Consider the following 115,343-nt stretch of genomic DNA (forward strand, 5'->3'; position numbering starts at 1 on the left):
TTTTTATTACCACAAGTTATAAAAATTATTAAAACCAAGAACATTTCAGACATTAGCTTTTTAACAATGTTTATTTTAATGGTTGCCCAAGTTGTTTGAATTGCTTATGCAATTATGATTGGATCAACCCAACTTTGCGTAGCTAATGTAATCCAATGTTTTTTTACAACGATCATAGTAATTTTAAAAACATATAAATTTATAAAATAAAATATAAAGCACTTTTATTAAATTTTAATTAAAAACAATGTATTGATTATTTAATAAAAACAAAAAAATAGTTATTTTTAACTATTTTTTTGTTTTGTTGTCAATGACAGGAAAAAGCCCATGATAAAATTTAATTATAAAAATGCAAACATGTTATTTAAAAAAATAAAAGAAATTTATTAATTATATTAAAAGCTATCATTGAGTTTATAAAACTTATTAAAAAATAAATTTAATTAATACTTATAAGGAGTGTTTAAAATGTTTATTAAAAATAAAAAAAATATATTTAGTATTAATGAAAAATATTATTTATACAAGTATATTGAATCCTGAATAGATTTATGATTTCTTTTTTATGAAATAAAATTTTTTTCAATTAATAGTAATTACACAATTGATAAAATGTACATAATTCATTTTTTTTGAATTTTTTTTGTTTATTATATAAATAAAATTTTTGAGAAAAAAATAATTAAAAATAATAATGAATTTAATATATTTAATTTAATTGAAAAACTGCAGTTATTATTATTACTGTTATTTTTAATAAAAACCTTTATTTGTTTTAATTTAAAAACATTTTTAACACTAAATTCAAATTATTTAATGATTTCAATTACCGTTAAATCTTTTTTAACAGTTGTAACTTTTTTATGATTTCTCAACTCAAAAATAATTGAAAAAAATTCTAAAACTTTATGAATTATAATGTTTTTTTTACTTATTGGAATAATAATTTACTTTATTTTTTTCAATTTTTCTCTTAATGAAGCAATAAAAAAATGTAAACTTTGTTAATAATTTAAAAGTGTTAAAATAAAAATGTAATAAATAAAATAAAGTTATCCTGTTTAAATTTTTAACTTGAGTTATTTTTACTTGTTTGTAGTTTTGTTTGATTTTTTTCAATTGCTTTTTATGACAATTAATTTTCCAAAATCATTTTATAATTTAATATTTTTTAAAGTATTTTAAACTTTTTTAAAAATAACATATAATTAATTTAAGGGGGAAACAACATTGCTTAAAGAAGAAAGACATAAAATTATTCTAGAATTAGTAAATCAAAACAATTTTGTAAAAAATATTGATATTTTACATCATACAAATGCTACAATTCAAACAATTATTGCTGATATTAATTATTTACATTTAAAGAAAAAATTAATTAAAGTTTACGGAGGAGCTAAATCTTTAAAAACCGAATTTAAAAATTATGAAAGTTTTGATGAAGAAAAGAAATCCAAAAATATATTAAATAAAATTAAAATTGCCAAAGCTGCTGCTAATTTAATTGAAGACAATGATTTAATTTTTATTGATACTGGAACCACAACTGCCGAATTAATTCCATTTTTAAAAGATAAAAATGTCCAAGTAGTTACTAACGGTTATTCCAATGCTTTACTTTTGCTTGAACAAGGAATTGAAAATGTGTGTTTAATTGGTGGAACAATCATTCCAACAACACACGCCATAGCTGGTGAAGCAGCATTAAAATTTTTGAATAATTTTCACTTTGATAAAGCCTTTATTGGGATGAATAATTTAAACAATAATGAATTTTATACAACAAATTTACAAGAAGCTTTAATAAAAGAAAAAGTTATTTTAAATAGTGAAATTGCTTGTATTTTGATGGATGTTTCAAAATTTAATTCTAAAAATAAAATTATTGTTAATGTTGAAAAAAACATTGTTTTAATAAGTGATGTTAAACCCTCTGATTATAGTAAAAAATTTATTTTAGCAAAATAATTTAAGAAGGGAAAAGGAATACAAAACAATGAGCAAAGAATCTAAACAAGAATTAATTGTTCAAAATATTTTAGATAAAATTGGTGGTAAACAAAATGTAAAAGATGTTTATCATTGTGCTACAAGAATGCGTTTATCATTATTTAACGATGATCTAGCAAAAGTATCTGAAATCAAAACAATATCAAATATTCAGGGAGCACTTTGGTCTAATGGCGAATTACAAATCATCATTGGAGCTGAAGTTCCTAAGATTACTAATCTATTAAAACAAAAGTTAGGTTTAGAAACCCAAACTACTGCAATCAACGGTGATGGTAAGGGTGAGTTTATTTTAGAAAATAAACACGCAAAATCAAATGTTGCCACATATCGTAGATTTTTAAAATCAGTATCTGCCATATTTGGACCATTAATACCATTTTTAATTGGTGTTGGTCTAATAATGGCTTTACAACAATTGCTAAATCGTGCCGGAGTAGTTAAAATTCCAGATGGCAAAGGTGTTATTGGGGTTGATTACAATATGTTTGATTATGCATTAAACATCATTGCTTCAACAGGATTTAAAATGATGGGAGTTATTGCGATTTGATCAACTGTAAGATATTTAGGGGGTAATCCAGTAATTGCATTGGCATTAGGATTAATTATGGTATCTCCAAATATTGCAATGACCAATATTGATAATCAAGGTAACCCCACAGGATTTCACATTATGTCTTTAGGAAGTTGAGACATTAACTTTAAACCATTTTATTCAACTATCTTAGTATTTATTGTTATGGGAGTAATTGTGGCATATAGTCAAAGAGCGATGGAAAGATATTTTAATCCAGTTGCAAACTTTGTTTTAAATCCATTTATTATTTTATTAATCGGATCATTAATGGCATTTTTTATTATGGGTCCAATTATGGGAATATTAGAAAATGTTTTATTAAAAGTCTTTAATTGATTTATGACTTTACCAATTGGTATTGGAACATTAATTGTAGGATTAACTTGACAATTACTAGTTGTTATTGGGGTTCATAACATTTTATTCTTTGTAGCTGTCGCAGAAGTACAACAAGGTAATTCATCATTATTTCTAGCAGCGGCTTTTGCGGCTGCTTGAGCACAAATGGGGGCTGCTGTTGGAGTTGGTTTAAGAAGTAAAAAAGCTGTTGATAAATCAGCTGCATATGCCGCTGCATTACCAGGAATAATATCTGGTCCAACCGAATCATGTATTTATGGTGTTAATTTACCTAAAGGACTACCATTCTTTACTGGTGTACTAGCTGGTGGAATTGGTGGATGATTAATTGGTATCTTTGGAGTAAAACTAGATACACTAGCAGGACTAGGGGGAATCATTGGTTTCTTAGCATATACTAATAAATTATGACAAGCAATTGTAATTGATTTAGGATCATTTGGATTAGGAATTTTAATTACATGACTTTGTTATCGAGAAACAAAAACAGAAAAAGCACTTGCTGCAAAAACATTAAGATTATTTGTTAAATCATATAAAAATGATTTAAAAACAAATTTAGAACTTAAAGTTGCACATGAAGATTTAAAAAAAGAAATTGATTTATTAAAAGAACTAAATATTGAAAGTGCAAATTACCAAAAACTATTAATTAAAAAACTAAATTATGAATTTAAATTAAATAAAATAAAAGAAATCAATGAAGCAAAACTAGCTAAAATGTTTGATAAAGGTCAAGCATTAGTTAATAGCAAAAATGCTGAAAAAATTTCTAAAGGTAATGAATTAATTAAAAATTCTGAACAAGAATTAGTTTATAAAGCTGCAAAAATTAATTATTTAGAAACAAAAATTGCAGAAATTAATAATTTAATTTCATCAACGCATGAAGAATTAAATTCTAATATTCAAAAACACTATGAACAAATTGTTGCTAAAATTGCTAAAATTGAAGTAATTAAAAATAATAACTATTCAACAATTAAAGATCGTTATTTTAATGATTTATACAATGTTGATATTCAACAACAAATTATTAAACCAAGAATAATAGGAGAATAATAATGAACAACAAGATATTTATCATCTCATTAAACCCTGCAATTGATTATGTGTTGAATTTTGAAAATTTTATTAAAAATAAAACTAATAGACCATATAAAAAAGATATGTATCCAGCTGGAAAGGGGATTCATGTTTCCATGATTTTAAATAGTTTAAAGTATTTAAATAATGAATCAATTATTTTTATTGGTGGTGATTTTCAAAACTACTTTACTAATAAATTAAATGACCAAAATATTAAATATAAATTATTTCAAGCGAATGGTGATATTCGCATTAATTTAAAAATTATTGACAGTGAACAAACTGAAGCTAGTGCATCAGGTCCAGAAATTTCACAAACTGAAATTAATAAGATGTTTGATTATTTAAAAGAAAATGTCAAACCTGGTGATTATATTATTGCTAACGGAAGTTTACCTTTAAATATGAGTGAAGATATATATGCAAAGATTACTAGTTTAGCTAATGAATTACAAGCAAAATGTGTAATTGATGCATTTGGTTTATCGTTAACTCAAGCAATAAAACATAAACCATTTTTAATTAAACCAAATGTGGAAGAATTAGAAATGACATTAAAAACTAAATTAACTTCTAAAACAGATATTAAAAATGCTTGTTTAAAGTTAATCGCTTCAGGAGTAGAAAATATATTAGTTTCAATGGGAAGCGATGGTGCGATGTTTGTGAATAAAACACAAGCATTATATTGTCCGATTTATAATTGAAACAACAAACTAGTTAATGCAGCAGGGGCTGGTGATAGTATGCTTGGTGGTTTTATAGAAACTTATATTAATAGTAATAACTTTGAACAAGCCTTAAAATTTTCAATAATATGTGGAAGCGGAACTGCTTATTCACAAAGAATTGCTTCTTCAGAAATGATTCAAGAACTTGCTAAAAATATTAATGATTTAAAAGTTATTAAGATTTAAAGATTATTATAAAAAAAGAGCGTGTGCTCTTTTTTTGTTTTTACAATGACATTTCTAAAATCGATTTAATTATTAAATTAATGAAATAATAGATCTTTTTAAAATTATTTATTATCATCGAAAGCAAACAATAGATTTATTTTTATAGAAATTAGAAAATTCGTGTTTCATCTTTATTTCATAACGTCGATAAAAAAATAATCGAATTTTAAATTTTTTTATGATAATTCTATTATCATTTATTAAGTTGATAAAAAAATCACCCCATAACCTTTATCGACAATTCCTCTAAGAATTATTTTAGGTTCTTGCGGGTTTGCATATTTATAAAACTCAAATGCATTTTATCGAGATTTCTTCGCTCAATTATATTGTTAGCAACTAAAAATTTTTTTACAATTTCAACATTATTATTAAACTTTACATCAGATTTAAATACACCAGTTTTATTAATTAAAGTTTCTATAGGTAGGGGTGTTATATCTGTTATATCAAACATGTTTTTAAATCTTGAAAATATATAATTAATTTTTTCAATAGCTAAATCTAGGTAAATTTGAGAAGTATACTGAAAATTATTAAATGATGGAAACTGCATAAAAAAATTATTTCCAATAACATCTGTAATATTCATCGGTAATTTATTTTCAGCAACGTTATAGAAAACAGTAACTGTTCCATAAAAAACATAAAATAAATTATGAGCATCTTCAACGGTGCTTATTTTTGTTGAATTATTAGTTATATTAGTTATTTTAATAAACTTAAATTCTAATACGGGTTTAAACGGGGCTTGTATTGAAGAAATATTTTTATAATGTTCTAGCATGGGATAATATTTTTCATGATAATTAAACGGTTCTAAATTAATGTTTTTTGCATTATTTTTTACACACAATCGTTCTCAAATTTTACTAGATGAAGGATTTTGATGTGCTTTATCCAAACCTTTTGGATAAAGAAATGTTCCTAAATTTTGGTTTATAATTATTTTATTAATATTAATTATTTCGCTATTGCCAAAAATCAATGAAGGCATTAATAAAATTACTAAAGTCAATGAAGGTATTGAATAAACTGCTACAATCACAAAAACTAATTTAGTTATTCTGCGGATCATTTATTCAGGCACTCCATATCAAAAACCAGTTTTTCCAAATCCTCAAACATCATCTTTTTTAATAATTTTTTCACTTCAAACACTTGTTGTAGGCATAGAAAGAGTTCCTAACTAAAATTATTCCTAATCAACTCATTAATTGCTCCTTTATCTTTTTCTTTATTTCTAACAATAATATTTAAGCATGTTAAAAAACAAAGTAAATTAAATAAGGCAACACATTAATAATTAATATTTTTTTATGCTCAGTTTTATTCTTAAAATAGTTATAAAAAATATTTAATTTTGTATAGTAAAGTAACAAAATTATAGATTAAGTTAAATTTTTAGAAATTTAAAGTTTTTTAATTGTTTATTATTTATTTATAATTTTTTCTTTTAAATACAAAGAAAAAAAGAAAATAACTCTTTCTATATTTTTACAAATTTTCATCATAATTGTGACAATTACTTTGTTAATACATTATTAATTAAAAAGGGTTGCTTTTTTTTTTTTTTTTATAGAATAACTTTTAAAGGAGAAAAATATGAAAAAATTAATTGGGGTATTAGGAAGTTTTGGATTTGTTGCAACAAGTGTAGTTACGACTGTAGCATGTGGACATAAAAGTGAAAATAAAACACTAAAAACAGATGACATTAAAAATAATGCCGATGTTAAAAATATCATAGGTTTAGAAAACTTAGTTGCTGTTAACAACGCATTAGCTGATATTGCTAAAAAAATTGAAGGTGTGGATACATTAGTAGGAAAAGTTGATGAAAAACCAACTAATGTAAAAGTAACCATTACTTTAAAAGATGGATACAAACTTACAGGTGATAATTTTTTTGTAATTGAAGGTGCCATTAAAGCAAAAGATGTAGAAGTGAATATTGCTGATATTAAAAAAGAAGCAAATAAAATTCAAAAACAAAAAGATTTACCAACAGTTCAAGCAGAACTAAACAAAATCATTGCATCAGATGTCTTTAAAGACAAAATACAATCTTTAACAGGGGACGCCGTTAATGATCAACCAACTAATGTAACTGTCACAGTTGTTTTAAAAAAAGGCTTTAAACTTGATACTGATAATAATACTTTTGTAATTGAAGGTGCCATTAAAGCAAAAGATGTAAAAGTGGAAATTGCTGATATTAAAAAAGAAGCAAATAAAATTCAAAAACAAAAAGATTTACCAACAGTTCAAGCAGAACTAAACAAAATCGTTGCATCAGATGCTTTTAAAGACAAAATAAAATCTTTAACAGGGGACGCCGTTAATGATCAACCAACTAATGTAACTGTCACAGTTGTTTTAAAAGAAGGTTTTAAACTTGATACTGATAATAATACTTTTGTAATTGAAGGTGCCATTAAAGCAAAAGATGTAGAAGTGAATATTGCTGATATTAAAAAAGAAGCAAATAAAATTCAAAAACAAAAAGATTTACCAACAGTTCAAGCAGAACTAAACAAAATCATTGCATCAGATGTCTTTAAAGACAAAATACAATCTTTAACAGGGGACGCCGTTAATGATCAACCAACTAATGTAACTGTCACAGTTGTTTTAAAAAAAGGCTTTAAACTTGATAATGATAATAATACTTTTGTAATTGAAGGTGCTATTGAATCAAAGGTCATTAATATTGATGCTATTAAAACAAAAGTAAATACTGCTATAGCTGGTAAGGGATTGGCTAATTTAGAAGAAGTTCAAAAAAAATTAAAAGAACTTAATATTCCTAATGTGACATTTACGGTGACACTAAAAGATAAAAGTCCAAAAAATGTTGAAGTTACAGTTGTTCCAAATAAAGGATTTACTCTTAATTCAGATACTGATTCATTTGTTGTTGAAAATGCGATTAATTTAATAAATGATATTTCTATTATTGGCGGTAAGATGCTTTTTGTTTCTACATTTGATGGTCAAAAAAACCCATATACATTTGAAGATGCTCAAACCAAAGCAATTGAGTCTGTAATTAAATGTGCTAGAGATCCACATTACAAATATAAAGATCAATTTCAGGATTTACATGAAAATGACTTATGCGCAGAAAAAGACACTTATGTTCCTGATGGACCTAATATAAGAGGACAAATATGTGTAATAACAAAAGAGGGGTCTAAGTATAAAGGAAGACTATATCTTAATGTACAAGGATACACCCCCCCCAAACAATTAAATTAACAGAATAATTAAAAAACTAGACATCTGTCTAGTTTTTTAATTCTTCAATTGCCTTATTTAAATTACAATACTTTTAATTATAATAAACTTAATAAATAAATTTTTTAGAAGGGATTTAATATTGTATTATAAAAAATAAACAAGAAATATTAGTGGGGGATTTTTTCTTAGCAAAACATTTTGACAACTACGGGGAAGAACTACAACATCCATTTTCAGCCTTGAACTTTGATGATGAAAATGTCTATGCATTGCAATTTAGTTCTGTTAAGTATTTAGAAAATGGAAAAATGTATAGTCATCACATAAAACCAAAACCATTTTCTTTATGAGATTTTTTTAAAAAACTTTTTGGATTTTATATTGAACCAGAAGTTAAACAAAATATTATTTTTGCAGAACAAGGTGATGGATTAAAATATCGATCAACAACTGATGTTAATAAAATATTTATTTTGCCCCAAGAAGATATTATAAATTTCTTAAGTGAATGTTCATCTAAAAAATGATATGAAATTACTAATATTTTAAAACAAAGAAAATCCAAAAATAAATATATAAATGATTTTATTGATAAGTTATAAAGATAATAATAACTAAATACAACATAAACAAAAAATATTTAAAGCATCTTGTTTAGAGCGGTGCACTTGGTGGTTTTATAGAAACTTATATTAATATTTTAAGATCAATACAAAAAAGTGCTAAGACTATTTTTTTGTTTTTATAAAATATTGAATTAAGTAAAAAATAAAGATATTATTATAAAAATTAAAAATTTATTTAGGGTGATTATATGTTAATGTGTGGAATATGCGAAAAAGTATTATGTGATGATGATAGGGTTGTTTATACATGAATAAAAAAACATTATTATAGTGTTGTATATGCAAATTGCCACTTGGAATGTAAAAAAGAAAGAGATGCGTTAATTTCTAAAAGGAATTCGTACCTTATCCCAGCTTCTATTACACTTTTAATTTCACTTTTATTTGGTCTGGCATCATCAAATAATCATGCTTCAATGTTTTGATCAATTATTCCAGTAGCAGTTTTGTGAATTTCGCTTATAGTTATCATTTGAGTAAATGTTTATTATTCTAAAAAAATCAAACAATTAAAAAACTAGTCACGCGTCTAGTTTTTTAATTCTTCAATTGCTTTATTTAAATTATTATGATGTTTTTTTAAAATAATCATTGCTTCATCAAAAGATAAATCAAATAGGGAGTTTAAAATCATTGTTGCTCGATTAATTAATTTTTGATTTGTTAGTTGTAGATTAATCATATAGTTATCATAAACTTTACCAAGTTTAATCATCAATGTTGTAGAAATCATATTTAACACCATTTTAGTAGCTGTTCCTGACTTTAATCTAGTTGATCCCATAACAACTTCAGGTCCCACTAATATTGTAATGTTATTGCTGGTATATTTTTCAAACTCATTTTGTTGACTCATACATAAACTTGCACTATAAGCACCAATTTTATGAGCGTATTTTAAAGTTCCTAAACAACATGGAGTTCGACCACTTGCTCCAATTGCAATGACACAATCTTTTTCATTAAAATTATATTTTTGCAATTCTTTAATGAAAATATTTTCATCATCTTCAGCACCTTCAATTGGAAAACGAAGTGCATGATCACCACCTGCAATTAAACCAATAATTTGATCACTTACTCCAAATGTTGGTAAGATTTCGCTAGCATCTAAAACTCCTAAGCGGCCACTAGTTCCTGCCCCAACATAAAATAATCTTCCACCTTTTTCAAGTTTCAAAACAATTTCATCAATTATTGAAGTAATTTTAGGCAATTTTTCTTTAATTGCTTTAGTAATAATTTCATCTTCTTGATTAATTATATTTAAAATTTCTAATGTCGATTTTTCTTCTAAGTGACGACTATTTTTATTTTGTTGTTCAGTATCAATTTTTTTTAAATCAATTTTTTTCATTTTAATCCTTTATTTCTAAAAAGTTTATATATTTATAACTTGTGTTTGTTAATAAAAATTGAGCTTCTTTTAAATTACATATTAAGTTAGTTCAATTATTGTTTTGTAAATAGGGCTTCAATCAAATTTGAAGTTCATTTTTATATCTAGGATAATTTTTATTATCAATTGTTAAATCAAAATCTTGAATATCTTGTATTACATTATTTTCTTTAATTTCAAGGTTGTTAAAGTTTGTTCTAGATGTTTCACTTCTTATTAAAAATTCACTTTTATCTGGTCTAATTTTATGTCTAGCAAATAATATTTTTCTTTCTTCATCTGTTAATTTATGATCAATTTTAATTGGAATAAAAACATCTTCATTTATATTTTTTAATGATGAATTAATTAATTGCATTTCTTTAATTGATGCTTGGGTATCGCCAAAACAAACAATATCAGAATTTAGTTTTCATAATTCTTGAAATTGAATTAAAGAATTTTTATTTCGATGAGCTTCAATGGTAACTAGTCCTTGAAATAAGGGAAAACGCGGTTCAAATTTAGAACAAGCAAATGATAATATCTCAAGATTATGACTTTTAAAAAACTCATTCTTTTTTTTAAAATCATCATATGATAGTCCTGAATAGGGTTTTGGATAAAAGTTGTGAAAAACTCCCATTTCTAGTTTTGCTTTCAAAAGGCTTTGAATATCTTCAACATTAATAGTGCTTGCATTTAAATAAATTTTAAATTGATTATTTTTTGCAATTTTTTTAATGTCTGAAATTGTAAACCCATAATCTAATCTAATGCCATACAAATTCATTGTTTTAAAATTAAATTTTTCAAAATATTCTTTAGCAATATCAACAATTACTTTCATATTGTTGGTAAAACAAAATTGCAAAATCTTTTCAAAGTTTTCAAAATATTTTTGATTTGCTTCAGGAATATGTAATGACATAAATATATAGTCAAAATTATTTACTTTTGCATCTTTAATGTAATTAATATATTTATCAAGATTATCTTCAATTGGATAAATTGAAATGCCTTTTTTCATTATTTTAAATTAACTCCTTTTCATCCAAATAGATAAGTTATTACAAATCCTGCACCATATGTTAAGACTAAACCCATTAAATAAAACAAATATCCAGTTCATTGGGGAACAACTCCAGTTGCAGACATTAATGGAATTGCCATTAATCCACTAGGACCTAGAGCAGTACATCCCACATTAATATTCATTATTGCTAAGATCCCAAAGAATAAACCACCAACACAAGCACCTATACAAGATGTTATAAAAGGTTTTACTCTTGGCAAAGTCACCCCATAAATTATTGGTTCTCCAATTCCTAAGAATCCAGGAACAATTGTAGAAGCAATTTGTTTTCTTAAGTTACTTCCTTTTTGTGCTCTTACATATAATGCTAGTGCAGAACCAACCTGACTTGCGCCAGCCATTGCTAAGATAGGGAATAATACATTAATTCCTTGAGTCTGAATTAGCATTACATAAATAGGGGTTGCTCCTTGATGAATTCCAAATACAACGGCAATTAGTCAAATTCCTGCTAGTAATGTTCCACAAACTAATAACACTCAAGAATTCTTAGTAACATTTTCGAAAATTGCTTCTAAACCACTAAATAAATAACCAGATGTCGGAATTAATAATATTATTTGAATTGCTAACATTGATATCAATACCATTAACGGTACTAAAAATATTTTTAGTTGATTAGGAATAAATCTATTATATTGTTTTTCTAATTTAGCAGCAATAATTGCTCCAATTAAAGCTCCAAATAATGAACCATGTAAACCATTAGATACTCAAGTTTTCATATCAGATGATTTAGAAAAAATTCCTACTGTAAATCAATTACCACCAATGTTGTGAACATTTATTCCCAAGAATGTTCCGCCATTACCACCAATTGTTAAATCACCTTTATAAAGGTTACCCATTATATTACCAGCAAATGGACCATACATTGCTCCAATTAAAGCTCCCAATATTGGAGAACCTCCATAAATTTCTGCAGTTTTTCAACCAATAATAGTTGTTAATATTTGCAACGTAATTGCAAAAAATGAAGTTAATAATGTTATTCACTGTGAACCAGCTACAGAAGGGTTGTTGTTAAATGAAGTTAAGATAATTGTTCCCATTGCTTGCAATAGACCAGCTCCAATAAAAGCTGGTAAAACGGGAGAAAATATTTGGGAAATATTTCCTAAAAAATTCATAACTGAATTTTTTATTTTATTATTTTTACCTTTTTGACGATATCTTACTTTTGTATCAAATGCTATTTGATCTAAAGAAGCTTCATTGTTATTAAATGTTTTTTCAGTTTCCGCAACCTTTAGTTGGTTAATTTGTTTTACAAATTCATCATAAACCTCATTAACTTTACCAGGTCCTAAAATTATTTGATAACTATCTGAATTTTTTATTAATCCAAGAACGCCGTTAATGTTTCGAATATTTTCATCATTAATTGCATCAGAATTATTAACCTTTAATCTTAAACGCGTCATACAATGAGTTCAACTAACAATTGATTGATAATTGATCTCTTTCAAGATTGCTTCAGTTATTTCTACTTTATTATTTTTCAAAATCCTTTACCTCCAAGATTATGGTACAAGAGATTGAAAATTTAAAACGGTAATTAATGTTTAATGATATTTTTTTGCAAAAATTGAATTGTTTTTTCATTACTTAATAATCTTTGTAGTTTCTAATTTAGATTTAAAATAATTATTATCAATTTCCAGTAAATAATTATAAATAACATCACTTGCTAAAAAAATAGAAATTCGTGAAAAAATTGATGAGTTTCTAATTAAAGGATCTAAACTTTCTACTTTTAAATTGATGTCTGCTAAGTCTGTTAAAAGATTTGGTTTTTTATTTGTAATAGCAATTATTTTAGCTTGCTGACTATTTTTACATTCTTTTGCTGTTTTAATTACTTCAGCAGTTTTGCCTGAATAAGAAATTAAAAACAAAATGTCATTTTTTTCTAAATTCTTTAGATGATAATAAACGTTATTAAAGTCATTTAAAGCAATCGTATTAAACCCTAAACGGTTTAATTTGTTAGATAAATCTAAGCAAATTAAATAAGTCCCGCCAACAGCAAAAAAAACAATTTTTTTAGCATTTAAAATACTAAAACAAATATTTTCTACATCTTTAAATGAGCCATTTAAAATTTTTTCTGTCATTGCAATTGTTTCATAATATAAATTTGCAATTGTAGTAACGCTAGTGGGGTCATTTGTTAAGTTAATATCTAATTGCGAAGTTTTTTCATCTCAAATTTCTTCTACTAAAAGATGAATATTTTTATAACTATCTAACCCAATTTCTTTAGCAAATCGAGATAAAGTTGAAGGCGAAGTATTTAAATATTTTGCCATTGCTTCAATGTTATTAAATTCATTAACTTTTTTATCATTTAAAATTTTGTTAGCAATGTAATTGTGCTTATGGTTTTTATCAACACTAATTACATGAATTTTGTTTATTAAATCGTATTTCTTAATCATAAATTTTCCTAAAACTATTATACTTTTAATTATAATAAACTTAATATATAAATTTTTTAAACACGCATAAGAATTATTTATTAACTAATGTTATAAAACACTTTAATTAATTGTATATAAATGATTTTGTTTTACAAACCTGTTAAAATAATTAACATAGCTTAAAGTAATCTGTTAATATAATATTATTATTGATCTAGGAGTAATAATGAAACAATTTAATGTAATAGAGTTTTTTTCGGGAATTGGTGCTCAAAAAAAAGCATTAGAAATTTTAAAAGAAAATAAAATTTTAGATTACAAAATAGTGGGAACTAGTGATTGGGATGTTTGAGCAAACATTTCTTATAATTTAATTCATAATAAAAATGACAACAATGAAATAAGTGAAGAAGAAATTGATGATTTTCTTTCTAAATTTACGCATTCATTAGATTCTAAAAATCCTACAAATTTTTTAAAAATTAAACAATTAGATTTTAAAATAAAAAAATTATTATATGACGCATATAAGAATTCAAACAATATGGGTTCTATAATTAATATTGATGGAAAAAAATTACCCAAATGTGACATTTTAACTTACTCATTTCCATGCCAAGATTTATCTAACGCTGGTAAAAACTTGGGTATGTCTAAAGAATCAAACACGAGATCAGGATTACTATGAGAAGTAGAAAGAATTTTGGAAGAAGCTAATCAAGAAAATAATTTACCAAGATATTTGCTATTGGAGAATGTTAGAAATTTAGTTTCAAGTAGACATTCAAAAGAGTATATAGAGTGATTAGAAAAATTAAAATCATTAGGTTATTCAACCAAAACCTATTTATTAAATAGCTTTAATTATGGTTCTGTTCAAAAAAGAATTAGAGTTTTTGCATTAAGTATTTTAGACGGTGATAAAATTAATTTTGTAGATGACTATTTTAAAAATAAAAAATTAATTTCAGAAGAAAATCCTAAAGATATTTCATCAAATTTAAAATTAAAACAATCTTTAGAAAAAATAATAGATATTAGTTACACGAAATATTTGCACGAAGCTAAAGAAGCAATTCCCAATGATACGCCTTCGAGAAAAAAAATATATGATAAAAATCCTAAAATTTTTTCAAATAATAAAGAAGATATTATGGGTGAAAAGACAAAAACTAAAAACGGTTACTATTCTAGATGAGTGAGAACAATAACAACAAAGCAGGATAGACATCCTAATGCCGGGGTAATTAGTATTAAAAAATCTAAAATTGATGAAGGGAAAAATAGCTATCGTTTTCTTACGCCAAGAGAAACATTTAAAATTATGGGATTTTCGAATAACGATTTTGATAAAATTAAAGAAAAAGAAATTATAAGAAATGATGTTTTGTATAGACAAGCAGGAAATTCAATTGTTGTAAATGTTTTAGTTGCAATATTTAATGAAATATTAATTGCAGAAAAAAAATTTGGTGAATTAAATGAATAATTTAGATAATTTTGGAGAAAAAGTTTCAAAAATATGTTTTGAATTAAGTGGTATTAAAGGTATTGAAAAATATAATAATGAGTGATGAAAAATAAAAACATCTTTTTTTAGTATTGTTGAAAAAGCGTTTTATTTTAATTTTACAAAACAAAAATTTCTAAAAATTAAAATTAAAGAAAAAGATATTTATTTAGGAGAAAACAAAAATGGAATTAATGTGTCAACTTTTGGACAATATTTTAGAGTCTGACTAACCTTCGGTGTAATTGATTTTGATGAAGAATTTAATAATTATAATAAGTTTAGTTCCTTAATAAAAAATATAAAAACAATTAAGTTTTCTAATTATTTTTTAACATCTAATGACGCTACACAATATTTTTTAGAAATGAAGCCGATTGATATTATACAAAAAAACTTATTTTTATTAAAAGGGAAAAGCTTTTTGGCAGACACAATTATTAAAACAATTTTTACAATTTCAATTTATATTACAAAATTTTATTTTAATTATTTAGATGAGGTTATGTGTCAATATATTTCTGGTACAAAAAATTATAAAATTTCTACAAAAAATAGTATAATAGCGGAATATAAAGGACAAAGAAAAATAGTTAAATTAATAAAAATAGGGGAAAAATAATATGCATATGAATAAAAATTGAAAAGAAATAAATGAATTTTTAATGACAATAAATGGGAATGAGTATTTAGAAGAATTATTAAAAGAAAATAATCTAGACAAAACTAATCACATTTCTGTTGAAGCTAGAAGATTAATGGAATATTTGTTTAAGTATATATTAGACTCAAAGGGTTTTAGAATCGAAAAAAACGATCCAACTTTAATTAAATTAATTAATGATTTAAAACAATATTATTTTGATGAAAACAATGGAATTGCATGACCAAAAGATGTTGATTTTTCCATTCATCACATTAGGCTAGTTGGTAATTCATATTTGCATCCGGATGATTTCGGAGCACTCCGTATTAAAAAGAATGATTTTAATTCTAATTTGCAAATTTTAAAATACATTCATTTTTTAATTCAATTTTTAATTAAAAATTTTTTTAATTCAAATTTTCAAATAAAAGAATTTGATGACGAAATATATTACGAAAATTTTAATAAAACAAGACACATTTTTGATGTTAAAAAAAATGAAATTAAAATTGAAAATGATTCATTAAAGTTAAAAAAACTTACAATTTCAGAATTAATATTAAATGAAAATTTTTTATTTTTTATTCCATCTTACCAAAGAAAATATAAATGAAATGAAACAAATTGCGAAGAGCTAATTAAAAATATTATTGCAAAATATAAAACTGACGATAGACAAGAATATTTTGGACCCATGGCAATAACATTAGAAACCGATAATAGTGATAAGAAAAATGTAACTTTAAGAATGATAGATGGTCAACAAAGAATTACTACTTCAATAATTTTGTTTAAAGTTTTATATGAAATTATGCTTGAAAAAAAATGCAAAAACATACCTTTTGATTTGTCTAATATTTTTAAAAGTAAAGATTTATTGGAAATTAAATATAAAAATGCAACCGAAGATGAAATTGAAAGACAAGCTATTGAAATAATAATAAATAATAACTTGTCGTTTGGATACAAAAGTTATGATTTAATTCGTTATGCTAGTGAAAATTCAAATGCAGCAAAAAATTATTTATTTTTTTATAACTATTTAAATAAAAAAGATTTTAGCGAAGAAGATATTATAGAAATATATGAATATTTTGCAAATCAATATGTTGTTTCATGTATAGATTTTAAAAAAGAACCTAATGAAGAAATGGAAATATTTGAAAATTTAAATTCAAAAGGAACAGAATTAACTGCTTTTGATATGTTTAAAAACTTTTTATTTAATATTATTAATAAACAAGATTTTATTAAAAATGAAAATAAAATAGTTTCAAAATTTAAAGAATATTTATCATTTGAAAAAATGAGTCAATCAATAAATAGAAAACCGCAAATAAAAATAATAGATGATATGGAAGAAGAATTTTTGTTTTATTTTTGTTTGTATAAATCAAAAAATGGCGATTTAAAAAAAGATAAAAAGAGTATTCTAAGAGTTATTAAGAATGATATTTTTAATAAAAAAGAAAATATATCGTTTGAAGAATATAAAAACCTTATTGAAGAAATAGGGAAATATGCATATATTTATTTTTCTTTTAAAATTAAAGCTTATAAAAATGATAAAAATAATTTTTTATATCATTTTGCAAAAAATTTAAATAATCTAGAACATAAAGAAGTAACACAATTATTTTTATTTTTCTTAGTTGATGTATATGGAAAAAATAAATGATTTGCGTTAAAAAAACAATTTAGTTTTACAAAAACTGATTATTTTAAAAAATGTTTATTTCAATTAGAAAAATGATACGTTTCATTAATACAAGTTTATGGTACAGGTCAATCACTAACGAAACCGCTAATCAAATTAATTAATTTTTTAAGTTTTTACGATTTTCAAAATAGTTCTTATTTAGAAACATTACCAAAAATTATAGAAAGATGATTTAATTGTGAAGGAAAAGATTCAATAACAATTGTAGATGAAGCTCAAAATAACTATTTTCAAGATTCTTATTCTAATTTAAAAACACCTTCAGAAGAACAATTTGAAAATTCTATAAAGAATGGTGAAATTAAAGATCAAAACATTGCTTTAATATTATTAAGAAGAATAGAAGAAAAAGAATTAGAAGTAAATGAACAAATTTATAGAGAAAAAAATTCTTTAGAACATATAATGCCTCAAAAACTAAATCAAAAGTGATTAGAAGAATTAAGGGAATTTTATCCAAATAAAAATGACTCATGAATATTAGATAAACATAAAGAAATGAATAATTATTTAGGAAATTATGCTTTTTTAGATAAAAATGACAATTCAAAACTTAAAAATAGAGAATTTAGCTTTAAGTTAAAACAAATTTATAGTAAGTCTAAATGTCCATTATTTACAATGGATTTTGTAATTCCTCAAAATGACGAAATAAAAAATATTTTAAAATTAGAAAAATTTGATTTTGAAATTATTAAAGCTAGAAACTCTAAAATGGCTCGTATTGCTGCAAATATTTATTATGAATAAAATTTGATGTATAATAAAAATAGTCTAGCGCAATTAATAGCCTGTTAATGTTTACATAGCCCTATCATTTAGACATTATTTATTTTATTTGTAAATTTAAGCTAGACTATAAACCCAGTGCTCCGCCCGAGCACTTTTTTATTTGTCAAAATAAAAAATAGGGAAAAGAATAAAAAAATCATTTATTAAAATGATTTGTAATTATAATTATTACGTTTACATAAGATTTCAAAAACTTCCACTGAATAAAATAATTTTTTAATAATTTGATAAATCATTTTAGCATCTTCAAACCCATCATGATTTTTAAATTCTAAATTCAAGCCCTCTGCTAAACTTTTTAATCCCATTTTAAGTTTAATATCTTTTGGTAATAAAAGTTTAATTGTCTCTTGTGAACAAATATAATTAAATTTTACTCCATGAATATGAAATTTTCATATAGCGCGTTGCAAATATCTCATATCATGCCAAGCGCTATGAGCACAAATTAAATATGTTCCATTAAAAAATTTTGTTATTTGTTTTCAAAAATTTTTAAAAGTAGGGGAATTTGCAACTACGTCTGCTGTAATTTTATGAAGTTCACTTCTATGATCATCAAATTTAAACGGTCATGGTTTAATTTTTTGAGAAATCTTTATTTTTTTACCATTGTCATAAACATACATTCCAATTTGACAAATACTAGCAGGATTTTTATTTGCTACTTCAAAATCTAAAAACACTATTTTACTCATATTAATCCTTTAATAATTATTAATATAAATATTATTATAGAAAATAATAAAAAAATTTTAAAAAATTTATTTTTTTCTTTATAATAAATATTGGTTCTCATTAAAACAATGGGTTCGAAGCTGCTGACTTAGCTCAGTTGGTAGAGCAATTGACTAGTAATCAATAGGTCGAAGGTTCGAATCCTTTAGTCAGCACCACTTTTTAATGGAGGGGTAGCGAAGTGGCTAAACGCGGGTGGCTGTAAACCATCTCCTTACGGTTCGGGGGTTCGAATCCCTCTCCCTCCACCATTATTGGGCTATAGCCAAGCGGTAAGGCAAGGGACTTTGACTCCCTCATGCGTCGGTTCGAATCCTACTAGCCCAGCCATATATTTTTTTGTCTCGTTAGCTCAGCCGGTAGAGCAACTGGCTTTTAACCAGTGGGTCACAAGTTCGAATCTTGTACGAGACACCATTTTTATTATTAACCCCAGGTGGCGGAATTGGTAGACGCATTGGACTTAAAATCCAACGGTTTTAAACAACCGTGCCGGTTCAAGTCCGGCCCTGGGGACCATCTTAATGGACTTGAAAAAAAGAATGCTGAAAAGCATTCTTTTTGTTTGTTTAAATGAGAATAAAAAAAGATAGATTAATCTATCTTAATTAGTATTAGCTTTTTTAATTGCATCAATGATATTTGTATAAACCTTATCATCTTGGGCAAATTTATAATAAATACCTTCTTTATTTATTTTAGGATTATCAAATTTTTTGGTTCCATCATATCCAAATCAATTATCCATATTTTCTTGTGCTTGTGCTTGAGATGGGGTTGTTGCAATACTTAAGTCAAAGGCATTAGAAATTCAGACTAATTTACCATTTCTTATTAAAATAAACATTGGAGATTGTTCTAAACCTTCTAAATACTTTTTAACATAATCTTTGTTTTGTTGTTTGTTTTGATTTTTATAAGGGTTAGTTTGACCATTATCTCAATAATCAAACAAACGATCATTTAGTCATGAATCAATTTGTTTAGCAAATTTTTCTTGATGTAATGAAGCTTTTTCTTTTGATTTATATGTATAAAGATTTAGAGGGTTAGTTTTAACTTCTTCACCTCAACCGGTTAGATGTGATTTAGAATCACCATCACTTTTACCTTTATTGTTATTGTAATCTGTAACAGTTTCACCCATTAAATAATTAAAACGAGTTTTAAATAAATCATCTTTAATTACTTTTTCAAAGTTTTTAGTTTTGTCATCATCTTTAGCACCAAGCATGGCCACAAATGATTCATGATTATTAATGTGTGATAAAAAATCTTTATATTCTTTGGCTTGACAAGAAACAAGCAATAGGGGTAAATTAGCACTTACTAATAACAACCCTGACAGCGCTATAATTTTTTTCATTTTCAACAATACACCTACTTAAATTATTTAATATTAATATAACATAATTTAAACTATTTAAAAATATTGTTTATGAGACTATTGCATTTTAAATTTTGATTAAATTGTTCAAGAAACAAGTTTTATTATTAATTTTAAAAAAGAAGTTTATAATTATATTGTGGTTATCCACAAAAATTAAAAGAATTTATTAAAAATTAACAATAAAGAAAAGAAAAGGTAATTTATTAATAAATACTAAAAAGAAATATTTACTAAACAGAACATCATGTTCTGTTTTTTGTTTATCATAATATTATTATTTTTTTGTCTTTGAGTAAGAGTAAAATTATTTTATAAATAATTTTAATTAAATAAGGAAGTGATTAAATGAAGAAAAATTTAACTTCAAAAATTTTTGCTAATTTTTGATTGGATAATGCTTATAATTCATCGCATATTGAAGGAAATAAATTAACTGCAAATACAGTTGATTTATTGTTATTAGCAAGTGAAAACAACATTAATGATATTCAATTAAACATTGAACCAAATAGACAAGGGTTTGATAGAAGTGATAATGTTCAAAAAGAGTTATATAAAAATGAAATTATCGGTTTTAAAGAAGTTATACATTCATTTATTGATAATTTAAAATCTGATCAAACAGATTTGCAAAAACTTGCTAAAGATTTTCATTATTTTTTAATGGGTGCTGTTTTTCAAGATAACAATAAATCAAATTTAGCAGGAAATTTTAAAACATCTGATTCAATCATTATTTTAAAATCTGCCAATGAAAAAATTTTAACTTCTAATGCTAGTGATGTAGAAAATGATTTAGACTTTTTATTTACTAACTATAAAAATAAAATGGCAAAAGCAACTAACTTAAAACAAAAATTATTAGCTTTAGCTTATATGCATATTGGTTTTGAATCAATTCATCCGTTTATTGATGGAAATGGAAGAACAGGAAGATTATTGTTAGCATACGAAGCAATGAGAAATAACTTACCACCATTTCATATTTCTAATGAAGGAAAATACGAATATTTTTTAGCACTAGAAGAATGTACTGTTAATCCAAATACAACTAACTTTAATCAAAGAACAGATTTATCTGATGATAAATTAGAAAAAATGGTTTTTGTTTTCAGTAATAATTTACAAAATCAATTAGGAAGAATTGCTAATTGAGATGATTATAAAATGTTTCAACTAACTCCAGATAGGATTAAAAGAATTGATGAATTTATTGAAGAATTAAATAAAACTCTTGCATCTGATCATATAACTTTAGAATATTTATTAGAAGACTTTCAAATTAACAATTTTGAAATTTTAATAAAAGAAAATGGATTAATTAGAAATGGATATGATATAGACAAATTAGACAGTTTTGAAATGGAGATGTAAATCTCTATTTTTTTAACTCTATTTGGACTTAATTTATTGTGTTATAATTTTTTGTAATAAATTAAAAACATAACATTCTTAGAAAATAACAATATTAATATCATTTTAATAAAATTAAATCAGGCGGTAGACAATATGAATAAATCTTTAAATAATAATGAAAAAAAGGAAATCATTGCAAAAAGAAGAGACATTGATTCTAAAATAATTGAAAATCAATTTTTCGCTGAGAAAATTTTGTATGCAACAAAATTGTTTTTTGAATATGCAAAAACTAATTTAAATAAAACCCAAATTAGTGAAACAAGTTATTTCAATTTTCTTTCAATTTTGGAATTAGAATCCATTAAAGAAAAAGGTGCCTTTTTCGCTAATCAAAAAATAGTTAAAACAGAAAATGGACTTATTCCTTCTAAAATATTTGATTTTATAAAAGGTTTAGAAATTAATAATAATGGTAAAAGACTCCCTTTACATATTTCTCAAATTATTCGTGAAGATAATGTCAACAAAACATTTTTATCTTTTAATGATCAATTTGTAGTTTTTGATGACTTTCTTTCTAATTTTGATAAAGATTTAATAAATAAAGTTGCTAAAACAGTTTTACAAGATTCTAATAAATTCATCAAAAATTATTTGGCTTGAAAAAATGCCAAAATTAATCAACAAATTAATATTTTTGACGAATTAAATGATGAACAAAGAAAAATGGAAATGGAAATCATTTATAATTAGTTTAATAACAATAATTTATTAATTTTAAAATATCAATGTAATTTTTATAACCTAATAAATGTATAAACTAAATATTAAAAATAACAATGATTTTGGGGGAAGTATGAAAACTATTAATTGAAAAATTATTAAAAACTTTATTTTAGCAACTTATAAAAATGATGAACAGTTTATTAAAAACAATAGCGGGACAATAATTTTAGAAAAAGTGACATTTAATAAAAATTATGTTGCAATGAATAAGTATTTATATTTTGTGCAGTTGTCTTTATTTTTGATGTATGGACAAAATATTTTAGATGTAACATTTAAAGCAAATAAAAATGGATCAGTTGTAAATGATTTTTTCGAAGAAAGTGAAATGTTATATGATGGTTCAGTTTCATTTAACGACATTGATAATCATGTTAAAGAAATTATTATTAAAACAATTGATTGTTTAAAACAATATTCAGTTGAAGATTTGATTGAAATGAATCAATATGATGTGGCATGAATAAATGCTTTTAAAAATGATAATGATATTAAATTTGAAAATGTTCAAGAAAAATTTAAAAAATATGGAATGTATCAACAATATTTAAAAAATATTGGTTTACCAATAGAAGAAAGTATAATTTCTCAAGTTAACTAACAAATAAAAAAACTAGGCAACTGGTTTTTTATTTTTTATTAAGTTGATTTAGTTATTGAAATTGTAACTATAATCTTTTATATTATTATTAATTAGAAAAATAAAGGAAAATTGATATGGAAGTAATGGCTTCATTAATTGTAATATTTTGAATAATTGGATTTACGTATTTTGGTTGTAAAATGGCCAAAAATGGTAATGCCTGAGGTATTTTGCTTGCCTTTTTAGGACTTTCAATTATTGGACTAATTATTTCTATAATTGTATTTTTTCAATATAACAAAACAAATAATCCATTAACAATTATTGTAAATAATACTATTAATGATAAAAATCAAGAACAAGAATTTTATAATAAGATGCGTTTTAAAATTTTAGATCTTGCCATTGAAGAAGATTTTGAAAATGCTAAACGAAACATTCAAGTGCTAAAGAATTTATCTGAAACAAATTATTTAAAATTTGTTGAACAAGACATTCAAAAACTAATTTTAAAAACTACAGACACCAATTTATTAAATGAGTATTCTAGATTATTAACATTTTTAAAAAATTAATTTACCTTAAAATCAAATTAATAACAAAAATGTATTTTGTTAATCTTATCTATTAAAATAAGTTTTTTTTTGTTATTATTAAGTCAAGTTAATGGAGTAATCTAAGGAGGCTTTATGCGTGAAGGAGTTATTTTACGTTGTACAGAATGTAAAGAAGAAAATTACATTGCAAAAAACGATAAAAAGAAAGCAAAAATTGAAGTAAAAAAACATTGCTTTAAATGTAATGCACATACATCACATAAACAAAAAAAATAAGATAACTGTTGAACAAGTTATCTTATTTTAATGAAAGGTCAAAATGAAAAAACAATTACTTAATGATATTTTAAAAACAACAAAAGCAGACGGGATTTTAATTTATTCTCCCCAAAATCGTTTTTGATTTTCACGTTTTAATTCAAGTTATGGATTTATTTTATATACAGCAAACAAAACTACTTTAATTCTTGATGGAAGATATATTACAATGGCACGTGAATCAAAAATGTTACAAAACATTGATGATTTAGTGTTAATGAAAGATCCTTATCAACAACTAAATGAGCTAATTAAAGCACATAATATTAAAACTTTATTATTTGAATCTGATTGAATTAATTTTTCTTTATATGAAACATTTAAACAAAAATTAGCTGCTAGTTTACAAGCATATGACTTTGTAAAATTAAGAATGTGTAAAGATCAATGAGAAATTGACCAAATCAAAAAAGCATGTGATATTACTCATGAAGTACTTAAAGAAGTTTTAGATTTTATTAAAGTAGGAATGAGTGAAAAAGAAGTTGCTCGTTTTGTATCAGATACATTTTTAAAACATGGTGCTAGCAAATTAAGTTTTGACACTATTGTAGCTTCAGGACCATTAAATGGGTCAATGCCGCATGCAGTTCCAACTGATCGAATAATTGAAGCAAATGACTTTGTAACTTTAGATATGGGATGTTATTTCAATGGTTATTGTTCTGATCAAACAAGAACATTTGCAATGTCAAAAAATGTGGATAATAAATTAAAAGAAATTTATCAAGTTGTCTATGATGCACAACAAAAGGGAATTGATGCAATTAAACCAGGAGTTTCAACAGGAGAAATTCACAAAATTTGTTTTGATCATATAAATGAACAAGGTTATGGAGAATACTTTACTCATGGGACAGGTCATGGGTTAGGGATTGAAATTCATGAATGACCATATAATGCTAAAGGTCATAATGAACTTTTACAACCAGGAATGACAGTAACTATTGAACCAGGAATTTATATTCCGGGTGTTGGTGGAGTTAGAATTGAAGATGATATTTTAGTTACTAAAACAGGTCATGAATTTTTAACAACACCTTTTAGAGATTTACAAATAATTAGTAAATAAAGGATTGAATGTTAGAAGCAAAAGAAAATTTTTTTAAAAAACCAGAAAATCGTAAATCATTTTTTATAAGATTAATTTCTTCAGTTGTGATGGTTGGTTTATTGGTAATTTATATTGCCTTGGGAAGATATCATTCATATCATATGAATACTTCTTTAGGAGAAACTGCAGGTTATGTAAACCTTGTAATCACTTTAATATTATTTGTGATATGTGCTTATGAGATTACAAAAACTTTTAATGTTAAAGGTTATTTGCAGGTGATGTTAATTTTCTTTTTAACAGTGTTAGCATATTTTCCACTTAACTTTGATACATCATTAGATTATCCATTCTTTGAAAAAATGTCTTCTACTTGATTAGTGAAATGAGGGAATCACAATATTTCTTTATTTTATACACTAGTGTGAGTATTAATATTTTTAGTTAATTTATTTATTGGTTTTAAAGTGGTTAAACACTTCAATAAAGCCCAAGATGGTACAAGATATTTTGGATTGTATTTATTTTATGCGATGGTAATTGTGTTTGGGTTTAAAACTTTATTTTCATTATTATTATCATCAGCTAATGTTTATAATGGTACATTAACACTAGTATGAATTTGAATTATGATTATCTCAGCTGACACCTTTGCTTATCTAGGGGGAATCTTATTTGGTAAACATAAACTTACAAGTATTAGTCCTAAAAAAACTGTTGAAGGGGCAATTATTGGTTTTAGTTTCTCTTTTATAATTGGTGTAGCAATTGCAATATCTTTATTTTATGGAACAAGTGATTGACATATGTTTGGTGACATGTTAAAAAATGCCTCTAAAACTTCAATTTGTATTTTATTAGTATTATTTTGTTTAATTACACCAATTATTTCGATGTTTGGTGATATTGCCTTTTCATATGTAAAACGTGTTGTAGACATTAAAGATTTTTCTAATGTTATACCAGGGCATGGAGGAGCATTAGATCGCTTGGATTCTTTAATATTTACATTATTTATCTTTTATTGAATTATGTTATTTGGAAATCCAGGGATTTAAAATATGAAACAAGAAGTCAAATATTTTTTTGAAAAAATTAACTTAACGCTAAGTGATCAAGAAAAATCTTTGTTAGAAGATGCAGGTTTTTTTGCTACACCAGTTGCATCTAAAACAAACAAAAAAATTCGCATTTTTTTAGAAGTTAATAATTTCTTTCCATATGATGTGTTAGATGATTTTGAAACCAAACTTGCTAATGCTTTGCCCGATATTACAATTAAAGTGAATTTTAAAATTCGCAATTTTCAACTAGATAAAGAAAATTTATTTGGTTGTGTTGAATATATAATTGCCAAAAAATCACGAATAAAAAATGGTATTTTTACTTTAATTTCTCCCGATAGTATGGAGTTAATTGAAAATGATTTATATTTTTTGGCATTTAATGATATTCAATTTAAAGAATTTTCTAAAGAACGTCAATATCTTCAAGAACGCATTATTAAATATGGGTTTTCTGATATTGAGTTAAAAATTAAAATGCAAGAAAATGGTTCAACTGTTAAAGAACGTGTTGCTGAAAACAAAAAATTAGTGGAACAAAGAACTACTAGACCAAAAGTTGATAAATATCAAAAAGAAAACTTTAATTACAAACTTGGTAAACCAACTTATAATAATTTAGAAAAATTAGAAGAGGGTGCGCGAAACGTTGTTGTGCACGGACGATTATTTAAAAAAGAAATGAAAGTTTCTAAATCGGGACGCAACCTTTATTTATTTTCAATAAATGATGAAACATCAGCAATTAAATGTGTGCATTTTCCAAGAACAAATGCACCAACTGCATTTGATGAATCAGCTAATTTTGCCGAAGAAGATTGAATTAAAGTTGGTGATTGAATTGCTGTTAAGGGAGATTATAATTATTCAAAATATGATGAAGGTTATAATTTTATGATTAATGACTTTGAAAAAATTCCTTCTAAAGATATTTTTCGTACTGATGATGCAACTGAAAAACGTACTGAATTACATATTCATTCAAAAATGTCTATTATGGATGGGGTATCATCAATATCTGAATATATTAAAACTGCTAAAAAATGAAATTGAGATGCCATTGCATTAACAGATCACTTAAATGTTCAAGCATTTCCTGAAGCTTTCCATACTTTAAGAGCAGTTAATAAAGGTGCTGAAAAACCATTGAAATTAATTTATGGTGTTGAAGTTGGGGCAGTTAATGATGATTATTGATTTGTTAAAAATCCCAAAGGATTAAAAATCAAAGAACAAAAATTAGTTGTGCTAGATATTGAAACTACAGGGTTATCTCCGGAGTTTGACGAAATTATTGAGTTTGGGGCAAACATTTATGAACCAGGGCAACAAACTAAAAAAGTAGATATTTTAATTAAACCAAGAAAACCGATTTCAGCATTTACAACAGAATTAACTCATATTACAAATGATCAATTATCTGATAAAAACCCAATTGAAAAAGAAATTGCCCATATTTATGAAATTTTAAAAGATGGAATTTTAGTGGCTCACAACGCTAACTTTGACTTTAACTTTTTAAATGCATGAGTTACAAAACTAGGATTACCAAAATTAGAAAATACAGTTTTAGATACACTTACTATTGCCAGAGCACTAAAACCTGATTTAAAAAATCACCGTTTAGGAACAGTTTGTAAAGCATATGGAATTTTATATGATGACAAAATTGCCCATAGAGCCGATTATGATGCTGAAGTTTTAGCTAATTTATATGAACGAATTGTTAATTTTACAAAAAAAGATTTACAAATTATTTATGATAAAGACTGAAATAAATTATTCGAATTAGAAGGCACAAAACAAAATCTTGTTCGTCCACGACCAGAACATGTTCAAATTTTAGCAAAAAACCAAAAAGGGTTAAAACAACTATATAAAATTATTTCTTTTTCTCATGTTGATGATTTTATGGAGCAACCAAAAATTTTATATTCTCACTTATGAAATATGAAAACTAAAGATCTTTTAATTGGGGCTGGTTGTCAAAATTCACCAATATTTGAACAAATTAGAACAGGAACATTTGATAACTTAGAAGCAACAATTAAAAAATTTGATTATGTAGAAATTCATCCATTAAGCGTGTATAACAATTTGTTAGAAACAGGTGCTTTAAAATTAGATGAATTAAAAAAAATGATTAAAAAAATTATTGAATTATGTCTTAAAAATAATGTCTTATTAGTAGGAACTTCAGATGCACATTATGTAAATCCACAACAAAAAATTATTCGAGAAATTTATATTGAGACAAAAGGATTACAAGGGCGAGCTCATCCATTGTTTGATTATAAAGGGCGTATTAAAAATTACCCTGATCAACATTTAAGAAATACTGATGAAATGTTGAAAGAATTTGCATGATTAAAAGATGAACAATTGATTTATGATATTGTAATTAAAAACCCAAATTTAATTGCTGCAATGGTAGACGCAAGTGTTGAACCAGTTAAAATGGGAAGTTATCCACCATCAATTAATAATGTAGAAGACTTGTTAATTAATGAGTGTTATCGAAATGCAAAAGCAATGTATGGTGACAAATTACCAGAAATTGTTGAAGCTCGTTTAAAAAAAGAATTAGATTCAATTATTAAACATAAATTTTCAGTTATCTATTGAATTTCTCATTTACTTGTAAAACAAAGTTATGATGATTCATATCTAGTTGGATCACGTGGATCAGTTGGTTCATCATTTGTGGCAACTGCTGCAAAAATTACTGAAGTTAATCCATTAAAAGCACATTATCGTTGTGAAAAATGTAAATATTCTAACTTTGATACTAATCCTGAAATTAAATGTGGATTTGATTTACCTGATGAAAATTGTCCTAATTGTGGTGCATTATTAATTGGGGATGGACATGATATTCCATTTGAAACTTTCTTAGGATTTGACGGGGATAAAGTTCCTGATATTGATTTAAACTTTTCTGGTGATTATCAAGCCAAAGCCCATAACTTTACAAAAAAAATGTTTGGTGAACATAATGTTTTCCGTGCCGGAACAATTTCAACTGTTGCTGAAAAAACTGCCTTTGGATTTGTTAAAGGCTATTTTGAAAAACATCAATTACCAATGAATAAAGCAAAAATTGAATGATTAGCTTCAATGGCAATCGGGGTAAAAAGAACAACAGGACAACACCCTGGAGGAATTATTATTTTACCTAAATCTAATGAAATTGAAGATTTTACTCCAGTTAATTATCCAGCTGATGATTGTAAATCATCATGACTAACAACTCACTTTGATTTTCACGCCATTCATGACAACTTGTTAAAAATGGATATTCTAGGTCATGATGATCCTACAGTTTTAAAAATGTTATATGATTTAACAGGTGTTGATCCTCAATTTATACCAACCAATGATCCAAAAGTTTATCGTTTGTTTTCTAACATTGATGTTTTGGGAATTAAACCAGAAAGAGTTAATAATGAGACTACAGGGTCAATTGGTTTACCAGAATTTGGAACAACGTTTGTGCGAAAAATGTTATCTGATACTAAACCAAAATCATTTTCTGATTTAGTACAAATTTCAGGATTATCTCATGGAACTGATGTGTATGTTGGAAATGCAGAAACATTAATTAAAAACAAGATTGCAGATATTTCTTCAGTTATTGGTTGTCGTGATGACATAATGGTTTATTTATTGGATAAAGGATTAAATCCATCCTTAGCATTTAAAATTATGGAATCAGTGCGTAAGGGAAAAGGAATTAGTGATGCTGATATTGTGGAAATGAAACAGCATAACGTGCCCGAATGATATATTGAATCGTGTTTAAAAATCAAATATATGTTCCCGAAAGCTCATGCAACTGCTTATGTATTAATGGCATATAGAACTGCATGATATAAAATTTATTATCCTGAAGAATATTATGCGGCTTGATATTCAGCAAAAGCAAAATTCTTTGATATGGAAAATATGTTAAAAGGTGAAGAAAAAATTAGACAAGTATTAAATGATATTTTAGAGCGAAAAAAAACCTGAGATACTAGCACTAAAGAAGATTCATTAATTACCACATATGAAGTTATGTTAGAAATGTATGAACGTGGAATTGAAATTAAAAACATTGATTTTTCATTAAGTGATGAAAAAAACTATACAGTTCATGAAATAAATGGTAAAAAATATATAATTCCACCATTCATTGCTATTGATTCTTTAGGTGAAGCTGTGGCAAAATCAATAGTGGATGCTAGAAATCAACGATCAATTTCTTCAGTTGAAGATTTAAAACGACGCACTCAAGTGAACCAAACACATGTGGCGTTATTAATTAAATTAAAAGTTGTAGAGTCATTAAAAGATGATGAACAAATATCTTTTAATTTTTAAGGAGTAAATGAAATTACAAGATATATTACCAAAACTAAAAACTAACATTGAAAGTTTTTTTCAAGACAGTAAAACTAAAATTTATAAAATTAACATTTATGAAGAGTTTGAATCAACAATTTTACAAATACTTTTAGAAAACAAAGATAATTCATTAATATCATTTGATGATTTAGTAACTTATAATGAAAAAATTTCTGATTTATTAGATAGAGAATTTGCAGATATTGATGATGATTATATGTTAGAGGTTTCTTCAGCTGGAGCCGAACGTAAAGTTGACTCATTAGATACTTTAAAAAATTCTTTAGAACAATATTTCTTTGTACAAACTAAAGAATTAGAATTTAATGGCACACTAATTGATGTAAATAATAATGTTTTAACATTTAAATACTTTATTAAAGGTCAACCAAAAAAAGCGATTCTTGAATATGAGCAAATTGACTTTATTAGATTTGCAATAAAATTTTAAAAACAAAAAAACTGCTTGCTAGCAGTTTTTTATTTTCTGTTGTAAGATGTTTGTTTTTTAATAACAGACGAAAGCCACAATTATTAATATAATAAAAATTGTTCATGAAATTCCAAACAAAGTAGTTAAAAATGGTTTTTTTCATCTAAAGAAAGTTTTACGAGTTCTTTCAAAATAAATAATTATTGTTCAAATTATACAAGGAATTGCAAAGATGACTCCAGCAACTCATAAGATTATGTCCATTATTTATCTCCTATAAATATGTTAATATAAAATTAATTAATTGGAAATAGAATATGAAAGAAATAAAAAGTGTTTTAATAACAAATAAACAAGAAATTCAAGAACTAGAACAAGAATTTTTAAATCAAGAAGAAAAGATTAGCAAAAAAATTTATGTGTCAATGTCTGAAGAAAGGGCAAGAACAATTAAATTATTTATTAATGCAAAGATCAAGTTTGATTTAGAAAAAGTCAGAGAGACGTTTTTTAATTTAATTGTAAAAGATTTACATCCAAATTTACAAATGACTGAGATTCAAGAAAATGGATTTTATCGTGGAAGTGGCCGAATTAATAAAGTTGCATTTAAAATTACAAAATTTAATGAAGAAGAAATTACTGTTATGTGATACAACGCAGACCAAAAGTTTATTAAAAGAATTAAAATTAATCAAGCAATTTTTAATAAGAAGAAAACTAAAATTTCTTATACAGGGTTTGTAACGGGTATGAATTCCATTGAAACTTATTTTGAAAAACGTATTAAAACAGTCTATTTAAAACGAGAAAAAATCGCCTTTAAAATTAATATTTTACGTTTAAAACAACAACTTGGTTTAATTGAATCAAAAAAAGCGGAGAAAAAAATTCAACTAATGTTGAATTTTGCCAAAGAATTATTTTAAAAGATAGATTGCAGTTATTGCAATTAAACACAATGCACATATAATTGCCATGGCAATATAGATGTGCATTTTATATTTTACTTTGCGATAAAAAATTCGTTCAATAACTTCACAAATGATATAAATCAATAGGTAAACAAACAGGGGAACTAAACAATAAGCTAATGACATATTTTTCCTTATTTTTATATATATCTATTATATATACATTTTGTAAATAAAATATATAATAGTAAAAGGGAGAGAAATATGAGTAAAAAAATATTATTAGTTTGTTCAGCAGGTATGTCAACAAGCATGCTTGTAAAAAAAATGAACAATCATTGCATTCTAAACAACTTAGATTACAAAATTGAAGCAAAAGGAATAGCACAAGCCAAACCAGAATTACAAGATTGGGATGTAGTTTTAGTGGGTCCACAAGTTAGTTATGCCGTTAAAGAATTAAAAGGGCTTTCAACAACTCCAGTGGAATTAATTCCATCAAACATCTATGCTTTAGGTAAAGGTAAAGATGCTGTCGAATTAGCAGAAAGAGTTATTAGCGATGCCACAAAATAAATTAAATTTTGAAGAAATTTCTTTTAAAATTATTGCTTATTCTGGTGAAGCAAAATCTTTAGCACTTGAGGCAATTAATTATGCAAAAGAAAAAGATTTTGATACAGCAATGACTAAATTAGCAGAAGCTGATACACGCATTGCCGAAGCAGGAGAAGCACATATGGATGTTATTTCAGAAGAAGCAGATGGTGTGAAAATATGTGCTCCCGTTTTATTTATTCACGCTGAAGATCAACTTTTAAATACACAAACAATTATGATATTAGCTAAAGAGTTTATTGAAATGTACAAACTTTTTTTCACAAATAAAAAATAGCAAAAAAAATTAAATAAAAAATAGCAAAAAATTTAAATAAAAAAGGATATACAAAATGGAAAAAGAATTTCGTTCTAAAGAGAGGGGCTCATTTATTCAGAATAAGTTAGTTCCTTTCATGGGGAAATTAGGTCAACAAAGACATCTGGGTGCGATTAGAGATGCCTTTGCCACACTTATCCCATTAATAATCGCCGGTTCAATTGGAACATTAATAAATGCAATTGGATTTGGTGGTGCTGGATCAGGGTATGTTTCTATACTTGGGTTGATTTGTAAAATCGCTCATCCAGATTTAACAAATGCACAAATTTCTGAATTAATTAGTTCAGGAATCGTTAAGGTTGGGGATACCACAATCTTAAATGAGATTGCATGACACAAAGTATCAACAATATTTGGACTAGCCTTAGGGCACATATCAACTGCAACAATCGGAATGATTTCAATTTACTTTTCATTCTTATTTGGTTACTTTCTTTCACTAAGTAAAAATTTTGCAGAACCAATTATTGCTGGATTATTATCAACTGCAGCATTAGTATTATCTGCATTAGGTAGTGTATCATTTGTTCAAGGGGCACCTGGATTAATTACAGCAATATTAATTACAATTTTTACAACTGAAGTATTCGTTAAGTTAACTCAAGTAAAAGCATTGTTAATTAAACTTCCTGATGGTGTACCACCAGCAGTTGGAAAATCATTTTCTGTGTTTTTACCATCAGTATTAACATTGATGTGTGTTTCAGGATTAGTAATGTTGGTATTTGGACCAGCAATGATTTGACAAACATGACATGTACAAGCAGGGGAAAACTTTTCACAAAGTTTTGAAGACATGAAGGGTTTTCAAGATTGATTAGCAGGTTTACCTTCTTTACCAAAACCTGATGCTATGCCTTCATGATGAAATAATGAAATTTGAAATAATTTTTCACATCAAAGTAGTTTAGATGGTGTTAACGACTATATTAAATCATTAAGTAGTCATGATCAATCAATTCTTTCATCAATGATTAGTTTTGCTGCAGGTAAAACTAATAATTCTGGAAATGGAATGGGAGCAATCCTAAATCCTGGTAGTTCATCAATCATTAAAGCTGTACTAACTCATGGTCATTTGATTTTATCAATGAACTATCAAAAAATTACAACTGACTATACCGGATTTGGATTAGCACAAGCAATTTACCAATTCTTTACAACACCATTCTTAGGGTTTGCCACAGGTAATGGGTCAATTGGGATTGCGCTAGTTTATGTATTTTTCGTTTCAGTATTCTGATTATTTGGAATTCATGGAACTAATTTATTAATGGGAATCTTTACACCAATCTTTACAATGATTGTGTTAATGAACCAAGACTTAGTTAATGCAGCGGGATCATATGATGCCGCCAAAGCATCAGGACAAATGGGAATATTTGGTTCACCATTCTTTGATTCATTCGTATTCATTGGTGGGGCTGGATGTACACTAACATTATTAGTGGCAACATTCATTTTCTCAAAACGTCAAGACTTAAAAGAAATTGCTAAATATGCAACACCAGCAGGATGCTTCCAAATTAATGAACCAGTTATGTTTGGTTTCCCAATTGTGTTAAATCCAATTTATGCAATTCCATTTATCTTTACACAAGTTGCTAACTTGTTTGTTGCATGATTCTTTATTAAAGTTAACCTTGTAAAAATGCCAACAATCATGGCTGCACCATGAACAACACCATGATTTATTGGGGGAGTTATTTCTACAATCGATTATCGAGCATTAATTCCAGCATTTATTAACTTCGGAATTGACTTACTAATTTATATACCATTTGTCTTAGTTGATAATAAAGTTTATTTCTCAAAACTAAAAGAAACTAGTGTTGAAGCTTATGAACAAGAAATGAGATATTATGATGATCCAGAATTTAGATTCAATGTAATTACTGATAGAAAAATTGCTGGGTTAGAAGAAAAAGCAACAACTGTTATGAGCAATGCAATGTACAACAATGAATTCTTAGCAAAAAGATTCACTGATGCAGAAAAAATTGCTAAACTACAAGCAGAAAACAATGCTAAAGCTGAAGTTAAAAAAGAAGTAATATTAAAAGAATTAGAAAAATTAAAAGCTGATAGAGCTGCCAAAGCATTAAAATTAAAACCAAAATGAGATGCTTATATGCAAAAAAAAGCCACTAAAGCCGCACAAAAACATCAATTATAATTAACTTTTAAAAAGCACTTAGGTGCTTTTTTTGTTTTTCTTACGATGTTTAAAGTATGATAAATAATAAAGAATTTAAACATATTAAACAAGTTCGAACTAGTGATTGTGGTCACTCGGTTTTAACAATGCTCGTTAATAATTTATTAAATTTAAATTATGAGTTAAGTGAATTTAAATTAGAAAACCAATTACCTGCAACAGATTTAAATTTTAAAATTTTTGAAGAAGTTTTGTATAAATATGGCATTGAATTTGAAGCATATACTTCTTCGATGGAAGAACTTACAACAAGTAGTATAAAGTTTCCCATAATTTTATGAGTTAAAAATGCTGTTAATGATAATCATTTTGTAATAGCTCATATGATTAAAGATAACAAAATTTTAATTTCTGATCCTGCATATAAAAAAATTAAATGATTTAAACTAAGAGAAATTGAACAAAGATATAATGGGGTATTTGCCACAATTAAAATTATTAAAAAGTATTATCGTGAAGCACAAGATAATCTTAAGTGATTTACATTTTTTAAAGATATTTTTGTAGATACAATAATTCATTTAATTGCTGGAATGTTTCTATCATTTTTAATAATTTTATCTGGAAATTGTTTGCGAATTTATATGAACAATATTTATTTAATTAATACAAATGTTTATAAAACCATCTTTTTAATATATCTTTTAATTTTTTTAGCAATCTTTTTAATTAACTATTTACTTGATAAAAATGTTGTTGAAATTAAAAATCATTTAAAAGAAAAAATCTTTTTAAAATTTATTAATAAAATTCTTTTTAAAAATCCTGCCGAGTTTCAAGCAGTGGCTCCAGATGAATGATATAGAAAGTATAATCATATTTCCAATATCGCTGAATTTATTGTCAAAGTTACCGTAGAACTACCTTCAAAATTGATGGTTTATATATTTATATTGTTAGTCTTATACTTTTATTCACAATTTTTAGCAATCTTAATTATTTTAGAAAATTTAATTCATATTTTAATTACATATATTTTTCACCTCATAAATAAAAAAAGTTTATCTGATTTTGATAATAAAAATAATGATTTTTATTATTTTTTTAAAGAAGCCATTGAAGGACATGAAGATCTTAAAAATAAAAATTTAGAAATTACATACTTAAATAAAATTAGTAGTAATTATAAAACATTAAAAAAAACTTTAAATGAAATAGAAACTGGCAATATTTTACATAGTGGTTTTGTAAATTTCCTAGGAAAAATATTTTTAATAATTATGTTATATTTTGCAATAATTTTAATTCGCAAAGAAGAAATAAAAATTATGGATTTAATTTTGTTTGTATCATTATCGTCTTATTTAAATTATTTTTTAGATTTTGTAATAAATATTAGTTTCAATATGCCACACTTTAAAAAATGAAGTCATGAATTAAGTTTTATTTTTAAAATTACTAAAACGACTAAAATAAAACTTAATAATAAAATTACTTCTATCCAAGTTGTTAACTTTTCTAAAAGTAAATCTAATTCAAAATTTATTAATGTTGATATTAAAAATAATGTCTTCTTTGCTTTTAAAAATCAACAAGCAGTTGAACACTTATTTAAAACGATTGCTGGTATAAATAGTGGCTATAATGGAGTCCTACAAATAAATAATGTTGATATTAGCACTATAAAAAGCGAATCTATTAGAAATAATGTATTTTATCTTTCTGATAAAAGCAAATTATTTTTTGGCACTGTTTGAGAAAATCTCCAAAATTTTCAAAATAAAATTGATTTAAATATTTTAAAAAAGCATAAGTTGTTAGATGTTTTAGAAAATGGGGGAATTAAGTTAGATAAAATTATTTTCAATAACGGTGTAGAGTTAAATAATCAACAAAAGCAAATTATTAATTTCATTGCCTTATTTTCATGTAAAGAAAAAGTTATATTAATAAACAATGCACTCAGTGATTGTTCAATAAAACTTAAAGGGATGTTATTATCTTCACTGATTCAAGAATTTCCTAACAAACTAATTCTTGTAAGTGATTGTGATGAACGCTTAGCAAATTATTTTTATGAGGTTCATCATGAGTAAAAAATATTTATTTTTAATTATTTTAATTATATGTGGATTTTTAACAATTGGAACTTTTGTAAAAGTTCCAAAAACAATTAATTGTCAATTGCGTGAACACATGTATTATTCTGAAGAAGATAAAGAAATCAAGGAAGAAATTTATTTTTCAATTCAAGAAAATTTAGAAAAAGACAAATTTCAATATTTAGAATTAGAAGCTAATAAAACTATTTATCAAATTAAATGAGAGCAATTATTAAAAAAAGATAATAATTTTGTAATTGATAAGCCTGATTTAAAATATAGTTATTTAACAAAGTTAAATGCAATTATATTTTTAAATAACACTTCTATTATGTATTATTTAATTAGTAACATATTTAAGATAGGCTAAAACATGAATGAAATTAATTTTTTTGATAAATATAATAAAAATAATTTAATTGATAACTATAAAAATATATTTGAAGAATTATTATTTGCAGCAAAAAAAATTCTAGATATTAAAGAAAATTTAGAATTATCAGTTATTTTTATATCAGATGAAGAATCGCTTGAAATTGAAAAAGTATATCGTGGAGTTGAAAAAATCGGTGATGTGATTTCTTTTCCAGCTGAAGATAATTTAATTGAATCTAATGTAAAAGAGTTAGGTGACATTTTTATTGCTTTTGATGAAGCTAATCGCAAGGCAATAAAATTTAATCATGACATTAAAACTGAAATGGCATGATGCTTTGTTCATGGACTTTTACATATTATGGGTTATGATCATGAACTTGGTGAAAAAGAAGAAGATGAAATGTTTAAATTAACAGATGACATTTTACATGAATTAAATATAAAGTATAATATAGAAAAAGTGATTGGTGAATAAAATGGCTGACAACAAAAATAATCGAAAAAGAAGTGGTTTTGTTTTAAAAACAAAAAACAAATTTTCAAATGCTTTAAGAGGTGTAATTACTGCGTTTAGAGAAGAATCAACATTATTTGTCTATTTTGTTGTGACATTTTTAGCAATCGTGTTTGGTGTGTGATTGGATTTATCAACAGAAAAATGAGCACTTATTGTATTTATTATTGGAGTTGTTGTTGGGTTTGAATTTATCAATACAGCAATTGAAAACTTTGTTGACTTATTAAGTTTTGAATATAATCAAAGAGCAAAAAAGATTAAAGATATTTGTGCAGCTGCAAGTATTTTAAATGTCTTTACAGCTTCAATTGCTGGGTTTCTAATTTATATACCAGCATTTGTTACAAAATTACAAGGTATGTCTTAATATGGGTAAATGTGGTTTTATAAGCGTTATTGGAAGAACAAATGTGGGAAAATCATCATTTGTTAATAGTGTAATTGGTAAAAAAATTTCAATTGTAACAAACAAAGCTCAAACAACTAGAGACAAAATTTTGGGGATTTATAATGATCAAGATTCACAATTAATTTTTATTGATACTCCAGGTGTTCATTCACACAAAGAAAATAATGAATTATCAAAGTTTATGAATAAAACAGCACTTAACAGTGTGCGAGATGTAGAGTGTATTTTAATGTTGGCACCAGCTAATGAAACAATTGGCACTAATGATGAATTGATTTTAGAAAAAGTTAAAAATACCAAAGTGCCTTTAATTTTACTAATCACTAAAGCAGACTTGGTTGGTAAAAAAGAAATCGAGGAAAAAATAGCTGAATGAAAAACTAAATTTGATAAATTTAATAAAATTATTCCGATTTCAATTAAAAGTTTTGAAAGCATTAATTTTGTAATTGCTACAATTAAACAAATTTTGCCAAATCTTGATTATAACTTTTTTGATAAAGATGCATTTACTGATAAAGATGAATATTTTATGGCAAAAGAAATTATCAGAGAACAAATTTTATTAAGAACAGGTCAAGAAATTCCACATTCATCTGCAATTAGAATTGATTCATTTAAAGAAGAAAAAAATATTATTAGAATTGCCACAACTATTTTTTGCGAACGTGAAAGTCAAAAACCAATCATCATTGGTAAGGGTGGAGCGAAGTTAAAAGAAATTGCCACTCATTCACGTCAAGAATTAGAAGCGTTTTTTGGTAAAAAGATTTTTATTGAATTCTTCGTTAAAGTATCTCGTGATTGAAGAAAAATTAGAAATGAAGTCAAACTACTAGGATACATTGATAAGGATTAAAAAATGTCAACAAAAAAAATTAATGGGTTTGTTATTAGCAATAATGAAATTGAAGATAACAAAAATGTTGTTAAAGTTTTTTCTAAAGAAAAGGGAAAAACTATTTTTTATGCTTTGGGCGTTAATAAACCAGAATCTAAAAATAAGTTTTCTGTGCAATTATTTTCTTATTCTGAATTTGAGCTTTTTGAAAGTTTAAAAGCAGATGGGTTATCAAAATTAAAAACAGGGGTATTAAAAAAAGACTTTAATAAAATAACTCAAAGTTATGAATTATACTTATTTACAGCAACTTTTACTTCTTTACTTGATATTTTGTTTGATAATAATTTTCCCGATAATGAAACATTTAAATTATTATTATTTTATTTTTCAGAAATTGAAAGTGCTATTGATAAGGCATTTCAATTATTTGTTTTAGTTATTTTTAAATTATTAAAAAACACAGGAGCAGATTGAAATTTAGAAGAATGTTTAATCTGTAAGCGAAGAAATTCTAAATTTGTGAGATTTGATTTTGCAAAAAAACAATTTATTTGCATAAGATGTTTTGATAAAAAACAAAAACATCCTGATAGTTTTATCAAAATGTTGCTTGCATTTAAAGGTGAAAATTTATATAGTGCTTATTTTATGCCATGAAATATTGAAGATTTAGTAGTCTTAAATAGTACATTAATAAATTATTACAACAATGATTTAGGGATTAGCATTCCAGCATTTAAAGAAATTAAAACAAGCAAATATATAAAATTAAACAAAGAAGCTATGAAAAAGTATTTATAAACACTTATAATGTGTTGACATATAGTAATATTAATTTAACATATATTCAATTAGGAGAAAAACATGAGTAATAAAAACATTAAATTAGATATGGAAAAATTAATTGTTTTCTTAAAATCTAATGGTTTTATTTTTCAAGGTTCTGAAATTTATGGTGGTCTAGCAAATTCTTGAGACTATGGTCCACTTGGTTCTGAATTGAAAAAAAATATTAAAGACACATGATGAAATTATTTTGTAAGAAATAATGAATTAAATGTTGGTTTAGATTCTTCCATTTTATTAAATAATGGGGTGTGAAAAGCTTCAGGACATTTAAAAAATTTCAGTGATCCATTAATTGATTGCAAAGAATGCAAGACAAGAATGAGAGCAGATAAAATAATTGAAGAATTTACAAAAGAAATAATTACTGATCCTTCAGACGAAAATTTAGAAAGAATTATTAAAGAAAAAGCAATTCCTTGTCCAATTTGTAAAAAACAAAATTTTACAAGTATTAGAAAATTTATGTTAATGTATAAAACTAACCAAGGTGTAATTGAAAATGAAAATTCAATTGTTTATTTAAGACCTGAAACTGCTCAAGGAATTTTTATTAATTTTAAAAATATTCAAAGATCAACTAGAAAAAAATTACCGTTTGGAGTAGGACAAATCGGTAAAAGTTTCCGAAATGAAATTACCCCTGGTAACTTCATTTTTAGAACTAGAGAATTTGAACAAATGGAGTTAGAATTTTTCTTTTCAAAAGATGATAAACAAGATTGATTTGAATATTGACTACAAGAAGTAAATAATTTTTTGAAAAACAAAATGCTTTTTAAACAAGAAAATTATATTTTAAGAGAACACTCAAAAGATGAACTGGCACACTATGCAAAAAGAACAGTTGATATTGAATACAAATTTCCGTTCGGAGTTGGGGAATTATGGGGAATTGCGCACCGTGCTGATTTTGATTTAAAAAGTCACATGGCAGAAAGCAAACAAGATTTAAGCTATTTAAATCCCCAAACTAATCAAAAAGAAATTCCCTATGTAATTGAACCAAGTGTTGGGGTAGAAAGATTATTTTTGGCAACTATTTGTAATGCATATGATGAAGAAAAAGTTGGCGAAGATATGAGAACAATTCTTAAATTGCCATTTGCACTTGCATCATACAAAGTTGCTGTGTTGCCATTACAAAAACAACAAGCAGAACAAGCAAAACAAATTTTTGATGAAATTAAAGAAGAGTTAAATGCAACATTTGATTTAGCGGGTCAAATTGGTAAAAGATATCGTCGTCAAGATGCAATTGGGACACCATTTTGTATCACTGTTGACTTTGATAGTATAAACGATCAATGTGTCACAATCAGAGAGCGAGATACAATGAAACAAGAACGTGTTTTGATTTCAGAAATCATTAATTATATTATTAAAAACAAAAAATAAAAGGAGTTTCAATGGTTGAAGGAAGACTTGGCGAACAAGATATTAAAGACTTTTTGGATCAACTAGATATAGCTGATGTAATTGGTTCTTTTATTCAAATTGAAAAACATGGTCGTAACTTTCGAGCAGTTTGTCCATTTCATAATGATTCTGATCCTTCACTACAAATAACTCCAAGTAAAAAAATCTTTAAATGTTTTCCTTGTGGTGTCGGGGGGACAGCAATATCTTTTGTACAGAAATACAAAAATATTAACTTTTATGAAGCGGTTGATTTTCTTGCTACAAAATACAATATTAAAATTAAAAATTTTAAATTTGAAAAACGTGAAAAAAAATATAGTGATGCCGAAGAAAAATTGTTTGCTTTAAATGAAGAATTAAAAAAAATCTTTATGGCACAAAAAATTGTGCGAAATGCCAAAGAATATTTAGAATATTTAAAATCACGTAAATTTACTGATGCCGATATTAAAAAGTTTGAAATTGGAATTTTTAATATCCCGCCAGGTGAACTTTATAAAATTTTAATTAAAAAATCACATGATGAACAAACAATAATTGATTCAGGAATAATTTATAAAAAGGGAACAAGCTTTGATTCTAATTACTTTAATAGAATTGTTTTTCCAATTTTAAATGAAGATGGAAAAACTATTGGGTTTTCTGCGAGAACAATTATTAAAGATGAAAAACCAAAATATATTAACTCTCGAGAAAATCTTATCTTTAAAAAATCACATTTGTTATATAACTATTTTCATGCAAGTGAATTTATTCGTCAAAAAAATGAAGTTATTATTTTAGAAGGATTTATGGATGTTATTGCTTTAAATCGCATCGGAATTAAAAATGCTATTGCAATAATGGGGACTAATTTAAGTGATGAACAAATTAAAATTATTTCTCACTCAACTAAAAAATTTAAATTATTCTTAGATGGTGATGACCCAGGAATTAACGCCACTATAAAGGCGGCAAAAAAATTATTAGATTTCAACTATGATGTTGAAATTGTTAAAAATCCTACAGATAAAGATCCTGATGAATTAGTAATTGAAAATAAAACAAAAGAAATCAATGATATGATTGCTAATCCTAATCATGTTGTCGACTTCACAATTAATTATTACAAAGCTAAAACTGATTTTTCTGATATTAAAAGTGTAGATAAATTTATTAGTGAATGCTTAGATTTACTTAAAAGAATTGGTAATCCAATTGTTCAAAAAATGGGGATTCAAAAAATATCAGAATTATCTAAAGTTGATATTAATTCGCTTAGTGATCAATTAGCTAAATTAAGTGGTGTTAATATTAAACAAGATTTTTATCCCAACTTTATTCCTGAAGAAGAAGAATTTCAAGAACCATTCCCAGATGAATTGAGTGAAATTCCTAACATTCAAGAAGAAACTTTTAATTTTAAAGATATTAATCAATTTAAATATGAGTTAGTTCAAAAACGGCTTATTAATGATTTGATTAAAAATGATAAATTTTTAACTGAAATCGAAAGAATTCTTTATAAATTTAAAAACAAAATTTATTTAAAAATTGCTAAATTTATAATTAATGAATATAATCATAAAACATATAAAGGTAACAATTTTAATTATTTAATACAAAAATTTACCGATTATGATGAAACGTTATTGGATGAACTATATAGTATTTGAAATAATTGTTTTTCACAAACAATGAATAAAAAAGAGTTTAATGAAATTTTGCAAACGTTGGACGAATATGAAATAAATCAAGAACTAGAAGAAATAGCAATTAAAATTAAAAAGACAACAGATGAAAAAGAAAAACTTCAATTAACAAGAAAATTTGAAGTTTATATTAGAAAAAGATCTAATTTAAAAACAAACAAATAGGAGATACATGAATTTAAAAAACAAAAAATTTAAAGACTTTGAAGACTTTAAAAAAAATATATTAAAAATTGCAAAAAAAGAAGGTAATAAAATTGAACAAGATATGTTACAAGAATATATTGCCACAAAATATGCAGCAGCAACAGAAACAGAAATTGACAGTTTCTTTAATGATTTAACAAAAAGCGGCATTGAGTTTATTGATAACTTAGACGAAATCGATGTTGAAGTTGAATTAGATGAAGTTGAGAAAAAAGAAGTGCAAGAACTAACTTTATCACCAACTTCAACAAAATATCGTGTGGGATTAATCTCAAACGATACAAAAATTCAAGATGTAATTAAATCATATTTTAATCAAATTGGATCATCTAGAATTTTAACTAAAGATGAAGAAATTGAATATGCAAAAATGATTCAATCAGATGATCCTGATGAAGTTAAAGAAGGTCGTGAAAAATTAATTACTTCTAACTTGAAGTTAGTTATTTCTGTTGCTAGAAAACACTTAAATCGTGGTCTTGAATTTTCTGACTTAATTGAAGAGGGAAATGTTGGTTTAATTAAAGCTGTTGATAAATTTGATTATTCAAAAGGATTTAAATTCTCAACATATGCAACATGATGAATTAGACAAGCAATTACCAGAGCAATTGCTGATCAAGCAAGAACAATTAGAATTCCTGTTCACATGGTAGAAACAATTAATAAAATTACTCGTATTGAAAGACAATTAACTCAAGAATTAGGAAGAGAACCTTCAACTGAAGAAATTGCTGAAAAATATGGGAAAGATATTACACCTCAAAAAATTACTGAAATTAAAAAATTAGCAATTGAACCAGTAATTTTAGAAAAACCATTTGGTGATGAAGATGATACCCATTTTGGAGATTTTGTTGAAGATAAAGACATTGTTTCACCAGATGAATATACAGAAAAAGAAGCTTTAAGAGAAGTAATTGATGAAGCATTTGCTTCCATCTTATCACCACGTGAAGAAAAAGTTATTAGAATGCGTTTTGGAATTTTACCAACTAAGTTAAGAACTATTGTATATCTTGCAAAAGAGTGCGAAGATGAAACATATGATAGTTTAATTAAAGCGATTTCTGATCTTGATGTTCACATTGATACACCAGTGGAAAAATTGCAATTATATAAACATAAAATTATTCAACATCATTTATCAAAATATGATTATCCTAAAACATTAGAAGATGTAGGGAAAGAAATTAAAGTAACGCGTGAAAGAATTAGACAAATTGAAGCTAAAACTATTCGTAAATTTAAACCAAATGCAGCAAATGCAAAAACAAAAATTTTAAAAGATTTTTTTAAAGGATAATTATGGGAATTATTACTCCAAGATTATTAGCAATTGCAAATATGATTAAAGACGAAAAATGTGTTGCCGATATTGGGACAGATCATGGGTATATTCCAATTTATTTAGCTAAGAAACACACAGTTAAAAAAATTTATTGTACTGATGTCGCTGAAGAACCACTAAACAAAGCTAGAAATAATATTAATAGTTTTGGAGTTCAAAAAGATATTGAAATTGTCAAATCTGATGGTATTAGTTGAATTAAAGAATACCGCGTTAAAGTTGATACATGCATTATTGCAGGGATGGGTTCAAAAACTATTTTACAAATCTTAAAAGAAGATTGTGAGTTAATTGATTGTTATGTAATTTGTTGCAATACAAACAACACACCAATTCGTCAATGAGCAAAAGAACATAAATATTTTATTGAATCAGAAGTCATTGTTAAAGATAATGACATTATTTATGAAGTTATTAAAATTAACAAGCATGCTGGTAAAAAAATCAAAAATTTAAAAGATTTATATTTTGGACCAATATTAAGAAAAACAAAAAATAATAAAATTTATTTTGAAAAATGATTGTTAGAAGAACAACGTCAAAATAAATTACTTTCTAAAATTCCAGTCAAAACAAAAAAATATAAAGATACTTTAAAATACAATAAAAAAATAAAAAAAATGATAAATAAGGTGATAAAAGATGAGTTCAAAAGTTAAATCTGCAGAATTGTACAGATATATTAATGATTTATTTCCCCAAGCTTCAGCAGGAGAATGAGATAAAATTGGTTTTCAAATAGAGAGTGTCTATGATTTACCAAGTCAAAATGAAATAGCAGGTGTTGTTATTTGTTTAGATATTACAAATGAAGTAGTGGATTTTGCTATCAAAAAACACGCTAATTTAATAATTAGTCGTCATCCATTTATTTTTGATAATCTAGATGAAGAAATGATCAATCCTTCAAAGAAAAGAAATCTCGACTTATTAGTTAAAAATGAAATTCAAGTGTTTTCAATTCACTCTAACTATGATGCTTCTAAAAAGCGTGCTTTATTTGCCATGTTAGAAGAAGAATTTAATGTTAAAGATATTAAAAGAAAAGGTGAGTTAAAAGAAACTTTACGAGTTAATTTATATGATGACATCACTAAAAAAGAAATTCTTGATAAATTTAAAAAAGCATTTAAATGCAAAAAAGCACTAGTTTCAAAACACACCAATTTAGAAGATACTGCAAATTCATTCTTAATATGTACAGGTGCTGGTGGTGATTACATTGTTGCTAATGGAATTACTAAAAAACTATTTATTTCTGGTGAGTTAAAATGACATCAATGAGTTTATGCAAAAAATAATGACGTTGATGTATTTGCTGTTGGTCACTATATGGAAAATATGTTTATTTATGATATGGAAAATAAATTAAATAAAACATTTAAAGATTTAGCTGTTTATCCATTTGATATTGAAAATTTATTTGAAATTAAATAAAACAAAAAGCACCCTTAGGTGCTTTTGCAATAAAAAATAGATTTAACAACTAATCACAAACCTTGTTGTCAAATAAAGAAAAGAAAGGATTTGGAATACTTTAGTTTGTGATGTCAAACGACTTAAATATTATAGCATATATTTTTTTTGTGTGTAAAATATTTATATATTTTAAGGAGAAATATGAAAATAGCTTTATTAGGTGGAACATTTGATCCATTTCATGCTGATCACTTAAGTATAATTAAGCAGTGCAAAGAAGTTTTGAAATTTGATGAAGTTTGAGTAATTCCCACATTTCAAAATCCCTTTAAATTAGCTGTTAAATCAACTCCCGAAGATCGAATTAACATGATAAATTTAGGAATTAATAAATTAGATTATGTAAAAGTTGTTGATAAAGAAATCAAAAGTAAGGCACCAAGTTATACATTTGATACTGTTAAATGATTAAAAAAAGAATATCCAAATAATGAATTTACATTTATTATTGGTTCTGATCAGCTACAAAATTTAGAACAATGACATCGTTTTGAAGAATTATTAAAAGAGGTAAATTTTATTTGTTTTGAAAGAATGACAACTAATTTTGACATTGCAAACAAATATAACGTTCAAGTTATTAAGTTTAATAATTTACATTTAAGTTCAACAAAATTACGTGACGCTGTGGAAATGTCTAAACAATTACCAGTGGTTAATGAGTATATAAATAATAAATTATTGTATTTAGCATCTCGTTTAAAAATGTCACCAAAAAGATTACAACATTCAATCAATGTAGGTGAATGCGCAGAAGAGTTGGCAAAAATTAATAATATTGATCCGCAAATTGCTAAAATTGCTGGTACATTGCATGATGTTGCAAAAGAATTTTCTGATGAAAAATTAAGCAATTTAATTATTCAAATGGATAAAAATTTATTAAATGAACCTAAATCTGTGTGACATGGTTTTGCGGGATATGTTTATTTAAAAAACGAATGATTAATTGACAATGAAGAAATTTTAAATGCTGTATTTAAACATACTGTAGGTGATGAAAATATGTCAGCGTTAGATAAAATTGTTTTTTGTGCAGATAAAATTTCTAAGGAAAGAACTTATCATGGTGTAGAAGAATTACGCAAATTAACATTTCAAAATTTAGATGCCGGGTTTAAAGAAATTTTAAAAAATCAATATAACGTTGCACTTGAAAAATTTGGTGAAGCAGCTATTGGTGAAAAAATTAAAAAAACATATAAAAAATATGTAGGTTAAAACTTACATTTTTATTTTTAAAAAATCGTTAACTTTAATATTTAAAAAATCAATCGTTTTTGATGCAAAGACAAAAATATATCAAGCATTTTTATAATATCCAGTAACTTTTTGAATAGGCATTTTAGAATAAGTAGAAATAACTTTACCATTTTTATCACAAAACACAACATCAATTTCTTCTTTAAGACCAATCGTATTGAAAGCATGAGCATTTTGAATTCTAAAAGCAATTTGACTTTCAAAGCGTTCATTTAATAAAATAGTGGCAATTTTTTCATCTAAATATTTTAGACATGTAACTTGAATATCGATCTCATTTTCATTATGAAGAAGATAACCACGAAGGTATTCTTTTTGATAATATGAAATTTTATTATTCTCAATATTTTTTCTTTTAAATAATCCCATATGAATACCTAGTAGTTTATAATTAAATTATAAATTAAAAGGGAGGTATTATGAATAAATTAGCATTATTCTTAATTGAAGGATTTGAAGATACTGAAGCAATTGCAACTCTTGATGTTATTCGTCGAGCAAGCAAAATGTTCCCAAACAAAATTAAATCAATTGATTTAATTGGCATTAAAAATACTGAATTTGTAACTGGCGGTTGAGGCACTAAAGTGGTTCCAGATAAATATTTAAAAGATGTTAACATTGATGAATACCAAGGATTTATTTTTCCTGGTGGAGGACTTGGGGTTGAAAACTTATTTAAAGAAGAAATATTATTTGCAGAAATTGCAGAACAATATAAAAAAAATAAGTTAGTTGCAGCAATTTGTGCGGCACCGCAAGTTTTAGGAAAAATTGGTATTTTAGATAATAAAAAAGTAACACATTATCCTGGATGTACACAATATTTGGATAAAGCACTTTTACAATCAAATACAGCAGCCATTAGAGACGGTAATATTATTACTGGTAGTTCAATTGGTGGCGCAATTGCTTTTGGTTTAGAAATAATTAAATTTTTCTTAACAAGTGATGAAGCAAAACAAATTGAAAAATCCTTGGTAATATATTAATTAGTAATATACTATTATATATATAGATAAGGGGAAGTTATGAATCGCGAAAAATTTTTAGAAAAATGAGGAGCTGAATATGATGTTGTCAATTCAGAAAAATCATTTAAATTAGTGAAAAAAGAAGATGGTAAAGCTGTTATTTGAGTTACAAGTGGAAGCCATGGGGTTGGGATTACACCAAAACTACCAAACATTGAGTTGGTTTCTGATTTCATAGATTTATGTAAAGAAGCTATTAATCCTTGATAAAAAGTGTTATAATTATTTTATATTAAAAAGAAGGCGCAAGCCTTCTTTCAATTTTATAAAAGGAGAAAATCATGATAGACACAAAAGAACTTTTAGAAGCAATATATGAAATTGCTGAAGAAAAAAAGATCGACCAAGAATTAGTTGTTGAAGCAATTAAGGAGGGTTTTCAAAAAGCATATGAAAAACATTTTGATCCTGAAGCAATAACTAAAGTAGATATTGACAAAACTAATGGAATTATTAAAGTTTTTAAAGAATTAACAGTCGTTAAAACTATTGAAGATGAATGATTAGATATTAAATTAGAAGACGCCAAAAAAATTTATGGTAGTGATGTAACAATTGGAGATAAAGTTTATGAACCAGTTGAATATAATGAATCATTTTCTAAATTAGCAGCTTTACAAGTAAGTCAAATTATTAAACAAAAAATTCGTGAAGGTGAAAAAGCAAAAATTTTTGAAACATTTGAAGGAAAAAAAGGCACAATTGTTGGGGGGATTGTTAGAGATTTAACTGAAACTTCATACTTAATTGATATTGATGGAACATTAATTTCAATTTGAAATAAACGTATTATTCCTGGTGAAAAAATTAAATTAAACCAAAGATTAACAGTTTATATTGAAGATGTTTTAAAAGATAATAAACATTCACAAATTCAAGCAACTAGAATTCACCCTAAATTTTTAGAAAAACTTTTAGAAATTGAAGTTCCCGAAATTAATGAAGGTGTAATTGAAGTCAAATCTGTTTCTAGAGAACCGGGAATTAGAGCAAAAGTTGCTGTAGTTTCGCATGATCCAAATGTTGATCCAATTGGAAGCTGTGTTGGTAATGGTGGATCAAGAATTAAATTAATTACTAATGAATTAAATGGTGAAAAAATCGATGTGGTGTTCTGAGATGAAAATCAAGTTAAATTTATAATTAATGCCTTATCACCAGTTAAAGTAATTAGTATTGATTATGATGCAGAAAAAAATGAAGCAAAAGTTATTGTTCCTGATGAACAATTATCACTTGCAATTGGTAAAAAAGGAATGGCTGCAAGACTTGTGGCAAACTTAGTAAAAACAAGAATCAATATTTTTTCACTATCTGATTCAGCTAGACAAGACATTCCAAACTTATGAAATGGAAACATCACTAAAGAAGATTTAGAATCAAAAACATTTTTAAATAAAAGACGTTAATGAAACATAAAGTTTTAAGAAAAGATGTTTCCACAAACACAATGCTTCCTAAAGTTGAATTAATTAGAGTTGTTAAAAACAAAAATGGAGAAATTTTTGTAGATCAAACTCAAAAAGCAAATGGTCGTGGAGTATATTTACGTGCTAACTTAGAAGCATTAGCAATTGTTAAAAAACAAAGATTATTAGAAAAAGGATTAAAAACAAAAATAGGAGAAGAGGTTTTCTTGATGATTGAAAAAGAAATCAAAGAAAATTGGATGTAAATAATATGAAATGATGAATATCAGATTATGATGGAACAATTAATATTAATGAAGATGAAAAAGTTTTAAAAGAAGACTTAGATTTTATTAATGAATGAATTAATAATGGCAATAAATTTGTTATTGCTAGTGGACGTATTAAAGACGAAATTTTACACTTTAAAAAATATAATAAAATTGATTTTGACTATATTATCGCCAACAATGGGGCATGTGTTTATGACAAACACGAACAACTAATTGCAACAATTAATATTAGTATGGAATCAAGACCAAAAATTAAAGAAGTTTTAACAAAATTAAAAGATGAATTTTCAATTGGTTATACAATTACTAATATTAGAAATTCACTAGCTTATACTTTTGATAAAGAAATTGACGGGAATGACTTTTTTAATGATGTGGCACCAAAATTTGATAATTGAGAATCAGGAATTAAAGATATTGAAAATAATGAAATGCTTAATGACATTATGTTTTTAGCAAGTGCTGATCGAATTGATAAAGTAAGAGAATATTTTAAAGATATTCCTGATGTTAAATGTGTAAAAACTCACAAAAATTTAATTGAAGTTATTCACAAAGATGTGTCAAAAGCTCATGGAATCAATATGATTTTACAACATGCTAATGCCAATGTTTCAATGGATGATATCTATACTTCAGGGGATGGAGAAAATGATATTGAAATGTTAGCAATCACTAAAAATTCATTTGCAATGGAGAAGGCGAGTGATAATGTTAAAAAACATGCCCAACATGTGATAAAATTTGTTAGAGAAATAAAAAACTATTTATAAAATTTTAGGGGGGTGTTTCAATGGCTAAAAACAATAATAAAAAAATTAAAGTTTCAAAGAACAAATCCATAAAAGATACTAAAGAATTAAAAAATAAACTATCAGCTAAATCTGCAATTGGATTGGTTGATGGTATTTTTGTTTATAATGAACCACTATCTGTTTCAGAATTTGCCGAAAAAATTGGGAAATCAGCATCAGAAGTGGTTAAATATTTTTTCTTAAAAGGAAATATTATTAACCAAAATACACAAATGACTGAAGAACAAATGGGAGAAATTTGTTTAGAATTTGGTTTTGATTTCAAAAAAGAAGTTAAAATGACAAAGGAAAACTTATTAGACACAATAAAATTTGATATTAATTTAGACCAATTAAAAGAAAGACCACCAGTTGTAACTATTATGGGTCATGTTGATCATGGAAAAACTACATTATTAGATGCAATTAGAAAATCTAATATTGTTGGTGGGGAATTCGGAGGAATTACTCAACATATTGGTGCTTATCAAGTAGAACATGAAAATAAATTTATTACTTTCATTGATACTCCTGGTCACGAGGCATTTAGTGAAATGCGTGCTCGTGGAAGTCAAGCAACTGATATTGTTATTATTGTGGTAGCTGCTGATGAAGGATTAAAACCCCAAACTATTGAAGCAATTAATCATGCGAAAGCTGCTCATGTTCCAATTATTGTGTTTATTAACAAAATGGATAAACCAAATGCTAATCCCGATAAAGTTAAATCAGAATTGATGCAATATGAATTAGTTGCAGAAGATTATGGTGGAGATGTGCCATTTGTTGAGGGATCTGCTATTAAAAAAATGGGTTTGAATCAATTGCTAGATACAATTTTATTAATTGCTGAATTAAATGAATATAAAGCTGATTATGAAAATTCAGCACGCGGGGTTGTTTTAGAAGCATACTTAGATCGTTCAAAAGGACCTGTTGCAACTGTTTTAGTACAAAATGGTGTACTAAATATTAGAGATACAGTTGTTGCTGGAGGAACTTTTGGTTCAGTTAAATCTTTAGAAGATGAAAATAAAAAACGTTTAAAAAATGCCAATCCATCTAAACCAATTATTGTAATTGGGTTAAATGAAGTTCCAAGAGCAGGAGATAAATTCTTAGTTTTAGGTGAAGAAAAATTAGCACGTGATATTGCGAAAGCTCAAGCTTTAAGAATTTCAGAAGAAATGAAAACAAAAGCACAGAACTTTTCTTTAGAAGCAATTAAACATCAAATTGAATTAAACGAATTAAAAGTTATTAACATTATTTTAAAAGCTGATACTCAAGGAACAATTGAAGCCGTTAAGAGTTCATTAATGAAAATTAATGTTAATGGTATCAGAATCAACATTGTTCATGCTGGAGTTGGAGCTATTTCTAATTCTGATGTAACTTTAGCATTAGCATCTGAATCATTGTTATATGGTTTTAATGTTAGACCAATTGCCCAAGTGAGAGAAAAAGCTGAAGAAGATGGAATCACAATTAGATTGCATAACATTATTTATAAATTAATTGAAGAAGTAGAAGAACTAGCAAAAGGATTTATTGAACCAGAATATACTGAAGTTATTGTTGGAGAAGCAGAAGTAAGAGAATTATTTAGACACTCAGAAATAGGAACAATTGCTGGATGTCGTGTTGTAAATGGTGCTATTCCTCGTGGATCAAAAGTACATATTATAAGAGATGGTGTGTTAGTTTATACAGGTGAATTATCAAGTTTAAAAAATAAAAAAGATGATATTAAAGAAGCTCGTGAAGGCATGGAATGTGGTTTAACTATTAAAAACTACAATGATATTAAACAAGGTGACTTAATTGAAGCATTTAAGCTTGATGTAAAGGAATAATATGGGTTCATTTAAAGGACAACGATTACAAGCTGATATTTTAAAAGCTTTAACAATTATTTTTCAAAGAGAATTTTTAAATTCTCGATACATAAAAACTTTAACAATTCACGAAGTTAGACTAACATCCGATAAGAGAATTGCCAAAATTTTTTATTCAACATATGATGTCAATGCAAAACTAGAAAATGTTGAAGCGGAAATTAATAAACATTTAAAATACATTAAAAAAATGCTAGCACAAAAAATTAGTGCGCGCATTATGCCTGAAATTATATTTGTTTATGACACTGCTTTAGATAATGCTAATCGCATTGAAAAATTATTAAAAGGTGACCAATAATGTTTCGTTATTTTGTTAATGATAAATCAAATAACCAATTTATTATTAAAGATAAAGATCACCACCACATTAAAAATGTCATCAAATTAAAACCACAAGAAATTATTGAATGTGTTTATAATGGTGATGTTTTTTCTTGTGTGATTGATGAAATTTTACCAACTTCAACAATTGTAAAAATTAATTATATCCTTACAACTAATGAAAAAAAAGTTAAAAAAGTTTTAATTATGTCATTAATTAGAGAACAAAAATGAGACATTGCAATTCAAAAAGCAACTGAACTTGGCGTTGATGAGATTGTTCCAATAAGTTTAAAAAGAAATATTGTAAAAATTATTGAACAAAAAGAAGACAGTAAGGTTTTACGTTGACAAAAAATTTGTGAAACTGCCGCAATGCAAGCTAAAAGAACAACAATTCCTAAAGTTACAAACATTATTAAAAATATTAATGAGTTAAAAAATTATTTATGTGATCTTAATATAGTTGCTTGAGAAGAAGAAAAAACTAAAACTTTAAAAGAAACTTTAACAAACCAAGTGTCTTCAATTTCATTCTTAATTGGTCCCGAAGGGGGAATCGAACCAAAAGAAATAGAACAATTAAAACTTCTTGGATTTGAACCTGTTAGTCTTGGTAAGAATATTTTACGTGCTGAAACAGCGCCACTATATATTTTAAGTTCATTTATTTACGAAGGTTATTAAAGAATATAATATTAGTGAAGGGACAGGTATTTATACTTTATGGAAAATGAAAAAGAAAAATGACATAAAATTGTGAAAATCACAACAATTATTACATTAATTTTATCTTGTTGACAAATTGCTTGAATCAGCTTCTATAATTTATTTGTATTTAAAACTGATTTTAATTGAGACACACTAGCTGTATTAAAAAAAGTCTTTGTAGTAATTAGTTTCATTGAAATAAGCATGTATGCAATTGTTATTTTTGTGTGTTTATCATTAATTTTTTGTATATGAAAAGCAAACATCTTTGATAATAAAAATAACTGAATTAAATTCCTTGTATTACCAACAGTTGTTTTAAGTATTTGAACACCACTAGTATTAGTATATTGAATCCCATATTTAATGGGTTATAGTAGAATTAAAAACCAAAAATAATTCAATAAAATAAAAAACATAAACTAGCAAGTTTATGTTTTTTATTTACACTTTTAAATTTGATAATTGTTTTTTGTGAAAAACTTACTTTGTTTAATTAATAAAACAGCAACACCAATTTGGGTAATAAACAAAATAACTCCAAATAAAGTACATCAAAAAATTATTTTAAAACCTAAATTGTTTTTTAAAAATTGTTTGTTATTCACTAAAAAATAAAATCAAACTAAATTATTAATTGCCATTATTATTAATACTAATCCTCAATAGATAAAAAAGATAAATGGTGGTTCAATAAATCAGTTTCATCATGTGATGCCATGATTAATATCTTTATAAATAAAATAACTAAATAAAATTGCAATAACAAAGATTGTACCAAAAAATAATTGGACACCAAAAGTAATTGCCAAAGTTGTTTTTAGACTCAATTGTTTATTCATTTTCTTTTCTTCCTATAAATATTATACATCTGTTAAAAATAAAAAATAATTTTGAATTATCTAATATAGAAATAAATGCTTGTGTTTGATAATTATTAATTACAAGTGTTATATAATTATAAAAAAGGATTACAATGAAAAACAAATCAGGATTTTTTTTAGTCGATAAACCAATTGGAATGTCATCTAACTTATTATTAGAAAAAATAAAAAAACGTTTAGGTTTAAAAAAATTAGGACATTGTGGCACATTAGATCCGCAAGCTAGTGGTCTGATGATTGTTTTGGTCAATCAAGCAACTAAGGTTAGCGAATATTTTTTAAGTAGCGAAAAAGAATATGTTTTTAAAATGAAACTATTTGAAACTACAAAAACATTAGATTTTGAAGGCGAAATTTCAGAATCACAAACACCATTTAAAATTTCTAAAAAAACTTTAGAAGAGGTTGTTAATAAGTACAATGGTTATGTTTATGAACAATACCCACCAATTTATAGTGCAATTAAAGTTAATGGTAAAAAATTATATGAGTATGCTAGAAAAGAACAAGAAGCCCCCAAAATTGAACCAAGAAGAGTAGAAATAAAAAAATTAGACTTATTAAAATGTCATAAAAAATCAATGGAACTTGAATTTCGCGCCATTTGTAGTAAGGGCACATATATTAGAAGTTTAGCATTAGATATTGCTAAAGATTTGGGAACGATTGCTTATGTATCTGCATTAAGACGAACAAAATCGGGAAACTTTAAAATTGAAGATGCTAAGCAATATTTAAATTTAACTTTAGAAGACATTTATACTACTTATCAAGGATTAATAATTAATAAATATCCGATTTATGAATATAAAAATTTAAAAGAAATTGTTCATGGTCAAGCAATTAAAATGCCAGCAGCTAAAGATGAAACAATTTTTATTTCAAATTCGAATAATGAAATTATGGCAATTTATACAAGAATCAGCAATGGTTTTTATAAATGCAAAAGGGGACTTTGAGAAATTGATCCCAATATTGAATTAACAATCGCCCAAAAGGAAGACTATTATGGATAACATTAAAAAAATAAACTTACAAGAAAAAGTTAATGAATTTAAATTTAAAAATGACAAAAATGTCATTTGCATTGGAAATTTTGATGGTTTACATTTAATTCACCGTAAAATTTTAAATGCTGGTAATGTAGTTGCCAAAATTAATAATATGAGTTTTTCAATTTTTACATTTAGTGAAAAAATTGCGCCAACACAAATGAAATATAATTTACAAGCTAAACAAACCAAATATGAAATTATGAATCAATTGTATTCACCCGATTATATTTTTGAGATGCAGGTAAATGAAGCAACAAAATCAACATCATATGAAGATTTTATGAAATATTTAAAAGATGTTTTACATGTTCAAAAAATAGTTATCGGAAGCGATTTCCGATTCGGTTTTGAGGGTCGTGGGAAAGTAACATTTTTAAAAGAATATTTCGGTGAAGAAAATATTATTATTTATACAAGAACACAATTTCACTCAACAACAAATATTAAAAAATTATTACAAGAACATAAATATTATGAAATATATGAATTAAATAAGAGGTTTCATGAAGTATTAGTTTTAAACAATACTAATAAAAAATATTATTTTGAAGATGATGAATTTCCTTTTGAAGATGGAAAATATGAAGTAGTAATTGAAAATGAATTATATGTAATGGAAGTAAATGGTAAAAAAATTACATTTGATAATGAAATTAAAAGTAAACAAAAATATTTATTAATAAAAATGGTAAGTTTTTTAGAAAAAAAAAAAAAAAATAGAGTAGACTCTATTTTTTTATTTATAAATATTATTTTAATTAAAATTCTTTAGCTGCTTTTTTTATTTCTTCTACAATTGTCATTGCGGCGTCTTCGGGTTTCATTTCACTTAATGGTTTAACTTTAGTTCCATTTAATGAAAGTGGTTTATTAATTTTAATCCCTGCAAATTCCAATGATTTAGAAAGATATGTTGCTAAGTTTCCTCATTGATATCAATCACTTGGGGCACCTTGAGTTGTAATAATTTGTGCTTTTAGATGAGTTAACAAACCAATTGCATCTCCTTTTTTTGAATATTTATAAGAAAATGTTTCGTTAGCAACAAAAATGTGATCCAAGTAATTTTTAACAATTGCTGGAACTGCAAAATTATTCATTGAACAAGTTAATATTAATTTATCAACACTCTTTAACTGTTTTATATATTTACCAGAATTTTCTTCATTAAAAAATTCGCTGAAGTTATTTCTAGATAATGATTGATTTGCCATTGGTAAATCATTTAAATCTAAGAATTCAAATTGGTCATCAGGATTAAGTATTTGATATTCATTAATGAACAATTCTGTGACTGCATGTGAATAAGATTTGCTTTTTTCAACAATTGAACCATTTATTACTAATATTTTTCCCATTTTTCCTCCTTTTAAAAGTTTATTATGATTAAATTATATCAACAATATATATCAATGGGGGAAAAATGAAGATTATTTTAATTGCTGGTGGAAGCGGAAGTGGGAAAACAACCATTTCAGGAAAGATATCAGAAGTTTTTAAAAATGAGTCTGTTGAATGTATATCATTAGATTCTTATTATAAAGATAACAAAAATAAAACACTTGCTGAAAAGCTAAAAATTAATTATGATCATCCAGACAATATTGATATCAATAAAGTGGTTAAAGATTTAAAGGATTTAAAAGCTGGTAAAACTGTGGATGTTCCAGTTTATGATTTTGAGATTCATGGGATTAAAGAATCAGAAACAATTAAAATTAAAACTCCTGACGTATTAATTTTAGAAGGGATTTTAACATTACACTTTGAAGAGTTACGTAAGCTTGCAGATATTAAAATTTATATTGAAACTCAATCTGATATTAGATTCATTAGAAGGTTAACAAGAGATATTAATGAGCGTGGTAGAACAATTGAAAATGTTATTGAACAATATTTAGCAACTGTAAAACCAATGCATAGAGCATATGTTAAACCATCAATTCATCATGCAGATATTATTATTCCATATTATGAATACAATGATATTGCAGTCGATTTAATCACTTCAAAAATTAAAGAAATTTTACAAAAATAAAAATGCGTAAGCAATTTTTTTTATTTGCATTGCAAAAATAAGAAAAAATATTTTTTTTATATTTTTTTTATATTTGGTTTTTTTATGTGGTATATATTAAGAAAACACGTTTTTAAAACCGAGTTAAGAGAAATAAGGGAGCGCATGGCGGAAATTAAAAAGAAAAAATCAAGTTATAGTGAAGATTCGATTCAAGTTTTAGAAGGTCTAGAAGCGGTTAGAAAAAGACCTGGAATGTATATTGGTTCAACAGATGTTCGTGGATTACATCATTTGGTTTGAGAAATTGTGGATAACTCAATTGATGAATCTTTAGCTGGCTTTTGTGACGAAATTAAAGTAACAATTGAAAAAAATAATTCTATTACAGTTGAAGATAATGGACGTGGTGTACCAACTGGTTTACATAAAGAAACAGGTAAATCAACTCCCGAAGTTATTTTTTCAATTTTACATGCCGGAGGAAAATTTGGTGGAGATGGTTATAAAACATCTGGAGGACTACATGGTGTTGGTTCATCTGTTGTTAATGCATTGTCATCACAATTTGATGTAAAAATTTATCGTGATGGTGCGATCCATACAATTAAATTTGGTAATGGTGGAAAACTAATTCAAAATTTAAAAAAAGAAGGAACAACTTCTAAAACTGGAACAGTTGTTAATTTTGTTCCTGATAAAAAGATTTTTTCTGATACAAAATTTTCATTCTCAACAATTTCTGAAAGATTAAAAGAATCAGCATTGTTAAATTCAGGTTTAAAAATTAGCTTAACTGATAAGAGAACTAATAAACAAGTTGATTATCAATTTGAAAATGGTTTAATTGAATTTATTAAAGAACTAAAAGGTGATGATAAAGAAGTTACTGCCCCAATTGTAATTAAAGGAACTGAACAAGAAATTGATGTTGAAATTGTTTTAGCATATACAGAAGGTTATTCTGAAAATATATTAGGTTTTGCTAATAATGTTAAAACAAGTGATGGTGGAACTCACATTACAGGGTTTAAAACCGGACTAGTAAAATCAATGAATGATTTTGCAAAAAAAGAAGGAATATTAAAAGAAAAAGATAAAAGATTAGATTCTTCTGATTTAAAAGAAGGACTTATTGCAATTATTACTGTAAAAATTCCCGAAAAATTAATTCAATATGAAGGACAAACTAAAGGTAAACTAGGAACAAGTGAAGCAAGATATATTTGTGAAAAAATTACTAGTGAAAAATTAGATTTTTGATTACAAGAAAATCGTCCTTCAGCTTTAAAAATTGTTGATAAAGCATTGTTAGCAAGAAGGGCCAAAGAAGAAGCAAGAAAAGCGCGTCAAGCAATTAGAGACCAAAAAAATAAAGGTAAAACTAATTCAAGAATGTTAGGGAAGTTAACCCCAGCTCAAGGTAAGGATAAATTAAAAAATGAATTATTCTTAGTTGAGGGTGATTCAGCGGGAGGAAGTGCGAAATCAGGAAGAGATCGTCGTTTCCAAGCAATACTTCCTTTAAGAGGGAAAGTTATTAATGCTGAAAAAACTAAAATTCAAGATTTATTAAAAAATGAAGAAATTAATGCAATTATTAATTCTATTGGCGCAGGGCTGGGATTGGAATTCGAACTAGAAGATTCTAATTATGGAAAAATCATATTAATGACCGATGCCGATACTGATGGTGCGCACATCCAAACATTGTTATTAACATTCTTTTATAGATATATGAAAGACTTAATCATTAACAAACGTATTTATATTGCCTTACCACCATTATTTAAAATTACTCCACAAGGTTCAAAAGAGTTTTTCTATTTATGAACTGAACAAGAATTAAGTGATTATGTTAGAGCAAATCCTAATAAAAAAATTGAAATTCAAAGATATAAAGGACTTGGGGAAATGAATGCAAACCAATTGTGAGAAACAACCATGGATCCTGCAACAAGAAAATTAATCCAAGTATCAATTAATGATGCATTACTTTCAGAAAATGCCTTTAGAACATTAATGGGTGATAAAGCAGAAAAACGTAAAGAGTGAATTGAAGAAAATGTTAAATTTACTTTAGAAGATAGTATTGATTTTGTTAATGAAAAATCAAGCGGGGACCAAAATGGCTAAAAAAAATAAGCAAGAAGAAATTGTGATTAATGAAGAAATAATTGAATATAACTTAGATGAATTGATGGAAGATCGTTTTGGAAGATATGCAAAATATATTATCCAAGAGCGTGCTTTACCTGATGTTCGTGATGGATTAAAACCTGTTCAAAGACGTATTTTATATACAATGAACGAAATTAATCTTTTTTATGATAAAGCTTATAAAAAATCAGCTAGAGTAGTTGGGGAAGTTATTGGTAAGTACCACCCCCATGGTGATACTTCAATTTATGAAGCCCTTGTGCGTATGTCACAATCATGAAAATTAAATATGCCATTAGTAGATATGCATGGTAATAATGGTTCGATTGATGGTGATAGTGCAGCGGCAATGCGTTATACAGAAGCACGTTTAGCAAAAGTTTCTAATTTATTATTAAATGATTTGAAAAAAGATTCAGTTTTATTTGCCCCAAACTTTGATGATTCTGAAGTAGAACCAACAGTTTTACCATCATACTTTCCAAATATTTTAGTTAATGGCTCAACAGGAATTGCCGCTGGTTATGCTACAAATATTCCACCACATAACTTTAGCGAAATTGTTGAAGCAACAATTAAATTAATTGAAAATCCCAATACAAGAGTTGATTCATTGGCAAAAATCATTAAAGGTCCAGATTTCCCAACAGGGGGAGTTGCGATGGGAAAAGCAGCAATTCTTGAATCTTTAAAAACTGGTCGTGGAAAAATTATTTTACAATCAAAAATTCATATTGAAGACCAAAATATTATTATTGATGAAATTCCATACGAAATTGTAAAACAAGATTTAGTAAGAAAAATCGGGGAAGCAATTGATAATAATCCGCAAATGGAAATTAAAGATATTCGTGATGAAACAGATCGAAATGGTTTACGAATTGTAATCGAGTTAAGTAAAAAAGCAAACATTGATGTTGTCAGAAAATGATTGTTAAAAAACACTCCTTTACAAGTTTCATATAACTATAACAATGTTGTAATTGTTGATAAACGTCCTAAATTATTAGGAACAATTGAAATTATTAAAGCTTACATTAAACATTTAAAAGAAGTGTTTTTGAAAAAAACTCGTTTTGATCTTGCAAAAGCAGAAAAAAGATTAGAAATTGTTAAGGGTTTAATTAAAGCAGTTGATATTTTAGATGATGTAATTCATATTATTAGAAAATCAACAAACCGTAATGACGCAATTGAAAATTTAATGTCTAAACATAAATTTTCAAACTTACAAGCTTCATCAATTGTAGATTTAAGATTGTATAGATTAACTTCAACTGACGTTAAAAAATTAATTGAAGAAAAAACAGAATTGTCTGAAACAATTAAAAAATACAAAAAAATCATCAACGATGAAAGTGTTTTAGATAAAGAATTAATTGATTTATTAACTAATATTAAAGCAGAATATGGTATTCCTCGAAGAACTCAAATTGAAGCAGTTGTTGAAAATATTGAAGTTAACTATAAAGATACAATTGTAGAAAAAGATTACAAAATCTGAATTTCTAAAGATGGATATTTAAAAGCTTTGGAAAAAAAATATGTTGAGCAAACACAATTATCTGCAAAAGATTTTGGTAGAAAACCATATGATATGTGAATTTCAACAGTGGAATTAAGTTCATTAGACAATTTGATTTTAGTTTGTTCAAATGGAACATATTATATGATGCCAGTTTATAAAATTACACCTTCAAAATGAAAAGATATTGGAATGCACATTAACAAAGTTGCTCCATTTGATGGAGAAAATAAAATTGTTGGTGTCTTTGCACTTAAATCATTTGAAAATGCACAACAAGAAATTTTATTGTGTACAAAAAATGGAATGATCAAAAGAACAATGATTGAAGACTTAGAAACAAAATCATTTAACCGTGCAATTAAAATTATGAATCTAGGAACAGGTGATGAAGTTGTTTCTGCTTCACTTGTAACTTCAAAAACTAAATATGTTTTAGTTTTAACAAAATCAGGATTTGCTGTAAGATATAGTATTTGAGATATTCCCGTGGCTGGGACTAATGCTAAAGGTGTTAAAGGAACCGCTGTTAAAGAAGATATTATTGGAGGAAAAGTATTTGAAGAAAATGCTGCCTTATTCTTAATTACAGATAAAGGAAATTATAAAAAGATTTCTCAAGATGCAATTCCAATAATGGCACGTCCAAAACGTGGAGTTAGAGTGTACCAATTTAAGAAAACTGGTAAACCTGAAAGTGCTATTGCTATGTTTAATGTTATTGAAAAAGACATTATTGATGTTTTAAACACAGATGATGAAATAAATTCATTTAATGTTCGTTCATTAAGAATGACTGATTTAGGTACTAAAACAGTTGAATTAAAAGCGGGAAGTATTTTAAATGCCATTTTACAAAAATCATTTGTTGTAGTTAATGGTGATAAACCTTCAAACCCAAATGTAAATAAAGGATTAACTGCTAATTTTGGTCAAGCTGATTTCTCAAACATTTTCGACAATGATTTTGATGCTTTAGAAGATGATGAAAAAGATATTGATGAATTAAAAACTGCAGATTTAAAAATTGATTTAGATGATATTTTAGATTAAACTTTAACTAGTAAAATAGTTAAAGTTTTTTTTGGTTAAAATGAAGTTTGTTGGAAAAGTTAAAAGAGTTATTTATACAAGAACTGATTTAATTGAGTTTGAATTTAGTGTCATTGGTAAAAGGCGACAATACATAAGATGTAAATACAATGGTAATATCGAATTTGTACCTAATTTTCAATATGAAATTGAAGGGGAATTACAAAATTCTTATGATAACAAAATGATTTTAAAAGTTAATTATATTAAAAAAGCATTGCAATTTGAGGGTGATCAATATTTACAAGTTTTTAGTTCTAGTTTATTTCCTTATATTACTTACAACGATGCTATTAAACTTTCTAAAATTGATAAAAATCCCATTATGTTTATTAAAAATAATCAAGATGAATTTAAAAAAAATGCCTCATTTTTAAAAAAAGATAAATTAGCATTAGTTTTAGATGTAATTAATAAATATTTTAATGTTGATGATTTGGCAAATAAATTTATTGAAAATCAATTAAACTTTGAAATTTTGGCAACATTAAAAACTAATTTTGGTGTTGAAGAAGAAGTTTTAAAAATTTTAACTGGCGATCTTTATAAGTTTATTGTTCCTATGAAAAAATTTAATTTTGAAGATATAGATAAAGTTTATTGCTTTTTTAACAAGGAAATATCAGATATTCGTATTTCATGATTGTCTTGAAATGTATTAACTAATATTTTATTTAATAGTGGTAATACGTATGCTAATCCAGATGTAATATTTGATGGGGTGAAAAAAATTATTCCCGAAGTTCAAACAAACTCTTTTTATGAACATTTAGTTTATGCAAAACAAAACAAAATCTTAGTTTTTAATAAACGACAAATTTATACAATTGAATCTTGAAGTGAAGAAGAAAATATTGCCAACTTTATTAAAAATTTAATTCTTCACAAAAAAGAAACTCCACTAAATCTAGAAAAATTTTTAGATAAAATGAAAGCTAAAAATAATATTGAATTGAATCAAGAACAAAGAGAAGTAATTAAAAATTTTATCGATTACCCCATATCACTAGTATCTGGTGGTCCTGGGACTGGAAAAACAACTTTAATTGATTTTATTGTTAATGCTTATAAAGAAATTTCAAAAAATGGTAAATATATTGTTTTAACTCCAACCGGAAGAGCGGCTTCAAGAATTAAAGAGTTTTCACAAATTAAAACATCGACAATTCATAAATTTTTAGAATATAAAGGTCGTGGTAATTTTGAAAAAAATGCTTTTAATAAACATAAGATTAATATGGTTATTGTCGATGAATCAGGAATGGTTGACCAACAACTTTTTTCTGCTTTATTTTCTGCATTAGATGAAACAACTAAAGTCGTATTAATTGGAGATTATAATCAGTTGCCTAGCATTGGTTATGGTGATGTTTTTAAAGATTTAATGAAATTTGCACAAATTCCTAAAACAATTTTAAAAATTAATAATCGAATTAAAATAAAAGATATTAATGAATTTGCTGTTAAAGTTTTAAATAATGAATTAACTGAAGGTGACTTCACAGACTCTGATAGTTTAAAATTTATTAATCCACAAGAAGTTAGTGATGAAAAAATTTATGATCATATTGTTCAAGAATATGAAAAATCATTTAGTGATAATATTGATGATTTGATCAATAATTGTCAATTAATTACCCCAATGAAGAATGGGATGTTTGGAATTCGTGAAATTAATGGTTATATTCAAACTAAAATTATTAAGAATAAAACCAAAAAACTAACTATTGGTCAAAACACATATTACTTAAATGACAAAATTATTTTTTTAGAAAACAATAGTATTGATGATTTTTATAATGGTGACATTGGAATTGTTACAGATCTTTCAAACGAGAAAACAAATAAACATTTAAAGGTTGTTACAAATAACAATGAGTTAACAATTGAAGGTGCTAATTTAACAAAATTTGCTTTAAATTATGGAACAACTGTACACAAAGTTCAAGGAAGTGAATTTAAAAAAGTTTTATTTGTTGTTGATCATACGAATAATAAAAACAAATGATTTTTAAACAAAAATCTTTTATATACTGCAATTACAAGAGCTAAACATCAACTTATAATTTATGGAAATAAAAAAGATATAATTCAAGCATCAGGTAAAGAACAAAAACCAAGATTAACAACTCTTTTAGATAAGTTGCTATAATTGAAATATAATATTAAGGATAAGGAAATTAAATATGATACTTAAAAATTGCAAAATTGTTTTAGAAGACAAAATTATTAATAATGGATATTTAGAAATTAAAGATCAAAAAATTATTAAAATTTCTGATACAAAAATTAGTGGTGATAACGAAATTGATTTAAAAAACAAAACTGTGCTTCCAGGATTTATTGATTGCCATGTGCATGGTGGTTATGGAATAACTTTTGAATCAGCAAATATAAATAAATATCAAGAGTTTGCAAAAAATGTTGCCAAAGAAGGGATTACATCTTATTTGTTAGCAACTGTTGCTATGAGCGATGAAAATTGTGTCAAACTATTTCCATTATTTAATGAATTTTTGCAAAATCAACAACAAAAATCTGCAAAATGTTTAGGAATTAATATGGAAGGTCCTTTTATTAATGAAATTAAAAAGGGTGCTCATGAAGTTAGTTTATTAAGAAAACCATCAATCAAAGATATGGAAAAATATCTTAAACTATCTGGAAACAATATTAAGGTTATTACTTATGCTCCTGAATTACAAGATGGTGAGTTTACAAAATTTTTAATAAAAAACAATATTATTCCATCATGTGGACATACTAACTTGTATGCGGTTGATTGAAACAAACACTATGCTGATGGAATTAGACACATTACTCACTTATTCAATGCCATGAATGGCGTTGATCACCGTAATGCTGGATTAGTTACTTCTTTATTGCAACAAAAAGGAATGGTAACAGAGCTAATTACTGATGGAATTCATGTACAGAAAGAAACAATGCAATTAGCATATCATGCACTAGGGGCTGATAATTTAGTTATTATCACTGATGCAATGAGTGCAAAGGGATTACCAGATGGAAATTATAAATTGGGAAACTTAGATGTTGTTAAAAAAGGTATGCAAGTTAATTTAGCTGGTGGGGCAGGGAGTTTAGCTGGATCTGCTGCAACATATGACCACAATGTAAGAACTTTCATAAAAACTATTGATGGTTTGGATTTAAGAGAATTAATTAAAATGACATCAATAAATTTTGCAAAAGAAATTGGTATTTTTGATAAAACGGGAAGTATTGCTGAAAATAAATATGCGGATTTGACAATTCTTGATGAAAACAATAACATCTATATGACAATTGTAAATGGAGAAATTGCTTTTGAAAAATAAATTATTACACCCTAAAACTTATTTTTATATTAAATACTTTTTTACAATTTTTTGCTTTTTAGCAATTATCCTTGCATTAATGCCATACCTTTATTTAAAAAAGGATTTTTTTTCAAGTGAAACTTTATACAAAAAAATTACGTGATTAATTTTTAGCTTTCAATTATTATTTTTAGGAATTTTTATTTATTTAAAAATTAAAATTACTAAAAAAACTGGTTATAAATATGACAAAAAAGATTGAATTTGATTTTCTAGTTTTTTACTTTGTGTGACAATATCATTAATTATTTCATTGCTTTTTATTATTAATATAAATGGGTTTGCAAATAATTTTTGAGTTAAGTGAAGTTTGGCGATTGTGGTAACATTTATTTTAGCAATATTGGCTTCAATAACAGAACTTTTATCTCGTTATAAAGAACATCAAAAAGTTGCGATGGACTATGAATTAGAAGCTCTTAAACATGACGAAGAAGTTATGAAAGCAAAAATTGAGTCAAAAGAGGTAGATTCTTTAGAAAAAGTTTTTAAAGAATAATATTTTTTTGCAAGAATGAACATTTATATATATAATAAATAACGTAAATATACAAAGGTAGATTAAAAAATGAATAGTTTAATAAATGAAAAAATTATTGTTGAAATTGATGTGTTATCAGATCAAGTTCAACAAAACATTAATGAGAATTTATTCTCAGCAGATTTAAAAGCACTTATCCAAACAAATAAAGAAGTGCTTTTAAGATATTTAGAAGTTGCTTTAAGAGAAAAAAATGCGATGTTAGAAAAACATCTATTTGAAATGAACTACTTTATTAAACATGTAACTTATATCGATGAAGTAGAAGCTCAAATTCAAAGAAAAAGATATGGATTAATGAAAATTTATAACTTGGTCGCAGGAAAAGGCGCAGCAGTTTCAATGATCAAACAAACTGAAGCACCGCAAATCCAAAAACCAATAGCTAATCCAGAACCAAGTATCGAACAAGAACCAGTTGAAGCAGCAGTTGCAACAAATGTAAGATGGGACTTTAAAAAGAAACCAATTACAAAAGAAGGTTTAAAACGTATTGGTAAAATTGAGTTAACTGAAATAGTTGCGGCAAAATTTAATATGCCAAAAACTAGAGCTAAAACATTCGTAACATTGATGTTTGAAGAAATTAGATTAAGTTTAGTTAATGACGAGCAAGTTTGACTAAATGACTTTGGGAACTTTTTAATTATTGATAAAGCTGAAAGAGAAGGATTTAATCCATCTACTGGTGAAAGATTGATCATTCCAGCAACTCAAGTAGTTAAATTTAAAGCTTCTGCAAGAGTTAAAGAATCAATTAACAATTAAGAAAAGGATGTGAGATAAATGGCAAATATCATTGTGCACGAAGGCGAATCTATTGAAAAAGCATTAAAAAGGTTTCAAAAAGTTGCTTCTCAAAATAAAGCTGAAGCAAGAAAAAGAGAATACTTTTTAAGCAAAAAAGAAAAAAAAATCTACAAACAAAAAATGAACAAAAAACATAAATAATGGAGATTATTTTTTAAAATAATCTTTTTTTTATATTAAATATAGTTACTTTTATATATAATATTATTAATTAAACAATTAAACCAGGAGAAAAATATAATGGCAAAAAAAACAAAACCAATGCAAGGACTTGTAAGTGACGGAATTGCCCCAAAAGCTAAATCAGGAAGTTTTGCTGAAAGACCAAAAATTTTAGAAGAATTCAATCAAAAGCAACAAAGAATTATTCAATCAAGACAAATGGGTGCTATCAAAAAAGGTGAAGCTTCTAGAGATTCATTACCTGAAGGTGTAAAAAAATCAATTGAAAACAAAGAAAGAATTAGCGAAGTAATTAACATGGCTGGTGAAAACGATGTTGACTCAATTAAAGAAAGATATGCAATTGACAGAACACCATTAACAAGAGCTAAAGCAAAAAAAGTTAGAGATGAAAGATTAATTAAATTTGGTACTTCAGAAGATTCAAGAATGAAAAGAATTTATGATGATAACTTTGGAGTTTCTATTAAAAAACTTGAAATTGCTGAAAGAGCTGCAAGAGCAATGGGTGTAGAAGATCACAAATTAATTTCTAAAATTATTAACTTATTATTTGCAGAAATTAAATTAGCATTAATTAATGGAAATGAAGTTAATATTGCAGGGTTTGGGTCATTTAAAATTACAGTTATTAAAGCTCACCAATCAGTTAACTTGGCAACAGGAACTGAAATTTATATTCCAACTACTTCAGTAGTTAAATTTAAAGCTTCAAAAAATTTAAAAGACGCATTAGAAAAATAGTTTAAACTATTTTTTTTTTTTTTTTCAAATTAATAAACAACTTAACGATGTATATATTGAGGCGAAATATGTACTTTTTAAAAGGAAAAATTATTGAAAAAATAAACAATAGAATTATAGTTGAAAACAATAACATTGGATATGAAGCAAGATGTTATGACAAAATATCAGTTAATAAAAATATTGAATATCAATTTTATGTATATCAATACATTAATGAATTTAAACAAATTTTGTATTTTAGTTTGGACAAAAACTGTATTAAATTTATTCAAATAGTTATGGACACGAAGGGTGTTGGACCAAAAATGATTAATGAACTTTTAACTAATTATTCTTATAAAGAAATAATTGAGTTTGTAAAAATTGGAAATATTGAACCAATAGTTAATTTAAAATTTTTAAATCTTAATATTGTAAAAACTATTTTTTATAATTTAGGTAAGGATTTAGAAATTAAAAAAACAACTCCGTTTCAAAAGAATATTATTAATTCTTTAATAAAAATGGGTTTTAACACAAATGATATATATTCTGCAGTTACCAACACTAAAAAAACAGTTAATAGTGAAGAATATTTAAAATTAATTATTAACAAATTAAATACTTATGAACAATAATTATTTTAGACCTAAAGCTTTTGCAGAATATATTGGTCAAAAAAACATTATTAACTCTTTAAACATTTATATTCAAGCATCATTAAGAAGGGGGGAAAGCTTAGATCATATATTGTTTTATGGCGCTCCTGGATGTGGTAAAACTTCATTAGCATTTTTGATTGGAATTGAATTAGCATCAAAAGTAATTTTTTTGAATGGCCCAAATTTAAAAAAGACTTCTGATCTTATTAGTGTTTTAGCAAATTTAAAAGAAAAAGAAATTGTATTTATCGATGAAATTCATGCAGTAGAACAAGATGTATTAGAAACGCTTTATCCTGCTATTGATGATAATAGAATCAGTCTTGTAATTGGTAAAGAATATAATTCGAAGGTTATTAATATTAAAATACCTAATTTTACTTTAATAGCAGCAACTACTGAGTTACATAAAATTCCTCATCCATTAATGAGTAGGTTTTCAATTAGTTATTCTTTTGATGAATATAGTGTTGATGATATACAAAAGATTGTTGAACTAACTGCAAATAAATTAGGCTTAGAATTAAAACAAGAATGAATTACAGCGATTTCTCTTAACTGTAAAACTAATCCAAGAATTGCAATAAATTTATTAAAAAGAATTAACGATTATTTTATGATTCTAAATGAAAGAGAAAAAGATATTCAAAACATAATGAACAAAATTGGAATATTTAACTTAGGGTTGACTCGAGATGATATAAAATATTTAAAAACATTGGTTGATTTTACAAGTCTAGGTCTAGAATCTTTATCTCAAATTTTAAACATTCCTAAAAATACTATTTTAAATAATATCGAACCATTTTTATTAAAAGAAAATTTCATAATTCGAACTAGTAAGGGAAGAAAACTTACAAATAAGGGAATAAATTATATTAATAGTTTGTATAATTAAATTAAAGATAAAGGTGATGTGATGAAAAAAAGAAAAATTAAAAAAGAAAAAAACATTCTTTTTTTGAACTACTTTAAGCCATCCATATATATCCAAAACTATAAAAGTATAAACTTAAACTCTTTGAAAAATAATGGAATAAAATTAATTTTGTGTGACATGGATAACACACTAATTTCTTTTGGTGAACGTCTTCCATCAATTGATGTTGTTAACTTTATAAATAACGTAAAAAAAATGGGAATTGAATTTGTATTGTTTTCTAATAACATAAAAAGTAGAGTAGAAAACTTTGCCAAAAAAGCAGGAATTGATAATTATTTTTGAGATTGTCGAAAGCCATTAATTGGAAAAATGAAAATAATTGATAATCTTTTTAATTTTAATAGAGATGAAATGATTTTTATTGGTGATCAATTAATCACTGATATATTTTTTGCCAATAGATGTCATATAAAAAGTATTTTAGTTACACCACTAAAACGTAGTGAAGATGAAAATAAATTTATAAAATTTTTAGAAAATAAAATTTTAAAAAAACTTGAACAAAAAAATATTATTCATGAAGGTTTTTATACTGATTCAGAACTAACAGAATCATATGAAATATTATAGTTATATCTTGTTATTGTAAGTAATAAATTAATATGCTATAAATAAATAAAAGGTCATAAATATGGATAAAATTATTGAAAGAATTAATGAACTTGTTTTAATTGCAAAACAAAGAGAATTAACCAAAGAAGAAATTGCAGAAAGAGATAATTTAAGAAAAGAATTTATTAAAAATTTTAAAGAAAATTTTGAGAATGAATTAAAAAGAATTAAATTTAAAGATTAATTCTTTTTTTAATTAAAATAATAGTGGAGAAAAAAATATGGATTTAAAAAATATAACAGCTTTAAAAATTTTAGGAATTGATGCAATAAACAAGGCAAACTCAGGTCACCCTGGAATTGTATTGGGAGCTGCACCAATTATTTATGCACTTTTAAAAGATCACTTAAACATTACACCTAAAAATAGTAAATGAATTAATCGAGATAGATTTGTTTTATCTGCAGGACACGGGAGTGCTTTATTATATTCAACGCTTCATTTGAGTGGTTTTAATATTAGTATTGAAGATCTTAAAAATTTTAGACAATTGAATTCTAAAACTCCTGGTCATCCCGAGTATAAACACACAGATGGAGTTGAGTGTACAACAGGTCCTTTAGGTCAAGGAATTGGAATGGGTGTAGGAATGGCTGTTGCTGAAGCTCATCTTTCTAGCAAATACAATAAAATAATTGATCATTACACATATGTTCTTTGTGGTGATGGTGATTTACAAGAAGGTTTATCTTATGAGGCAATTTCTTTTGCTGGAAGACAAAAACTTAATAAATTAATTTTATTGCATGATTCAAACAACATTCAATTAGATTCACCAGTTAAAGATGTTCAAACAGAAGATTTACATAAAAGATTTGAAGCATCTAATTGAAATACAATTCTTGTTAAAAATGGCGATGATTGAAAAGCAATTAGTAAAGCGATAGGTGAGGCTAAACTTGCAAATAAACCAACATATATTGAAGTTAAGACAGTTATTGGCGCTGGAGCCACTAACGAGGGTACAACTAAGGTTCATGGTGCACCTTTAGGAAAAGATATTGAAACAGTTAAAAAAAATCTAAATTGAACAAATGCTGAATTTGAAATTGAAAAAGATGTTTATAATTCTTATTCACAAATTATGAACGAAAAAGAAGTTAAATATTTAGAATGACATAAACAATTTAATTCATTGGATGAAAAAATCAAAAATGAGATTACAAATAATTTTAATCAAAAATGAGACGTTGATAAAAAAGATATTATGAAACTTATTAAAGGTGAAACTCAAGCAACAAGAGTTTCTTCTGGAAATGTAATGAACTATTTAACTGCCAAACTACCAATGATTGGTGGAAGTGCAGATTTATGTGAATCAACTAAAATTAAAGGACCAGATGGTAATTTTGATATAGATAACAGATCTGGAAGAAATATTATGTACGGTGTTAGAGAATTTGCGATGGCATCAATCAATAATGGTGTTGCATTGCATGGTGGACTATTACCATTCGCTGCTGGTTTCTTTGTATTTTCAGATTATATGAAACCAGCCATTCGTTTATCAGCACTTCAACAAATTCAAACTTTATATGTATTTACTCATGATTCAATTGGTGTTGGAGAAGATGGCCCAACTCATCAACCAATTGAACAGTTAGCAATGCTAAGAGCAATTCCAAATTTAAAAGTCTTTAGACCAGCTGATATGCATGAAACTATTGCTGCATATATTGCTGCACTTGAATACAAAAATGGTCCATCAGTAATTGTTTGTACAAGACAAAATTTAGAAGAATTAAATCATGGTAAAGATTTCATTAAAGATGTAAAAAAGGGAGCATATATTATTTCAGAAGATAAAAATTCTAATGTAACAATTATTGCTACCGGTAGTGAAGTTAAATTAGCGCTAGATGTAAAAAATAAGTTAAATAATGAAAACATTAACGCTAAAGTGGTTTCAATGCCCTGTGTTGAAAATTATGAAGAACAATCTTTAGGTTATAAAGATGCAATTATTGACAAAAATTCAAATATTTTTACAATTGAATTAGGTACAACATTTGGTTGGGAAAAATATTCTTTTAGAAATGGTAAATCATTTGGATGAAATAAATTTGGTTTTTCTGCGCCATTTGGAGATATACTAAAACATATAGGTTTTAATGCAGAAACAATTTCAAAAGAAATAATTGAGAAATTGAGGGGGAATAAATAATGGAATGATGAGCAGTTTTAATCCTTGGGATTTTATTATTAATATTAGGTGGAATTATAGGATTTTTTATTACAAGAAAAATGATCACTAAACAAATTAAAGAAAATCCACCAATAACTGAAAACCAAATTAGAGCAATGTATCTAAGTATGGGAAGAAAACCTTCAGAAGTAGATATTAAAAGAACAATGAATGCTTTCAAAAAAGCAAAATAAAATTGGATTACTTATCCAATTTTTTTTCTTTCATTTTTTGTCTTCAAGTTAATCAAGATGGTTCTGTACCATTTAATAATCTTTTAATGTTTGTTTTATGTTTAACAATGACAACTAAACCACACAATGTTATTAAAATGTTATTTAAAATATAACTATCTAATTGAAAATCATTATTTATATTTAAAAAATGTTTAATTCTTATATGATTAAATATATTAGTGACAAAATCTTTTTCAAAATAAGCAGCTAGGTTAGCAGCTTTAGAATTAAATTTTCAAATTAAATTACTATCAACGTTTGCAAAACCATTTAAGATTGGTATTCAAATTAATATAGCTAATATAATTACACTTGCAATTCCTGAAAAACTTATTTTATTAATTGTTAGTGTTAATATTCATCAAATTATAATAAATAAGAATGAAAAATATCAATTTACAATAAATAATAATGCAGAAAAAGAAGATACTCCTTTACCACCTTTAAATTTATTAAAGATCGGATAGATATGACCAATAAAGCAAAATACACAGGGAATAATAACACTTGTTCCATAAAACAATGGTGAGTTAATTAAAGAAAACCCCAATGCAATAAATGCTGTAACAAATATTTTAGAATAATCCAATAAGAAAACTCCAAATCCTCATCACTTACCAATAACACGAGAAGCGTTGGTTGCTCCTAAATTACCACTACCATAATCTTCAAGATTTTTGCTTGTTTTTAAATAAACTATAATTTTTCCAAACAATAAACTTCCAATGCAATAACCAATAACTGAGGCAATAAAATTTCCTAAATACATTAATACTCCTTTATTTTTTATACATATATAATATACAATAATTTTATAAAAAGGTTTTATATGATAAAAAATATTCACACATTAAATTTTGAAGAAGTTAAATTGCAACTGTCAGAAGTTGAAAAAAAATTAACACAAGCAAATCAAGATGAAAAAAAAGAAGAGCAACGTAAACGTAAGGGTTTGTATTGATGATTTTTATTTCCCATTTTTGGTTGAATAATTTTTGGAATGATTTTAACAAGAAGAGGTCAAACTGAATATTATCAAGGAAAATTAAATAATATTAAAATGAATATTCTTGAATTAGAATTAGATAAAATTTTATTAAAAAAAAGATTGGGTGAGTTAAATGGACAAGAATAAATTATTGCTAGAAAATAAATTTGATGAATACGTAGAATTAATAGGTGAATATTTTGCTATTGAAGATGTTGTAGTTAGAGGTTTACAAATTGGCAAAACAATTGGTTATCCAACAATTAATTTTTTAATAAAAGAAGAATTACCATTACAATGTGCATCATTTAAATCTGATGTTTATTATAATGGTCAAAAGTATATTGGTTATAGTTGTTATTGAAAAAATCAAAATCAACAAATTATGTTTGAAACATATATTATGAATTTTTCTCAAGATGTTTATGGAGAAACAATTAAAGTTGTTCCTCGAAAATTTATTAGCATGAATATTAAAGCTAAAAATTTAGAAGAGGTTAAAGCTAAAATTACCAAAGATATTGAGAAGGCAAAAGAATGATAAAAAAAGTTTTACTAGGATCACATGTGTCTATGACTTCAACAAATAAATATTTAATTGGCTCTTTAGAAGAAGCTTTGAGTTATGGTGCGAATACATTCATGATTTACACAGGACCTCCACAAAACTTTCGACGAACAGCAATTGAAAAATTAAATGTTGTTGAATTTAAACAAAAATTAATTGAAGCAAATATTGATATTAAAAATTTGGTAGTTCACGCTCCTTACATAATTAATTTAGGAAACACAATCAAAGAACAAACATTTAATTTTAGTGTTGAAGCATTAATAAGTGAAATTCAACGAGTGGGACAAATTGGGATTAGAAAATTAGTATTACATCCTGGGGCTAGTGTTGGTGGTGAAATATCAAAATCACTTGATTCTTTAGTTAAAGGTTTAAATCTTGCTCTTGAGCAAACTAAAGGTATTGATGTAATTATTGCTTTAGAAACCATGAGTGGAAAGGGCAGTGAAATTTGTATCAACTTTGATCAAATGAAATATGTTATTGACAAGGTAAATGATCAATCAAGAGTTGGTGTGTGTTTTGATACTTGCCATTTAAATGATGCGGGTTATGATATAAAAAATAATTTTGAAACAATACTTGATGAATTTAATGAAAAAATTGGTTTAGATAAACTACAAGTTGTGCATTTAAATGATTCAAAAAATGGTATAGGTTCACATAAGGATCGTCATGAGAATATTGGCAAAGGTTTAATTGGTTTAGATGCTTTAGCAAAAATTTTGCATCATGATAAACTAAATAACATACCTTTCATTTTAGAGACACCGTGAATTGAGAATAAAACTAAGGCTCCATACAAAGAAGAAATAAATTTACTATTAAAAAATAATAAGTTATAATTTTATAAGGAAAAGACAACATGAAAAAATTATTCAAATTATTATCTATAACAGCAATTGGCGGAATGAGTACAGCTGCTATCATTTCTTGTGTTCGTCCATATTCTTATTCTTTTGATGCAAAAGACTTAAAATCAATATCAAGAGCCTGAAATGATCAACTGGGTAACATGGTTACTTTTTATGCTAATGAAATTGATTCAAGCGATTTTTCTGCAAAACCAAGCAAAAACAATATAATAGATTTTATTAAAATGAATATTAATGTAGCAATTAATGATCAAAATAGCAAAGTTAATTTAAATAAATTTTTGGAAAATGACAATACAAAATTTAGATTTTATAAAAACAAAGAAGATGTGATGGGTTATAACATAGAAGGTGTTGAACATTTATTAGATAGAAAAGTTATTTGATTTGATATTTCTGATGGAAAAACTTCAACTAGTAAAATGCAATTAAACATAGATGCGCAAAAAAACAAGGTTAGTTATTTTGCAATTAAAAATTTTGATGATAACAATCATGGCATGGACTATATAACTTATTTAGTAAATAAAAATAAAAACTTTGTTGTAAATATAGATACATCAAAAATTTATTTAAATGATTATATTGAAAAAAATGGACTAGGTGATGATCAAACAAAAGAAGATCTTTGTAGATTAGTTTATGAAGATATTAGAACTAAAATTTATAGTGCAATAAAAAATGAATTATTTAATAATGGAACAACTCCTCAAATTGTAAATTCACCTGTTAATTATTTTGGATCAATTAAAAACACTTCTTCTATAGAAGATTATTTAACAAATTATAATGGTAGGGGTTTTGAACAAGGTGATGAACAATCACAAGCAATAAGTTTTGTCACAAAACTTACAAACGGTTCAAAACCAAGTCTTAAAAATGCCACTATTCATAAATGACATTATTCATTATTATTAAAAGATGACATAAATGATCATTTGAATGATGATAAATTTGTTGATGATGATTCACAAACTCCAAACAGCATTTTATTAAATTTTTATTAAAAACAAAAAAGGAAAACTATGGCCAGTAAAATTGAAGTTAGAGAAGGTGTAGTTCAATTATTATATAGATACTATCTTTTAGAATTAAATAAAAATACCTTAAAACAGGAAGTGCTTGATAATTTTCAAGTAGATTTTTTTAATGAAAAAGATAATCTTAATATGTTAGATTTGATTAATGAATTAGAAAAAATTGAAAGTCACTTAAGTAGTAAGTTAAATAAATCATGAAGTTGAGAGCGTTTAGCCCCAGTTGCTAGAGCTATATTGGTAAATGGTTATTTTGAAATTAATTATTTGAATGTTTCAAAAGCAATTGTTATCGATAAATCAATGGATATTTTAAGAAAATATATTCCTACAACTGATCCAAAATTTATCAATGCTATTCTAGATGAAAAAAAATAGTAGATATACTATTTAGGAGATCATATGAACAATGAATTTATAACAGTCTTAGAATTGAGTCGAATTTTAAAACAAAAAATCGAATCAATTTATGAATTAAAAAATATAAATGTTAAAGGAGAAATTAGTAATTTAACTTTTTCTAAATCAGGACATATTTATTTTTCTTTAAAAGATAATGAATCTGTTATTTCATGTGCTATTTGAAAATCAAATTCAGCAATGTTTAAAGCACTAAAACCTAAAGAAGGCGATGAAATTATAGCTTCTGGAAAAATAGGCTTTTATCACCCACAAAATAAAATTACCTTTACTGTTTCTAATGTAATTTTAGAAGGAAAAGGTGGATGACAAGTTTTATATGATGAAAAAATGCAAGCATATGAAAAAAGAGGTTATTTTGATTTAAACAACAAAAAACCAATTCCGAAGTTTGCAAAAAATATTGGTGTTATTACAGCTGAAACTGGGGACGCAATAAAAGACATTATTAGAAATATTCACAACCGAAGAAAAGGAATTAATATCTTTTTATTTCCTTGTATGGTTCAAGGCGAAAATGCAAGCACAGAAATTAGTAAAAGAATTCAAGAAGCAAATCAATTTTCACCTAAGCTAGATATTATTTTAGTTGGTCGTGGTGGGGGTAGTTATGAAGATCTTTGGGCGTTTAATGAAGACAATGTAGTAGAAGCAGTTTTTGCTTCTAAAATACCCATTATTTCATGCGTGGGGCATGAAAATGACAATACAATAATTGATTCAGTTGCAGATTTAAGAGCATCAACCCCAACAGGGGCAGCAATTGCTGCAACTGAACTAACAGATGATAACTTAATTATGATTTTGAACAACTTACATGGAAGCTTGGCAAATGACCTTGTACGAATTGTGGATTTTGAAAAACACGAGCTTTTAAATCAAATTGATGAATTAAATTCTGAATTAGAAAATAAAGTTAATCAATACAAAGAAGAATTAAATTTATTTAATTCGAAACTAGAATTGTTAAATCCAAAAGAACCATTAAAAAGAGGTTATGCAATTGTTATGAATTTAAAAAATGAAATTATTGATTCAGTGGAAAAAGTTTATAATGAAAAAGAGATTAAATTAGTTTTTGAAGATGGTGAAGCCATTATAAAGGTAGGTTAAAATATGGAAAAAGATATTAAAGAAATTATTGATCAATTAAAGGAAAGTGTTGCAAAATTAAGAGATGAAAAAAATATTTCTAAAGCTCTTCAAATTTATGAAAACTCAATTACTTTAATTAAAGATGCAAAAACAGAACTTGAAAAAGTAGAAGGTAAAGTTAAAAAAGTTATTGCTGGATTAGAAAAAGAGTTTAATGGATAATAAAGTTTTTTTTCTAATTGACTTTGATGCTTTTTTTATTAGTTGTCATGCAATCGAAAATAAATATATTAATGAAGTGCCAGCAGTTGTTTGTGAAAATAATAAAAAGGGTATTGTAATTACTGCTAACTATAAATCACGAGCAATAGGCGTTAAGACAGCCATGCCAATTTTTAAGGTTAAAAAAATTATTCCTGATATTTTAATAATAAATCCTGATATGGATTTATATTCACAAGTTTCAAGAGAAACTTTTAAAGCAATTAGCGATACTTTTACTAGTAAAATGGAAGTTGTTTCTATTGATGAATGTTTTTTAGAAGTGAGTGACTCTTATAAAAAATATGGAACTGTAATGAATATGGCTAATGAAATTAAAGAATTTGTAAAAACAAATTTTAATTTAACTTGTTCAATTGGTGTAAGTTCTAATAAATTTCTTTCTAAAATGGCATCAGAATTTAATAAACCTGATGGTGTATCAAAAATGTTACCAACTGAAATTGAAGAAAAATTATGACCACTAGATATTCAAAAAATGTATGGTGTTGGAGCAGCAACTACAAAAAAATTTGAAGCTTTAAAAGTTAAAACAATTGGGGATTTGGCTAGACAAAAACGAGAAACAGTTATTGAACTATTAGGTAAACATGGATTTAATTTGTGAATTAATGCTAATGGCTTAAGTGAAGATGAAATTAATCTTAATTATTTTGAAATTAATTCTGTTGGTAATGAATGAACTTTAACCCAATTAAGCAACAATGAATATGAACTTGAGAATCATTTACGTGATTTAACGGAAATGGTCTGTAATCGGGTTAAAAAGCGTTTAAAAAAGGCTTATACAGTTGCAATAGTTGTTGTTTATAAAGACTTTGGTGAAAAATTATCTAAGAAAAAGAAAACCCGACAAATTACATTAAAAACGCCATCTAATGATTTAGAAGAAATTTTTCCACATGTGCTTGAATTATTTTATTCATTTTGAAATGGTGATCTAGTCAAATTAATTGGAGTTAGACTTGCTAATTTAGTTGAAGATTTTAGTGTTAAAAAACAATTATCTATTGATGAAGTTAATGTTATTAAAAAATATAATGTTGTCGAATCAATAATGGATAATATTAATAATTCAATAAATAAAAAAATGTTAATTACAGGTACAAATTTAATTAAAAAAAATGAAAAATATAGCAATAATTTTAAATATTCAAAAGTAGAAAAAGAGAATCGCAAAAAATAATGATAGGCATAGATGAATTAATTTTAGAACTTACAATAATACACAAACAATTAAATAAATTGTTTTTTAATAGTGAACTTTCAGATGTAAAAATTACAATTGAAAGGGCACTTAATCGTAAACGCAGAAAATTAGGTTCTTTTGATATGTCTAATAAATGAAGCGATAATTTAAAACATATTACAATTTATACTGCAGCTTTAAATGCAAATTATTATAAAATAATTGAAATTTTATTACATGAAATGTGTCATCAATATAATTTTGAAAATAACTTAATTGACACTGAAAACAATGGTCGTCATAATAAAAGATTTAAAAAAATAGGGGAAAAAGTGTTGTTGCAATTTCTAGAGCCATATCCCAAATATATGGGTTATGCCTTTACAACATATTCTGATCAATTAAAATTTGTTATAGATAATAAATTAGACTTTAATAAAAATGTTTTCAAAATAGTTCATAAAGATTCAGAACCATCAATTGAAGGATATAGTAAAAGAAAAACATATAAGTGTAAATGTGGAACTAGAATTTCTAACTCTAATTTAGAATTAAAAATAATGTGTTTAGAATGTAACACTATATTTAAATATTAAAGTGTATATTGCAATATGCACTTTTTTAAAAAATATCTTAACATTATTGCACTTATGTTAGTAAAATAATATTAATAAGGAGAAACTGCTCTATGCCTTTTTTTGCGCCCAAGTTTTGTCAAAAACACTTAAAAATTCATGTTTGTAGTGAAGGAGATATTCGTTCAACTTTAAATGAACGTGAAAATTCTATTGCCTCTAAGGTTAGACGTCTTCATGGAACACAAACAGAAGAAGAAAAAGCAGCCGAAAATGCTAAAAGAGTTAAATTGCAAATGGGTGGCGGTTTTAATTCAATTTTAGAAAATGCAAAGAAAAAAAATGAACAAGATAAAAAGGAAACATCATTTTTAGAAGAAACTGTTGAAGTTAAAAAAGAAGTTATTAATGATCGTATAAGTCGATTGAGAAATGCTGCGCTAAATGATGGCGCCTCTCTTCCAAAGACCCCTCCTATTCCCCCCACTACTCCTACCCCCAAAAAAGAGATAACTCCAAAAACAACAGAAGTAAAAGAAGAAATTAATCCCGTGTCTTCCCCTTCTCCTTCTTCGAAATCAGTAAAAGAAGATAATGTTAAAGAAGTTATTAAATCAACACCTAGTGTAAAAAAATCATTAGATAAGTTAGACAAAACATATTCAGAAAATGATTTAAAAAAGATTGTTGCTGAAGCTGTAAAAATGGCACTAACCGAAGCTGGCGTTGTTAAAAAAACAACAACTAAAGTTAAGGCAAAAAAATCATCAATAAAAAAAGGTGTGGTCAAAAAGACAACCAAAAAAGTTGTTGCAAAACCAGCTACTAAAAAAGCTGCAGCTAAAAGTTCAACTACTACTAAAAGAGCGCCAATTGCTAAACTTGCTGCTAAACCAGCTACTAAAAAAATTACTGTAAAATCAGGATCAAAGAATAAAACAGTTGTTGTCAAAAAAAGTGTTGCGTCAAAAAAAATGCTGGCTAAAAAGAAAAAATAATGGATTTTAATTTTCCATTATTTTTTTAAATATAATTTCTGATAAATTAGGTTGATATTTAATTGTTATAATTTCACTGCTTTTTTTAAGCGATTCTTGAAAATTATTTAAAAAAAGTATTTCTTCTTTTACACTAGTTGTTGATCTTTTAATTGCATTTGCAATATTTTCATTGTTTTGAATAAAAAATAATTTATCGAATTTAATATTCTTAAACTGATAAATAATTGCACCATCTATTAAATAATTAAACTCTTTATTTACTTTTTCAATTAAATATTTTTCAACTAATAATCAAGCAAATTTTGAAAATTTTGAAAATGTTGTTTTGTCTTTAAAAATATTTTTTTTTAGTAAATCTTTGTTTATTTCATTATTAGCAAAAATGTCTGCTCCAAAATTATCTTTAACAAAATTAATAAAAACCTTATCTTTATACAACAATGAATTTAATTGATCAACTTCAATTAATTTCCATTTGTTTTTGTCTAATTTTTCCAAAACTTTTTTCGATATTATTGTTTTTCCAGAACCAATATTTCCCGAGATTCCAACTATCACTATTTATCCTCTTCAATTATTCTAATTTGTTTTTCATGTGATATTTTTGTTGCAGTTATTACAAGATTTGAAATTTTATCAATAACAAGGTAAACATCATTTATTTGTGTATTAACATATAAAGTTTTTTTTGTATCAATTACGTCAGTTGAATTATTTATAAGTTCATTTACAAAAATATTTAATTCTAAGTCAGTTTTTGAACGCATATTAAGTCTTTCTTTTATTCTATAAAATGAATGCGTAGAAATTGAATACTTATTTTTTTCATAGTACGACAAAATTAATTTTCCTCTTTTTTATTTTTTTCATTAAACTCATCAATAACTGATTGTGGTTCATATAATGATTCATCCATTTCATATTGTTGGTTCATTAAAGTGTATGCTGATTTTTTTTGTCATTCAGAAATTGCTCTTTGAATTTTTTCTTTATCTAATTGGGGATTTGAAAACAATGTTATAAAAAATGCTATTACAAATAATATTGAAGATATAACAAAAATCATCCCAAAAGCATCAAATAATTTGAAATCTAATGCATTTTTAATCGATGATGCAATCGCTGCTTGATCTGGTGCTCCAACATTTTTAAAATTTTCTTTTACAAAATTTTGAATTAAATTATCCAATTCTTTTGAAGAAAATGTTGTTGAAAATACTACTTTAATAAATGAATTTTGACCAATAAATAATTGACAAAACATTATAATAATTAAGAAACCGATTATAAATAATAAAAATCCTGGTATGTGATATTGTTCTCTATAAATTTTTGGTTTTTTAAATAATAATAGTGCTATATAAAATCCCAAGAAAAGATAAAGTATTATTGAGAAAACATTAGGAATAAAATTATCTTTTAATGAATTTAATGAAATCATATAAATTGTAATTGTTTGTTGCTTGCTATCGGCATTAATTTTTGCACTTGAAAGCATTGCTATTAATTGCAATATTGAAAAAATAATAATTCACGCTAGTAGACTTGCTGCTAAACCTATTTTTAAATATTTAATTGTTTTTGGTTTAGTTTTATATGGATAAAATCTTGGGTCTTGTAAAGGATGTTTTAATGTAAAAATTGAATTTAAATTTTTTTGATCAATATTCATTGTCCCATTAAAATTGTTAAATGTTTTATTAACATTTTCGTTATTATTTTGAATTATTGCAGTTTCTGCAACGTTAATATTTCCAGTTTGCTCAATTGTTTCTTGTTTATTATCGTCAACAAGTTCTTCTTTAATTTTTTTAAATTTAAATAGTGAAACTTCATTTTCTAAATCTTGTTTTAAAATATTAGTATTTTTTAAAACAAAGTTTTTTAATGAATTTAAATCTTTTTCAACATTTTCTAAACTTGCATCATCTGCAATTTCATATTCAACTTTTTTGTTTTTAATTTTTGAAAAAATAATTGCAAATTCTTTTGCTTTAGAATTATTTTTTTCAACTTGTAATATATTTTCTAAAAAAAACATATTTTCAATATTTTTTTTAAATAATATACTTAATTCAACTTCACTCCTAATAAGAACTCTTAAATTTTTTCTTTCTAAAATATTATATAAAGTATTAATCAAGCTTTCATATGTTAATTTATCTTTCATTCTAGCACTCCTTTAGCAATTTTATAATTTCATAGTTTTGAATTGAAATATTGTCATATTTTCCAGTAAGTATTCCCTTTTGAATCTCTGTTATCATTTTAATTTTATCATTTATATTTACCATTGATGTGTTATTGAAATTGTTTTTTAAAATTATTTTTAATCTATATGGATGAATATTTAATTTGCTTGCAATTTGAGATTCATTGAAATTTTCAGATTTAAGTAAGATAGCATTTCTTAAAATAATTAAATTGTCACAAATAAGTTTTAGCAAAGAAAACAAATCTTTATTTTTATTAATATAGTTTTCACAATTTTCAATTCATGCTTTGATATCGTTATTTAAAATAATTTGTGACATTTGGAAAATATCTTTAACTTCATTATTAATACAAATTAAATCAATGTTCTTTTGATTAAATTCAATTTCACCATCAATAAATTTTTTAATTTCATTTTTAATCACATTGAAATCATTTGAAAAATATTCTAAAAAATAATCAACGGCTTGTTCATTAAATTGTACATTGCTTCTTTTCAATTTGGAAATTATATTTTTTTTGATCTCAAATTGATTCATTTCTTTTAATTCAATTTTTTTAATTTTTACATTAAGACCTTCAATAATTTTTAAAATGCTTTTATTAAATTTATTAATTGTTGAAAATATTCAAATTATATTTTCAATTTTTAAAAATTTTTCAAATCTTTTTTTAACATAATCATTATTTTTTTCAATCAAATTTATATTATTTAGAACAATAATTTTTTTATTATTAAAAAAGCTATAGTTGCTAACAGATAATTCTAGTTCTGAAAAATTTAAGTTCTCACAATCAAAAAACAAAACTTCGTTTTCTCCACCAATTGTTGTGATTAATTTATTAATTTGTTTTTTGATAATTAAATTATCATATCCATTAACGAGAAACATGAGTACCTTCTTCTATTTAATTTTACATTTTTTTAAAACTAATATGTTTTTTTCTCATTTTTTAATATATACTTATTTTTGATTAATACTTATTATAAGGAGTTTATATTCAATGGCAAACATAAAATCACAAGAAAAAAGAATTTTAACTAATGAAAAATCTCGTCTTTCTAATAGAGCTTTTAAATCACAAGTTAAAACTGCAATTAAGAAAGCAATGATTGCTAAAGAAGCTAAAGTTAAAGAATCTGCTGAGTTAATTAATTTAGCTGTAAGTCTAATTGACAAATCTGTAACTAAAGGTGTATACAAAGCAAACAAAGCAGCTAGAGAAAAATCAAGATTAATGAAATAGAGTTTTATCTCTATTTTTTTAATGCTCAATAAATAGTAAAAAATAATAAATAGTAAATAATTACTATTGGTAAACTAATTCATTTAATAAAAATACAGATATCAATTATACACATCAAGTGTGTTATCGAATTTGTTAATAAAAGTACTGGTCGGGATATATCAATCGGCAAAATTAATTGAATCATTGATAATATTCAAACAAACAATGAATATTGGTTTAAAAACATATAGTAAAATCAATCAAAAATATGTCATTTATAATTTGAATAGATTTGAATTGGCGAAAATAATATTATTGATAACAAAATAATTCATAATCACTTAAAATGAATTTTATTTTTAGATGTAGTAAAAATAAAATATCCTAATATTGAATAAAAAAATGTATAAGTGATTAAAAAATATGGATAAAATAAATGGATTCCGAAATTGGACTTTAATATTTTTGTGTTTTTAAATTCAATTTTTTGCTTTATCATAAAATGAATTTTGTACATTAAATAAATAATTGTATTTTTATTAAAAAGTGAATAATAACAAATTAAAATTAAACACAATATTTGTATTCATTTTCTTTGCTTACTATTTAATTTTAAAAATTTGCAAATTTTTTGATAAACAAAATCAAGAATTAATAATTTAAATATATTTACTTTAAAAATGTAAGCAGATGATATTGAATTAAGATTATCTTTTATTAAAAAATAATTTTTATCATTAAAAAATGTAAATTTAATTAAATCGTTGTTATACATTTTTAAAACTTGTCAAAAAAAGTACTGAGTTCCGCGATAAAAAAAACTAATGTTATTTGGTGTAATACTGCCAATAACCCCTTCTTCTTTATAATAAAGATCAAATTCGGGAAGCATATTTTCTGGTTTGAAATTATAATCCCCTATTCAAATAAATTCTCCTAAACTTAAATTTTGATTTAAATCTGATTTATTAATTCTAACTACACAATTAATAAACTTTAATAAATAATAAGAACTTGTTTCTTTGTAAACTTGAAATAGATGTAATTTAATGTAATTGAGATAAACAAATAAATAAAATAAATTTAAAAGAATAATTAAACTAACAAATATAAAATAAAATATATTTTTAAAAGCAATAATTAAACAAAAAAATATGCTGATAGCGTAAAAAATATATTGTTGATTAAGCATTAATAGTTCACTAATTAAAAATAAGGTAATTAAAACAAGTTCGACATTTTTAACAAATAATAAATGGTAATGCTTCTTTATAAAATTCTTTTTCATAAACCGATTTAAAAAGTTTTTTTATTTTTATATATATTTCATTAATGTTAATGTCGTATCTAGCGTAATAAGTAACAATCTTTTCAGCTAAATCTGCACTTAAATTTTTAGACGTAAAATATTTTTTATTAAATTCAGAACTTGTTCGATAAATTTTAATTAGTGTATTTTCATCATTTGGCATCAAGAAAATAATGTGATCTTTTTTAATCTTTGTTAAAGATGTATAGTGAAAAAATTGATTTAAATATTTTATTGAGTCAACATCTTCAAACACATCATCATAGGTTTTATATTTAATTTTAAAATTAATTGTTTTTGGCAAAAGATTATTTATTGTTGTTGATAAATTGAATTTAATTTTAAATTTTAAATTATCATTAGGAATAATTTTTTTATCATCTGCTTTTTGTGAATTAGAATTATTCGAAGATGTTTTACTATCAAACCCAATAAATGTAGCTATGCCTAATGAAATTAAACAAACAATTATAAAAAAAATAAATTTTATAAACTTCACAATATTTACCTCATTAAATACATCGTGAATTTTAAAAATTTATTTTTTGATTTCTACAATTTTTTGTATAATTGTTATTTTCTTATTTTCATATTCTTTTTGTTTTTGTTGTTCTACAACAATTTTATCTTTAGCTGCTTTTGCTAAAAAGTTTTTGTTCGATAAGATGTTATTACTTCTTTTTAATTCAGATTCAACAAGCGCAAGTTCTGTAGATAACTTATTTAATAATTCTTCATAATTAATAAAATCAGATTCTTTAATATATAAAAATAATTTTGATAAAGTTAAAATATTGTAATTTGGTTTTTCTACTTTATCGATTTTTAATACTTTAATTTCTGAGTTTACCATTTTATTTAAATATTGATTTATAAAATCAATTTCAATATTATCTTCTACCACAAAAGTTAAGTGATTTTTATTGGCAATATTTTTTTCAGTTCTGAATTCTCTAATTTTTGAAATAAGTTCAATTATTAGTTCAATGCTGTTATTTTCATCTTTACTAATTTTAATTGCTAAATTATCATCTCAATCTTCAATTACAATTGATTCTTGTAAATTTAATTTTTGATAAATTTCTTCAGTTACAAATGGAATAAATGGATGCAACATAATTAAAATATCTTTGAGAACATATACTAGTGTTTTTAATGTTGTATTTTTAATTGCTGACTCATCATTTAAATTTGATTTAGCCAATTCAATAAATCAAGAACAATAATCATTTCACACAAAGTTAGTTAATAATTTTGAAGCAATTGAAAAATTATAAGTTTCAATACATTTTTTTACTTCTGCTTTAACAAGTTTTAATTTTTGAATAATTCATTTGTTAATAATATTTTTTTGATTTACTTCACTATTTAAATTTTTAATAAAATTTTCATTATTAAATTTGGTATTAAAATTACTTGCTTCTAAATTCATAATTACATATCGTGAAGCATTTCATAATTTATTAATAAAATTTCATCCAGCACGAATTTTTTCTTCAGAAAATTTAATATCCATTCCCGGAGTAGAGTTAGACACAAGCGCATATCTTAAACTGTCAACCCCATACTCTTTAATAACTTCTAAAGGATCAATTCCATTTCCTAATGATTTAGACATTTTACGTCCATTTTCATCTCTTACCAATCCATGAAGTAATAAATCTTGAAATGGTTTTTGACCAGTTAAGTTTAATGATTGGAAAATCATTCTTGAAGCTCAAAAGAAAATAATGTCATAACCAGTTACTAAAACAGAGTTGGGGAAAAATTTATTAAATAATTGATTTTGTTGTTTGATTGATTTATCAGGATTTCATTCCATACAAATTAGTGGTCATAAGGCTGAAGAAAATCATGTATCTAACACATCATTGTCTTGAACATAATCACTTTCGTTTTTAGGGGGATTAATCTCACAATAAATTTCTCCTGTTTGTTTATGATATCAAACTGGAATTTGATGACCTCAAACTAGTTGTCGAGAAATAGTTCAATCATAAACATTTTCCATTCATTTTAATAAATCATTGTTAAAACGTTTATCAAAAACATTTATTTTATCTTTAGATGCTTGTAATTTAACAACACTTGAACCAAGATCTTTCATTTTTACAAATCATTGTTTTGAAAGCATTGGTTCAACAATGGCATTAGATTTTTCACTATATCCTACACTACTAGTAATTTCTTCTTCTTTAATAAATGATTTAGTTAAGTTTTTAATAATTTGTTTTCTTGCCGCAAAACGATCAAGTCCTTGATATGTACCACAAATCTCATTCATTGAACCATCTAAATTCATACAATTAATCATTTCTAAATGGTGTTTTTTTCCTAATTCAAAATCGTTTTTATCATGAGCTGGTGTACATTTCATAACACCTGTTCCAAAATCAATATCTACATATTCATCACCAATAATTGGAAGTAAATTACCATTTACTGGATTTATTACTTTTTTACCAATGAAAGATTTAAATCTTTCATCCAAAGGATTAACAACAAGACAAACATCACCAAACATTGTTTCAGGACGAGTAGTAGCAACTTCTAAAAAGTTATTAGAATTTTCTAAAAAATATTTAAAATAATACATTTTAGTTGTGCTTTCTTTATAAATTACTTCAATATTTGAAATTGCTGTTTGAAATTGTGGGTCTCAATTAACAAGTGTGTAATCTTGATAAATTAACCCTTTTTTATACATTTCTACAAAAACTTTTCTTACAATTTTTTGATTTGCCTCTGAGAATGTGAATTGTTCTTTTGAACGATCAATAGCTAAACCAAAAGCATCTCATTGACTTTTAATATTTTTTTCATAGACAGCTTTTCATTTTCAAATTTCATCTAAGAATTCTTTACGAGTTAATTTATTTTTGTCAATATTTGCTTCACGCAAATATTTTTCAACAACTGCTTGTGTAGCAATTCCTGCATGATCCATTCCTGGAACTCATAATGTTTCAAAACCATTTAATTTTTTAAATCGAATTAATAAATCTTGAATAGCATTATCCAAAGAGTGACCTAAATGTAATTTACCTGTGACATTTGGTGGTGGCATAATAATTGAAAACGCTGGTTTTTTAGAATTTTCATTCACATTAAAATAACCTTTTTTAATTCAATAACTATTTTTGTCTTGTTCAACAATTAAATGATTGTATTTTGATTCCATATTTTCTCCTTTTAAATAAAAAAATTCCTTCATATTAAAATATGAAGGAACGAATAAGATATCCGCGGTACCATCCTTATTGACTAAAGCCCACTTAATTAAATATTTAGTTTTACTTTTGCAACCTTCAATAACAACGCATATTAGTTCACACCACCCACTAACTCTCTGAAAATTGTTGAAATTTACTCCTCAAAAACTATTTTTATTATACATTATTTGAAAAAAAGATATTTTTTTTAAAAAAAATATCACATGGTTGTATATTTTGGTACAATCTTTTTAATTAAATATGAAAATTTATATAAGTTGATATATTGGATCGACGTTTCTACCTTGCACCTATGCATGTCTATAAATTCTACTTGTATTGTTTTCTATTTAATATTTTAGGAGAAAAATGGAAAACACAGAATTTAAATATAGTAAGTTTAAAGCACTTACTAAAATCCAAAAGTTCTTTAAATTAGATACTTTTAACTCAACCATCAAAAAAGAAATTATTGGTGGTTTAACAACCTTTTTATCAATGGCTTACATTCTTAGTGTTGCTCCAAGCATGTTAAGTCAATCACCTTCAACATTTGGTGGTGCATCAATGAATCAACAAGGAATATTTTTATCAGTAGTGATTGCTTCATTTATTTGTACAATGATTATGGGATTATTTGCAAATATTCCAGCCGCCCTTTCCACAAGTATGGGGTTAATGCCAATTTTTATATTCACTCTTGCAACTAAAAGTTTTGAATATCAAGGTGTTTCATCAACTGTAGGATTTGAGGGAGCATTAATTGCATCAATGTTATCTTCAATTGCCTTCTTATTGTGCTCAATTACCCCAATTAGAGCATATGTAGTTTATGCTTTACCTAAATCATTAAAAATTGCAATTGGGGTTTCTATTGGTTTCTTTATTGCTTACATTGGTTTAGCAGATATGGACTTTGTAGAAAAAACTGGTGGTTTACCAATTGCTAAACTAAGTAATTTAAAAAATACTTTTCCAATGATAATTTTAGGGTTTATAACTTTAGCAATTATGTTGTTTTTATATTATAAAAAAATTCCAGGTGCAACAATTATTGCAATTATGATTGGATTTGTGGGAGCATTAATTATTGCTAATTTATTTACTTTAAAAGGATCACAAATTGATGCATTTAATAATACAAAATTTGAAAATATTAAAGATTCATTTAAACATTATTCAAATATGTTTTCTGGGTTTAAATATAATTTAAGTCAAACATATAAAGCTTTTGGACAAACTAAAATTTGAGCAAACCCAACAATTTATATTTGTGCCTTTATGATGATGTTTTTAAACTTCTTTGATGCTACAGGAACATTAACTGCCTTTAGTATGAACTTAGATAAAAAAACTGGTAAGCATCCCGAAATTTCTCATCGTGCATTAATTGTTGATTCAGCATCAACATTAATTGGAACAACTGCATTAGGAACATCTCCAATGGGAGTTTTCTCTGAATCATTTACTGGTTTAGAGCAAGGAGCAAGAACTGGTTTAGCTTCAGTTGTTACAGCATTGCTATTTTTAATCTCAATAATTTTTGCTCCAATTTTTACAGCCATACCACAATGTGTTACTAGTTCAGCATTAATCTTTGTTGGAATTATGATGATTGGTGGAATTAAAGATATTGAATGACAAAAAACTTCATTTATGGCAGCAAGTTTCTTTTCAATATTATTAATGATTACAACTTATTCAATCGTTAATGGAATAGCAGCCGCTGTAATAAGTTATACATTCTTAGCATGAGTAACTAAAAAAGAAGAAGAAAATGAAATGAACATATTCTTAATAATACTTTCGATAATTTTTATCATTTATTTTGTAGCTTATGCATTTATACAATAATTGTTATTAACTATTTTAAAAAGAGATCGGGAGATCTCTTTTTTGTTTATAAATTTAAATTAGATTTTATTAATTTTTTACATAAAATTCATTATTTATTTTTGTTCAAATAAAATTAAGTCTTTTAAAACTAAAGAAAAATATAATACCCAAAGCATAACAAACTACCATTTGAATTAAGTCTGTAATTAATTCATACTTGGCCATTTCTTCACCAAATAAAATATAACTATAAAAAACATATATCAATAAACAAATTGTAGCTAGAAACATTGAAATATAAACAGTGATTTTTTTTGATAAATAATAGACGAAAACAAACATCAATATTCTTACAAATATTGAAATAGGAATATATGCAAATCCTCCGCTTGCTAAATCAGTAATGGTTACATAAACAATTCCACAAATAATCATCATTGGACCTTTAATATAAACAATTAAAGCTATATAAAGGCCATCTGCGGGTTGAAAAATTGCATTTCCCCCAAACTTAGCTAGTAATGAAAAAATTAAACTAATTGTGGTTAAAATTGCACTTATTAATGCAGTTGTGGTTAAGTAACGCGTAGATTTTAGGGCTTTCATATATCAACCCCCCTTATATTATTTAATTATAAATATAAAAAAAATAAACACTTGTTTATTTTAATCTTCTAATTCAATAATTTGTTTTGATAATAAACGGTTACGAGTTCATGGATCTTGAAAAAATTTAGCAATAATATAATTAATAAAATCAACTACCACAATTAAGATTCCTGGCATTAATGAACCAATTAGCATAAATGCAATTATCCCAATGTGTTCAACATTATATGAACTAGTTGGCAAGATGTTAAATATATCAGTGTTTATTTTTGGAATAAATAAGATTAAAGTATTTAACATAAAAGCAAATATTGATGAAAATAATAGCGATTTATTTAGTTTATAACCAAATTTAACTGCCCCATCTCAACTAGTAATTCTCATTGTATTTACAAAAAAGATTGGCGAAGTTGTCATTACAAAGAATGTTGCAGTTTTTGCAAACTCATTGTTATAAATTGTTCTTGTAATAAAAAATATTGCTAATGAAAATCCTGCTGATATTAAAACTATTTTTAAAAATAAAATTCACGTACCGTTTAATAATGAATTTTTTTTCTTTGATTTATTATTTTTAACAAAAGCTTTTTCAGTTTCTCCCATTCCAATTGTTGTAGCTAATAGCGATTCAATAATTAGGTTTATTCAAAGAATTTGAACGGCATTTAAAAATGATTCACCAGTTGTAATGATTATTGCCCCTAAAACAATAATGTTCGCAATATTTACTCCCATTACAAAGGCAATAGTTTTTTGAATTCTTTGAAATACACCACGCCCCTCTTTAATACCATTAACAATTGTAAATAAGTTATCATCAGTTAAAATTGCATCAGCTGAATCTTTGGCAACATCAGTTCCCGTAATTCCCATGGCAACTCCCACATCAGCAATTGCTAATGATGAAGCATCATTAACACCATCACCTGTCATCGAAACTACTTCACCTTTTTCTTGAAATAGTTTAATGATTTTAACTTTATGTTCGGGATTAACACGAGCAAAAACTCTAATATGATCTAAAAGCGACAACAATTCTGTTTTAGAATATGTATCAAGTTGTTCAGCACTCATAACTTGTCTTTCTTCTGAAGCTAATCCTAAATCACGTGCAATTGATAAAGCAGTACTTGGGTGATCTCCAGTAATCATTACAACTTTAATATTTTCACGATTAGTAATTTTAATTGTTTCCACAGCCATTGGTCTTACTGGATCTTTCATTCCCACAGCAGACACAAATATTAAATCCTTTTCTTCTTCATTATTCGCTTCTTTATAAGCAAACGCCATAACTCTTAAAGATTCTTGTGACATACTAGCAGTGATTTGCATTATTTGATTAATATCTGCTTTTGTAATTTTTTTAATTTCATTATTAATAAAAATTCGATTACATCTTTGAAGAATTTGTTCAACTCCACCTTTTGAAAAAACAAAATTATGGTCATCAATTTTATTAATTGTTGTCATCATTTTTCTTGTAGAATCAAAAGATATTTCATTTAATCTTTTGTATTTTTTTCTAATTACTAGTTCATCAAAACCAATTTGTTGTGAAAAATCAATAAATGCTAATTCAGTTGGATCACCAATTCTTTCGCCATCTTGAATCATTGAATCATTACATAAAATCATACTTTGAATAAATTTATTGTTTTGTTCGTTATCTTCTCAACTATTTAATCAAACTCCTGATTCAACAATTTCATTATTAATAATAATTTTTTCAACTGTCATTTTATTTTGAGTTAAGGTTCCGGTTTTATCAGTACAAATAACGTTCACTGAACCCAATGACTCCACAACACTAATTTTTTTAACAATCATATTATTTTTAACCATTCTTTTAGTACTTACACTTAATGCAATAGAAATGGCGGCTGCTAAACATTCTGGAATTAATCCAATTGCTAATGTAATTGAAACCATTAAATTATCAAATCATGTATCTTTTCCAGAATTGACGATCTCTAATCCAACAAAGAAAATAATTCCCACCAAAACACTAATAATGGCAATTTTATAAGTAAATTTATCAATGCTTTTTTCTAACAATGTTTTTTTAGCAGGTGCTTCTACAATCATTTTAGAAATTTTACCAATTTCTGTTTCTTCACCAATTTTGATAACTATTCCAACTGCACGACCATTAGTAACAAATGTTGATGAAAAAGCAATATTTTTCATTTCTGCTAATATATTTGTTTCTTTTTGAATTGAATCGGCAGTTTTTCAAACTTGAGTTGATTCTCCAGTTAAATTAGATTCATCAATTGTTAAGTTTGATGCATCTAACAATCTTAAATCAGCTGGTACATAACGCCCCGCTTCTAAAAGAACAATATCTCCAAGAGTTAATTCAGCTGCAGTTATTTCAACCGGCATTGAATTTCTAATAACTACACATTTAGGTTTAGTTAATTTTTTTAGTGAGGTTACAGATTTTTGAGTTTTAATTTCTTGCACCAATTCTAAAATACTATCAATAATAACAATCAAAAGAATAACAACACAATCAATGTATGCTGTAAATTTATAATTTTTTGTGATTAAGGGTTCAACAAAAGAAATAAGCGCTGCAAATAATAAAATTAATTGAATTGGTTCCATTAAAGTTTTAATAAACAAACTAAAAATTGATTCTTTTTTTGATTCTTGAATCTCATTTTTGCCAAATTTATTATAGTTTTCCTCTACTTGTTGAGAAGATAAACCCGCTTCTAATGTTACATTATACTTATCTAAAATATCTTTTTTGTCTATATTCGACGGATATAAATCCATTATTTAAAACCTCTATTTATCTTTGATTATATATTTTATTTACTAAAAAATTCTAAAAATTTATTATGAACTAAATCAAGATTTGTTTTTTCTTGCGATGATGTCATTAAAATTTCATTATCAGTAATGTTTAAAATTTTTTTAATCATATTTTTATTTTTTAAAATATCATTTTTCTTTAACTTATCTAATTTTGTTCCGATGATTAATACAGGAATATTCATTTTTCTTAAAAAATTATTCATTGAAATATCATCTTTTGTTGGTTCGTGACGTAAATCAATTAATTGACAAACAAATTTCAGATTTTCACGACTCATCAAATAGTCTTGGATCATCACCGAAATTTGATCTTGTTGTGTCATTGAAAGACGTGAGTATCCATAACCAGGGCAATCAACAATTCTAAACTCTGAATTATTAATATCAAAAAAATTTAATAATTGTGTTTTACCTGGAGTTTGCGAAGTTTTCGCCATTTTTTTATTATTGGTTAATGTATTAATGAAACTCGATTTTCCAACATTTGACCTTCCCAAAAAACACACTTCAGGAATATCATCAATAATTCAATGCTCTTGAGTTGGTGCTGACTTTATAAATTTAGCTTGCTTGATCATATTTATCTCCCACTTGACTAATTAACATTTCTTTAATTTTTCAAAAATATTTAATTTTTAAATACTCATAATCTTCATTTGTATTTACTAAAATATAAATTTTTTTACGTTTTAAATCATTTCCACATTTTTTTATCGTTGAAATTTTAAAAGTATTTTTAAATAAAATAATATTATCATCATAAATAACAACAAAGACACTTTTAAGAATTTTTTCTAAATAAAATAAAAAGAATACCACCAATAAAAGTGCAACTAAAGTAACTGATGAATTTATTAAAAAAACGTCTTTTGTTTTATTTTCTAAGCAATAAATTAATGTTGATAAAGATAATAAAGAAATTAAAATTATCAATGCATAAATTAAATATGCAAAATTTAAAATTTTATTATTAACAACTTTTGAATCTGAATTAATTTTTTTAACTTTATTAAATTCTTTTAAAAAGAAAAATAATTCAATAAATATATAAACAGTCAAAATAATCAAAACAATAAAAATTGATATTTGTGAAATTCAATTATTCATAATTTTTTACCACCTTTTCTAGTAATTGAAATATTTGCGGATTGCCAATTTCAAAACTAATGTATTTATTTTCTGCGGTTTTAATCACTATTTTTCAATTAACTATTTTGTTCTTTATATCAACATAAGGTTTACATAAAAAATCTTTATCAATTTTAACAACAATATATTTTTTATCTAATAAAAATACAAATCTTTTATTAGTAAGATAAATGCTTGTTAATATGTTCCTTCCTTTAACATTTTTAGATCATAGTGGTGGAACAAAATATTTATCATTTATATTAATTAATTGATAATCTTTTTTTGTTGTTTGATAATTTGCATTAACTGCGTCTTTTTGAAAGAAACAAATTTCATCAACTGCTGTTTCAAAATTTAATTTAATTTTAAAGTCATCTAGTTTTAAATTATTATCTAAGTAAAAAGTTTTTTCTTGTTGCCTTTTAAATTTAATCTTTTTATTTTCCGAAATAGCAAATAAAGCGAAAAAAAATAATAATAAAAGTCAAATTATAGCGACTACTATAACAAAAATGTTTGTTGAATTCATATTATTCCTTACTAATTAGCAACTTAATTATATTATAATTTATTTACAGGTGTTATATGGTTAATCAATTAAGAAAAAATATATTAGAAGCAAAAGATATTAAATATTTAGGGCGTGTTATACCCTTTTGAAAAAAATCACTTAATAAATCTGCAAAGAAATTAAATAAATGAAATGCAAGATTTAATAATTCTGGCGATATTAATATGTTAATCACTGTTAAGGGAACAGAAGATTTAGAAAAATATTTAACTAAATTAAATAACTACATTAACTTTTTTAATCAAAAATATAAAAAAATAAAAACTGATAAAAAAGTTTTAAGTAAATTTAAAAAATACATTGGTTATTATATGCAAAACATTGCAATTGCATCAAGTTTAAATCATATTGCAAAATTTTTAAAAGATATTGAGTTTAATAATTTAACTAATCAAGAAAAAGCTAATTATTTTAATAAATATGTTTGAAGTTTTTTTAATCAATATATTGTTGAAGTTAAACGAATTATCGGTGATGATTATTTTATAAATACTGTAATTTCAAACATTGATAAAAAAAATGAAAATGAATTAATTAACTTTAGAAGACCGGTTAATTTAATTATTAATTATGTAAGAAAATTGAATCTTAATAAAAAGATTAGCGATGTTGCTTATTTAGATTTTGTTGCTAACACTGTAGAGTTTGTACACTTTTTTTACGCATATTTAACAAATATTGAAAAATTTATGAAAATTATTTAATATCAATATTTTATTAATATATTATTACTAAAGGAGGAAATATGAAAAATTTAACATTAAAAATAGTTTTTATTGCTTTTGTTACTTATGCGTATTGTTGATATAACGTCTGAGTTAATTCAACCAAACCATATTATGTTACTAAAGAATTATTTGATCCTTTTAAACTAATTTTATTAGGGATATTATTTACAATAATTTTTAATACAGTTATGGGTTTAGTAACAGGACCATTAAAAAATTTAAAAGCTTATCGAGCATCTAGAAAAAATTATGTGTTATTTGGTTTCAAAGGAACTATTGATACATTAAAAAATGCTCAGATTGCAATTGAAGCTAATGACAGCGAAGCTGTTAAAGGTATGTTGGGTGCACTTACTGGACTAACATATAAACCTGCTTATTTAGATCTTTTAATAACTGACTTATCAAACGCAGTTCTTAATAAAAGAGATGTAAATGTTTATAAAGATGAAATTACATTTGTTCTTTCTTGTATTGAAGATTCATTTGTAAAAGAAGAAAAATGACAAGCAGGTCAAACTGTTGAAAGATTCTTTGAATTAAGAAGAGTTAATGAATACAACTCATATAATAGTTGAGATGCGGTTAACTATAGATTAAAATCTAGTGAAAGATTAGAAGATAAAACTAAAATTGAGTGACAAATACTTGATATCTTATTAATTAGATTCTGAGGATTATTTGGAGCAGCACTAATTGTTAACATAATGGTGTGAGGCTTAATTTGCATGAATATTGATAGCAAATGATTATTTGGAGAAGAAATTATAGACACTGTTAATAAAACAAATAGTCGCTTTGAAAATGGTCATTTATCAATAATTATCGTGGCTTTAATTTTAACAACATTTTTATCAACTGTTTTACTATTTTTCCAACAAGTTGCAATAATTGCAAAAAGTGAAAACATTAAAATCAGCAGTCTTAAATTAATTTTTGCTTTAATTTGTTTAACACTAATATTTTTAAATGTAATCGCTTATATTCTTGCAGCAAAAAACAAATGCTCATTAATTGAAGCTAATGCTGGAACAGCGTTCATCCCTGATGGAACTGGAATAAAATATGATTCTACAAAATATGTTGCTCCAGGAATGGATGTTTCTAAATTTTACCAATTAGTATTCCAATTTTTATTTACAGCTTTATCAACAACATTATTAATGTATGCATTTGCATCATTTGTTAATGCTAAAGCTCAAGGAAATGTAAAAAATGTATTGATTGATAGTATTGTTATTCCATTAATAATATATGTATTATGTAGTGGAACAACTACAATTGCATTGTTACCAGATGGAAAAATTAAAATGGATATTGTTACAAAAATTTCAGGATTTAGTGGAGTTCTTTCATTTGCTTATTGAATTGTAATTTCTATAATTTCATTCTTAAGACCAAAAAGAAATTTTTAATTAAACTTTAAAATTAACATAATAAAAAAAGTAGAGTTTTATCTACTTTTTTTATTATCAATTAATCGGTTTTCCACTTTCTAATGCTTCTGCTGCTTCACCGATTGCCTCACTCAATGTTGGGTGTGGGTGAATTGCACGAGCAATTTCAGTAATAGTCCCTTCTGATTCGATTACACTAGTAATTTCAGAAATCATATCGGTGGCAGTGTTAGCAATAATGTGTGCACCTAAAATTTGTTTATATTTTGGTTCACAAATTAATTTAACAAATCCGACAGTATTACCATCAGCCAATGCTTTACCAATAGCTGCAAAAGGAAATTTGTATGCTTGATATTCAATATTATCATGTTTTAATTGCTCTTCAGTATAACCTATTACAGCTACTTCGGGATGAGTGTAAATACAACTTGGAATACGATCATAACGCATTTTTAAATCATGAGCATCTTTTATGTTATGCAAACTTGCAATATGATTTGCAGCAATAATACCTTGATGTGAAGCCACATGCGCAAGCATAATTCTACCTGTTACATCACCAATAGCATAAACATTGTTTAAGTTAGTACGACAATATTCATCAACTAAAATATGTCCTTTTTCATTTTTATTAATACCAATATTATCAAATCCTGTAGTTACTACTTGACGGCCCACAGATTGTAAAACATAATCTGCTTTAATAGTATGAGTTTTTCCGCCAACTTCATAAACTACTTCATGATTTTTTTTAAATTCTTTTGTATTAACATTAGTAATAATTTCTAAATTACCATGTTTTAATAGTTCTTTTGTCATTTCATTTGAAACATCACTATCTAGCATTTCTAAAATAGTTGGCATAAATTGTAAAATAGTAACTTTAGTTCCCAGTTGTTTAAACATTGAGGCAAACTCTACACCAATAACTCCCCCACCAATAACAACTAGTGATTTAGGAATTGTTTTTAAATTTAAAGCAGCTGTTGAATCAATTAGTCAACCATCTTTTACCGCAGCCTCAGCTCCGGGAAGCTTCAATCCATTTGGAATACTTCCGGTGGCAATAATCATATTTTCACAAGTATATTTTTTATTATCTACTGAAATAGTATATTGATCTAAAGCTGTTGCTTCTCCACTAATCATTGTTACTTTATTTTTTTTCAATAGTGATTTAACTCCGCTAGTTAATTTATCAACAACATTATTTTTACGAGCTTGAATTTTATTTCAATCTAATTTGATATTAGTTTTGGCAATTTTAATTCCAAACTCTGCTGCTTCATTAATAATTTGTTCATAAACATATGATGATTTTAATAGTGTTTTAGTAGGAATACATCCAATGTTTAAACAAACACCACCATATTTATTTTTTTCAACGATCATTGTTTTTAATCCTAATTGAGCACACTTAATAGCTGATACATATCCACCAACTCCTCCACCAACTATAATTACATCATAGTGATTTGGACCACTTAATTGTGGTTTACTTATAACTGGCTCAGGATTTGAAACAATGTCTTGTTGATTATTTTGTGGTTGTGATGTTTTACGTCCGCGAGTTAATAAAGAATTAGAAACTGGAGTTGAACCAACAACAGAAGCGTTTTCTTCTTCAACTTCTGGTGTTGCAGGTGTTGCGACAACATTTTCATTTTTACCATCATTAATTTCAACAACTACATCACCAACCTTAATTTCTTGACCTTTTTGAATTAAGATTTTGGCAATAACTCCATTAATTGGTGATGGTATATCTGATGTTACTTTATCAGTTTCTACATTAAATAAGGCATCACCCATTTTTACTGTTTGTCCTGGTTTTATCATTACTTCAGTTACAGTACCTTCTGTTAATCCTTCACCAATATCGGCAAATTTTACTTTATACATACATACTCCTTATTCTATTAACAACAATGCAGGATTTGTTAAATAGTTAGTTACTAAAATTAAAAATCTTCCTGCATCTGCCCCATCAATTACTTTATGGTCACAAGAAATAGATAGCGGCATAAAGTCTCTAACCATTATTTCTCCATTTATAACAGCTGGTGTTTTAGTAATTGTTCCGACCCCCAGAATCGCAGATTCTGGATAATTAACAATTGGAGTGGCATAATCAAGCCCTACTGATCCAAAGTTAGATATTGTAAATGTTCCGCCAGTCATTTCGTTTAATGTTAATTTTTTTGTACGTGCTTTAGTAGCAAGTTTAGTAATTTTGGCGGCAATTTGTAAGATTGACATTTGATCAGCACACTTAATCACAGGTACCATCAACCCTTCTGGAGTATCGCAAGCTACTCCAATATTAATTTGATTAGCCATTTGAATTGCATGATTCTTTTCATCATTTCTAATATTTAAATTCGGCATTTGTTTTAATGACAAGGCAACCGCTTTTACAATAAAAGCTAAATATGTTAACTTAACATTTTTAGTAAGTGCGTGTGTTTTTACATTGTTGCGTAATTTCACTAATTCACTAACATCAATACTTTTTAGCCCAGTAAACAATGCGGTTTGACTATTAGCAATTCCCATTGCTTTAACTGTTGCCTTGCGAATAGGATTCATAGGTATACTCTCCCATTGCAAAGTTTCACTAAATGTTGGCATTGTTAAATTAGGTTTTGCTAGTGATTCACTAACATTTGATAATTTATCTACTTTTAATTCATCATTAACTATAGGTTTTGCAGCAACTTGTGGTTTAAAATTTTGAATATCTGCAACTAAAATTCGGTTATTTGGACCACTAGGAATAACCTGATTAAGATCAATTCCCAAGTCTGCAGCGACCTTACGAGCTAATGGACTTGCTTTAATTGCAACTTTCATTCTCATGTTCCCCCATTTTATTTTCTTTATTTATGTTATTAAAATTTAATTTAATAATTTTTAAGTTTATTATTTTTATAGTTAAAATTAATTCTTTTATATACATCCTTACTCCTTAAAATTTAAAATTAATTACTTCATTAATTTTTTCTTCAATTCGAGTAGGAATTGGTTGATGATATGTTTCTCCTGAATCAAAAGGAATAACAATATCGTATCCTGTACATCTTGAAAGCGGTGCTTTTAGATATTCAAAACAATTTTCGTTTACACTAGCAATTATTTCTGCTGAAACTGAAAATGATTTAACAGCTTCGTGAACAACCAATAATCTTCCTGTTTTTTTTACTGAATTAAATACCATTTCACGATCTCACGGTTTAATTGAACGTAAGTCAATTAACTCAATTGTTTTTCCAGGATTTTTAGTTTCGAATGCTTCAATTGCTTTTTGACAATCTACAGTTTGTGCTCCATAAGTTACCACAGTAAGATCGTTTCCTTCCTGAATAATAGTTCCCTTACCAATTGGTACAGTATAAAAATCTTCAGGAATTTCTTCTTTAAAAGCACGATATAGTTTAGTTGGTTCTAAAACAATGACTGGATCATTTGATTCAATTGCTGCCAACAATAGTCCTTTTGTATCATATGGAGTTGATGGGCAAACTACTTTAATTCCTGGTACATGTGCATAAATAACTTCCATAGCTTCAGAATGTAATTCAAGGGCACGAATTCCCCCGCCCATTGGCATTCTAATTACTAATGGTGTTGGATATTTACCACGTGTACGGTTACGCATTCTTCCTAAATGACCAATAATGTTTTGAAGTGAGGCTCAACCCAAACCTTCAAATTGAATTTCAACTACTGGTTTCATTTTGTTTAATGCCATTCCAATTCCAACACCAACAAAAACTGCTTCAGAAATTGGTGCATCAAAACAACGTGATTCACCATGAGTTTTTTGCAAGCCTTCGGTAGCACGGAAAACTCCACCTTCAAATCCAACATCTTCTCCAAAAACTACAACTTCTTTTCACTTGTTCATTGCTAAATCAAGTGTGTGAGAAATTGCTTTAATATTGTTCAAAGTTATCATTTTTTCTGCCATGATTAATGTCCCCCTTTAACTCTAGGGTGAGTTTTAAAAAATGCTTGTGCTTCATGCAGTTGTTCTTCAAGTTCTGGTGTTTTTTTCTCATATATAAAATCAAATACATTTTCTAATGGATAATCTTTTTCAGCTTCAGCTAATTCAAATTGTTTATGAATAAATTCATCTTGTTCTTTATCTAAAGCTTGTTGTTGATTATCATCTCAATATTTTAATGATTCTAAATATTTTTTAAAACGAATTAATGGATCATTTTTTTGTGCTTCAGCAAATTCTGGTTTAGGACGATAAACATCAGGGTTGTCTGATGAAGAATGCGCCCCTAAACGATAAGTATCAAATTCTATTAACACTGGACCGTTGCCATTTCTAACATATTCAATACATTCTTTACTTACTGCATAACATGCTAAAAAATCATTACCATCAACTTTAATTGATGGAGTTCCAGTAGCAATTCCTTTAACTGCAACATTTAAAGCTTTAGTTGATTTTGCATATGGCGTAGAGATTGCTCACTTATTATTTTCACAAACAAACACAACGGGAAGTTCATGTAGTTTAGCAAAATTCATTGCTTCATAAGTTTCACCCTCACTCATTCCGCCATCGCCTGTGGTTGTTAAAGTTACTGCTTTTGATTTACGATATTTTTCTGCAAATGCAATTCCAGTAGCTTGTGAAAATTGAGAACCAATAATAATGTTTGGTGGTAAAGAATTAACACCCTTAGGTGATTGACCACCAATTTCATTACCCATTCAATACAACATAATGTTTTTCATTGGCATTCCCACTGTTAGCCAAGCAGCATTATTACGATAACCACAAGCAAATCAATCTTGACCTTGCACTAAGTTAATTGCATAACCGACTTCAGCAGCTTCTTGACCAGTTGATGATAGAAATGATAATAATCTTCCTTGACGTTGGACTTTGTTTTGAAAATCATCTTGACGTCTTGATAAATTCATAAGTTTATATGCTTTTAATAATTCCGTCTTACTAATTTTTGGTAAAATTGCTGCATCACAAATAATTTTTCCATTGCGATCTAGCATTTTTACTTCTTCATTTTTTAACGGATCATATTTAAATAAATATTTTGTTTCCATTTTGATAACCTTTCCTTACATAATTAATAAGTTCAATAATTCTTCATTGGTAATATCAGCACCAAATATTTTTTGAATATCAATAGTTTTTAAAACATCTAAAATTGATTGATGATCATATTTCACATTAGTTAATTTTTGTTCAATTTCATTAGTTCCAATAAATCCTAAAAAGTCACCAAATAATTTAATCTCTTTAATTGCTCCTGACTCAATATTTAATTCAACTTCAAACAACCCTTTACCAGGATAATAAATTTTATTTTTATAGTTAAAGTCATTATGTTTATTGAATGTTCAATCATGACTACAATATTTCTCTACAAATAATTTGTTAATTTCTAGTTTATCTTCATCAGTTAAAGTAATTTCTTTTACATTTTGTTTTTGTGAAAACACATTAATTAATTTTTTAATGAAATCAGCAATTTCAATTGGTTTTTCAGCTTCATTATTAATGTTTGTAACTCGACTACTAATTGATTTAATGTTTTTAGAAATAATTTTTTGACGATCAACTGTTAAATATTTTGATAACAATTCTAAGTTAGAATTAAACAATAAGGTACCATGTTGTAAAAAACGATTTTGATGTTTTAACATTGCATTACCAGAAATTTTTTTGCCATTAATAGCAATGTCATTTCTTCCCAAAAAACATGGGTTTAAATTATATAACTTTAAGGCATCTAATATTGGAGTCATTGTTTCTTGAAACATTGATATTCCAGTATTTTGTTTATCATCATAAATAATACTAAAATTTAAATTACCCAAATCATGAAAAACTGCGCCTCCGCCAGTATTTCTTCGAATAATAGTAACATCATCTGCTAATGCAAGTTTGATATTTACTTCACTAGTAACATTTTGATTACGACCAATCACAATAGTATTGTGATTTTGTCACAAAAATAGAATTGGCTCTTGATATTTAGAACTTCTTACAAAAAAGTCTTCAATTGCTAAATTATACCTAGGGTCTGTTGTATCAGTTTTAAAAATTAACATATTATTCTTTGAAGAAATTCAATCCTAAAACTTCAAGTGAGGCTAATGTGATAAAGTTATATGGTTTATTAAAGTGTGGTAAGAAGAAAATATCAACTAATGGTAATTCATCAATAGTTAATCCTTTTTGAATTGCTAACGCAAACATATACATAACTTCAGTGTGATTATTTGTTGAAGCAACTTGTGCTCCAATAATTCTACGAGATTTTTTTTCTCAAATAAGTTTAATTTTTACTTTTTTAAAAGTTGGCATAAATTCTGGACGATCATTATCTTCAAAGACTTTTTCTTCTGCATCTATTCCCATTTTTTTGGCAGCAGTCATTGAAATTCCAGTAGCTCCCATTTTTCAATTAAAGACTTCAATTCCATTTGCCCCAGTAAATCCAGGTGATTTTAAAGCATTGTTTTTTACAATATTTATTGCTGCTAAAATTCCTGTACGTACAGCAGTTGTTGCTAAAGCAACTTGAATACGTTTATTTAATGCAATATTTAAAACAGTTGCACAGTCACCAATTGCATAAATATTTTTATCAGATGATTGCATATAATCATTAGTAATGACTGCTCCACGTTCATCAAGATCAATTATTCCTTTTAGCAATTCAGTTTTTGGTTTAACACCAACTGAGAATACAACATAATCTGTATCAATTTCACCATTATCTAAAATAACTTTGTTAACTTTACCATTAACTCCGCCAAATTTTACAACTTTAGATTTTAAAAATAAATTAACATTGTTTTGTTGCATTTCTTTTTCAATAATTTCTGTCATTTCTCCATCATAATACATTGGCATAATACGGTCACATATATCAACCAAAGAAACATTTTTCCCTGATTTAACAAAGGCATCAACTAGTTCTACCCCAATATAACCTGCACCAACAATAGTTATATTTTTAATATTTTTATCATTATTAGCTGCTTTAATTTTTTGAGCATGATAATAGTTTTTACAAATTTGTACATTTTCTAAATCAATACCTTCAATTGGTGGGGTTACTGGTCAAGTTCCAGTTGAAATAATTAATTTATCATAATGGTCTTCAACAATTTCTTTTGTTAAAAGATTTTCAAATTTAACAGTTTTTTTAACTTTGTCAATTCCAACTCATTTGTGATTCATATTAACATTAATTTTTTCTTTTTTTAATAATTCTGGACTAGCGTAAAACAATCCTTGTGGATCTTTAATTTGTCCTCCAACTCATAAGGCGATTCCACATCCTAAAAAAGAAATGACATCACTTTGATCATAAGTAGTAACTTCCATTTCAGGAGCCAATCTTCTTAATGTTCTTACCGCTGTTGTTCCAGCGTGATTTGTTCCAATTACTATAGTTTTCATTTTTTCCTCCGTTAGTTTAATTAATTATTATTTTGGTAAAAATTTTAAACATTGATTACAAATCATTAGTTCTTCATTAGTACTTACTTTAAATATTGAATATTTCGAAGTTGAAGAACTAATTTTTAAATAATCATTATGCGATTGTTCATTGTTTTTATTATCAATTTTTAAATTTAAGATTGGTAATTTTTCACAAACTTTTATTCTTGTTAAAGGATCATTCTCCCCAATTCCAGCGGTAAAGATAATTGCATCAAAACTGCCTTCTAGTTGGTTAGCATATTTAATAATATAATCAGCAATTTGTTGATAATAACATTCAAGTGCTAATTGTGCCTTAGTATTTTTATTATTAGCGGCACTAATAACATCACGCATATCACTAGAAACTTCAGACATACCTAGTAAGCCTGATTCTTGATTTAAAATTTTAGTTAATGAAAACACATCTTGGTTTAATTGTTTTGCCATATACTCAATAATTGAAGGGTCAATATCTCCACATCTAGTTCCCATAATTAGTCCAGCTAATGGTGTTAATCCCATACTTGTATTAAAGGATTTACCAGACTTAACTGCACAAATACTTGCTCCATTTCCTAAATGACAAATAATTAAATTTAAATTTTTTAAATCTTTATTTAATATTTTTGCCATTCTTTGAGAAATAAATTCATAACTAATTCCATGAAATCCATATTTTCTTACACGATATTTTTCATATCATAAATATGGAGTTGCATATAAGAAGTTATTAATAGGAATTGATTGATGAAATGCTGTGTCAAAACAAGCAACTAATTTTGCATTACTTAATACCTTTTCAAATGCCTCAATCGCCATTAAAGCTCCGGGGTTATGAAGTGGTGCTAATTTAACATTATCAGCTATAATTGCTTTTATCTCTTCATTGATTTCACATGGTTGAGAAATATTAACTCCTCCATGAACAATTCGAAAACCAATTGCTTTTATTTCATTTTCATTTTTAATAACTTTTAAAATTTTAAATTGCTTTAAGATAGCTTCTACAGCGTTTTTGTGATTAGAGAGAGTTTGATTTGTTTCAGTTTTTTGTTGATTAAAATTAATTTTAATTTTTCCATCAATACCAATACGTTCAGCTATTCCCTCTAGTTTTGCACTTGGATTGTTTATATCGTGAATGTCAAATAGTTTAAATTTAATTGAACTACTACCTGCATTAACAATTAAAATCATTATTTTTCCTTTAATGATTGATAAATTGTAACAACTGCTGTTTCATAAATATCTATAATTGATGCTCCACGTGAAAGATCGTTAACTGGTTTATTTAAACCCAAAATAAATGGTCCCGCAGCACTAAAACCACCTAATTGCTGAGCAATTTTGTAGCCTATGTTACCTGAATTTAAGTCTGGAAAAATAAATACGTCCGGTTGTAATTTTTTTAATCGGCAATTAGGATATTTTTTCATTCTAATCTCTTTATTAAAAGCTGCATCAAATTGAAGTTCACCTTCAATTAAAAATTGTTTTTGATTAGTTAATGATGAAGCTGCTTGTTGAATTTTTTCCGCCTGTTCACCGATTCCGCTTCCATTTGTTGAATAACTTAAAAGTGCACACTCTACATCACTAACATTAAGATTTTTAGCAAATTGGCAAGCCATTGTTGCTATGTCTGCAAGTTGTTCACTTGAAGGATTGACATTTAATGCACAATCACTAAAAATAAAGTTTTGTTTTTGGTTACGCATAATTAATGCTGAACTCGCAATTTTAAACTCTGGTTTGGTTTTAATGATTTGTAATGCTGGACGCAAGGTGTCTGCAGTAGTAAATGTTAGCCCACAAACTAAACAATCTCCAATCCCTTGTTGGAGTAACATTGTTCCTAAATAATTAGCTTGTTCCATTAATTTTGTAGCTTGTTCTAAGTTTGTTTTGTTTTTTCTTATATTTAAAAACTCTTGAATTATATTTTTTTTATCATAATTGTTAATGTTAATAACTTTAATTAATTTATTAGATGGTGTGTATTCCATAACGCCATCTGTTAGAAGAATAATGTTTGCCAAATTTTTCTTAGCAAGCATTTCACTAACCTCAATAATTTTCCTTTCTCTGCCTTCAGAAAAAATTATTGTTTGTTTTTTTTCATTTAAAAGAATTTGTTCTTCTAAATCTTTTAAGTTGTACATTTTCCTTTCTTTTCCTTTCCCTATATCTATTTTAGTACTAATTAAAATAATTTTTATCTATTTAAAATAAATTATTAAAAATAAAAAGTTTAGAAACCCTAAACTTTTTTAATTATGTAATTATTTTTTATTTATACTAATGTTAACTTCATCAAGTTGCGCTTTAGTTACTTCACCTGGTGCATTTGACATAGGATCAATTCCAGAAGAGTTTTTTGGAAAAGCAATCACTTCTCTAATGTTGTCAGAATTAGTTAACAACATATATAATCTATCTAATCCTAAGGCACATCCTGAGTGATATGGTGCACCATATTTGTATGCTTCCATAAATCAACCAAAGTTAGTTTCTATTGTGCTCTTATCAAGCTCTAATGTATTAAACATACGTTCTTGTATTTCAGGATTTGTAATTCTTTGACTACCACCACCAATTTCAAAACCATTTAAAACAATATCATAAGCATTTGCTTTTGCATTTTGTTTGTCTTTATCAAATGTATCTATTGATTCACTATTTGGCATTGTAAATGGGTGATGCTTAGCAACAAACCTTTTTTCCTCTTCAGAATATTCAAATAATGGGAAATCAACAACTCATAAAAATTCAAACTTATTAGCATCTACTAAATTTAAAATATTAGCTGTTTTATTTCTAATCGCCCCCATTGCTTGGGAAGCTTTATAAAATTCATCAACAACAAATAAGATTGTTGCATTACCTTTAATAGCAAATAATTTAAGCAATGCTTCTTTTTCAGAAGTTGATAATTTTGAACCAATTGAACCAGTTCAATCTTTTGTGTCAAATTTTGCAAAAGATAAAATATTAATTCCGTTTTGTTTTGCTTCTTCTGTTAAAGCTTCTAATGATTTTTTATTTAATAAATCATTTACGCAAATTGCTCTTATTGATTTATTTTTAATATCTTTAAACAATGGAATACTGGTTTTTTCAAAAATAGAATTTAAAGTTTTAATTTCTAAACCAAATCTTAAATCTGGTTTATCAATTCCATATAAATCAATTGCTTGTTCTCATGTCATTCTTCTAAAAGGAACTTTTAAATCAATATTTTTAACTTGCTTAAATAATTTTTGAAATAGCTTTTCGAAAATACTAATCACATCTTCTTGATCAGCAAATGACATTTCCATATCTAATTGTGTAAATTCTGGTTGACGGTCAATTCTTAAATCTTCATCTCTAAAACATTTAACAATTTGGAAATAACGATCAAACCCAGATATCATAAATAATTGTTTATATAACTGAGGTGATTGTGGTAAAGCATAAAATTTATTTTTATTTAATCTTGATGGAACTAAAAAATCACGTGCCCCTTCTGGAGTTGATTTACCAAAAATTGGTGTTTCAATTTCAATAAAATTATTTTCTACAAAAAAAGATCTAATGATATGATTTATCTGACTTCTTAAAATTAACTTTTGTTGCATTTCTGGACGTCTTAAATCTAAATAACGATGTTGAAGCCTTGTTTCTTCACTTGATGTTATTTGATCTTTAATTTCAAATGGTGTTAATTTTGATGCATTAATAACTTGTAAATTTGTTACTTCAATTTCAATTTCTCCAGTTGCTAAATCTTTATTTTTTGATTTTCTTTCAATTACTAAACCTTCAATTTCAATTACATATTCTGATTTAATATTTGCAACTAATTCATTTTTAATAACAAGTTGAGTTATTCCGTAACGATCTCTTAAATCAACAAAATTAATAGTTCCTAATTTTCTTATCTTAGCAACTCAACCTTGCAAAACTACTTTTTGTTTTAAATTTTTGATTGTTAATTCACCACATGTGTGTGTTCTTTTCATAATTTATTCCTCTAAATCTATTTTAAAAATTCAACCAATTCATCAAATTTAACTTTTTGTTCTACTTTTGTAATCAAATTTTTAACTACAACCACGTTTTCTTTTAATTCATTATCACCAATAATAATTATATTTTTAGATTTTATTGATTCAGCAAATTTAAATGATGATTTTAAACTACGATCTTGATAGTTAACATCAACCATTAAACCTGATGTTCTTAGCATTAAAGCCAAGATTGCACTAAATTGTTTTGCTTTTTCTGATAATCCAACAATGAAAGCATCCAATTGACCTTCTTTAGACAAAGTAATTTTTTGATTCTTTAATTCAAGTAGCAATCTTTCAATTCCCATTCCAAATCCAGCACCAGATAGATCGGGACCATCTAATTGTTTAACTAAATTATCATAACGGCCACCACCAAGTAATGTTAAATTATTTTTTACTAAGTTTATTTCAAAAATAAATCCAGTGTAATAATCTAAACCCCTAACTAATTTAGAATTAATTTCAAAATCAATATTTAAATATTTCATTATTTTAGTGATTGCTCCAAAGTATGCTTGATCTTTAGCACTTAAATAATTACTCATGTTTGGAATGTTGGTAAATTTGTTTTGATCTATTTTGCAATCTAAAACTCTTAAAATATTTTTTTCAATTCTAATTTGACAATCATCACATAATGTTAATTTTTGTAAACTTTGTTTTAAATCATTAATGTAAGCGCTTTTTTCTTTATCTGAAACCAAATAATTAATATTTACTTTAAAATCTTTATCTTCTAAACCAACATTTTTTATAACTGTAATTGCCATTGCTACAAGTTCAACATCTAGTTCTGGTGAAGCTTTACCAAATACTTCAACCCCGAATTGATTAAATTGACGATTTCTTCCAGATTGTGGTCTCTCATATCTAAAGAAACTATCAATATAAAATAGTTTTAATGGTAAATTAGCATCGCTGTATAATTTGTTTTCAACAACAGATCTAATTATTGAAGCTGTACCTTCAGGTTTTAATGCTAGTTCACGATTTTTTTTATCTAAAAATGTATACATTTCTTTAGAGACAACATCGGTTTCATCACCAACACTTCTTTTGAATAAGTTAGCGTTTTCAAAAGTAGGAGTTTTAATTTCTGAATAATTATAAATATCCATTACATTTCTAATAATGGTTGTTAATGCAAAAAATTCTTTAGCATCGCTAAAGAATTTATCTTCTGTTCCTCTTGGTTTTTGAAATGTCATATTAATACCTCTATATAATTATTACACTATATATTATTTTAACCAATAAATTATTATTAAAACATAACATTATGCATTGTTTTTGTTTTTAACATTTCTTCTGTTGTTATTTTTGAATTCTCTAAAACCGAAGTCATCTTTTGATTTTCTATCTCTTGAAAAGTTTCTGTCTCCAAATTTTCTTTCAGAACTTCTACCCTCTCTTCTTCTATCGAAGTTATTGCTTCCACCTTTTGAAGAAGAAAATCTTTTTTCTGAGTTAGGTTTATTTCTTGCGCGTTTTTCTAAACCATATTCTTCAACACTAATTTCATCAATTGTTAAGTTATATTTACTTGCGATTGCTTTTAATTGTCTTAAAGTTTGGTCATTTTGAATAAATGAGATTGATTCCCCTTTTTTTCCATTTCTTCCAGTTCTTCCGATTCTGTGTAAGAATACTTCGTCTTCAATTGAAATATCATAATTAATAATTGAAGACACATCAGAGATGTCAATCCCTCTTGCTAAAACATCAGTTGCTACTAGTACATTAACTTTATCTTCTTTAAATAATTTAATTGCACGTGAACGTTGTGATTGTTTTTTATCCCCATTAATTACAAGTGAATCAATGTTTAAACTTTTTAAGTTTTCAGCAATTCTATCTGTGTTTGATTTTGTATTAGTGAAAATAATTGTTTTATAAAATTTGTTTTTCTCAAATAATTTAGAAATTAATTGTTCTTTGCTTACACCTTTTGTAAAAAAGAAAGTGTTGCTAATATTGTCATTAACTTTCATTTCGTTGTTAATTGAAATTGCTTTATATTTGTCCATATATTGATTAGCTAATGTTTCAACTTTTTTGTTCATTGTTGCTGAAAACAATCCAATTTGTACAGTTTTACTTAATTTTGCAAACACTTCATCAATTTCGCTTTTGAATCCCATTTTTAGCATTTCATCTGCTTCATCTAAAATAATAATGTTAACTTTATCTAAAAGTAATGATTTACGATCTAAATGATCTTTTACTCTTCCTGGAGTTCCCACAACAACGTGTGCATTTTTTAAACGTCTAAATTGATCATGAATATTATCACCACCAATTAAAGCGGCCACACCTACTCTTTTACCTTTTTTAGAAAATTTAATAATTTGATCTAAAATTTGTTTTGCTAATTCTCTTGTTGGTGCTAAGATTATTGCTTGCACACTTCTTTTGTTAATATCGATTTTTTGCAATATTGGCAATACAAATGAAGCAGTTTTTCCTGTTCCTGTACTTGATTTACCAAAAATATTTTCGTTATTCAAAAGCGCTGGTATTGCTTGCTCTTGAATTTCAGTTGGATTGTTAAAATTGTTATCTTGAAGATTTAATAAAATATCTTCATTTAAGTTCATTTCTTTGAATGTCATTTTTCCTCTTTCATGTGTTTAAGGAAAAATTAATACAAATACTGAATACTTTTAAAAGTTGCTAAAAATAAAAAATAAGAATTATTCCTTAACAAATATAATACCATATTTAAGTTTGTAATATGTTATTAAATAAATAAAATAAAAATAGATTACTAGAATCTATTTTTATTTATCAAATTTTGATTGATATCATCTATGTTTTTTTTCAAATGGATAATGTTTTAAAACATGTTCTTTAAGTTCTTGATCACCATCACCATAATTAAATAATGCTTTTCAATTTTTCATTCCAAAAATATTTTTTTTGCTAAAATCTTTCTCTTCTTCAACTCTTCCCAAAGCAATTAATGCAGCAGAAACTTCTTTTGCTGAATGAGTTCCATATAATTGTTCTTTATATCTTCGAGATGCTGCAAAAATTCCTAAACCAAACGCCACTAACATAATTGCCACTAATATGAAGAAATATTTCACCATGTTTAGTGAATCGGTTGTTGTTAATCCAACTCCTGATGTCGTAGATATTTGATAAAAAATAATTCCCAATCCCTTAATAATTGGTTGAAAAATAGTAATATGACCAATTCATTGGAATATACTAAATTGCATATATGTTGGGAAGGTTCCATTACCTGCAGTTAAATTAATTAATAAGAAGAATGTCATTCCAAATTTAGAAGTTACATCATCTCTAAAGGCAATCATAATGAAACACATGGCCGCGACCATTGCCATATCAAAAACTAATAATCAGGCCCAGAACGTAAACATTGCGGCAACCCCAATTGAATTAAATGGCGTCATTGCAAAGACAACACACATAACGGTTGCTTGTAACCAAGCTGTCATTAACATTAATCCATATTTAGTAAAAAAGTATGAGACTGCCCCACTGTGTTTAGAAATTGGCGAACGTTTATACAACATTGATTGTGCTAGTATCGCAATTGTTATCGCAATACAAATAAAGAATTCACCAATACCATAACCATATAATCCATATTTTTCTTCTCTTTCAAAATTAAAATTAATAATTTTTCCTGCAGTATCAATTTTTTTAGAAATTGCTGGTCATAATATTTTAAGAATATTAGCCGGTGATGTATCATCGTGAGATTGATTTGAGATATTATTAATTACAGTTTTTAATATTGATGAAAAAATTGATAATTTAAAGTTAGAAATATTTTCAACAAAATAACCAACAATGAAGTTGTGAGAGTATGTTCCAAAAACATCTAGTGGTTTTAAGATTTCTAAATTCATTAATTCTTGGACTGTGCCCAAAATATCTAGACCGCCATCAATTAAATCTTTAATAAGATTTTTAATGTTAAATAAATCTTTTTTTATTTGGTCAAAATTTAAATTAACTTTATCAAATTGATCCAAAACTTTAGAAATAAAATATAAATCTCGCATTGTGTCTTGATTTGTAATTTTTATTTGAATTGGAAAATCAGATGAAGTATATTTTTCTTTGGCTTTTTTTCCATAAAAATAGTGAATACTATCAAATTGCACTGATTTATTACCTAAATTTATTGCGGGTGCTGATCAAGTTGTTTTTGTTGCTTCATCACGATCAAATTTTGCTTCTGGTTTTTTGTTATTTGGAGTTAATATTTGTAAAAGAATATCTGATAAAGATTGAAATTCAGGGTGAGCAAAATCATAATCTTGACCTTTTATTTCAGTCGGCTTTACCCCTTGATCATTTGTAAAAGAATATAAAAAAACACTTTTATTTTTAATGGCATCATCATATAATTGTTTATTATTTTCAGTAAAAGGATTTCCTTTTTCATCACATAAAACTTTTAGGTTTTTATTTTTTGGATTATTTGTATTATAAACTATCGCAATACGATCAGATTCATCCATAATTGCGACAGGCACTTTACCAATATTGGCTATTGGATTTCAAAAAGCCAAAATAAATAATCCTGCATAAATTGTAGGAATAAATAATACAAGTATAAATTTAATTGTGCGTTTTCAAGATCTAAATATTTGATATTGTAGCTCTCTTAAAAAATTTTTCATTTAACTCCTAAAAAAACATTGCTTATTTTTCAACTTTGTAAAATTTGCATCTGTCTTTTTTACTTTCTGGTTTTAAACCCAATTTTTCTGGGTTTCAATTTTGATATTTATTAATTAATTTTTGCACTTCTTTTTGAACATTTGAAGCTAATTTTTCTGCTTTGATGTGCATAAAAGTGTCAGGCATGATTGGTTTTCCAAAAACAACTGTAACAGTTATTTTTTTAGGACGTTTTTTCATTGTTGTCTTGTATGAATCAATAATAGCAAAAGGAATTATTGGTGCATAAGCCATTTGAGCAATTTTTAATGAGGCGTCTAAAAAGGGAATCATTTCTTGTGATTTACTTCTAGTTCCTTCTGGGAAAATAGTAAATGATCTTTTATATTTTGTAATTAATTCTTTGGCTTCTTTAACGGCCGCCAATGCACTTCGAGGATTTTCTCTATCTAAAGGTACAACATCAATTATATTGACAAATCTCGCACTTAAACTACTATCTCATAATTCTTTTTTAGCGATAAAAGCAACTGGTTGTTGTTTTTGAAAATCATTAATTGCATATATTAATAAAGGATCAACATTTGATTGATGGTTACCTGCTAATATGCATCCTCGATCTAATCAATTTTCAACATTAATTACATTAGCTTTAACTTTAACAATTTTTAACATTTTAATTGCTTTTTTTCTTAATCAAGTATAACGATATTGTTCTGAATAATATCCAGCATCTTGTTTCATTTTTCGATTAATTTTTTTTGCTTTTTTTAGTAATCTTCAAAAGAAAAATCAATGTGAAGCCACGTTTAATTTATTTAATTCTTGACGTTGCTCTCATTGAATATTAGTTGCAGGTAAATTAAGTTTAGCGTCATTATCAGCACTTGTTTGTTCATTAATTTCTGTTGTATTTTGTTCAACATCTTTGACAATATT

111 protein-coding genes, 5 tRNA genes, 1 pseudogene and 1 riboswitch (2 of these 118 only partly in view) are annotated in these 115,343 nt (G+C 25.8%); of the genes and pseudogenes, 79 read left to right on the forward strand and 38 right to left on the reverse strand.

Annotated elements, in window-relative coordinates; translation table 4 throughout:
- From AACL01_RS01330 to AACL01_RS01345, 4 genes are all read left to right on the forward strand, one after another.
- Nucleotides 1-210, forward strand: the 3' portion of a protein-coding gene (locus tag AACL01_RS01330; protein WP_339023127.1) for a SemiSWEET family sugar transporter. It extends 78 nt beyond the left edge of the window; 210 of the gene's 288 nt are visible here — the last part of the coding sequence; its start codon lies off the left edge, out of view; the stop codon is at nt 208-210.
- A 1,023-nt stretch (nt 211-1,233) separates the two neighbouring features.
- On the forward strand, nt 1,234-1,971 hold the full coding sequence (locus AACL01_RS01335; RefSeq protein ID WP_339023129.1) for a DeoR/GlpR family DNA-binding transcription regulator: 738 nt from the start codon (nt 1,234-1,236) through the stop codon (nt 1,969-1,971).
- A 28-nt stretch (nt 1,972-1,999) separates the two neighbouring features.
- Nucleotides 2,000-4,015, forward strand: coding sequence for a PTS transporter subunit EIIC (locus AACL01_RS01340; protein WP_339023131.1), 2,016 nt, complete (start codon nt 2,000-2,002; stop codon nt 4,013-4,015).
- A gap of 2 nt (nt 4,016-4,017) precedes the next feature.
- The gene (locus tag AACL01_RS01345) at nt 4,018-4,959 is read left to right on the forward strand and encodes a 1-phosphofructokinase family hexose kinase (RefSeq protein ID WP_339023133.1); all 942 of its coding nucleotides are present in this window, start codon (nt 4,018-4,020) and stop codon (nt 4,957-4,959) included.
- 295 nt (nt 4,960-5,254) lie between these two features.
- Here AACL01_RS01345 and AACL01_RS01350 read toward each other — a convergent pair whose 3' ends face one another.
- Nucleotides 5,255-6,079: a hypothetical protein gene (locus tag AACL01_RS01350; protein WP_339023135.1), complete on the reverse strand. Its 825-nt coding sequence runs from the start codon at nt 6,077-6,079 to the stop codon at nt 5,255-5,257.
- Between the two features lie 527 nt (nt 6,080-6,606).
- On the opposite strand from AACL01_RS01350, the gene AACL01_RS01355 reads away from it, so the two are divergent.
- Nucleotides 6,607-8,262, forward strand: coding sequence for a lipoprotein (locus tag AACL01_RS01355; protein WP_339023137.1), 1,656 nt, complete (start codon nt 6,607-6,609; stop codon nt 8,260-8,262).
- 152 nt (nt 8,263-8,414) lie between these two features.
- A complete protein-coding gene (locus tag AACL01_RS01360) occupies nt 8,415-8,846 on the forward strand; it encodes a hypothetical protein (RefSeq protein ID WP_339023138.1) in 432 nt (143 codons plus the stop codon).
- 289 nt (nt 8,847-9,135) lie between these two features.
- Here the strand turns inward: AACL01_RS01360 and AACL01_RS01365 are convergent, their stop codons facing one another.
- The 5 genes from AACL01_RS01365 to AACL01_RS01385 all read right to left on the reverse strand — a co-directional run bounded on the left by AACL01_RS01365 (nt 9,136) and on the right by AACL01_RS01385 (nt 13,785).
- Nucleotides 9,136-9,342, reverse strand: coding sequence for a hypothetical protein (locus AACL01_RS01365; protein WP_339023140.1), 207 nt, complete (start codon nt 9,340-9,342; stop codon nt 9,136-9,138).
- Between the two features lie 57 nt (nt 9,343-9,399).
- Complete coding sequence (gene murQ / locus AACL01_RS01370; RefSeq protein WP_339023141.1) at nt 9,400-10,227, reverse strand: N-acetylmuramic acid 6-phosphate etherase; 828 nt, start codon at nt 10,225-10,227, stop codon at nt 9,400-9,402.
- Between the two features lies 1 nt (nt 10,228).
- A complete protein-coding gene (locus tag AACL01_RS01375) occupies nt 10,229-11,278 on the reverse strand; it encodes a MupG family TIM beta-alpha barrel fold protein (RefSeq protein WP_339023142.1) in 1,050 nt (349 codons plus the stop codon).
- Complete coding sequence (locus AACL01_RS01380; RefSeq protein WP_339023143.1) at nt 11,278-12,849, reverse strand: PTS transporter subunit EIIC; 1,572 nt, start codon at nt 12,847-12,849, stop codon at nt 11,278-11,280. Before AACL01_RS01380 ends, AACL01_RS01375 begins: the two co-directional genes overlap by 1 nt.
- 99 nt (nt 12,850-12,948) lie before the next feature.
- Nucleotides 12,949-13,785 (reverse strand): MurR/RpiR family transcriptional regulator, encoded by an 837-nt coding sequence (locus tag AACL01_RS01385; RefSeq protein WP_339023144.1) that lies wholly within the window; start codon nt 13,783-13,785, stop codon nt 12,949-12,951.
- A 208-nt stretch (nt 13,786-13,993) separates the two neighbouring features.
- On the opposite strand from AACL01_RS01385, the gene dcm reads away from it, so the two are divergent.
- The 3 genes from dcm to AACL01_RS01400 are packed head-to-tail and all read left to right on the forward strand — an operon-like array spanning nt 13,994 to nt 18,393.
- Nucleotides 13,994-15,256, forward strand: coding sequence for a DNA (cytosine-5-)-methyltransferase (dcm, locus tag AACL01_RS01390; protein ID WP_339023146.1), 1,263 nt, complete (start codon nt 13,994-13,996; stop codon nt 15,254-15,256).
- Entirely contained in the window at nt 15,249-15,899 is a 651-nt protein-coding gene (locus AACL01_RS01395; RefSeq protein ID WP_339023148.1) for a hypothetical protein, read from the forward strand. The genes dcm and AACL01_RS01395 overlap by 8 nt, the downstream gene beginning before the upstream one ends.
- 1 nt (nt 15,900) lies before the next feature.
- The gene (locus tag AACL01_RS01400; protein ID WP_339023149.1) at nt 15,901-18,393 is read left to right on the forward strand and encodes a DUF262 domain-containing HNH endonuclease family protein; all 2,493 of its coding nucleotides are present in this window, start codon (nt 15,901-15,903) and stop codon (nt 18,391-18,393) included.
- Between the two features lie 185 nt (nt 18,394-18,578).
- Here AACL01_RS01400 and AACL01_RS01405 read toward each other — a convergent pair whose 3' ends face one another.
- Entirely contained in the window at nt 18,579-19,133 is a 555-nt protein-coding gene (locus AACL01_RS01405; protein WP_339023151.1) for an exonuclease domain-containing protein, read from the reverse strand.
- A 122-nt stretch (nt 19,134-19,255) separates the two neighbouring features.
- Here AACL01_RS01405 and AACL01_RS01410 point away from each other — a divergent pair.
- The 5 genes from AACL01_RS01410 (at nt 19,256) to AACL01_RS01430 (ending at nt 19,692) form a co-directional block, all read left to right on the forward strand.
- Nucleotides 19,256-19,331, forward strand: a tRNA-Thr gene (locus AACL01_RS01410).
- A gap of 9 nt (nt 19,332-19,340) precedes the next feature.
- A tRNA-Tyr gene (locus tag AACL01_RS01415) sits at nt 19,341-19,424 on the forward strand.
- A gap of 4 nt (nt 19,425-19,428) precedes the next feature.
- A tRNA-Gln gene (locus tag AACL01_RS01420) sits at nt 19,429-19,503 on the forward strand.
- 11 nt (nt 19,504-19,514) lie between these two features.
- Nucleotides 19,515-19,590: transfer RNA gene (locus AACL01_RS01425), tRNA-Lys, on the forward strand.
- 13 nt (nt 19,591-19,603) lie between these two features.
- Nucleotides 19,604-19,692: transfer RNA gene (locus AACL01_RS01430), tRNA-Leu, on the forward strand.
- 85 nt (nt 19,693-19,777) lie between these two features.
- Here the strand turns inward: AACL01_RS01430 and AACL01_RS01435 are convergent.
- Nucleotides 19,778-20,539, reverse strand: a complete 762-nt coding sequence (locus AACL01_RS01435) for a hypothetical protein (RefSeq protein ID WP_339023152.1) — start codon at nt 20,537-20,539, stop codon at nt 19,778-19,780.
- A gap of 369 nt (nt 20,540-20,908) precedes the next feature.
- On the opposite strand from AACL01_RS01435, the gene AACL01_RS01440 reads away from it, so the two are divergent.
- From AACL01_RS01440 to AACL01_RS01480, 9 genes are all read left to right on the forward strand, one after another.
- Complete coding sequence (locus AACL01_RS01440) at nt 20,909-21,937, forward strand: Fic family protein (RefSeq protein ID WP_339023153.1); 1,029 nt, start codon at nt 20,909-20,911, stop codon at nt 21,935-21,937.
- A 135-nt stretch (nt 21,938-22,072) separates the two neighbouring features.
- Nucleotides 22,073-22,675 carry a hypothetical protein gene (locus AACL01_RS01445; RefSeq protein WP_339023154.1) on the forward strand — a complete coding sequence of 201 codons (603 nt, stop codon included), beginning with the start codon at nt 22,073-22,075 and terminating at the stop codon, nt 22,673-22,675.
- A gap of 103 nt (nt 22,676-22,778) precedes the next feature.
- Complete coding sequence (locus AACL01_RS01450; RefSeq protein ID WP_339023156.1) at nt 22,779-23,309, forward strand: hypothetical protein; 531 nt, start codon at nt 22,779-22,781, stop codon at nt 23,307-23,309.
- 125 nt (nt 23,310-23,434) lie between these two features.
- Complete coding sequence (locus tag AACL01_RS01455; RefSeq protein WP_339023158.1) at nt 23,435-23,866, forward strand: hypothetical protein; 432 nt, start codon at nt 23,435-23,437, stop codon at nt 23,864-23,866.
- Between the two features lie 114 nt (nt 23,867-23,980).
- On the forward strand, nt 23,981-24,124 hold the full coding sequence (gene rpmG / locus AACL01_RS01460; protein WP_339023160.1) for a 50S ribosomal protein L33: 144 nt from the start codon (nt 23,981-23,983) through the stop codon (nt 24,122-24,124).
- Nucleotides 24,125-24,167: 43 nt separating this feature from the next.
- On the forward strand, nt 24,168-25,238 hold the full coding sequence (locus AACL01_RS01465; protein ID WP_339023162.1) for an aminopeptidase P family protein: 1,071 nt from the start codon (nt 24,168-24,170) through the stop codon (nt 25,236-25,238).
- Nucleotides 25,239-25,246: 8 nt separating this feature from the next.
- Nucleotides 25,247-26,278, forward strand: a complete 1,032-nt coding sequence (locus tag AACL01_RS01470) for a phosphatidate cytidylyltransferase (protein WP_339023163.1) — start codon at nt 25,247-25,249, stop codon at nt 26,276-26,278.
- Between the two features lie 3 nt (nt 26,279-26,281).
- Entirely contained in the window at nt 26,282-30,646 is a 4,365-nt protein-coding gene (locus AACL01_RS01475) for a PolC-type DNA polymerase III (RefSeq protein ID WP_339023164.1), read from the forward strand.
- 7 nt (nt 30,647-30,653) lie between these two features.
- On the forward strand, nt 30,654-31,121 hold the full coding sequence (locus AACL01_RS01480) for a ribosome assembly cofactor RimP (protein ID WP_339023165.1): 468 nt from the start codon (nt 30,654-30,656) through the stop codon (nt 31,119-31,121).
- A gap of 57 nt (nt 31,122-31,178) precedes the next feature.
- Here AACL01_RS01480 and AACL01_RS01485 read toward each other — a convergent pair whose 3' ends face one another.
- Entirely contained in the window at nt 31,179-31,367 is a 189-nt protein-coding gene (locus tag AACL01_RS01485; RefSeq protein ID WP_339023166.1) for a hypothetical protein, read from the reverse strand.
- Nucleotides 31,368-31,420: 53 nt separating this feature from the next.
- Between AACL01_RS01485 and AACL01_RS01490 the strand changes: the two genes are divergently transcribed.
- The 16 genes from AACL01_RS01490 to AACL01_RS01565 all read left to right on the forward strand — a co-directional run bounded on the left by AACL01_RS01490 (nt 31,421) and on the right by AACL01_RS01565 (nt 47,582).
- On the forward strand, nt 31,421-32,032 hold the full coding sequence (locus AACL01_RS01490) for a hypothetical protein (RefSeq protein WP_339023167.1): 612 nt from the start codon (nt 31,421-31,423) through the stop codon (nt 32,030-32,032).
- Between the two features lie 249 nt (nt 32,033-32,281).
- Nucleotides 32,282-32,593, forward strand: a complete 312-nt coding sequence (locus AACL01_RS01495) for a PTS sugar transporter subunit IIB (RefSeq protein ID WP_339023169.1) — start codon at nt 32,282-32,284, stop codon at nt 32,591-32,593.
- Nucleotides 32,580-32,912: a PTS lactose/cellobiose transporter subunit IIA gene (locus tag AACL01_RS01500; RefSeq protein ID WP_339023170.1), complete on the forward strand. Its 333-nt coding sequence runs from the start codon at nt 32,580-32,582 to the stop codon at nt 32,910-32,912. Before AACL01_RS01495 ends, AACL01_RS01500 begins: the two co-directional genes overlap by 14 nt.
- Nucleotides 32,913-32,967: 55 nt before the next feature.
- Complete coding sequence (locus AACL01_RS01505) at nt 32,968-35,133, forward strand: PTS sugar transporter subunit IIC (RefSeq protein WP_339023171.1); 2,166 nt, start codon at nt 32,968-32,970, stop codon at nt 35,131-35,133.
- A gap of 56 nt (nt 35,134-35,189) precedes the next feature.
- Complete coding sequence (locus AACL01_RS01510; RefSeq protein ID WP_339023173.1) at nt 35,190-37,211, forward strand: cysteine peptidase family C39 domain-containing protein; 2,022 nt, start codon at nt 35,190-35,192, stop codon at nt 37,209-37,211.
- Nucleotides 37,204-37,587, forward strand: a complete 384-nt coding sequence (locus AACL01_RS01515) for a hypothetical protein (RefSeq protein ID WP_339023175.1) — start codon at nt 37,204-37,206, stop codon at nt 37,585-37,587. Before AACL01_RS01510 ends, AACL01_RS01515 begins: the two co-directional genes overlap by 8 nt.
- Before the next feature lie 3 nt (nt 37,588-37,590).
- On the forward strand, nt 37,591-38,070 hold the full coding sequence (ybeY, locus tag AACL01_RS01520; RefSeq protein ID WP_339023177.1) for an rRNA maturation RNase YbeY: 480 nt from the start codon (nt 37,591-37,593) through the stop codon (nt 38,068-38,070).
- A gap of 1 nt (nt 38,071) precedes the next feature.
- A complete protein-coding gene (locus AACL01_RS01525) occupies nt 38,072-38,479 on the forward strand; it encodes a diacylglycerol kinase family protein (RefSeq protein WP_339023178.1) in 408 nt (135 codons plus the stop codon).
- A 1-nt stretch (nt 38,480) separates the two neighbouring features.
- Complete coding sequence (era, locus tag AACL01_RS01530; protein ID WP_339023179.1) at nt 38,481-39,380, forward strand: GTPase Era; 900 nt, start codon at nt 38,481-38,483, stop codon at nt 39,378-39,380.
- A gap of 3 nt (nt 39,381-39,383) precedes the next feature.
- The gene (gene recO, locus AACL01_RS01535) at nt 39,384-40,166 is read left to right on the forward strand and encodes a DNA repair protein RecO (RefSeq protein ID WP_339023180.1); all 783 of its coding nucleotides are present in this window, start codon (nt 39,384-39,386) and stop codon (nt 40,164-40,166) included.
- Between the two features lie 78 nt (nt 40,167-40,244).
- Nucleotides 40,245-41,609 (forward strand): glycine--tRNA ligase, encoded by a 1,365-nt coding sequence (locus tag AACL01_RS01540; protein ID WP_422397971.1) that lies wholly within the window; start codon nt 40,245-40,247, stop codon nt 41,607-41,609.
- A gap of 11 nt (nt 41,610-41,620) precedes the next feature.
- Nucleotides 41,621-43,489, forward strand: coding sequence for a DNA primase (gene dnaG, locus AACL01_RS01545; RefSeq protein WP_339023183.1), 1,869 nt, complete (start codon nt 41,621-41,623; stop codon nt 43,487-43,489).
- Between the two features lie 7 nt (nt 43,490-43,496).
- Complete coding sequence (locus AACL01_RS01550) at nt 43,497-44,837, forward strand: sigma-70 family RNA polymerase sigma factor (RefSeq protein WP_339023185.1); 1,341 nt, start codon at nt 43,497-43,499, stop codon at nt 44,835-44,837.
- Between the two features lie 2 nt (nt 44,838-44,839).
- Nucleotides 44,840-45,541 carry a class I SAM-dependent methyltransferase gene (locus AACL01_RS01555; protein WP_339023186.1) on the forward strand — a complete coding sequence of 234 codons (702 nt, stop codon included), beginning with the start codon at nt 44,840-44,842 and terminating at the stop codon, nt 45,539-45,541.
- A complete protein-coding gene (locus AACL01_RS01560; RefSeq protein ID WP_339023187.1) occupies nt 45,525-46,319 on the forward strand; it encodes a Nif3-like dinuclear metal center hexameric protein in 795 nt (264 codons plus the stop codon). The genes AACL01_RS01555 and AACL01_RS01560 overlap by 17 nt, the downstream gene beginning before the upstream one ends.
- A gap of 183 nt (nt 46,320-46,502) precedes the next feature.
- Nucleotides 46,503-47,582 (forward strand): nicotinate-nucleotide adenylyltransferase, encoded by a 1,080-nt coding sequence (locus tag AACL01_RS01565; protein ID WP_339023189.1) that lies wholly within the window; start codon nt 46,503-46,505, stop codon nt 47,580-47,582.
- Nucleotides 47,583-47,585: 3 nt separating this feature from the next.
- On the opposite strand, the gene AACL01_RS01570 is transcribed toward AACL01_RS01565, so the two are convergent.
- Nucleotides 47,586-47,993, reverse strand: a complete 408-nt coding sequence (locus AACL01_RS01570; protein WP_339023190.1) for a hypothetical protein — start codon at nt 47,991-47,993, stop codon at nt 47,586-47,588.
- 50 nt (nt 47,994-48,043) lie between these two features.
- On the opposite strand from AACL01_RS01570, the gene AACL01_RS01575 reads away from it, so the two are divergent.
- From AACL01_RS01575 to AACL01_RS01615, 9 genes are all read left to right on the forward strand, one after another.
- Complete coding sequence (locus tag AACL01_RS01575) at nt 48,044-48,616, forward strand: DJ-1/PfpI family protein (protein ID WP_339023192.1); 573 nt, start codon at nt 48,044-48,046, stop codon at nt 48,614-48,616.
- 39 nt (nt 48,617-48,655) lie between these two features.
- The gene (locus AACL01_RS01580; protein ID WP_339023194.1) at nt 48,656-48,868 is read left to right on the forward strand and encodes a hypothetical protein; all 213 of its coding nucleotides are present in this window, start codon (nt 48,656-48,658) and stop codon (nt 48,866-48,868) included.
- 71 nt (nt 48,869-48,939) lie between these two features.
- Nucleotides 48,940-50,067, forward strand: coding sequence for a transcription termination factor NusA (gene nusA, locus AACL01_RS01585; RefSeq protein WP_339023195.1), 1,128 nt, complete (start codon nt 48,940-48,942; stop codon nt 50,065-50,067).
- Complete coding sequence (gene rnpM / locus AACL01_RS01590) at nt 50,067-50,333, forward strand: RNase P modulator RnpM (RefSeq protein WP_339023196.1); 267 nt, start codon at nt 50,067-50,069, stop codon at nt 50,331-50,333. Before nusA ends, rnpM begins: the two co-directional genes overlap by 1 nt.
- Before the next feature lie 5 nt (nt 50,334-50,338).
- Nucleotides 50,339-51,133, forward strand: a complete 795-nt coding sequence (locus AACL01_RS01595) for a Cof-type HAD-IIB family hydrolase (RefSeq protein WP_339023197.1) — start codon at nt 50,339-50,341, stop codon at nt 51,131-51,133.
- A 20-nt stretch (nt 51,134-51,153) separates the two neighbouring features.
- A complete protein-coding gene (gene infB, locus AACL01_RS01600; protein WP_339023199.1) occupies nt 51,154-53,010 on the forward strand; it encodes a translation initiation factor IF-2 in 1,857 nt (618 codons plus the stop codon).
- A 1-nt stretch (nt 53,011) separates the two neighbouring features.
- The gene (rbfA, locus tag AACL01_RS01605) at nt 53,012-53,353 is read left to right on the forward strand and encodes a 30S ribosome-binding factor RbfA (RefSeq protein ID WP_339023201.1); all 342 of its coding nucleotides are present in this window, start codon (nt 53,012-53,014) and stop codon (nt 53,351-53,353) included.
- A complete protein-coding gene (locus AACL01_RS01610) occupies nt 53,353-54,063 on the forward strand; it encodes a 16S rRNA (uracil(1498)-N(3))-methyltransferase (protein WP_339023203.1) in 711 nt (236 codons plus the stop codon). Before rbfA ends, AACL01_RS01610 begins: the two co-directional genes overlap by 1 nt.
- A 39-nt stretch (nt 54,064-54,102) precedes the next feature.
- On the forward strand, nt 54,103-54,486 hold the full coding sequence (locus AACL01_RS01615; protein ID WP_339023204.1) for a hypothetical protein: 384 nt from the start codon (nt 54,103-54,105) through the stop codon (nt 54,484-54,486).
- Nucleotides 54,487-54,539: 53 nt separating this feature from the next.
- Here AACL01_RS01615 and AACL01_RS01620 read toward each other — a convergent pair whose 3' ends face one another.
- Nucleotides 54,540-54,929 carry a hypothetical protein gene (locus tag AACL01_RS01620; RefSeq protein WP_339023205.1) on the reverse strand — a complete coding sequence of 130 codons (390 nt, stop codon included), beginning with the start codon at nt 54,927-54,929 and terminating at the stop codon, nt 54,540-54,542.
- 134 nt (nt 54,930-55,063) lie between these two features.
- Between AACL01_RS01620 and truB the strand changes: the two genes are divergently transcribed.
- A complete protein-coding gene (truB, locus tag AACL01_RS01625; protein WP_339023207.1) occupies nt 55,064-55,987 on the forward strand; it encodes a tRNA pseudouridine(55) synthase TruB in 924 nt (307 codons plus the stop codon).
- Nucleotides 55,980-56,798 (forward strand): hypothetical protein, encoded by an 819-nt coding sequence (locus tag AACL01_RS01630; RefSeq protein ID WP_339023209.1) that lies wholly within the window; start codon nt 55,980-55,982, stop codon nt 56,796-56,798. The genes truB and AACL01_RS01630 overlap by 8 nt, the downstream gene beginning before the upstream one ends.
- On the opposite strand, the gene AACL01_RS01635 is transcribed toward AACL01_RS01630, so the two are convergent.
- Nucleotides 56,785-57,384: an FMN-dependent NADH-azoreductase gene (locus AACL01_RS01635; protein ID WP_339023211.1), complete on the reverse strand. Its 600-nt coding sequence runs from the start codon at nt 57,382-57,384 to the stop codon at nt 56,785-56,787. The two genes, AACL01_RS01630 and AACL01_RS01635, sit on opposite strands and share 14 nt — an antisense overlap.
- 65 nt (nt 57,385-57,449) lie before the next feature.
- Between AACL01_RS01635 and udk the strand changes: the two genes are divergently transcribed.
- From udk to AACL01_RS01710, 15 genes are all read left to right on the forward strand, one after another.
- Nucleotides 57,450-58,064: a uridine kinase gene (gene udk, locus AACL01_RS01640; protein WP_339023213.1), complete on the forward strand. Its 615-nt coding sequence runs from the start codon at nt 57,450-57,452 to the stop codon at nt 58,062-58,064.
- A gap of 144 nt (nt 58,065-58,208) precedes the next feature.
- Nucleotides 58,209-60,179, forward strand: a complete 1,971-nt coding sequence (gene parE, locus AACL01_RS01645; protein ID WP_339023215.1) for a DNA topoisomerase IV subunit B — start codon at nt 58,209-58,211, stop codon at nt 60,177-60,179.
- Complete coding sequence (parC, locus tag AACL01_RS01650) at nt 60,172-62,781, forward strand: DNA topoisomerase IV subunit A (protein ID WP_339023216.1); 2,610 nt, start codon at nt 60,172-60,174, stop codon at nt 62,779-62,781. Before parE ends, parC begins: the two co-directional genes overlap by 8 nt.
- 40 nt (nt 62,782-62,821) lie before the next feature.
- Nucleotides 62,822-64,972 (forward strand): ATP-dependent DNA helicase, encoded by a 2,151-nt coding sequence (locus AACL01_RS01655; protein WP_339022277.1) that lies wholly within the window; start codon nt 62,822-62,824, stop codon nt 64,970-64,972.
- A gap of 34 nt (nt 64,973-65,006) precedes the next feature.
- Nucleotides 65,007-66,158 carry an N-acetylglucosamine-6-phosphate deacetylase gene (gene nagA, locus AACL01_RS01660; protein WP_339022279.1) on the forward strand — a complete coding sequence of 384 codons (1,152 nt, stop codon included), beginning with the start codon at nt 65,007-65,009 and terminating at the stop codon, nt 66,156-66,158.
- Entirely contained in the window at nt 66,148-66,699 is a 552-nt protein-coding gene (locus AACL01_RS01665; RefSeq protein WP_339022280.1) for a hypothetical protein, read from the forward strand. Before nagA ends, AACL01_RS01665 begins: the two co-directional genes overlap by 11 nt.
- A 69-nt stretch (nt 66,700-66,768) precedes the next feature.
- Nucleotides 66,769-67,509 (forward strand): HU family DNA-binding protein, encoded by a 741-nt coding sequence (locus AACL01_RS01670; RefSeq protein ID WP_339022281.1) that lies wholly within the window; start codon nt 66,769-66,771, stop codon nt 67,507-67,509.
- Nucleotides 67,510-67,527: 18 nt separating this feature from the next.
- Nucleotides 67,528-67,692, forward strand: coding sequence for a 30S ribosomal protein S21 (gene rpsU / locus AACL01_RS01675; protein WP_339022282.1), 165 nt, complete (start codon nt 67,528-67,530; stop codon nt 67,690-67,692).
- A gap of 99 nt (nt 67,693-67,791) precedes the next feature.
- Nucleotides 67,792-68,478: an HU family DNA-binding protein gene (locus tag AACL01_RS01680; RefSeq protein WP_339022283.1), complete on the forward strand. Its 687-nt coding sequence runs from the start codon at nt 67,792-67,794 to the stop codon at nt 68,476-68,478.
- Between the two features lie 68 nt (nt 68,479-68,546).
- Nucleotides 68,547-69,098: an OB-fold domain-containing protein gene (locus tag AACL01_RS01685; protein ID WP_339022284.1), complete on the forward strand. Its 552-nt coding sequence runs from the start codon at nt 68,547-68,549 to the stop codon at nt 69,096-69,098.
- Nucleotides 69,088-70,020 (forward strand): Holliday junction branch migration DNA helicase RuvB, encoded by a 933-nt coding sequence (gene ruvB, locus AACL01_RS01690; RefSeq protein WP_339022285.1) that lies wholly within the window; start codon nt 69,088-69,090, stop codon nt 70,018-70,020. The genes AACL01_RS01685 and ruvB overlap by 11 nt, the downstream gene beginning before the upstream one ends.
- A gap of 159 nt (nt 70,021-70,179) precedes the next feature.
- Nucleotides 70,180-70,635, forward strand: a complete 456-nt coding sequence (locus AACL01_RS01695) for a YqeG family HAD IIIA-type phosphatase (protein ID WP_339022287.1) — start codon at nt 70,180-70,182, stop codon at nt 70,633-70,635.
- Between the two features lie 61 nt (nt 70,636-70,696).
- Nucleotides 70,697-70,861 carry a DUF896 domain-containing protein gene (locus AACL01_RS01700; protein WP_339022288.1) on the forward strand — a complete coding sequence of 55 codons (165 nt, stop codon included), beginning with the start codon at nt 70,697-70,699 and terminating at the stop codon, nt 70,859-70,861.
- 37 nt (nt 70,862-70,898) lie between these two features.
- Nucleotides 70,899-72,842: a transketolase gene (locus AACL01_RS01705; protein WP_339022289.1), complete on the forward strand. Its 1,944-nt coding sequence runs from the start codon at nt 70,899-70,901 to the stop codon at nt 72,840-72,842.
- Nucleotides 72,842-73,057, forward strand: a complete 216-nt coding sequence (locus tag AACL01_RS01710; protein WP_339022290.1) for a YneF family protein — start codon at nt 72,842-72,844, stop codon at nt 73,055-73,057. The genes AACL01_RS01705 and AACL01_RS01710 overlap by 1 nt, the downstream gene beginning before the upstream one ends.
- A gap of 7 nt (nt 73,058-73,064) precedes the next feature.
- Here AACL01_RS01710 and AACL01_RS01715 read toward each other — a convergent pair whose 3' ends face one another.
- Entirely contained in the window at nt 73,065-73,868 is an 804-nt protein-coding gene (locus AACL01_RS01715; RefSeq protein WP_339022292.1) for a glycerol-3-phosphate acyltransferase, read from the reverse strand.
- Between the two features lie 60 nt (nt 73,869-73,928).
- Between AACL01_RS01715 and AACL01_RS01720 the strand changes: the two genes are divergently transcribed.
- From AACL01_RS01720 to AACL01_RS01765, 10 genes are all read left to right on the forward strand, one after another.
- Entirely contained in the window at nt 73,929-74,234 is a 306-nt protein-coding gene (locus AACL01_RS01720; protein ID WP_339022294.1) for a hypothetical protein, read from the forward strand.
- The gene (locus AACL01_RS01725) at nt 74,221-74,631 is read left to right on the forward strand and encodes a riboflavin kinase (RefSeq protein WP_339022295.1); all 411 of its coding nucleotides are present in this window, start codon (nt 74,221-74,223) and stop codon (nt 74,629-74,631) included. The genes AACL01_RS01720 and AACL01_RS01725 overlap by 14 nt, the downstream gene beginning before the upstream one ends.
- Nucleotides 74,625-75,503, forward strand: coding sequence for a deoxyribonuclease IV (locus AACL01_RS01730; protein ID WP_339022297.1), 879 nt, complete (start codon nt 74,625-74,627; stop codon nt 75,501-75,503). Before AACL01_RS01725 ends, AACL01_RS01730 begins: the two co-directional genes overlap by 7 nt.
- A 20-nt stretch (nt 75,504-75,523) precedes the next feature.
- The gene (locus tag AACL01_RS01735; RefSeq protein WP_339022298.1) at nt 75,524-76,540 is read left to right on the forward strand and encodes a hypothetical protein; all 1,017 of its coding nucleotides are present in this window, start codon (nt 75,524-75,526) and stop codon (nt 76,538-76,540) included.
- Nucleotides 76,541-76,558: 18 nt separating this feature from the next.
- Nucleotides 76,559-76,948, forward strand: coding sequence for a transcription antitermination factor NusB (locus AACL01_RS01740; protein WP_339022300.1), 390 nt, complete (start codon nt 76,559-76,561; stop codon nt 76,946-76,948).
- Between the two features lie 24 nt (nt 76,949-76,972).
- A complete protein-coding gene (xseA, locus tag AACL01_RS01745) occupies nt 76,973-78,103 on the forward strand; it encodes an exodeoxyribonuclease VII large subunit (protein ID WP_339022301.1) in 1,131 nt (376 codons plus the stop codon).
- A gap of 3 nt (nt 78,104-78,106) precedes the next feature.
- Nucleotides 78,107-78,307 carry an exodeoxyribonuclease VII small subunit gene (locus tag AACL01_RS01750; protein ID WP_339022302.1) on the forward strand — a complete coding sequence of 67 codons (201 nt, stop codon included), beginning with the start codon at nt 78,107-78,109 and terminating at the stop codon, nt 78,305-78,307.
- Entirely contained in the window at nt 78,300-79,553 is a 1,254-nt protein-coding gene (locus AACL01_RS01755) for a DNA polymerase IV (RefSeq protein ID WP_339022304.1), read from the forward strand. The genes AACL01_RS01750 and AACL01_RS01755 overlap by 8 nt, the downstream gene beginning before the upstream one ends.
- Nucleotides 79,553-80,152 carry a SprT-like domain-containing protein gene (locus tag AACL01_RS01760; RefSeq protein ID WP_339022305.1) on the forward strand — a complete coding sequence of 200 codons (600 nt, stop codon included), beginning with the start codon at nt 79,553-79,555 and terminating at the stop codon, nt 80,150-80,152. Before AACL01_RS01755 ends, AACL01_RS01760 begins: the two co-directional genes overlap by 1 nt.
- Nucleotides 80,153-80,244: 92 nt before the next feature.
- A complete protein-coding gene (locus tag AACL01_RS01765; protein ID WP_339022306.1) occupies nt 80,245-81,129 on the forward strand; it encodes a hypothetical protein in 885 nt (294 codons plus the stop codon).
- Nucleotides 81,130-81,135: 6 nt separating this feature from the next.
- Here the strand turns inward: AACL01_RS01765 and AACL01_RS01770 are convergent, their stop codons facing one another.
- From AACL01_RS01770 to holA, 4 genes are read right to left on the reverse strand one after another with little or no spacing between them, the layout of a single operon-like run.
- A complete protein-coding gene (locus AACL01_RS01770) occupies nt 81,136-81,690 on the reverse strand; it encodes a dephospho-CoA kinase (RefSeq protein ID WP_339022307.1) in 555 nt (184 codons plus the stop codon).
- Complete coding sequence (locus AACL01_RS01775; RefSeq protein WP_339022308.1) at nt 81,690-81,971, reverse strand: hypothetical protein; 282 nt, start codon at nt 81,969-81,971, stop codon at nt 81,690-81,692. Before AACL01_RS01775 ends, AACL01_RS01770 begins: the two co-directional genes overlap by 1 nt.
- A 2-nt stretch (nt 81,972-81,973) precedes the next feature.
- Nucleotides 81,974-83,302 carry a hypothetical protein gene (locus AACL01_RS01780; protein WP_339022310.1) on the reverse strand — a complete coding sequence of 443 codons (1,329 nt, stop codon included), beginning with the start codon at nt 83,300-83,302 and terminating at the stop codon, nt 81,974-81,976.
- Nucleotide 83,303: 1 nt separating this feature from the next.
- A complete protein-coding gene (holA, locus tag AACL01_RS01785) occupies nt 83,304-84,239 on the reverse strand; it encodes a DNA polymerase III subunit delta (protein WP_339022312.1) in 936 nt (311 codons plus the stop codon).
- 112 nt (nt 84,240-84,351) lie between these two features.
- On the opposite strand from holA, the gene rpsT reads away from it, so the two are divergent.
- The gene (gene rpsT / locus AACL01_RS01790) at nt 84,352-84,594 is read left to right on the forward strand and encodes a 30S ribosomal protein S20 (protein WP_339022313.1); all 243 of its coding nucleotides are present in this window, start codon (nt 84,352-84,354) and stop codon (nt 84,592-84,594) included.
- A 10-nt stretch (nt 84,595-84,604) separates the two neighbouring features.
- Here rpsT and AACL01_RS01795 read toward each other — a convergent pair whose 3' ends face one another.
- Genes AACL01_RS01795 through AACL01_RS01805 form a run of 3 tightly spaced genes read right to left on the reverse strand, consistent with a single transcriptional unit; the run spans nt 84,605 to nt 89,066 of the window.
- Nucleotides 84,605-85,864, reverse strand: a complete 1,260-nt coding sequence (locus AACL01_RS01795; RefSeq protein WP_339022315.1) for a hypothetical protein — start codon at nt 85,862-85,864, stop codon at nt 84,605-84,607.
- Entirely contained in the window at nt 85,818-86,384 is a 567-nt protein-coding gene (locus tag AACL01_RS01800) for a hypothetical protein (RefSeq protein WP_339022316.1), read from the reverse strand. The genes AACL01_RS01795 and AACL01_RS01800 overlap by 47 nt, the downstream gene beginning before the upstream one ends.
- A gap of 39 nt (nt 86,385-86,423) precedes the next feature.
- Nucleotides 86,424-89,066 carry a valine--tRNA ligase gene (locus AACL01_RS01805; protein WP_339022318.1) on the reverse strand — a complete coding sequence of 881 codons (2,643 nt, stop codon included), beginning with the start codon at nt 89,064-89,066 and terminating at the stop codon, nt 86,424-86,426.
- Nucleotides 89,067-89,346: 280 nt separating this feature from the next.
- Nucleotides 89,347-89,441: riboswitch (purine riboswitch) on the forward strand.
- 25 nt (nt 89,442-89,466) lie between these two features.
- Between AACL01_RS01805 and AACL01_RS01810 the strand changes: the two genes are divergently transcribed.
- Nucleotides 89,467-90,951, forward strand: coding sequence for an NCS2 family permease (locus tag AACL01_RS01810; protein ID WP_339022319.1), 1,485 nt, complete (start codon nt 89,467-89,469; stop codon nt 90,949-90,951).
- 69 nt (nt 90,952-91,020) lie between these two features.
- Here the strand turns inward: AACL01_RS01810 and AACL01_RS01815 are convergent, their stop codons facing one another.
- From AACL01_RS01815 to AACL01_RS01835, 5 genes are read right to left on the reverse strand one after another with little or no spacing between them, the layout of a single operon-like run.
- Nucleotides 91,021-91,539 (reverse strand): hypothetical protein, encoded by a 519-nt coding sequence (locus AACL01_RS01815; protein WP_339022320.1) that lies wholly within the window; start codon nt 91,537-91,539, stop codon nt 91,021-91,023.
- Between the two features lie 60 nt (nt 91,540-91,599).
- Nucleotides 91,600-94,329, reverse strand: a complete 2,730-nt coding sequence (locus AACL01_RS01820) for a cation-translocating P-type ATPase (RefSeq protein ID WP_339022321.1) — start codon at nt 94,327-94,329, stop codon at nt 91,600-91,602.
- 35 nt (nt 94,330-94,364) lie between these two features.
- Nucleotides 94,365-94,949: a ribosome biogenesis GTP-binding protein YihA/YsxC gene (yihA, locus tag AACL01_RS01825; RefSeq protein WP_339022322.1), complete on the reverse strand. Its 585-nt coding sequence runs from the start codon at nt 94,947-94,949 to the stop codon at nt 94,365-94,367.
- Entirely contained in the window at nt 94,933-95,478 is a 546-nt protein-coding gene (locus AACL01_RS01830; protein ID WP_339022323.1) for a hypothetical protein, read from the reverse strand. Before AACL01_RS01830 ends, yihA begins: the two co-directional genes overlap by 17 nt.
- Nucleotides 95,471-96,031 (reverse strand): hypothetical protein, encoded by a 561-nt coding sequence (locus AACL01_RS01835; RefSeq protein WP_339022324.1) that lies wholly within the window; start codon nt 96,029-96,031, stop codon nt 95,471-95,473. The genes AACL01_RS01830 and AACL01_RS01835 overlap by 8 nt, the downstream gene beginning before the upstream one ends.
- Before the next feature lie 56 nt (nt 96,032-96,087).
- On the opposite strand from AACL01_RS01835, the gene AACL01_RS01840 reads away from it, so the two are divergent.
- Together AACL01_RS01840 and AACL01_RS01845 are read left to right on the forward strand one after the other, a co-directional pair.
- Nucleotides 96,088-96,777 (forward strand): hypothetical protein, encoded by a 690-nt coding sequence (locus AACL01_RS01840; protein WP_339022325.1) that lies wholly within the window; start codon nt 96,088-96,090, stop codon nt 96,775-96,777.
- Between the two features lie 41 nt (nt 96,778-96,818).
- Nucleotides 96,819-98,216 (forward strand): hypothetical protein, encoded by a 1,398-nt coding sequence (locus AACL01_RS01845; protein WP_339022327.1) that lies wholly within the window; start codon nt 96,819-96,821, stop codon nt 98,214-98,216.
- Between the two features lie 54 nt (nt 98,217-98,270).
- Here AACL01_RS01845 and lpdA read toward each other — a convergent pair whose 3' ends face one another.
- From lpdA to AACL01_RS01910, 13 genes and pseudogenes are all read right to left on the reverse strand, one after another.
- Nucleotides 98,271-100,103 (reverse strand): dihydrolipoyl dehydrogenase, encoded by a 1,833-nt coding sequence (gene lpdA, locus AACL01_RS01850; RefSeq protein ID WP_339022328.1) that lies wholly within the window; start codon nt 100,101-100,103, stop codon nt 98,271-98,273.
- 9 nt (nt 100,104-100,112) lie between these two features.
- A pseudogene (locus AACL01_RS01855) lies at nt 100,113-101,051 on the reverse strand (dihydrolipoamide acetyltransferase family protein); the annotation flags it as partial.
- Nucleotides 101,052-101,169: 118 nt separating this feature from the next.
- Nucleotides 101,170-102,159, reverse strand: coding sequence for an alpha-ketoacid dehydrogenase subunit beta (locus AACL01_RS01860; protein ID WP_422397972.1), 990 nt, complete (start codon nt 102,157-102,159; stop codon nt 101,170-101,172).
- Between the two features lie 14 nt (nt 102,160-102,173).
- Complete coding sequence (locus AACL01_RS01865; RefSeq protein ID WP_339022333.1) at nt 102,174-103,289, reverse strand: thiamine pyrophosphate-dependent dehydrogenase E1 component subunit alpha; 1,116 nt, start codon at nt 103,287-103,289, stop codon at nt 102,174-102,176.
- A 15-nt stretch (nt 103,290-103,304) separates the two neighbouring features.
- Nucleotides 103,305-104,300: a lipoate--protein ligase gene (locus tag AACL01_RS01870; RefSeq protein WP_339022335.1), complete on the reverse strand. Its 996-nt coding sequence runs from the start codon at nt 104,298-104,300 to the stop codon at nt 103,305-103,307.
- A gap of 1 nt (nt 104,301) precedes the next feature.
- Nucleotides 104,302-105,660 carry an FAD-dependent oxidoreductase gene (locus AACL01_RS01875; protein WP_339022336.1) on the reverse strand — a complete coding sequence of 453 codons (1,359 nt, stop codon included), beginning with the start codon at nt 105,658-105,660 and terminating at the stop codon, nt 104,302-104,304.
- A gap of 27 nt (nt 105,661-105,687) precedes the next feature.
- Nucleotides 105,688-106,884: an acetate kinase gene (locus AACL01_RS01880; RefSeq protein ID WP_339022338.1), complete on the reverse strand. Its 1,197-nt coding sequence runs from the start codon at nt 106,882-106,884 to the stop codon at nt 105,688-105,690.
- Nucleotides 106,884-107,849 carry a phosphotransacetylase gene (locus AACL01_RS01885; protein WP_339022340.1) on the reverse strand — a complete coding sequence of 322 codons (966 nt, stop codon included), beginning with the start codon at nt 107,847-107,849 and terminating at the stop codon, nt 106,884-106,886. The genes AACL01_RS01880 and AACL01_RS01885 overlap by 1 nt, the downstream gene beginning before the upstream one ends.
- Before the next feature lie 120 nt (nt 107,850-107,969).
- On the reverse strand, nt 107,970-109,691 hold the full coding sequence (gene aspS / locus AACL01_RS01890; protein ID WP_339022341.1) for an aspartate--tRNA ligase: 1,722 nt from the start codon (nt 109,689-109,691) through the stop codon (nt 107,970-107,972).
- Nucleotides 109,692-109,708: 17 nt separating this feature from the next.
- Nucleotides 109,709-110,950 carry a histidine--tRNA ligase gene (hisS, locus tag AACL01_RS01895; protein ID WP_339022343.1) on the reverse strand — a complete coding sequence of 414 codons (1,242 nt, stop codon included), beginning with the start codon at nt 110,948-110,950 and terminating at the stop codon, nt 109,709-109,711.
- A 69-nt stretch (nt 110,951-111,019) separates the two neighbouring features.
- Complete coding sequence (locus AACL01_RS01900; protein ID WP_339022345.1) at nt 111,020-112,354, reverse strand: DEAD/DEAH box helicase; 1,335 nt, start codon at nt 112,352-112,354, stop codon at nt 111,020-111,022.
- A gap of 168 nt (nt 112,355-112,522) precedes the next feature.
- Entirely contained in the window at nt 112,523-114,403 is a 1,881-nt protein-coding gene (locus AACL01_RS01905) for an ABC transporter permease (RefSeq protein ID WP_339022346.1), read from the reverse strand.
- Nucleotides 114,404-114,425: 22 nt separating this feature from the next.
- Nucleotides 114,426-115,343, reverse strand: the 3' portion of a protein-coding gene (locus AACL01_RS01910; RefSeq protein WP_339022347.1) for a lysophospholipid acyltransferase family protein. Its footprint extends 9 nt past the window's final position; only the last 918 of its 927 coding nucleotides appear in the window; its start codon lies off the right edge, out of view — the gene reads right to left on this strand; the stop codon is at nt 114,426-114,428.

Origin of the sequence: Spiroplasma endosymbiont of Crioceris asparagi (assembly GCF_964020035.1) — a bacterium.
Lineage (GTDB): Bacteria > Bacillota_I > Bacilli_A > Mycoplasmatales > Mycoplasmataceae > TIUS-1.